Source organism: Candidatus Symbiopectobacterium sp. NZEC135 (genome assembly GCF_025962695.1).
In genome coordinates this window covers 1-115,343 of the sequence record NZ_JAGFPF010000005.1, presented here as the reverse complement: position 1 = coordinate 115,343, position 115,343 = coordinate 1, and the positions used below count along the sequence as shown (strand labels likewise).

At 52.6% G+C, this 115,343-nt stretch carries 98 protein-coding genes and 2 pseudogenes (1 of these 100 running past the window's edge); 41 read left to right on the top strand and 59 right to left on the bottom strand.

From position 1 onward, the window contains the following. On the top strand, positions 1-517 hold the 3' end of the coding sequence (locus tag J5224_RS05015; RefSeq protein WP_264624307.1) for an MFS transporter. 863 nt of this gene lie to the left of the window's left edge; the window shows 517 of its 1,380 coding nt (coding positions 864-1,380); its start codon lies off the left edge, out of view; the stop codon is at positions 515-517. A 34-nt stretch (positions 518-551) separates the two neighbouring features. Here J5224_RS05015 and J5224_RS05010 read toward each other — a convergent pair whose 3' ends face one another. Next, entirely contained in the window at positions 552-1,043 is a 492-nt protein-coding gene (locus tag J5224_RS05010; RefSeq protein WP_264624306.1) for a YajQ family cyclic di-GMP-binding protein, read from the bottom strand. Positions 1,044-1,253: 210 nt separating this feature from the next. Here J5224_RS05010 and panE point away from each other — a divergent pair, with 210 nt between their 5' ends. Beyond that, entirely contained in the window at positions 1,254-2,189 is a 936-nt protein-coding gene (gene panE, locus J5224_RS05005; RefSeq protein WP_264624305.1) for a 2-dehydropantoate 2-reductase, read from the top strand. Next, positions 2,152-2,742, top strand: a complete 591-nt coding sequence (gene yajL / locus J5224_RS05000; protein WP_264624304.1) for a protein deglycase YajL — start codon at positions 2,152-2,154, stop codon at positions 2,740-2,742. Before panE ends, yajL begins: the two co-directional genes overlap by 38 nt. A gap of 61 nt (positions 2,743-2,803) precedes the next feature. Here the strand turns inward: yajL and thiI are convergent, their stop codons facing one another. Beyond that, a complete protein-coding gene (gene thiI / locus J5224_RS04995) occupies positions 2,804-4,252 on the bottom strand; it encodes a tRNA uracil 4-sulfurtransferase ThiI (protein ID WP_264624303.1) in 1,449 nt (482 codons plus the stop codon). 244 nt (positions 4,253-4,496) lie between these two features. On the opposite strand from thiI, the gene xseB reads away from it, so the two are divergent. The 3 genes from xseB (at position 4,497) to dxs (ending at position 7,688) form a co-directional block, all read left to right on the top strand. After that, a complete protein-coding gene (gene xseB / locus J5224_RS04990) occupies positions 4,497-4,805 on the top strand; it encodes an exodeoxyribonuclease VII small subunit (protein ID WP_264624302.1) in 309 nt (102 codons plus the stop codon). Further along, a complete protein-coding gene (gene ispA / locus J5224_RS04985) occupies positions 4,802-5,713 on the top strand; it encodes a (2E,6E)-farnesyl diphosphate synthase (RefSeq protein WP_264624301.1) in 912 nt (303 codons plus the stop codon). Before xseB ends, ispA begins: the two co-directional genes overlap by 4 nt. A gap of 112 nt (positions 5,714-5,825) precedes the next feature. Beyond that, a complete protein-coding gene (gene dxs, locus J5224_RS04980) occupies positions 5,826-7,688 on the top strand; it encodes a 1-deoxy-D-xylulose-5-phosphate synthase (RefSeq protein WP_264624300.1) in 1,863 nt (620 codons plus the stop codon). A gap of 39 nt (positions 7,689-7,727) precedes the next feature. Here dxs and pgpA read toward each other — a convergent pair whose 3' ends face one another. The 6 genes from pgpA to nrdR all read right to left on the bottom strand — a co-directional run bounded on the left by pgpA (position 7,728) and on the right by nrdR (position 11,890). Further along, positions 7,728-8,249, bottom strand: coding sequence for a phosphatidylglycerophosphatase A (gene pgpA, locus J5224_RS04975; RefSeq protein ID WP_264624299.1), 522 nt, complete (start codon positions 8,247-8,249; stop codon positions 7,728-7,730). Further along, entirely contained in the window at positions 8,230-9,219 is a 990-nt protein-coding gene (gene thiL, locus J5224_RS04970; RefSeq protein ID WP_264624298.1) for a thiamine-phosphate kinase, read from the bottom strand. The genes pgpA and thiL overlap by 20 nt, the downstream gene beginning before the upstream one ends. Before the next feature lie 54 nt (positions 9,220-9,273). Beyond that, entirely contained in the window at positions 9,274-9,693 is a 420-nt protein-coding gene (gene nusB / locus J5224_RS04965) for a transcription antitermination factor NusB (RefSeq protein WP_264624297.1), read from the bottom strand. Positions 9,694-9,717: 24 nt separating this feature from the next. Beyond that, the gene (gene ribE / locus J5224_RS04960; RefSeq protein WP_264624296.1) at positions 9,718-10,182 is read right to left on the bottom strand and encodes a 6,7-dimethyl-8-ribityllumazine synthase; all 465 of its coding nucleotides are present in this window, start codon (positions 10,180-10,182) and stop codon (positions 9,718-9,720) included. A 138-nt stretch (positions 10,183-10,320) separates the two neighbouring features. After that, positions 10,321-11,436, bottom strand: a complete 1,116-nt coding sequence (ribD, locus tag J5224_RS04955) for a bifunctional diaminohydroxyphosphoribosylaminopyrimidine deaminase/5-amino-6-(5-phosphoribosylamino)uracil reductase RibD (RefSeq protein WP_264624295.1) — start codon at positions 11,434-11,436, stop codon at positions 10,321-10,323. Positions 11,437-11,440: 4 nt separating this feature from the next. After that, the gene (gene nrdR, locus J5224_RS04950; protein ID WP_222158287.1) at positions 11,441-11,890 is read right to left on the bottom strand and encodes a transcriptional regulator NrdR; all 450 of its coding nucleotides are present in this window, start codon (positions 11,888-11,890) and stop codon (positions 11,441-11,443) included. A 206-nt stretch (positions 11,891-12,096) separates the two neighbouring features. On the opposite strand from nrdR, the gene J5224_RS04945 reads away from it, so the two are divergent. Further along, positions 12,097-12,630, top strand: a complete 534-nt coding sequence (locus J5224_RS04945; protein ID WP_264624294.1) for a DUF3251 domain-containing protein — start codon at positions 12,097-12,099, stop codon at positions 12,628-12,630. Positions 12,631-12,685: 55 nt separating this feature from the next. Here J5224_RS04945 and secF read toward each other — a convergent pair whose 3' ends face one another. The 5 genes from secF to queA form a co-directional block, all read right to left on the bottom strand. Then, a complete protein-coding gene (gene secF / locus J5224_RS04940; RefSeq protein WP_264624293.1) occupies positions 12,686-13,654 on the bottom strand; it encodes a protein translocase subunit SecF in 969 nt (322 codons plus the stop codon). A 10-nt stretch (positions 13,655-13,664) separates the two neighbouring features. Next, positions 13,665-15,515 carry a protein translocase subunit SecD gene (gene secD, locus J5224_RS04935; RefSeq protein ID WP_264624292.1) on the bottom strand — a complete coding sequence of 617 codons (1,851 nt, stop codon included), beginning with the start codon at positions 15,513-15,515 and terminating at the stop codon, positions 13,665-13,667. A 27-nt stretch (positions 15,516-15,542) separates the two neighbouring features. Continuing rightward, positions 15,543-15,872 (bottom strand): preprotein translocase subunit YajC, encoded by a 330-nt coding sequence (yajC, locus tag J5224_RS04930; protein ID WP_222158291.1) that lies wholly within the window; start codon positions 15,870-15,872, stop codon positions 15,543-15,545. Positions 15,873-15,986: 114 nt separating this feature from the next. Beyond that, positions 15,987-17,132 carry a tRNA guanosine(34) transglycosylase Tgt gene (gene tgt, locus J5224_RS04925; RefSeq protein ID WP_264624291.1) on the bottom strand — a complete coding sequence of 382 codons (1,146 nt, stop codon included), beginning with the start codon at positions 17,130-17,132 and terminating at the stop codon, positions 15,987-15,989. Between the two features lie 107 nt (positions 17,133-17,239). Beyond that, complete coding sequence (gene queA, locus J5224_RS04920) at positions 17,240-18,328, bottom strand: tRNA preQ1(34) S-adenosylmethionine ribosyltransferase-isomerase QueA (protein ID WP_264624290.1); 1,089 nt, start codon at positions 18,326-18,328, stop codon at positions 17,240-17,242. Between the two features lie 139 nt (positions 18,329-18,467). Between queA and J5224_RS04915 the strand changes: the two genes are divergently transcribed. Continuing rightward, positions 18,468-19,049: an ACP phosphodiesterase gene (locus J5224_RS04915; protein ID WP_264624289.1), complete on the top strand. Its 582-nt coding sequence runs from the start codon at positions 18,468-18,470 to the stop codon at positions 19,047-19,049. Positions 19,050-19,203: 154 nt separating this feature from the next. Further along, positions 19,204-19,806: a peroxiredoxin C gene (locus J5224_RS04910; protein ID WP_195315270.1), complete on the top strand. Its 603-nt coding sequence runs from the start codon at positions 19,204-19,206 to the stop codon at positions 19,804-19,806. Positions 19,807-19,924: 118 nt separating this feature from the next. Here J5224_RS04910 and proY read toward each other — a convergent pair whose 3' ends face one another. The 6 genes from proY to phoB form a co-directional block, all read right to left on the bottom strand. Further along, positions 19,925-21,301, bottom strand: a complete 1,377-nt coding sequence (gene proY / locus J5224_RS04905) for a proline-specific permease ProY (protein WP_264624288.1) — start codon at positions 21,299-21,301, stop codon at positions 19,925-19,927. Between the two features lie 74 nt (positions 21,302-21,375). After that, positions 21,376-22,695, bottom strand: coding sequence for a branched-chain amino acid transport system II carrier protein (gene brnQ, locus J5224_RS04900; protein WP_264624287.1), 1,320 nt, complete (start codon positions 22,693-22,695; stop codon positions 21,376-21,378). A 462-nt stretch (positions 22,696-23,157) separates the two neighbouring features. After that, on the bottom strand, positions 23,158-24,270 hold the full coding sequence (locus tag J5224_RS04895) for a cobalamin-independent methionine synthase II family protein (protein WP_264624286.1): 1,113 nt from the start codon (positions 24,268-24,270) through the stop codon (positions 23,158-23,160). Between the two features lie 377 nt (positions 24,271-24,647). Next, positions 24,648-25,592, bottom strand: a complete 945-nt coding sequence (locus J5224_RS04890) for a PstS family phosphate ABC transporter substrate-binding protein (RefSeq protein ID WP_264624285.1) — start codon at positions 25,590-25,592, stop codon at positions 24,648-24,650. A gap of 14 nt (positions 25,593-25,606) precedes the next feature. Next, positions 25,607-26,929 (bottom strand): phosphate regulon sensor histidine kinase PhoR, encoded by a 1,323-nt coding sequence (gene phoR, locus J5224_RS04885; protein ID WP_264624284.1) that lies wholly within the window; start codon positions 26,927-26,929, stop codon positions 25,607-25,609. Positions 26,930-26,995: 66 nt separating this feature from the next. Next, entirely contained in the window at positions 26,996-27,685 is a 690-nt protein-coding gene (gene phoB / locus J5224_RS04880) for a phosphate response regulator transcription factor PhoB (protein WP_195315276.1), read from the bottom strand. 271 nt (positions 27,686-27,956) lie between these two features. Here phoB and sbcD point away from each other — a divergent pair, with 271 nt between their 5' ends. Together sbcD and J5224_RS04870 are read left to right on the top strand one after the other, a co-directional pair. After that, positions 27,957-29,180, top strand: a complete 1,224-nt coding sequence (gene sbcD, locus J5224_RS04875) for an exonuclease subunit SbcD (protein ID WP_264624283.1) — start codon at positions 27,957-27,959, stop codon at positions 29,178-29,180. Further along, complete coding sequence (locus J5224_RS04870) at positions 29,177-32,866, top strand: SbcC/MukB-like Walker B domain-containing protein (RefSeq protein WP_264624282.1); 3,690 nt, start codon at positions 29,177-29,179, stop codon at positions 32,864-32,866. Before sbcD ends, J5224_RS04870 begins: the two co-directional genes overlap by 4 nt. 30 nt (positions 32,867-32,896) lie before the next feature. Here the strand turns inward: J5224_RS04870 and mak are convergent, their stop codons facing one another. Beyond that, positions 32,897-33,805 (bottom strand): fructokinase, encoded by a 909-nt coding sequence (gene mak, locus J5224_RS04865; RefSeq protein WP_264624281.1) that lies wholly within the window; start codon positions 33,803-33,805, stop codon positions 32,897-32,899. Between the two features lie 190 nt (positions 33,806-33,995). On the opposite strand from mak, the gene rdgC reads away from it, so the two are divergent. Beyond that, entirely contained in the window at positions 33,996-34,907 is a 912-nt protein-coding gene (rdgC, locus tag J5224_RS04860) for a recombination-associated protein RdgC (RefSeq protein WP_264624280.1), read from the top strand. 42 nt (positions 34,908-34,949) lie between these two features. Beyond that, positions 34,950-35,405 carry an NUDIX hydrolase gene (locus J5224_RS04855; protein ID WP_264624279.1) on the top strand — a complete coding sequence of 152 codons (456 nt, stop codon included), beginning with the start codon at positions 34,950-34,952 and terminating at the stop codon, positions 35,403-35,405. Between the two features lie 62 nt (positions 35,406-35,467). On the opposite strand, the gene J5224_RS04850 is transcribed toward J5224_RS04855, so the two are convergent. From J5224_RS04850 to J5224_RS04830, 5 genes are all read right to left on the bottom strand, one after another. Further along, positions 35,468-37,258 carry a methyl-accepting chemotaxis protein gene (locus tag J5224_RS04850; protein ID WP_264624278.1) on the bottom strand — a complete coding sequence of 597 codons (1,791 nt, stop codon included), beginning with the start codon at positions 37,256-37,258 and terminating at the stop codon, positions 35,468-35,470. Between the two features lie 460 nt (positions 37,259-37,718). Further along, entirely contained in the window at positions 37,719-38,003 is a 285-nt protein-coding gene (gene ppnP, locus J5224_RS04845) for a pyrimidine/purine nucleoside phosphorylase (protein WP_222158316.1), read from the bottom strand. 55 nt (positions 38,004-38,058) lie between these two features. After that, positions 38,059-38,583, bottom strand: coding sequence for a shikimate kinase AroL (aroL, locus tag J5224_RS04840; RefSeq protein ID WP_264624277.1), 525 nt, complete (start codon positions 38,581-38,583; stop codon positions 38,059-38,061). A 296-nt stretch (positions 38,584-38,879) separates the two neighbouring features. Beyond that, on the bottom strand, positions 38,880-39,896 hold the full coding sequence (locus tag J5224_RS04835) for a type II asparaginase (protein ID WP_264624358.1): 1,017 nt from the start codon (positions 39,894-39,896) through the stop codon (positions 38,880-38,882). Positions 39,897-40,249: 353 nt separating this feature from the next. After that, positions 40,250-41,371 (bottom strand): 5-methyltetrahydropteroyltriglutamate--homocysteine S-methyltransferase, encoded by a 1,122-nt coding sequence (locus J5224_RS04830; protein ID WP_264624276.1) that lies wholly within the window; start codon positions 41,369-41,371, stop codon positions 40,250-40,252. A gap of 56 nt (positions 41,372-41,427) precedes the next feature. Here J5224_RS04830 and J5224_RS35765 point away from each other — a divergent pair, with 56 nt between their 5' ends. The 5 genes and pseudogenes from J5224_RS35765 to J5224_RS04810 all read left to right on the top strand — a co-directional run bounded on the left by J5224_RS35765 (position 41,428) and on the right by J5224_RS04810 (position 61,585). Then, the gene (locus J5224_RS35765; RefSeq protein WP_413544644.1) at positions 41,428-41,754 is read left to right on the top strand and encodes a hypothetical protein; all 327 of its coding nucleotides are present in this window, start codon (positions 41,428-41,430) and stop codon (positions 41,752-41,754) included. A gap of 362 nt (positions 41,755-42,116) precedes the next feature. Beyond that, the gene (locus tag J5224_RS04825; RefSeq protein ID WP_264624275.1) at positions 42,117-56,720 is read left to right on the top strand and encodes an Ig-like domain-containing protein; all 14,604 of its coding nucleotides are present in this window, start codon (positions 42,117-42,119) and stop codon (positions 56,718-56,720) included. A 70-nt stretch (positions 56,721-56,790) separates the two neighbouring features. Next, entirely contained in the window at positions 56,791-58,194 is a 1,404-nt protein-coding gene (locus tag J5224_RS04820) for a TolC family outer membrane protein (protein WP_264624274.1), read from the top strand. A gap of 63 nt (positions 58,195-58,257) precedes the next feature. Beyond that, entirely contained in the window at positions 58,258-60,396 is a 2,139-nt protein-coding gene (locus J5224_RS04815) for a type I secretion system permease/ATPase (protein WP_264624273.1), read from the top strand. Between the two features lie 11 nt (positions 60,397-60,407). Further along, positions 60,408-61,585: pseudogene (locus tag J5224_RS04810) on the top strand (HlyD family efflux transporter periplasmic adaptor subunit). A gap of 37 nt (positions 61,586-61,622) precedes the next feature. Here J5224_RS04810 and uxuA read toward each other — a convergent pair. Further along, positions 61,623-62,813 carry a mannonate dehydratase gene (uxuA, locus tag J5224_RS04805; protein ID WP_264624272.1) on the bottom strand — a complete coding sequence of 397 codons (1,191 nt, stop codon included), beginning with the start codon at positions 62,811-62,813 and terminating at the stop codon, positions 61,623-61,625. A gap of 402 nt (positions 62,814-63,215) precedes the next feature. On the opposite strand from uxuA, the gene J5224_RS04800 reads away from it, so the two are divergent. Further along, positions 63,216-64,700, top strand: a complete 1,485-nt coding sequence (locus tag J5224_RS04800; protein WP_264624271.1) for a mannitol dehydrogenase family protein — start codon at positions 63,216-63,218, stop codon at positions 64,698-64,700. 97 nt (positions 64,701-64,797) lie between these two features. Here J5224_RS04800 and J5224_RS04795 read toward each other — a convergent pair whose 3' ends face one another. Continuing rightward, positions 64,798-65,529, bottom strand: coding sequence for an FCD domain-containing protein (locus J5224_RS04795; protein WP_264624270.1), 732 nt, complete (start codon positions 65,527-65,529; stop codon positions 64,798-64,800). A gap of 115 nt (positions 65,530-65,644) precedes the next feature. Here J5224_RS04795 and J5224_RS04790 point away from each other — a divergent pair, with 115 nt between their 5' ends. The 8 genes from J5224_RS04790 to J5224_RS04755 all read left to right on the top strand — a co-directional run bounded on the left by J5224_RS04790 (position 65,645) and on the right by J5224_RS04755 (position 72,151). Next, positions 65,645-65,953, top strand: coding sequence for a hypothetical protein (locus J5224_RS04790; RefSeq protein ID WP_264624269.1), 309 nt, complete (start codon positions 65,645-65,647; stop codon positions 65,951-65,953). After that, the gene (locus tag J5224_RS04785) at positions 65,862-67,067 is read left to right on the top strand and encodes an alpha/beta hydrolase (protein ID WP_413544643.1); all 1,206 of its coding nucleotides are present in this window, start codon (positions 65,862-65,864) and stop codon (positions 67,065-67,067) included. Before J5224_RS04790 ends, J5224_RS04785 begins: the two co-directional genes overlap by 92 nt. A 97-nt stretch (positions 67,068-67,164) precedes the next feature. Beyond that, positions 67,165-68,388, top strand: coding sequence for a SpoIIE family protein phosphatase (locus J5224_RS04780; protein WP_264624268.1), 1,224 nt, complete (start codon positions 67,165-67,167; stop codon positions 68,386-68,388). A gap of 22 nt (positions 68,389-68,410) precedes the next feature. After that, positions 68,411-69,019, top strand: a complete 609-nt coding sequence (locus J5224_RS04775) for a SiaB family protein kinase (RefSeq protein WP_264624267.1) — start codon at positions 68,411-68,413, stop codon at positions 69,017-69,019. 1 nt (position 69,020) lies between these two features. Further along, positions 69,021-69,440, top strand: a complete 420-nt coding sequence (locus J5224_RS04770) for a DUF1987 domain-containing protein (protein WP_264624266.1) — start codon at positions 69,021-69,023, stop codon at positions 69,438-69,440. A 2-nt stretch (positions 69,441-69,442) separates the two neighbouring features. After that, positions 69,443-70,150 (top strand): GGDEF domain-containing protein, encoded by a 708-nt coding sequence (locus tag J5224_RS04765; protein WP_264624265.1) that lies wholly within the window; start codon positions 69,443-69,445, stop codon positions 70,148-70,150. Positions 70,151-70,287: 137 nt separating this feature from the next. Continuing rightward, positions 70,288-71,175: a YghX family hydrolase gene (gene yghX, locus J5224_RS04760; protein ID WP_264624264.1), complete on the top strand. Its 888-nt coding sequence runs from the start codon at positions 70,288-70,290 to the stop codon at positions 71,173-71,175. A 19-nt stretch (positions 71,176-71,194) separates the two neighbouring features. Then, positions 71,195-72,151 carry a LysR family transcriptional regulator gene (locus J5224_RS04755; RefSeq protein WP_264624263.1) on the top strand — a complete coding sequence of 319 codons (957 nt, stop codon included), beginning with the start codon at positions 71,195-71,197 and terminating at the stop codon, positions 72,149-72,151. Here J5224_RS04755 and J5224_RS04750 read toward each other — a convergent pair. Continuing rightward, positions 72,080-72,805 (bottom strand): sulfite exporter TauE/SafE family protein, encoded by a 726-nt coding sequence (locus J5224_RS04750; protein ID WP_264624262.1) that lies wholly within the window; start codon positions 72,803-72,805, stop codon positions 72,080-72,082. The two genes, J5224_RS04755 and J5224_RS04750, sit on opposite strands and share 72 nt — an antisense overlap. A gap of 153 nt (positions 72,806-72,958) precedes the next feature. After that, positions 72,959-73,297: a zinc ribbon domain-containing protein YjdM gene (locus tag J5224_RS04745; protein ID WP_264624261.1), complete on the bottom strand. Its 339-nt coding sequence runs from the start codon at positions 73,295-73,297 to the stop codon at positions 72,959-72,961. Between the two features lie 350 nt (positions 73,298-73,647). On the opposite strand from J5224_RS04745, the gene J5224_RS04740 reads away from it, so the two are divergent. From J5224_RS04740 to J5224_RS04725, 4 genes are read left to right on the top strand one after another with little or no spacing between them, the layout of a single operon-like run. Beyond that, the gene (locus J5224_RS04740; protein WP_264624260.1) at positions 73,648-75,087 is read left to right on the top strand and encodes a circularly permuted type 2 ATP-grasp protein; all 1,440 of its coding nucleotides are present in this window, start codon (positions 73,648-73,650) and stop codon (positions 75,085-75,087) included. Then, positions 75,081-76,010 carry an alpha-E domain-containing protein gene (locus J5224_RS04735; RefSeq protein WP_264624259.1) on the top strand — a complete coding sequence of 310 codons (930 nt, stop codon included), beginning with the start codon at positions 75,081-75,083 and terminating at the stop codon, positions 76,008-76,010. The genes J5224_RS04740 and J5224_RS04735 overlap by 7 nt, the downstream gene beginning before the upstream one ends. Further along, positions 76,007-76,816: a transglutaminase family protein gene (locus J5224_RS04730; protein ID WP_264624258.1), complete on the top strand. Its 810-nt coding sequence runs from the start codon at positions 76,007-76,009 to the stop codon at positions 76,814-76,816. Before J5224_RS04735 ends, J5224_RS04730 begins: the two co-directional genes overlap by 4 nt. An 18-nt stretch (positions 76,817-76,834) precedes the next feature. Then, a complete protein-coding gene (locus J5224_RS04725) occupies positions 76,835-77,563 on the top strand; it encodes a proteasome-type protease (protein WP_264624257.1) in 729 nt (242 codons plus the stop codon). On the opposite strand, the gene J5224_RS04720 is transcribed toward J5224_RS04725, so the two are convergent. The 5 genes from J5224_RS04720 to J5224_RS04700 are packed head-to-tail and all read right to left on the bottom strand — an operon-like array spanning position 77,560 to position 81,303. Then, positions 77,560-79,659 carry a heavy metal translocating P-type ATPase gene (locus tag J5224_RS04720; protein ID WP_264624356.1) on the bottom strand — a complete coding sequence of 700 codons (2,100 nt, stop codon included), beginning with the start codon at positions 79,657-79,659 and terminating at the stop codon, positions 77,560-77,562. The genes J5224_RS04725 and J5224_RS04720 overlap by 4 nt on opposite strands. Beyond that, positions 79,659-79,976 (bottom strand): DivIVA domain-containing protein, encoded by a 318-nt coding sequence (locus J5224_RS04715; RefSeq protein WP_264624256.1) that lies wholly within the window; start codon positions 79,974-79,976, stop codon positions 79,659-79,661. Before J5224_RS04715 ends, J5224_RS04720 begins: the two co-directional genes overlap by 1 nt. After that, entirely contained in the window at positions 79,973-80,305 is a 333-nt protein-coding gene (locus J5224_RS04710) for a hypothetical protein (protein ID WP_264624255.1), read from the bottom strand. Before J5224_RS04710 ends, J5224_RS04715 begins: the two co-directional genes overlap by 4 nt. Next, a complete protein-coding gene (locus J5224_RS04705) occupies positions 80,289-80,960 on the bottom strand; it encodes a YtxH domain-containing protein (RefSeq protein ID WP_264624254.1) in 672 nt (223 codons plus the stop codon). The genes J5224_RS04710 and J5224_RS04705 overlap by 17 nt, the downstream gene beginning before the upstream one ends. Positions 80,961-80,982: 22 nt before the next feature. Then, positions 80,983-81,303 (bottom strand): HMA2 domain-containing protein, encoded by a 321-nt coding sequence (locus tag J5224_RS04700; protein WP_264624253.1) that lies wholly within the window; start codon positions 81,301-81,303, stop codon positions 80,983-80,985. Positions 81,304-81,608: 305 nt separating this feature from the next. On the opposite strand from J5224_RS04700, the gene J5224_RS04695 reads away from it, so the two are divergent. Together J5224_RS04695 and J5224_RS04690 are read left to right on the top strand one after the other, a co-directional pair. Next, positions 81,609-81,974, top strand: coding sequence for an HMA2 domain-containing protein (locus tag J5224_RS04695; protein WP_222158338.1), 366 nt, complete (start codon positions 81,609-81,611; stop codon positions 81,972-81,974). Positions 81,975-82,352: 378 nt separating this feature from the next. Continuing rightward, positions 82,353-82,979 carry a LysE family transporter gene (locus tag J5224_RS04690; protein ID WP_264624252.1) on the top strand — a complete coding sequence of 209 codons (627 nt, stop codon included), beginning with the start codon at positions 82,353-82,355 and terminating at the stop codon, positions 82,977-82,979. 66 nt (positions 82,980-83,045) lie between these two features. Here the strand turns inward: J5224_RS04690 and dhaM are convergent, their stop codons facing one another. The 4 genes from dhaM to J5224_RS04670 all read right to left on the bottom strand — a co-directional run bounded on the left by dhaM (position 83,046) and on the right by J5224_RS04670 (position 87,104). Next, positions 83,046-84,488: a dihydroxyacetone kinase phosphoryl donor subunit DhaM gene (dhaM, locus tag J5224_RS04685; protein ID WP_264624251.1), complete on the bottom strand. Its 1,443-nt coding sequence runs from the start codon at positions 84,486-84,488 to the stop codon at positions 83,046-83,048. A gap of 35 nt (positions 84,489-84,523) precedes the next feature. After that, complete coding sequence (gene dhaL / locus J5224_RS04680) at positions 84,524-85,150, bottom strand: dihydroxyacetone kinase subunit DhaL (RefSeq protein ID WP_264624355.1); 627 nt, start codon at positions 85,148-85,150, stop codon at positions 84,524-84,526. A 97-nt stretch (positions 85,151-85,247) separates the two neighbouring features. Beyond that, complete coding sequence (dhaK, locus tag J5224_RS04675) at positions 85,248-86,312, bottom strand: dihydroxyacetone kinase subunit DhaK (RefSeq protein ID WP_264624250.1); 1,065 nt, start codon at positions 86,310-86,312, stop codon at positions 85,248-85,250. Positions 86,313-86,384: 72 nt separating this feature from the next. Further along, entirely contained in the window at positions 86,385-87,104 is a 720-nt protein-coding gene (locus tag J5224_RS04670) for an MIP/aquaporin family protein (protein ID WP_264624249.1), read from the bottom strand. Positions 87,105-87,496: 392 nt separating this feature from the next. On the opposite strand from J5224_RS04670, the gene dhaR reads away from it, so the two are divergent. Beyond that, positions 87,497-89,479: a dihydroxyacetone kinase operon transcriptional regulator DhaR gene (gene dhaR / locus J5224_RS04665; RefSeq protein ID WP_264624248.1), complete on the top strand. Its 1,983-nt coding sequence runs from the start codon at positions 87,497-87,499 to the stop codon at positions 89,477-89,479. Here dhaR and J5224_RS04660 read toward each other — a convergent pair. The 20 genes from J5224_RS04660 to J5224_RS04565 form a co-directional block, all read right to left on the bottom strand. Further along, a complete protein-coding gene (locus tag J5224_RS04660) occupies positions 89,464-89,730 on the bottom strand; it encodes an acyl carrier protein (RefSeq protein ID WP_264624247.1) in 267 nt (88 codons plus the stop codon). The two genes, dhaR and J5224_RS04660, sit on opposite strands and share 16 nt — an antisense overlap. 4 nt (positions 89,731-89,734) lie before the next feature. Continuing rightward, complete coding sequence (locus tag J5224_RS04655; protein ID WP_264624246.1) at positions 89,735-91,630, bottom strand: hypothetical protein; 1,896 nt, start codon at positions 91,628-91,630, stop codon at positions 89,735-89,737. A gap of 16 nt (positions 91,631-91,646) precedes the next feature. Beyond that, positions 91,647-92,063, bottom strand: a complete 417-nt coding sequence (locus tag J5224_RS04650; RefSeq protein WP_264624245.1) for a hypothetical protein — start codon at positions 92,061-92,063, stop codon at positions 91,647-91,649. A gap of 30 nt (positions 92,064-92,093) precedes the next feature. After that, a complete protein-coding gene (locus J5224_RS04645) occupies positions 92,094-93,314 on the bottom strand; it encodes an IpaD/SipD/SspD family type III secretion system needle tip protein (RefSeq protein WP_264624244.1) in 1,221 nt (406 codons plus the stop codon). Positions 93,315-93,383: 69 nt separating this feature from the next. Further along, complete coding sequence (locus J5224_RS04640; RefSeq protein ID WP_264624243.1) at positions 93,384-94,625, bottom strand: IpaC/SipC family type III secretion system effector; 1,242 nt, start codon at positions 94,623-94,625, stop codon at positions 93,384-93,386. A gap of 60 nt (positions 94,626-94,685) precedes the next feature. Further along, a complete protein-coding gene (sctE, locus tag J5224_RS04635; protein WP_264624242.1) occupies positions 94,686-96,611 on the bottom strand; it encodes a type III secretion system translocon subunit SctE in 1,926 nt (641 codons plus the stop codon). Continuing rightward, complete coding sequence (gene sicA, locus J5224_RS04630; protein WP_413544642.1) at positions 96,611-97,165, bottom strand: type III secretion system translocator chaperone SicA; 555 nt, start codon at positions 97,163-97,165, stop codon at positions 96,611-96,613. The genes sctE and sicA overlap by 1 nt, the downstream gene beginning before the upstream one ends. 132 nt (positions 97,166-97,297) lie before the next feature. After that, positions 97,298-98,437 (bottom strand): EscU/YscU/HrcU family type III secretion system export apparatus switch protein, encoded by a 1,140-nt coding sequence (locus tag J5224_RS04625; RefSeq protein WP_264624241.1) that lies wholly within the window; start codon positions 98,435-98,437, stop codon positions 97,298-97,300. Positions 98,438-98,455: 18 nt separating this feature from the next. Continuing rightward, positions 98,456-99,220 (bottom strand): type III secretion system export apparatus subunit SctT, encoded by a 765-nt coding sequence (gene sctT, locus J5224_RS04620; protein WP_264624240.1) that lies wholly within the window; start codon positions 99,218-99,220, stop codon positions 98,456-98,458. 11 nt (positions 99,221-99,231) lie between these two features. Continuing rightward, positions 99,232-99,486 carry a type III secretion system export apparatus subunit SctS gene (gene sctS / locus J5224_RS04615; protein ID WP_264624239.1) on the bottom strand — a complete coding sequence of 85 codons (255 nt, stop codon included), beginning with the start codon at positions 99,484-99,486 and terminating at the stop codon, positions 99,232-99,234. Further along, positions 99,483-100,151, bottom strand: a complete 669-nt coding sequence (locus J5224_RS04610; RefSeq protein WP_264624238.1) for an EscR/YscR/HrcR family type III secretion system export apparatus protein — start codon at positions 100,149-100,151, stop codon at positions 99,483-99,485. Before J5224_RS04610 ends, sctS begins: the two co-directional genes overlap by 4 nt. Then, positions 100,141-101,070, bottom strand: a complete 930-nt coding sequence (locus J5224_RS04605; RefSeq protein WP_264624237.1) for a FliM/FliN family flagellar motor switch protein — start codon at positions 101,068-101,070, stop codon at positions 100,141-100,143. The genes J5224_RS04610 and J5224_RS04605 overlap by 11 nt, the downstream gene beginning before the upstream one ends. After that, entirely contained in the window at positions 101,070-101,951 is an 882-nt protein-coding gene (locus tag J5224_RS04600) for a hypothetical protein (RefSeq protein WP_264624236.1), read from the bottom strand. Before J5224_RS04600 ends, J5224_RS04605 begins: the two co-directional genes overlap by 1 nt. Continuing rightward, positions 101,932-102,393 carry a hypothetical protein gene (locus tag J5224_RS04595; RefSeq protein WP_264624235.1) on the bottom strand — a complete coding sequence of 154 codons (462 nt, stop codon included), beginning with the start codon at positions 102,391-102,393 and terminating at the stop codon, positions 101,932-101,934. Before J5224_RS04595 ends, J5224_RS04600 begins: the two co-directional genes overlap by 20 nt. Continuing rightward, on the bottom strand, positions 102,377-103,672 hold the full coding sequence (gene sctN, locus J5224_RS04590; protein WP_264624234.1) for a type III secretion system ATPase SctN: 1,296 nt from the start codon (positions 103,670-103,672) through the stop codon (positions 102,377-102,379). Before sctN ends, J5224_RS04595 begins: the two co-directional genes overlap by 17 nt. Before the next feature lie 14 nt (positions 103,673-103,686). Next, on the bottom strand, positions 103,687-104,094 hold the full coding sequence (locus J5224_RS04585) for a hypothetical protein (RefSeq protein WP_264624233.1): 408 nt from the start codon (positions 104,092-104,094) through the stop codon (positions 103,687-103,689). Positions 104,095-104,104: 10 nt separating this feature from the next. After that, positions 104,105-106,156: an EscV/YscV/HrcV family type III secretion system export apparatus protein gene (locus tag J5224_RS04580; protein WP_264624353.1), complete on the bottom strand. Its 2,052-nt coding sequence runs from the start codon at positions 106,154-106,156 to the stop codon at positions 104,105-104,107. A gap of 44 nt (positions 106,157-106,200) precedes the next feature. Continuing rightward, on the bottom strand, positions 106,201-107,253 hold the full coding sequence (locus J5224_RS04575) for an HrpJ domain-containing protein (protein ID WP_264624232.1): 1,053 nt from the start codon (positions 107,251-107,253) through the stop codon (positions 106,201-106,203). 69 nt (positions 107,254-107,322) lie between these two features. Then, positions 107,323-109,110 (bottom strand): type III secretion system outer membrane ring subunit SctC, encoded by a 1,788-nt coding sequence (gene sctC / locus J5224_RS04570; protein WP_264624231.1) that lies wholly within the window; start codon positions 109,108-109,110, stop codon positions 107,323-107,325. Continuing rightward, complete coding sequence (locus J5224_RS04565) at positions 109,103-109,972, bottom strand: helix-turn-helix domain-containing protein (RefSeq protein ID WP_264624230.1); 870 nt, start codon at positions 109,970-109,972, stop codon at positions 109,103-109,105. The genes sctC and J5224_RS04565 overlap by 8 nt, the downstream gene beginning before the upstream one ends. Before the next feature lie 662 nt (positions 109,973-110,634). Between J5224_RS04565 and J5224_RS04560 the strand changes: the two genes are divergently transcribed. Genes J5224_RS04560 through J5224_RS04530 form a run of 7 tightly spaced genes read left to right on the top strand, consistent with a single transcriptional unit; the run spans position 110,635 to position 114,837 of the window. Next, the gene (locus J5224_RS04560) at positions 110,635-111,885 is read left to right on the top strand and encodes a PrgH/EprH family type III secretion apparatus protein (RefSeq protein ID WP_264624229.1); all 1,251 of its coding nucleotides are present in this window, start codon (positions 110,635-110,637) and stop codon (positions 111,883-111,885) included. After that, the gene (gene sctF / locus J5224_RS04555; RefSeq protein ID WP_264624228.1) at positions 111,878-112,135 is read left to right on the top strand and encodes a type III secretion system needle filament subunit SctF; all 258 of its coding nucleotides are present in this window, start codon (positions 111,878-111,880) and stop codon (positions 112,133-112,135) included. The genes J5224_RS04560 and sctF overlap by 8 nt, the downstream gene beginning before the upstream one ends. A gap of 46 nt (positions 112,136-112,181) precedes the next feature. Beyond that, positions 112,182-112,505 (top strand): type III secretion system inner rod subunit SctI, encoded by a 324-nt coding sequence (gene sctI / locus J5224_RS04550; protein ID WP_264624227.1) that lies wholly within the window; start codon positions 112,182-112,184, stop codon positions 112,503-112,505. After that, positions 112,505-113,272, top strand: coding sequence for a type III secretion system inner membrane ring lipoprotein SctJ (sctJ, locus tag J5224_RS04545; RefSeq protein ID WP_264624352.1), 768 nt, complete (start codon positions 112,505-112,507; stop codon positions 113,270-113,272). Before sctI ends, sctJ begins: the two co-directional genes overlap by 1 nt. Further along, entirely contained in the window at positions 113,269-113,838 is a 570-nt protein-coding gene (locus tag J5224_RS04540) for a hypothetical protein (RefSeq protein WP_264624226.1), read from the top strand. The genes sctJ and J5224_RS04540 overlap by 4 nt, the downstream gene beginning before the upstream one ends. Beyond that, entirely contained in the window at positions 113,831-114,469 is a 639-nt protein-coding gene (locus tag J5224_RS04535) for a hypothetical protein (protein ID WP_264624225.1), read from the top strand. Before J5224_RS04540 ends, J5224_RS04535 begins: the two co-directional genes overlap by 8 nt. Then, complete coding sequence (locus J5224_RS04530) at positions 114,469-114,837, top strand: hypothetical protein (protein WP_264624224.1); 369 nt, start codon at positions 114,469-114,471, stop codon at positions 114,835-114,837. Before J5224_RS04535 ends, J5224_RS04530 begins: the two co-directional genes overlap by 1 nt. A 75-nt stretch (positions 114,838-114,912) precedes the next feature. Here the strand turns inward: J5224_RS04530 and J5224_RS04525 are convergent. Then, positions 114,913-115,343 (bottom strand): annotated as a pseudogene (locus J5224_RS04525) (hypothetical protein); the annotation flags it as partial.

The following is a 115,343-nucleotide window of genomic DNA, read 5'->3' as shown; positions in this document are numbered from 1 at the left end:
TTGTATCATTGTGCTGTTAGCCGCAGAGGTGGTTTTATGGAAGGCTGGCAGCCAGTTCTGGCCTATTGTGGCAGGCGTTCAGCTGTTTTTTCTGGCGTTTAATATTATGGAAGCGCTACTGCCCTCACTGATCAGCAAAGAAGCACCGGCGGGTTACAAAGGCACCGCTATGGGGGTCTATTCCACCACTCAATTTATCGGCGTTGCTATCGGCGGCAGCATGGGCGGCGCACTGTTTCAGTTCCACGGTGCGGCATGGGTGTTTGCAGCAGGGGCGCTGCTCTGCGCGTTATGGCTGATTGTCGGCGTCAGCATGAAAGAGCCCCCCTATCTGAGCAGTTTGCGTATTGCACTGCCCGATGACGCACTAAACGACGCCGCGCTAGCGCAAAAGATACGCATACACCCCGGCGTGGCGGAAGCCATCGTGGTGCCGGAAGAGCGCAGCGCCTATATCAAAATCGATCGTCAGAAGACCAGCCGTCAACAGCTCGAAGCGCTGATCGGGCAAGCGTGAGTCACATCGGGCCAGCATCGCTGGCCCTGTATGATTAATCGCGGAAATTGGTGAACTGGAAGGGTTGCCCCAGATTGGCTCCGCGAATCAACGCCATGACGCTTTGCAAATCGTCACGTGCTTTGCCCGTTACGCGCAGTTGCTCACCCTGAACCTGGGTTTGCACTTTCAGCTTGCTGTCTTTGATCAGCTTGACGAGTTTTTTCGCCTGCTCAGGCTCAATGCCCTGCTTCAATTTGGCGTTAACACTGTACGTCTTGCCGCTGTGTTCCATCTCTTCTGGAACCTCCAACGCGCCCGCTTCGATACCGCGTTTCACCAGTTTTTCGCGCAGGATATCAACCAGTTGCTGTACCTGAAAATCTGACTCGCTGGCCACTTTGATCTGTTCGTCTTTCTCATTCAGCTCAAAACTCGCCGGTACGTTACGAAAATCCCAGCGATTAGTCAGTTCACGTGATGCATTCTCAACCGCATTGCGGATTTCCTGCATATCGATTTCCGATACAATATCGAAAGATGGCATAATCAATTCTCCCTGATTTATGCGTAGGAATAGGGTTATGTGGCATGCATGATACCTGTTCTCCGCAGAGAAACAACATCCGCCCGCCTTGGCGCTTGCAGTCCCTTTCTCACGCGCCATAATACGTAATTGTCAGGCAGAATGGATCAACCAAAAGATAACCGCCGCCGTCACACTGCGTGCCACGCGCATCGATAAAGGAAACCGCAGATGAAAATTACCGTGCTGGGTTGCGGCGCACTGGGTCAGCTTTGGCTTGCCGCATTACATCAGCAAGGCCACGATGTTCAGGGATGGATGCGTTTCCCCGCGCCGTACTGTGCCGTTAACGTACAAATGCTGGATGGAAAACTGTGCAATCTGATGCTGCCGACAAACGATCCCGAGCACCTGATGCAAAGCGAACTGCTGTTGGTAACCCTTAAGGCCTGGCAGGTTTCCGATGCCGTCAAGGCGTTGTTACCGACTATTCCCCCCAACTGTACCATTCTTCTGTTGCACAATGGCATGGGCACCCGGGAAGAGTTGCCGGTATTGACCCAACCGCTGTTACAAGGCGTCACGACGCACGCCGCCCGACGCGATGCGACGCTGGTGGTGCACGTTGCCGGAGGAACCACGCACATTGGCGCCATTACCAGCGGCAACGGCCGTGGCGCGGTTCCTCACAGCGATACGCACTCAGCGCTGGCCGCATTGCTGCATCAGGCGCTGCCGGATGTCGCCTGGTACAATAATATTGCCGTGACGTGCTGGCGTAAGCTGGCAGCAAACTGCGTCATCAATCCATTAACCGTGCTCTATAACTGTAAAAATGGGGCGTTAAGCGCTTATCCCGAACAAATAGACCAGCTGTGTCAGGAGATCGTGCGCGTCATGGAGCGTGAAGGCCACCCCGATTCGCTGGAACAGGTGAAGCTGTACGTGGCGCAATTGATTCAAAATACCGCCGAAAACACCTCTTCCATGCTGCAAGATATCCGTGCCCAGCGTCATACCGAGATTGACTATATTACCGGCTATCTGCTGCAACGGGCCCGCGCCCACGGGTTAACGTTGCCGGAAAACAGCCGTTTATTTGAAATGATTAAGCTAAAGGAAAGCGAATATGACCGCATCGGTACTCCTCTGTCTGGCTCCTGGTAGCGAAGAAACCGAGGCCGTCACCACCTTCGATCTGCTGGTACGCGCCGGTATTGCTGTGACTGTCGCCAGCGTCGCCAGCGACGGTGCCACCACGATAATCTGCTCGCGCGGCGCAAGATTGGTGGCGGATGCACCGCTGGTTTCCGTTGCGGATAACCCATTTGACGCCATCGTGTTACCGGGCGGTATCAAGGGGGCAGAATGTTTTCGCGACAGCCCGTTGCTGGTGGAATGTATCCGCCAAAAACATCAGGAAGGGAAAATCGTGGCCGCCATCTGTGCCGTTCCAGCTCTGGTGCTGGAGCACCACCAGCTGTTTCCGGTGGGCAACATGACTGGATACCCCACGCTAAAAGAGAAAATCGCGCCAGAAAAATGGATGGATAAGCGTGTGGTGTTCGATCCGCGCGTTAATCTGCTGACCAGCCAGGGCCCCGGCACCAGTATGGATTTCGCCTTAAAGCTAATCGATTTACTCGCAGGACGGGCAAAAGCGGCAGAGGTTGCAGCACAATTGGTGTTGCCGCCGGGGATTTATGATTATCGGGATTGATAGGCGCAATCCGCTGTGATCCACGCATCCTCCGCACACGCGGAGGATGATGAGAGCGAGGTTAAGGCCGATAGACCTTCACGTTGTTGAACCCTTGCTCACGCAGATACAGCGCCTGCAAACGACTCATCACACCACGTTCACAGTACAGCAGATAGGTTTTAGCCTGATCAAGATCGCCAAACTGTGTGCTGAGTTTGTAGAACGGCAGCGATTTGATTTCGACGCCGGTCATCGCAAGCGGACGATCGTCTTGCTCATCCACAGAGCGAATATCCAGCAGAATATCGTCGGCAGAAAGCGATGCTACGGTTTCAACCTCCGTGACCTCTTGCGAGGTCTGGGTGGCGATATCGCGGATATCGATATTGCGCGCTTCAAAGACCACCCGGTCCAGAATCTCAAAGTCGAACTTGCCTTCTTCCTCTTCGATTTTGGATTTGACCGCTTTTACTGTTGGGCTTTTGGAAATTACCCCGCAATACTCAGGCATGGTCTTGGCAAAATCTTCCGTGCCTAAATGGCGTGCCAGCTTGATGATGTGCTCTTTATCGTGTGAAATCAGCGGGCGCAGAATCAGCGTATCCGAGGCATTATCGATGAGACGCAGGTTAGTCAACGTTTGGCTGGAAACCTGCCCTAACGCTTCTCCGGTTACCAACGCCTGAACGCCATAGCGCTCCGCAATGCGCGACGCGGCACGCACCATCATGCGTTTCAATACGACGCCCATCTGGCCGTCATCCACCTTTTCCAGGATCTCACCCACCACGGGTTCAAAATCAATGGCGACAAAGCGCACGCGATGCGAGCTGCCAAAGCGTTTCCACAAATAGTGTGCGACCTGTTTAACACCAATTTCATGTGCAGCGCCGCCCAGATTGAAAAAGCAGTAATGCACGCGACAGCCACGACGGATAAGCATATAGCTGGACACGCCAGAATCGAACCCGCCGGAAATCAGTGACAGCACATCTTCTTGCGTGCCGATCGGGAAACCACCGATGCCTTCATACCGCCCTTTGATCAGCAGCAAACGATCCTGTTCTATCTCCAGATGAACCGTGACCTGCGGCGTGGTGAGGTTAACGCGCGCACTGTCGATATGCTGGTTAAGTCCACCGCCCACATAACGCTCCACATCCTGCGATGAGAAGTCGTGCTTGCCGCGCCGTTTCACGCGCACGCAGAAGCTTTTCCCTTCCAGTTGCGGACGATACAGCGCCAACGTTTGTTCAAAAATGTCGTGCACGTCGGTGTACGCGTGGTCTTCAACGTCCAGAATATGATGAATGCCAGGAATACGGGTTAACGCATCGCGAATCTCTTCGCGTTGGCTTTCCTCTTTGGCGCGGACTTCGATATGATCCCAATGACGGACGACGGCCAGTTGGTCGTCATACTGCTTAAGCACGTTACGAATGTTACCGGTAAGTATCTTAATAAAGCGCAACCGCACAGATTGACTCTTGATGGTGATTTCCGGGAACAATTTAATGATAAACTTCATGATGGCTGTCGTTACTTGGTCAAATGGGCGTAAGTGTTAACCCGAGTGCTACATTCACGTTATCGGTAAACTCGTTCAATGGGGTGATTTTACCAATAGCATCCAGGGCGCGGAGTATATCACCTTCTCGCGCACTGCGCGCAGGAAGGATGTGCTTATCTGTGCGATGGGCCAGTAGCGAACAGTAACGATTAACGACACTAAAAGAACAGCATCACTTAGCGATCAGGATGTAAAATAGGTCATGCCTGCAAAAAAAACATCGCCTCACGCAGAGGCAAACAGCGAAACGCTGAACACCGCTGACTCAGCGCTGAGCTTTGAAGATGCGCTGCAACAGTTGGAACAGATCGTCACCCGCCTTGAGTCGGGCGATTTGCCGCTGGAAGCTGCGCTGAGCGCCTTCGAAAATGGCATTCAGTTGGCGCGTCAGGGACAGTTGCAGTTGCAACAAGCAGAACAACGCGTGCAGATCCTGCTCAGCGACGAGCCTGATGCCGCGCTGTCCCCTTTCACTCAGAGCACGACAACCCCGAACAGTAAGCCACTATGACGGAATTTGCTGAGCAATTACACGCCCATGCCGATCGCGTTAATCAGGCATTGAACCGTTTTATCACCGACTTGCCGTTTCAGGGCAGTCCGCTGGTTGACGCCATGGCCTACGGTGCGCTGCTAGGAGGCAAACGCCTTAGGCCTTTTTTGGTTTATACCACCGGGCAACTTTTCGGCATTCCGCTGAGCAGCCTGGATGCACCAGCTGCGGCGGTGGAATCTATCCACGCCTATTCGCTGATTCATGACGATTTGCCTGCCATGGACGATGATGATCTGCGCCGTGGCCAACCGACCTGTCACATTAAATTTGGCGAAGCCACTGCGGTTCTGGCCGGGGATGCGCTGCAAACGTTAGCCTTCTCCATTCTGGCTGACGGTTCCATGCCGGAGGTCAGCGACCGCGATCGCCTCTCAATGGTCGCAGAGCTGGCGCACGCCAGCGGCGTGGCAGGCATGTGCGGCGGACAAGCGCTGGATTTGGCGGCAGAAGGTAAACAAGTCGATCTGACCGCACTGGAGCAAATTCATCGCCACAAAACCGGCGCACTGATCCGCACGGCAGTTAGGCTCGGCGCGCTCAGCGCTGGCACTGTGGGTCGGGCGGCACTGCCACACCTCGATCGCTATGCCAATGCCATCGGTCTGGCCTTTCAGGTGCAGGATGACATCCTTGATGTGATTGGCGACAGCGCCACCACCGGCAAGCGCCAAGGGGCCGACCAGCAACTGGGCAAAAGCACCTATCCCGGCTTGCTCGGGCTTGACAGTGCACGGGCAAAGGCGTGGGATCTCTATCAAGAATCACTGGCAGCATTGGATGAGTTGCAAGCGGCCAGCGCAACGCCGCTCGATACCACGGTACTACGGGCATTGGCGAATTATATCGTCGAGCGAGATAAATAATTTCAACATCACCCAGTGAATCTCAAGCGTGTCGCCCGGTGGTAACACCCGAATGGATACTCCCTTCGCCGCTTGAGAGAAAACGGGGATTACACCTCAGAATGAGTCGCAAATGAGTTTTGATATTGCAAAGTACCCGACACTGGCTTTAGTGGAAACACCTGACGAACTGCGCATGCTGCCGCGTGACAGCCTGCCCAAACTGTGCGATGAACTTCGTCAATATCTGCTGGACAGCGTTAGCCGCTCCAGCGGCCACTTTGCGTCAGGGCTCGGCACCGTTGAACTCACCGTGGCGCTGCACTATGTCTACAACACGCCATTTGACCATCTGGTGTGGGATGTCGGCCATCAAGCCTACCCTCACAAAATTATCACCGGCCGCCGCGATCGCATTGCCACCATCCGCCAAAAGGGCGGCCTACACCCGTTCCCCTGGCGCGGCGAGAGTGAATACGATGTGTTAAGCGTCGGTCACTCCTCCACGTCAATCAGTGCCGGGCTGGGCATGGCGGTTGCTGCCGAAAGAGAAGGCAAAGGACGCCGCACCGTGTGCGTTATCGGCGACGGCGCATTGACGGCAGGTATGGCGTTTGAAGCCATGAACCACGCGGGCGATATTCGTTCCGACCTGCTGGTGGTATTGAACGATAATGAGATGTCGATTTCCGAGAACGTCGGTGCGCTCAACAATCACCTGGCGCAGTTGTTGTCCGGCAAACTCTACTCCACCCTGCGCGAAGGCGGTAAGAAGGTGCTGTCTGGCATCCCGCCAATCAAAGAGCTGGTCAAACGCACAGAAGAACATCTGAAAGGCATGGTGGTACCCGGCACGCTGTTTGAAGAGCTTGGCTTTAACTACATTGGCCCGGTCGACGGTCACGATGTGGTCGGGCTGGCACAAACCCTGAAAAACATGCGTAGCCTGAAAGGTCCGCAACTGCTGCATATCATGACCAAAAAAGGTCGTGGCTATGCCCCTGCTGAGCAGGACCCTATCAGTTGGCATGCTGTACCCAAGTTTGATCCAGCCAGTGGCACCTTGCCCAAAAGCAAGGCGAGCCTTCCCAGCTACTCGACCATTTTCGGTGATTGGTTGTGTGAAATCGCCGCTAAAGACAGCAAGCTGATGGCCGTAACGCCAGCAATGCGCGAGGGCTCTGGCATGGTGCGCTTCTCGCGCGACTACCCACAACAATATTTCGATGTTGCCATTGCTGAACAACACGCCGTCACCTTTGCCGCCGGCTTGGCGCTGGGCGGGTACAAACCGGTGGTGGCGATCTATTCTACCTTTTTACAACGCGCCTACGATCAGGTGATTCACGACGTCGCCATTCAAAACCTGCCGGTGCTGTTCGCTATCGATCGCGGCGGTATTGTGGGTGCGGACGGCCAAACGCATCAGGGGGCGTTTGATTTGTCCTTCCTGCGTTGCATTCCCGATCTGATTATCATGGCACCGAGCGATGAGAACGAATGTCGCCAGATGTTGTTTACCGGCTACCGTTATCAAGATGGCCCTTGCGCCGTGCGTTACCCTCGCGGTACCGGTACGGGTGCCACGCTTGAGCCGTTGCAGGAATTGCCTATCGGTAAAGGGGTGGTACGACGCACGGGCGAGAAAGTCGCCATCCTCAACTTCGGTACACTGCTGCCGGAAGCGCAGCGGGTTGCCGAAAAGCGCAATGCAACATTGGTCGACATGCGTTTTGTCAAACCGCTGGATGAAGCGCTGATCGCTGAACTGGCAAAAAACCACAATCTGCTGGTGACACTGGAAGAGAACGCCTTGATGGGCGGTGCGGGCAGCGGCGTGAATGAAGTGGTGATGGCGCAGCGTCTGGGTATTCCGGTGTTAAATCTGGGGCTGCCGGACAGCTTTATTCCCCAAGGGACACAGGAAGAAGTACGTCAAGACTTGGGGTTGGATGCGGCGGGTATCGAACGTCGCATTGATGAATGGTTGCAATAATGATGATATCGACCGGGGCAGCCGCCCCGGTCAGACCGTTTAAGAAAATAGCGGCCAGTGGTGTCCAATCCAGTAGATAATGCCCGCAGAGATAACCCCTGCCACAATATCGTCAATCATGATACCCATGCCGCCGTGCACGTTGCGATCGAACCAGCGTATCGGCCAGGGTTTGAAAATATCCAGAATACGAAACACCACAAACCCTGCCAGCACCCACTGCCACTGTTCATCCGGGATCGCCATCAGCGTGATCCACATCCCGACAAATTCATCCCAGACGATGCTGCCGTGATCGTGCACACCCATGTCTTTGGCCGTTTGATGACACAGATAAACGCCGATGCAAATGCTGAACATGATGGTCAGCGAATACAGTTGCCAGGGCAGGAAGGAGAGCAGGTACCACAGCGGGATCGCCGCTAACGATCCCGCTGTGCCTGGCATCCAGGGTGAAAGACCACTGCCAAACCCGGTTGCCAGCAGATGCCAGGGATTGCTCAGGCGCAAGCGCTGCTTAGCGGCGCGCTTTGCTTCTCGGTCATTGGCTGAAGTGGTCATAGCCTTTCCAGTTCAGTTCCACGGCATTATCACCACGGAAAAAGCGTAGCCCCTCGGACGACGGCGCTATCTGCCCAATGCAGGTATACCCCACGCCGAGTTGTCCCAGCGCCATGTCGATCGCACCGCGATTAATTTCCGGCACGGTAAAGCACAGTTCATAATCTTCCCCGCCAGACAGCGCCCAACGCAGCGCCTGCTCGGGTTCAACGTGTTGCAGCATTGCCGATGAATAAGGGACAGCATCAAGCTGCAAGCGCGCTCCGCAATCACTGGCGGCCAAAATATGGCGTAAATCCGAGATCAATCCATCCGACAGATCGATAGCGGCACTGGCAAGCGTGCGCAACGCCTGACCTTGCAAAATGCGTGGCTGAGGGCGTAAATGGCGTTGCACCAATGATTGGCGCGCCGCACTGTCACTCACCTGTAAGCGCTGTTGCAAAATCGCCAGACCAGCGGCGCTGTCGCCCAGCGTTCCGGTCACGTAGATCCAATCGCCAATGCGAGCACCCGCACGGGTGAGCGCACGGCCAGCGGGCACCAGCCCGTGGATGGTCAACGTAAGGCTCAGCGGTCCGCGCGTGGTATCACCGCCAATCAGCTGCATACCGTAGTAATCAAGCAGCGTAAACAGGCTATCGCTGTACGAGGCCAGCCATGCGCTGTTGATTTCAGGTAAGGTAATGGCCAGAGAGAGCCAGGCGGGATCGGCGCCCATGGCAGCCAGATCGCTTAAGTTAACGGCCAGCGATTTGTAACCCAAATCAGCAGGATCGATAGTCGGTAGGAAATGCACCCCAGACACCAGCGTGTCGGTACTGACGGCTAAAAGCTGCTTTTCTGCCACTGTGAGCAGCGCACAATCGTCGCCAATCCCCAATTCCACATCACGGCGCGGATTTCCCGCCTTGTAGGCGTTCGCGCGATTGAAATAGCGGTCAATCAGATCAAACTCACCGTAAACCATAACCGTTTCCGTCAAAAACAATCGCGAACAGGGCCGGAATTCCGGCCCTGAGCGTTACTTCTTGGTTTGGCGCACCGTTGGAGCAACTTTATCCAACACGCCGTTGACAAACTTGTGGCTATCTTCCGCACCGAACACTTTCGCCAATTCAATGGCTTCGTTGATGGCAACCTTGTAAGGGACGTCGTCGCGCTTGCTCAGTTCGAACAGGGCAATACGCAGCACGGCGCGCTCCACCTGCCCCAACTCGTCGAGCTGACGTGACAGGTAGGGTGCCATCAATGCATCCAGTTTTTCTGCCTGCATGGCGACGCCCGCCAGCAACTCACGAAAGTAGCTGATGTCGACGTCTTTGACATCCTGCTCACTCAGGAATTGCAGTTCAATATCGGCAATGTCATTCTTTGACAATTGCCAGGAATACAGCGCTTGAACCGCACATTCACGAGCGCGGCGACGAGCAGCAGGTTTCACGGAATACCCCTTTCTTAATCAAACTTATTTGATAGCTTTCAATACGTTAATCATTTCCAGTGCGGTCAGCGCAGCTTCTGCACCCTTATTGCCCGCTTTGGTACCAGCGCGTTCAATCGCCTGCTCGATGCTTTCTGTCGTCAAAACGCCAAACGTCACCGGAATATCGCTGGTCATGGCAACATGCGCCAACCCAGAGCTGCATTCACCCGCAACATATTCAAAATGCGCAGTACCGCCACGGATCACCGTCCCCAGTGCCACGACGGCATCATAGCCATTTTTTGCCAGCGCGCGCGCAGTCATCGGAAGCTCATAGGCACCCGGCACCCACACGACGGTAATGTTTTCATCTTTAACCTGACCAATACGTTTCAGCGCATCGATAGCGCCTTCCAGCAGGCTATCGTTGATAAAATTGTTGAAACGGGCAATCGCAATCGCGACGCGGGCATCAGGGGTGGCAACAACACCTTCAATGACGTTCATAGCGTTCCTTATAATCATAATCGCATGCTAATACCCCGCAGGGGGGCGGATTCTATCACATTCTTGCGACGGCGTATCCGGTTTTGTCTGCCATCCCCCATTGAGGCCAGAGCAAACCAAAACCGCAGGATAGCGGCGTCAGGATTGTGGTATTAAGCGCAGACGGAGATCGGGACCAACCTGGCACACCTCCGTCAGCGTAAATGAAGGTACGTGAGCCAACTGCGTCAACCCCGGCAACACACACAGGGACCTGGCATCATGCCCTAACAGTTTCGGCGCCATATACACAATCAACTCATCGACCACGCCCGCATTCAACAGCGCCCCTGCCAGCGTAGCACCGGCTTCAACCCACACCGAATTAATCTGGCGTTTGCCGAGCGTCATCATTAGTGCAACCAAATCGACACCGCCGCCGTGAGCGGGCAGAGTCAAGTGTGTCACGCTTTCAGGCCATGCGCTGTCATTGTTCGGTTGGGTACTCGCCAGCCAGGTTTGGCCCGGTTGATGCACCAGTTGGTGCAGAGGCGTTACGCGTCCGTGGCTGTCGACGATCACGCGTACCGGCTGAGGAAGCGGTGCATCGGGAAGCTGTTGTTGCGTATCGGCATCCAACGTCTCCCAACGTACCGTCAACAGCGGATCGTCCGCCAACACAGTAGCGCTGCTGCTAAGGATAGCGGCGCTTTGTGCGCGAAAACGTTGCACATCCTGACGCGCCTCGGCAGAGGTGATCCACTTGCTCTCCCCAGACGCCATCGCCGTGCGACCATCCAGAGACGCAGCCACTTTAAGACGGACATACGGAACGCCAGTGCGCATCCGTTTCAGAAACCCCAGATTGACCTGCTCAGCATCTTGCATCATCAGGCCATGGCTGACGGCGATACCCGCTTGCTGTAAACGGTGTAAACCACGCCCAGCCACCTGAGGGTTGGGATCTTGCATCGCCGCCACAACGCGCGCCACGCCCGCCGCAATCAGCGCATCCGCACAGGGCGGCGTGCGCCCATGGTGACTGCACGGTTCCAGCGTCACATAGGCGGTCGCACCCCGAGCCTGTTCACCCGCCATGCGCAGCGCATGCACTTCCGCGTGCGGTTCACCAGCGCGCAGGTGATAGCCTTCACCGACCATTTCACCGTCGCGCACAATCACACAACCAACGTTAGGGTTTGGGGAGGTCGTGAAACGTCCGCGCCGCGCTAGCTCAAGCGCGCGCGCCATCCAGAATTCATCTTGCCGTTCCATAGGGTTAATCCTGTAACCGAGCAATCTCTTCGCCAAACTCCCGGATATCCTCGAAGCTACGGTATACGGAGGCAAAACGAATATAAGCGACTTTATCCAGGCGTTTCAGGGCATCCATCACCAGATTGCCGATCATTTTGGCGGTGACTTCACGCTCACCCGTAGCACGCAGTTGAGACTTGATATGATTGAGGGCGTTTTCAACGTCATCCGCACTGACCGGCCGCTTTTCCAATGCCTTCAGCATCCCCTTACGCAATTTTTCTTCGTTGAAGGGCTCGCGAACGTCATTACTCTTTATCACCCGGGGCATCACAAGTTCTGCCACTTCAAAGGTGGTAAAGCGCTCATTGCACACCAGACACTGACGGCGACGCCGCACCTGCGTGCCTTCGCCGACCAGACGAGAATCAATAACTTTGGTATCAACCGCGGAGCAGAATGGGCAGTGCATAACATATCCCGATGATTAGCTTCTCTTGCGCCTAGTTTACCCTGATTTGATTGACTAACCCAAATCTCCAGCGCTTACAGACCAATATTTGCATAGGTGGCTGCACAAACGCAGCATGATTTAACTCTCATTCGCCACTACGCTTATATACTTGCCACGTAAAGACGACACGAGAAAGGGCATAACGCAATGAAGGAAAGACCTGAATGAATAACTATTATCGTGCATCTGGCCTCTTGATGCTGGTGCTGACGGGCTGTTCAGCACCTCCGCAAACCCCTACGCTACAACGGGAAGTTGGGCAACTAAACCGGCAATTACAAACGCTGACGGCACAGGCATCAGCCCTGGAGCAGCAAAATACCTTAAACAGTCACTCTACCCACGGCGTGTATCTACTACCCAGTGCGAAAAGTAGCGCAATGTTGCAAAGCAACATTGGCAAACTGAGCATTTCCCTGAGCCATATTGAACCCGAGGCGAATGGCGCTCAAGCGCTGCTGCACGTTCGGCTACTGGAAGGTACGGCACTGCCTGCGTTTCGCGCGCAACTCGACTGGGGTCAGATCGATCCGGTCAGTAGCAAACCGTTGCCGAGCGAAACGCACACACAGCCGCTGGTACTCGACGCCCCCCTATTGCCCAAAACCGAAGCCGTATTTGGTGTACGGTTGAGCGGTGTTACGCCGGAGCAACTCGGGTTTATCCGCCTGCATCAGGTTGAAACCGACCGCCCCTGATGCATAAAAAAATCCCTGCCGTAGCAGGGATTTTTCTCAACGTTATCGAACAGGGTTAAGGCAGGATCGAGGGTTGATCCGCGCCTTCCTTCTCGACTTTTTGTACCAGCAGGTGTTCGCGCTTCATCCCGAGCTTCAGCGCCAGCGCTGAGGCCACGTAGATGGAGGAGATCGTACCGATAGACACCCCGATCAGCATCGCCAGCGAGAAACCTTCCAGCATCGCGCCACCGAAAATGTAGAGCATCAATACCACACCCAACGTAGTACCGGAGGTCATCAAGGTACGGCTCAACGTCTGAGTCAGCGACACGTTCATGATTTCGTAAGGCGTACCGCGGCGAATCTTGCGGAAGTTTTCACGAATACGGTCCGATACTACGATGCTGTCGTTCAACGAGTAACCGATAACCGACATCAGCGATGCCACGATGGTCAAATCGATTTCGATTTGAAACAGCGAGAACACCCCCATGGTGATGATCACGTCGTGCGCCAATGCCAGCACCGCCCCCAACGCCAGACGCCATTCAAAGCGGAATCCTACGTAGATCAAGATACAGATCAACGCCGCCAGCAATGCCATGGCGCCGTCTTGCGCCAAATCGTTACCCACACTCGGCCCAACAAACTCGATGCGCTTCACCGTGGCACTCTGTTCCGTGCCCTGGTTAATCACGCTAACCACTTTGTTGCCCAGTTCCTGACCTGCAGTGCCCACGCTCGGCGGCATGCGCACCATCACATCACGGCTGCTACCGAAGTTCTGAATCAACGGATCGGCAAAACCGGCTTTTTCCAGCGAGCCACGAATCAAGTCCAGATCGGCCGGTTTTTCCAGGTTGATTTCAATCACCGTACCACCGGTGAAATCCAGTCCCCAGTTAAACCCACGCACACCCATGACAATCAGTGACAGGATTAACAAAGTGCCCGAAATGACGAACGCGACGTTATCCCAACGCATAAAGTCATAGACTTTACGACCATAGTTGAGCTGTTCAACAGTATATTCCTGTGCCACGACGCACTCCTCAAATAGACAGCTTGTTAACGCGTTTGCCGCCGTAAACCAGATTCACAATCGCACGGGTGCCAACAATAGCGGTAAACATCGAGGTTGCAACCCCAATCGCCGTTGTAATGGCAAAGCCTTTGATTGAACCGGTCCCCACAGCGTACAGAATCACTGCCGTGATCATCGTTGTCAGGTTGGCATCGATGATACTGGAGAACGCACCTTTGTAGCCTTCATGAATGGCTTGCTGAACCGTGCGCCCGTTGCTGAATTCTTCTTTGATGCGTTCGTTAATCAGTACGTTGGCATCGACCGCCACCGCCAGCGTCAACACGATACCGGCAATCCCCGGCATGGTGAGCGTCGCCCCCGGCAACAGTGACATCACCCCGACGATCAGCACCAGGTTAGCCACCAACGCCGTGGTCGCAATAACACCAAACCCTTTGTAGAACACCACCATAAACAGGATGGATGCCACCAAACCCCACAAGCAGGCTTCAAGGCCCTGGGTGATGTTTTGCATCCCCAGCGTTGGCCCAATGGTGCGCTCTTCAACAATCTGGATCGGGGCAATCAATGCACCGGCACGCAGCAACAGCGAGAGCTGACGCGCTTCGTTCGGGTTGTCGATACCGGTAATACGGAAGCTGTTACCCAGACGCGACTGAATGGTCGCGACGTTGATCACTTCTTCATGTTTTTCCAGAATGGAACGACCCGACGCGGCATCTTTCTTACCGCTGTCCTTGTATTCCACAAACAGGGTTGCCATCGGTTTGCCGATGCTATCCTTAGTGAAATTGGACATGGCGTTACCGCCCGCGCTGTCCAGCGAGATATTTACCTGCGGACGACCGTATTCGTCGGCACTGGAGGTCGAATCAGTAATGTGGTCACCGGTGAGGATCACACGCTTATACAGCACCACCGGGGTGCCATCACGCATGTTTTTCACTTCGGAATCAGCCGGAACACGGCCATTAGCCGCTGCCGTTACGTCCGCAGAACTGTTGACCAGACGGAATTCCAGCGTGGCTGTTGCACCCAGAATCTCTTTGGCACGCGCGGTGTCTTGAATACCGGGCAACTCAACCACGATACGATCCGCACCCTGACGCTGTACCAACGGTTCGGCTACGCCAAGTTGGTTAACACGGTTACGCAGGATATTGATGTTTTGCTGGACGGCGTATTCGCGCGCTTCACGCAGGCGCTCGGCGCTCATCATCGCACGCATCAGGTTATCGCCGCTGGCATTAAATACCAGATCGCGATGACGGGTGGTGAGATACGAAATAGCGTCGTTACGCGTTGCCGCATCGCGGAAACGGATCTCTACGGTATTGTCATCCGCTTTACGCACGGTGGCGTAAGGAATACCTTTTTCACGCAGATCGCTGCGCAGGGAATCCATGGTCTGCTCTTGCAGTTTACCTAACGCCGTTTCCATATCCACTTCCATCAGGAAGTGTACGCCGCCGCGCAGGTCTAGGCCCAGTTTCATGGGTTCTGCACGCAGCATGCGCAGCCAGTTTGGCGTTGCGGGGGCCAGGTTCAAGGCCACGACATACTTCTCACCCAACGCATTCACCAGCGCTTCACGAGCGCGCAGCTGAATATCCGGGGTGGAGAAACGGGCAAGGATCGCACCACTTTCTAACGCGAGCGACTTGCTGGTGATCTGCTGTTCTTGTAATACATTCTGGACTTGGATCAGCGTTGACTCACTGGCGGCGATACCTCGCGCGCCAGTGATTTGTACCGCCGGATCCTCACCATACAGGTTAGGAAGTGCATAAAGCAGGCCGATAAGTAATGCCACGACCAGCATCAGGTACTTCCACAAAGGATAACGGTTTAACACGGCAGTTCCCTTCGGGAAAATCAAAAATTACAGGGCTTTGATGGTGCCCTTTGGCAATACGGCAGCCACGAAATCACGTTTGATAACCACTTCATTGGTGTCGTTCAGCGCGATAGCGATGTACCCGGTCTCAGAGACTTTGGTCACGCGACCGACCAAACCGCCGGTTGTCAGCACTTCATCCCCTTTGGAAATGGAGTCCATCAGTTTCTTATGATCTTTAGCGCGCTTTTGCTGAGGACGCAGAATCATGAAGTAAAAAATCAGGCCAAAAACAGCCAGCATAATCACCAGAGAGTACGGACTTTGAGCCGGAGCGCCAGTTGCAGCCACAGCATCAGAAATGAAAAAACTCATTTAACTATCCTCTTTGTTATCAAACCAAACGTGTGCAAAAGTATATGAAATCCAAATGTGCCTAAAACGCTTCAACCGTACACATCACGCGCAGCAGGTACGAAAACCGCGTCGTCAGTCGTGTTGACCTGCCGCTGTTTCAGCAAGGGACGGCATCGGTTTGCCAATCCGTTGGTAAAAATCCGCCACAAAGTGCTCTAATTTACCCTCTTCGATGGCCTGGCGTAAACCCGCCATCAACCGTTGATAATACCGCAAATTGTGGATGGTATTGAGGCGCGCGCCGAGTATTTCGTTGCAACGGTCGAGATGATGCAAGTAAGCGCGGCTATAATTGCGACACGTGTAGCAATCACAGTGCTCATCCAACGGACGAGTGTCATCCTTGTGTACCGCATTGCGAATTTTTACCACACCGTCGGTGACAAACAGGTGGCCGTTGCGCGCATTGCGCGTTGGCATCACACAGTCAAACATGTCGATGCCGCGCCGCACGCCTTCCACCAGATCCTCAGGCTTGCCGACCCCCATCAGATAACGGGGTTTATCCGCCGGGATCTGCGGGCAAACATGCTCCAGAATGCGGTGCATATCCGCCTTCGGTTCCCCTACGGCCAGACCGCCCACAGCGTACCCATCAAAGCCAATCTCTACCAGCCCTTTTACGGAGACATCGCGTAAATCTTCGTAAACACTTCCCTGGATGATACCAAATAACGCATTGTTGTTATTGAGTTCATCAAAACGATCGCGGCTGCGCTTCGCCCAACGCAACGACATTTCCATCGAGCGTTTGGCATAATCCCAATCAGCAGGATAAGGCGTACACTCATCGAAAATCATCACGATATCAGAGCCGAGATCGTACTGGATTTCCATCGATTTTTCCGGGCTGAGGAAAATCGGGTCGCCGTTGATCGGATTACGGAAGTGCACACCCTCTTCGGTGATTTTGCGGATGTCGCCCAAGCTGAATACCTGAAATCCGCCAGAATCGGTCAGGATCGGGCCATGCCATTGCATGAAATCATGCAAATCGCCGTGCAGCTTCATGATCTCCTGGCCCGGGCGCAGCCACAGGTGGAAGGTGTTACCGAGCAGGATTTGCGCACCGGTCTCTTTGACTTCCTCGGGCGTCATGCCCTTTACCGTGCCGTAGGTGCCAACCGGCATAAACGCCGGGGTTTCCACCACGCCACGCTCAAAAACAAGACGACCACGGCGCGCGCGACCATCGGTTTGCAACAATTCGTATTTCACTTTGCCTCCAGCACCGGAAAAACAGTCCGATGTTGTCATTGGTAAGTCAGTCAACACGCCAACAGATTGCATTCTGCGGCGCTATTATGCGTTTGTTTTCAAAAAATTTAAGCGTCGTTGCCCGCCGCACTGGCGACCTGCTCCGCTTCAGCGGTGGGATTGCGTGTAATAAACATGGCGTCGCCGTAGCTGAAAAAGCGATACTGCTCGCTCACCGCCGCACGGTAAGCCGCCATGGTGTGCTGATAGCCCGCAAACGCAGACACCAGCATGATCAGCGTTGATTCCGGCAGATGGAAGTTAGTCACCAGCGCGTCGATCACGCGATAATGATAGCCGGGATAGATAAAAATGCGGGTATCACCGAAGAAAGGGGCAATCAGCGCATCGTGCGCCGCCTGCGCCGCGCTTTCCAATGAACGCACCGAGGTGGTGCCAACGGCGATCACGCGATTACCGCGCGCTTTACACGCCAGCGCAGCATCGACCACGTCCTGCGGCACTTCAGCATACTCCGCGTGCATGATGTGATCTTCGATGGTATCAACCCGCACCGGCTGAAAAGTGCCTGCACCAACGTGCAGGGTGACAAACGCCATTTCAATCCCTTTCTCGCGCAGCGCCGCCAACAGTGGCTCATCAAAGTGCAGGCCCGCTGTCGGTGCGGCAACCGCGCCGGGGCGCTGGCTATACACCGTTTGATACAGTTCACGATCGGCGTCTTCATCCGGTCGGTCAATATAAGGCGGCAGTGGCATGTGGCCGATGTCATTGAGTATCGTCAGCACATCGCGCGTATCGTCAAAGTGCAGCTCAAACAGCGTATCGTGGCGCGCTGCCATCACGGCCTTGACGCTGCCGTCTTCTCCCAGCAACAGTTCCGTTCCCGGTTTGGGCGCCTTGGACGCTTTGACATGCGCCAGCACGCGCCGCGTATCCAGCACGCGCTCAACCAGCACTTCAATCTTGCCACCGCTGGCCTTTTGGCCAAACAGACGAGCAGGAATGACGCGCGTATTGTTAAACACCAGCAGATCGCCCGGTGCCAGTTTATCCAGCAGATCGGTGAAAACACCATGGGTCAGGGCTCCCGTCGGACCGTCCAGCGACAGCAATCGACAACCGCTACGCTGCGCCTGCGGATAGTGCGCAATAAGCGCTTCGGGAAGTTCAAACGAAAAATCAGAGACTCGCATGGCTATTCACTTGGTTGTGCTATTTATAAAAGAGTGTTCGACAGGAACAGGTAAAAAAACGGCGGCCTAGTCTAGAGCCGTAAGCGCGCGGCTGCAACAAATAAGCAAACGACGCACGAAATTGATGTAAACTGGCAAAATGAATTTTCTTGCTCATCTTCACTTGGCCACGCTAGCCGACAGTTCGCTTCTCGGCAACCTGATGGCAGACTTTGTGCGCGGTAACCCGCAACAAGGCTTTAGCGATGACGTGGTGTCAGGTATCCGCCTGCACCGCCGCATTGATGTGCTAACGGACAGTCAGGTCGAAGTAAAAGCTGCCGCTGCCCATTTCAGCGCCGATTACCGCCGCGTAGCACCCATCACGCTTGACGTGCTGTGGGACCATTTTCTTGCCCGTCACTGGACGCGCGTGTGTCCGCAGCAATCGCTGGAAGCGTTTGTCGATACCGCTCGCACCCAGATAGAGCCGCATCTGGCCGACACGCCGGAACGCTTTCAAAACCTGAATCACTATCTGTGGCGTGAACGCTGGCTGGAGCGCTACGCCGAGCTGCCCTTTATTGCCGATGTACTGCAACGCATGGCGATACGTCGCCCCCGATTAGCGGCGTTGGCAGGCTCGTTTGAGGATATCGAGCGGCACTACACCGCCTTTGAAGACTATTTTTGGTGTTTCTATCCACGCATGATGGAACAGGCTCGCTTGCAACAACTGTAAGGCTGTCAATTTATGCTGGGTATGACCAATCAATTCAATAGACAAAACCTATCTCATCAATCGGTCTGTTAACCTGTATTCATGAGGAAAGAAACCCTATACTGCCTGTTGTTTTTTCATCCTCGTCCTTTTAATCACTTTTACAGGAGTTATTATGGTCCTGGTAACGCGTCAAGCCCCTGACTTCACCGCTGCTGCCGTATTAGGCAATGGTGAAATCGTTGAAAACTTCAATCTGAAAAAGCACATCAGCGGTAAAGCGGCAGTGATTTTCTTCTGGCCGATGGACTTTACCTTCGTCTGCCCGTCAGAACTGATCGCCTTTGACCACCGCTACAAAGAGTTTCAAGATCGCGGCGTGGAAGTGGTTGGTGTCTCTTTTGACTCCGAATTCGTTCACAACGCCTGGCGCAACACGCCGGTAAAAAGCGGCGGTATCGGCCCGGTGCAATACGCCATGGTCGCCGACGTGAAGCGTGAAATCCAGAAAGCCTATGGCATTGAGCACCCGGATGCGGGTGTGGCACTGCGCGGCTCTTTCCTTGTCGATAAAGAAGGCGTGGTACGCCATCAGGTTGTCAACGATCTGCCGCTGGGCCGCAACATTGATGAAATGCTGCGCATGGTTGATGCACTGCAATTCCACGAAGAGCACGGCGAAGTGTGCCCGGCGCAGTGGGAAAAAGGTAAATCCGGTATGGGCGCATCGCCAGATGGCGTTGCCAAATACCTTACGGAAAACGCCGACAAGCTGTAATCTCGTCCTTTTCCGCGACAACAAGCCGACGCTATGCCGTCGGCTTTTTTATGAGCAACGTTCAGAGCATAAAAAACGGGGCTTTGCGCCCCGTTCTGTCATTGCCACTCAACGCCACTTACGCGTTGTCATTCGCCAGCTTCTGCCGTTTCTGTTTAAAGGCATAGCCCAACAGCAGCAGCGCAATCCACAGTGCGCCCACGTAGAGGGAAACGCGCGTTTCTTCGAAGTAACCAATCAGCCCGATAATAAACACCAGGAACACGATACCGACCACAGAGGAGGCCACGCCACCCGGTAGCGGGAACGCCAGCGCCTTCACCTCGTTCTCGCTTAAACGACGGCGGAATGCGATTTGCGAGCAAAGGATCATGATCCACACCCACACGGTGGCGAAGGTTGCCAGCGACGCAATCACCAAAAACACTTTGCCCGGCATAATGTAGTTAAGGTAAACCGCCACCAACAGCGCCGCCATCATCACAACGACCGTGACCCACGGAATACCGCGCTGTGACACCTTGGCAAAGACCTTGGGCGCGTTACCCTGCTCGGCCATGCCGTGCATCATGCGGCCCACGCCAAACACGTCGCTGTTAATCGCCGACAGAGACGCAGTGATCACCACAAAATTCAGAATGCCCGCCGCTGCTGTAATGCCGAGATGCTGGAAGGTCAACACAAACGGGCTGCCGTCAGTCCCCACCTGATTCCAAGGGTAAATCGACATAATGACAAACAGCGTCCCCACGTAGAACACCAGGATGCGCCATGGCACCGAGTTAATCGCACGCGGAATGGATTTATGCGGATCTTTGGCTTCACCGGCGGTGATACCAATGATTTCGATACCGCCGTAGGCAAACATCACCAGTTGCAGCGACAGGACCATGCCCATCACACCGTTACTGAAGAAACCGCCGTGGCTCCACAAGTTACTGATTCCGGTTGGCTGGCCGCCGTTACCGATACCCCACACGATAATCCCAATGCCCGCCACGATCATGATAATAATGGTGGCGACTTTGAAGAACGAGAGCCAAAACTCCAGCTCGCCGAACACTTTCACGCTCATCAGGTTGATGGCACCAATGATCAACACCACGCTCAGTACCCAGATCCAGTGCGGCACATCAGGGAACCAGACGCTCATATAGATACCAAACGCGGTCACATCCGCGATGGCAACGATGAGGATCTCAAAGCAGTAGGTCCATCCGGTGATGTAGCCCGCCATCGGCCCCAGATAATCCTGCGCGTAGCGGGAAAAGGAGCTGGCCTGCGGATTATTGACCGACATCTCTCCCAACGCACGCATAATGATATAGGCGATAACGCCGCCGATGATATACGCCAACAGCACGCTGGGTCCTGCCATCTGAATGGCACTGGCCGAGCCATAAAACAGCCCGGTACCAATCGCCGATCCGAGTGCAATGAAGCGGATATGCCGCGTGCTTAACCCACGCTTTAGCTTAGCGGATTGTTGTTCCATAAATTAAGCAGCCCTGTCTTACAAAAGAAAAACCACAGGCGACAGCCTGTGGTGAAAAATGCAGCATGAGTGCGTTATTGGTGCGCAGTCACTTCCTGACGCCCGCTCAGCCGGTCATAAATAACCGCAGCCAGCAGCACCACCAGCGATGGTGGCAACCAGGCCAATCCCTGTTCACCCAAAGGCAAATTCAGACTCCAGGCTGGCAGCAATGACGCAAAGGTCGATGATTTTACCCCATCAATCAGGCCGAATAACAGGCTGATTAACATGACCGGGGCCACAATACGCGAAGCCTGATTCCACCAGCGCAAAGTAAAACTCAGCAAAACCAGAATGATACAGGGCGGATAGATCGCTGTCAGCACCGGAATGGAAAGCTGAATCAGATGACTTAACCCCAGATTAGCCACTAACGCCGAGAAGCCCCCCAGCACAAACACCAGCGTGCGGTAGGAAAACGGCAAATACTGAGAGAAAAATTCGGCGCAGGCACAGGTCAGGCCAACCGCAGTCACCATGCAGGCGATAAAAATCAACAATGCCAGGAAGCCGCTACCCATGCTGCCAAAGGTGTGCTGCACGTAAGCATGCAGGATTTCGGCACCGTTTTGCGCGTTAGGAATCAGCTCACCGCTCACCGAACCCAGTTTGAACAGGCTCAGATAGACCAACGTCAACCCGACGCCAGCAATCAAACCGGCCCAGATGGTATAGCGAGTCAGCAGCGTAGCATCGGTCACGCCGCGTGAACGGGCCGCATTAACGATAACGATCCCGAATACCATGGCACCCAGGGTATCCATCGTCAGGTAACCGTTCACAAAACCGTTAGAAAACGGCACGGTTTGATAGATATCGGTCGCCGGTATCGATGAGCCCGCAGGCCACATCACCGCCGCCAATCCCAGTACCGCCAGCGCCAGAATTTTTAACGGTGCCAGCACATGGCCGACCGTATCCAGCAGACGACCCGGATAGAGAGAAATACCGATCACCAGCGCGAAATAGACCACGCTATAGATCAGCAACGGCGTGGCAGTATCGCCAAACAGCGGAGCCAATCCCACTTCGAACGATACCGTGGCAGTACGCGGCGTAGCGAACAGCGGTCCGACGGCCAGATAACACACGGTCGCCAGCAGCACGCCGGCCTTCTGCCCGATGGGGGAGCTCAACGCATCAACCCCACCGCCCACGCGCGCCAACGCAACCACGGTCAACACTGGTAGGCCCACCGCGGTGAGCAAAAAGCCAAGCGCGGCAGTCCAGACGTGTTCACCGGCCTGCAACCCCACAATTGGCGGGAAAATGATGTTCCCCGCCCCGACAAACAGCGCAAAGGTCATAAACCCCAGCGCTACGATATCTTTGGATGTTAAACGATGACTCATAGTTACGTTGTGTTGCCTGTATATAAATGCGACAAAATGAGAAGACGAACTGCGGCGTGGTATAAATTATTCTTATCGCGCAGACGTTATAGGGCGCTAAGTAAAACGTTTATAGCAATAAAAGACAAGTAGCGATCCAAAATGCGAAGTATTGCGCCAACCTAACAACAATAGTCAGAAGATAATATCATGACTCACACAACCTTCCGCACATGATTTGTGCATTTACCGCCTTTGCTTTGCAATAAAACCAGTATAAAAACGCGTTATACGCGCAAAACGGACACAAAAGAGGCAGTGCCTCAGCATAAGAAGCGCTTTTTGCTGCAAAAGGGGGGCAAGTAGCAGGGGATTACGCGGTAAACGGTGTAAGCGGATTTGCAGGTTGTGACGCCCCACAGGGGAGCGTCGAGGATACACCGGGGATAGCAGACCGCGTCCCCGGCGTTGTGCGCTCGGGTGTTACTTACCCCACACAGCGGCAGCGGTATCCACAACCAAACGCAGTTTGGCCCACTGCTGTGCTTCCGTCAGGCTATTGCCCTCTTCCGTGGAGGCAAAACCGCACTGCGGGCTGAGGCAAAGCTGTTTGATATCAACGTATTTCGCCGCTTCATCGATACGCGCCTTCAGTAAGGCCGGATCTTCCAACTCGCCGTTTTTGGTGGTCACCAGACCCAGCACCACTTGTTGGTGTCCCGGTTTAATGAAACGCAGCGGCTCGAATCCACCTGAGCGATCGTTATCGTACTCAAGGAAAAACTCGTCCACATTGACTTCACCAAACAGGATCGACGCCACCGGCTCGTACCCGCCTTCAGAAATCCAGGTAGAGCGGAAGTTGCCACGGCATACGTGCAAACCGATCGTCAGGTCAGCAGGTTTACCCACCAACGCTTTATTCAGCACGTCAGCATAGATACGGGCCAGTTGTTCCGGATCTTCACCGCGTTCGCGAATTTGGCGTTTTTGATCGTCTGAACACAGGTAAGCCCATACGGTATCATCCAGTTGCAGATAGCGGCAGCCCGCGGCGTAGAAAGCATGAATCGCATCGTGCCAGGTCTGCGCCAAATCGTCGAAATAAGCATCCAGCGTGGGATAAACCTGACTGTCGATAGCCTTGCGCCCGCCACGGAAATGGAACACGCTCGGGCTAGGGATCGTCATCTTGGCGGTCACATCACCCGCAATGTTGTTCAGGTAGCGAAAATGCGCCAGCATTGGATGCTGTTGGTTAAAGCTGACCTTGTCCGTCACCTTGATGGCGCGGGACTTGGTTTGGATTCCATTAAACTGAATACCGTGATCCGCCTCGAAAGCCTCTACCCCGTTCAACCCTTCGAAAAAGTCGAAGTGCCACCAGGCGCGACGGAATTCGCCATCGGTAACAACCTGAAGCCCGGCTTCACGTTGCAACTCAACGGCACGCAGAATTTCTGCATCTTCCACAGTGCGCAGTTGATCCGCATTAATGGCACCGGACTGAAATTGCAGACGTGCTTCTTTGATTGCGGCGGGACGCAGCAGGCTGCCAACCACATCAGCGCGGAAAGGGGGAAGTACTTTAGCCATGATAAACTCCTGATCTTTCGCAACAACGCCCTCTCGTCACAGCGTGAGGCAAGCGGCATTGCAAAATAGTTTCAAAATAAATAGTCACGCCGTACAGTAATCACGCCCTATACTTATTTAGACATCTGGACGGCTAGAAGGTAGGTAAATCCTGTCATGGCAACCGGTTGAGGGCAATAGAATAATTTTCACTTTCCGCGACTAACATGAATAAAATTCACGTCAGACTAATGATAAAACCACTTTCCTCTCGTCATCTTCGGCGAAAGCCGGGGGTCTGTGACAGAATGAACGCGTTTCACCTGCACGAGGTTCCCGCCTGCGCGGAATGACAGTGATGAGAGGGAATGACAGTGATGGGCGAGAATAATGGCGTGTTACAGGCCGAGTTGCTGGCGTGCATTAACCCGCACATGCTCAGGCAACGGAAGATAGCCATCCTGACTCACCAGACTTTGCCCGGCGGTAGACAGCACCCGATCCATAAAGGCGGCCGTCAGGCTATCCAGCGCGTGCTCTGGCGCTTTATTGACATAAATATAGAGATAGCGCGCGTAGGGATAACGCCCGCTGCGAATATTGTCCACCGTCGGCGCAACGTAGTCGTTTCCCTGCGCCGCCAGCGGCAACATTCTCACTCCGCTGGCGCGAAAACCAATGCTGGCATAACCAATCGCCTGTGTGGATGTGGCTACGGCCTGTACTACCGACGCAGAACCCGGAAGCTCATTTACCAGCGGTAAGAAATCACCACCGCACAGCGCTTGCTGCTTAAAAAAGCCATAGGTGCCTGACGCAGAGTTGCGTCCGTAACGCAACACACGGCGCGATGCCCATTCTCCCGTCAGCCCGAGATCGCGCCAGTGGGTGACGGTTTGCGTCGCCCCGCAGCGATGGGTAATAGAGAACAGCGCATCGAGCTGTTGCACGTTCAACCCCGGCAGCGGATTATCCTGATTGACTAACACCACCAGCGCATCCATCGCCACCGGAACAGCCAGTGGAGGGTATCCGTAGCGTTGCACAAAGGCATCAATCTCACTGGCCTTCATGGCCCGGCTCATCGGGCCAAGCTGTGCCGCGCCGGAGGCAAGTGCCGTCGGTGCCGATGACGATCCCGCCGCCTGCATCTGAACGTTAACGCTGGGATAATGCTGGTTGAAATCAGCAGCCCAAAACGCCATCAGCGTCGCCAGGGTGTCAGAACCGGCACTGGAAAGATTACCCGCCAGCATTTGCTCACTGCGCGCAACGTGGCTCCAGCCACCGAGTAACAGCGCAGCACAGAGCAATAAACCCGAAAAACGCGGGGCTGGCATCATAGGTCAACGCTCCATCAGGCCAAAGGGGTGGTGCTATTCTCCGACAGAGAGGCAGGGACAATCAACCGGTTAGGAAGCGTAAACATAAAACGCGCGCCAGCACCCGGTTCACTCAGGATCTCCAGCCGCGAATCATGATGGCTGAGCGCATGCTTGACGATAGCAAGCCCCAACCCGCTGCCGCCCGTTTGACGTGAGCGTGCTTTATCCACACGATAAAAACGCTCGGTCAGGCGAGGAATATGCTCGGCGGCAATACCAGGGCCATTATCGCTGACCTGAAACTGCGCGCCCTGCGTGATTTTTTGCCAGCACACTTCAATGCGCGTGCCTTCCGGCGTGTGATTGACCGCATTGTACACCAGATTGGAAAAGGCGCTGTGCAACTGCTCTTCATTGCCGTAAACGCTCAGCCCATCGTTGATGCGGAACACAATTTCGTGACGATCCTGACTCAGCGTTTGCGCTTCACGTTGCAGTATGCGCAGCATCCGTGGCACATCGACTTTTTCCGCCAGATTGATCGGTGCTGCTGCTTCGATTTTCGATAACGTGAGCAGCTGTTTCACCAACCCATCCATGCGCCGCGTCTGTTCCTGCATGGTAGAGAGCGCTTTGCTGCGTAAGGCACCGTCCAGTGAATCGTCCTGCATCATCTCCAGGTAACCTTGCAGCACGGTGAGTGGCGTGCGTAATTCATGGCTGACGTTGGCGAAGAAATTACGCCGAGCCCCCTCCAACTGATGCATCTGGGTAATGTCACGCACCACCATCAATAATTGCCCTTCCGAGTACGGCATAACACGGAATTCGACATGGTGTGAATTGATCAGTTGCAGGGTCAGGGCGCGGGTGAAATCCTGCTGGCGCATGTATTGGGTGAACTCGGGATAGCGCAGCAAGTTGAGGATATTCTGGCCGTTATCTTCCGGCCAACGCAGGCTAAGTAAATGCTGCGACAGGCCGTTGCACCAGATAATGGTGCCCTCTTCGGTGGTGATCACCACACCATCAGGCAACGACTCGGCCCCGCTGCGAAAACGTTTGATCAGCAAGGCCAGTTCGCGCCGCCGCCGCCGATTGCGCAACTGCATTTGATACAGCCCGTAAAACAGCGGCTCCCAGCTCCAGCGCCCGGGCGGTGGCGTCATGCTGCGATCGACCCACAGCCAGTAGGAGAGTTTAAGCTGGTTGTAATAATTCCAGCCAAGCACCACCAGCACCGCCGCCAGCATAAACCAGGGCAGGTAGCCGAAAATCAGACCCAACAGCAGGGCTGGCAAGCAAAAAAAAGCCAGCTCCAATGCCAGCTTTTTCCACGAAAGACGTTCTAACACGTTAAAAATTCTCCGCTTTGGCGGTATTCAGCCACGATGTCGCGCACGCTATGGCTCACGCGCGCATCAATAACGCGTAGAAAAACGGTACCCCGTTCCCCGGACCGTTTGCACCATTTTATCGTGTCCGCTGGTTTCCAGCGCTTTGCGCAAGCGACGAATATGCACGTCCACAGTACGATCCTCAACATAAACGTTAGTTCCCCAAACGTTATTGAGCAACTGCTCGCGGCTGTATACACGCTCAGCGTGTGTCATAAAGAAATGCAGCAGCTTGAATTCGGTCGGCCCCATCTCCAGCGCGTGTTGTTCGGTGGTAACGCGATGCGACGTTGGGTCCAGACTCAACCCCCGCATTTCAATGACCTCTTCCACCGCCATGGGTGAAATACGGCGCATCACTGCCTTGATGCGCGCTACCAGCTCTTTGGGCGAAAACGGCTTGGTGATATAATCATCTGCCCCCACCTCAAGCCCACGCACGCGATCTTCCTCTTCGCCGCGCGCCGTCAACATCATGACGGGAATATCCCGCGTTAGCGCTTCGCGCTTCATGTGCTTGATAAACTGCAATCCCGAGCCACCTGGCAACATCCAGTCCAGCAGTACCAGATCCGGATAGGGTTCGGACAAACGCGTCACAGCGCTGTCATAATCTTCCGCTTCAACGGATTGATAGCCGTTTTGCTCTAATACGAAGCACACCATTTCACGAATCGGCGCTTCATCTTCTACGACCAGTATGCGTCTTGCCATTGTTCATCCTGCCGTTAGTCAGCGTATGAAACGCGTCAACAATAACGAAATCTCACGATTGCCCACGTTACCTATAAGGTGCCTGAGCGGCTTATCTTCTGTGGGCGAAAGCAGTATGCGTCAGTTTTATGACAGATTTATGAAAACCCAAACTGAAGGTAACACCCGATTTAACAGCTGTTTCCAAAATGTTCGCGGCGGTAACGACAGTCGCCGCCCTCACTGCGTATAATCGCCCTACAAGTAGATAGCACGTCTAACAGGAAACGCCATGCGTATCATTCACACCGCAGACTGGCATCTGGGCCAATATTTTTATACTAAAAGCCGCGCACCGGAGCATCAAGCGTTTCTCGACTGGCTTATCGTGCAGATAACCGAACATCAAGTCGATGCGCTGATTGTGGCCGGTGACATCTTTGATAACGGTTCACCGCCGAGCTATGCGCGCGAAATGCTCAACCGGTTTGTGGTGGCATTGCGCACCACCGGATGCCAATTGGTATTACTGGCAGGAAACCACGATGCGGTAGCAACCCTGAATGAATCGCGGGATCTGCTGGCGTGCCTCAATACCCGTGTTATCGCCAACGCCGCCGAAGATGTCACGCAGCAGGTCCTCACACTCAATACCCGTCAAGGCACGCCCGGCGCAATGCTGTGCGCCATTCCGTTTCTGCGCCCACGCGACATCCTGCGCAGCCTGGCGGGTCAATCCGGCGTGGAAAAACAGCTCGCCTTGCAAGACGCCATCAGCGAACACTACGCGCAGTGCTACCGGCACGCCTGCGATTTGCGCGACACGCTGGCATTGCCCCTGCCGATTATCGCCACCGGACACCTGACCACCGTGGGGGTTACCGCTTCGGAAGCGGTACGCGAGATCTACATCGGCTCGCTCGATGCTTTCCCGGTACAGGCCTTTCCGCCTGCCGATTATATCGCCCTTGGGCATATCCACCGCCCGCAGCGCGTGGGGCACAGTGAGCATATCCGCTACAGCGGCTCCCCGATTGCCCTGAGTTTTGATGAACTTGGCAGTGAGAAATCGGTCGCGTTGATCGACTTCACGCCAGACGTTCCCCCGGAAATAACGCTACTGCCCGTACCGGTGACGCAACCGATGCGTCTCATCAAAGGCAATCTGGCGGACATTGAGCAGCAGTTGCACAGCCTACCCGAACCCGAAGCGGGGCAGCGCGTCTGGCTGGACATTGAGATCGCCACCGATACCTACCTTAGCGATATGCAGCAACGTATCCAACAGTTAACGCACACATTGCCCGTCGACGTGTTGCTGTTACGGCGCAACCGTGAGCAGCGCTTGCAGGCCATTGCCCGCGAAAAGAAAGAAACGCTGGACGAATTATCCCCACAGGACGTTTTCGAACGCAAACTGGCGCTGACTGACATGGCGCAAGAACAGCAAGCACGACTGCGTCCGCTGTTCAATGAAATCGTCCGAGACGTCAGCGAAGGAGCGCCACAAGCATGAAAATCCTGAGCCTACGGTTAAAAAACCTCAACTCGCTCAAAGGCGAATGGAAGATTGACTTCACGCAGGAGCCGTTTGCCAGCAACGGTCTGTTTGCCATCACAGGCCCAACCGGCGCGGGAAAAACTACGCTGCTGGATGCCATTTGCCTGGCGCTGTATCACCAGACGCCGCGGCTAAATGCGCTCTCCGCCACGCAGAACGAGCTGATGACGCGCAACACCGCCGACTGTCTGGCTGAAGTGGAGTTTGAGGTCAAAGGCGTCGGCTATCGCGCGTTCTGGAGTCAACGCCGAGCCAAAGATGCGACAGACGGCAATCTGCAAACGCCGAAAGCTGAACTGGCGCTGATCGAAGACGGCAAGATCCTCACACAAAAGCTGTCCGAAAAACTGGCTCACACCGTCCGTATTACCGGATTGGATTTTGAGCGTTTTACTCGCTCAATGATGCTCTCACAGGGGCAATTTGCCGCCTTTCTCAACGCCGATACTAAAGACCGCGCGGCACTGCTGGAGGAACTGACCGGCACAGCAATTTATGGTGACATCTCCAGCCGGATCTATGAGCGGCATAAAGAAGCAAAAGGGGTATTGGACACGCTACAAGCGCGCGCCTCAGCCATCGCACTGTTGGATAACGATGAGCGCGACGTGGTACAAGCAACACTGAAACAAAGACAGCAAGAAGAGCAGCAACTGCGTGAAAAACGTGAGCAAGCACTGACACACCAGCAATGGCAGGCTCAAGAACGGCATCTGCAACAGGACTTACGCCAAAAGCAGCAGCAGGCTGAGGCGTCCGAGCAGGCGCAACGGGACGCTGAACCCGATCGATTACGGCTGGAACGCGACGAGCCAGCAGAAAAATTGCGCCCCTTGCAACGCGAACACGAGCGTGCTCAGTTGGCTCGGGTTGCAGCACAAGCGCGTGAAACCGCGTTAGCCCAACAACACACCGCTAGCCAGATAGCACATCAACAGCAACAGCAGTTGTTCCTGCAAGCGCAACAGGCACAGCAGCGACACAACGCTGCACGCCAGCAGGAAGAAGCGCTGATCGAGCAGCAGGTCATACCGCTCGATCAGGACATCGCTCGCCAGGGGGAACGTTGTGCCGAACATCGACAAGCGTTAACCCAAACACAAACGCAACGTGATAACCAACAACAGCAACTGACCGACCTGCTTCGCCAGCGCGATACCCTACGCACACAGCGTGAAACCCGACGCCATTACCAGCAGCAGCACCCCCATCACCGTCACTGGGGCGAACAACTCGGCGCATGGCGCGCGGCATTCCAGGAACAGCAGCGCCTGTCTGGAGAACTGACTGCTGTGGAGACGCAGCAGCAGCGTCTGACGAGCGATGAACAGGCGATGACGCACCAGCAGGTGGCGTTGAATGAACAACGTAGCGCACAACATCAGCGCGACGCGCTCTTGCAGCGTCAATGCGAGCAGCAGCAACAGGTGTGGCTACAGGCAGAAACCGCGAATCCGATTGCTGGTTTGCGTGAACGCTATGCGGCACATCAACGTGCGCGGCAAGCGCGACGGCAGTTCGGGGAATTGACACAGGCACTGAGTAACCTGCGTCAACAGCAGCAAAATAGCGCCAGCAAATGGCTCACGCTGGACCAGCGTTTTCAGGCCGACAGCCTGAGTATCGACACGCAACGCGCGGACAGTCAACGTCTGGAGCAGCAGTTGAACGATGTCGAGCAGCGTGTCGAGCTGGAACAGCGCATCGTTAAGCTGGAGGCTGAGCGTGCACAGTTACAACCGGGAAAGGCCTGCCCGCTGTGTGGCTCCACGCACCATCCGGCGATTGCCGAGTATCAAACGCTGGCGCTAACGGCTTCCGAGGCACAAGTGCGTATGGCACAGCTGCGCACACTGTGTCAGCAGGTGCGCAGCGAATTGGCACAGCGCGAGGGCGCGCTCGCCGTATTGGCAAAACAGCGCGACGAACTTCAGGCCGAGCGGGCCGAACAGGAAACGCTGTACCAAACGCGCTATACCGCTTGGCAACAAGTGAGTGAGCATTTACACGTAACCTTCGCCCCCGAGCAGGAACAAGAGATTGCCGAATGGCTGACGGCCTGCGATCGCGAAGCAGATACCCTGTTTAGCCAGATAGAAGCGCAAGAACAACTGCAACGCAGCTGGCAAGAAAGTAAGGATTCACTGACCACGGCCCAGCAACAGCGTCAGGAAACAGAGCAGCAGCTTGCCTTGCTGCAACAGCGTATTCAGGCGCACCGTGAAGGGCTTGCCGAGACCGCGCACAAACAGCAACAGCTCACCGCAGCACTGATAACACAGCAAGAAACACTCGCCGCTTCGCTCGCCCCCTATGCGCTGGTTCCGCCCCCCCTTGCCGAACAACAACGCTGGCTGGCGGAACGTGCCGCCGAAGCTGAACGTTGGAAAACCACCGAACAGCAGTTGCAGCAGGATGACAACACGCTGTCCTCACTGCACGCAACCGTGCAGGAACGGGAAAACGCGTTACAGGCACTCGATGCGAGTACCGTACTACAACAGACACAATGGCAGGACGGGGAAAAACAGCTGGCGGCCTTGCGTGCGCAGCGCCACGCCCTGTTTGGCGATCGCGACACGCAGCAGGTGCGTCAAGAATGGCGGCAACGCAGCGAACAGCACCAGCAAAGCATCGATAAGGCAGCCGTCACGCTGCAAGACGCAGCAGCACAGCTTGCCCGATTAGCAGGAGAGTTGGCTGGCCAACGCGCACACTGCGAACACTGTGTAGACGCGGAACAGCAATCCGCAGCCCAGTTTGCGACGGCGTTGGCGCGCAGCCCCTTTATTGATGAAGCCGCGTTCCAGCAGGCGCTGTTGGATGACGATACGCGTCAGGCGCTGCGCACTAAACTCGACGCAGTGCGTCAGGCCGTCACGGAAACCAAAGCACTGCTACAACAGGCCGCTGCCGCGCTGAACACGCATCTGGCGCAGCGCCCGGAAACCGGGCCGGAGGACGACGAGGCCACAACGCCTGAACAACGGTTGGAACAGCTCGATAGCGCACTGAAAACCAATCTCTATCAACAAGGTGAGTGCCAGCAACGGCTGCGCAACGATGAGATGCAACGGGATAAACAGCAGGTGTTGCTACAGGAGATCGCGCAACAAAGTCAGCAGTATGCCGACTGGAGCTGTCTCAACGATCTGATTGGTTCGCAAAGCGGTGATAAATTCCGTAAGTTCGCTCAGGGGCTAACGCTCGATCATCTGGTGTATCTAGCCAACCTACGCCTTGCCCGCCTGCACGGTCGTTATCAGCTACAGCGTAAAACCGATGATGAACTCGGTCTGCACGTGCTCGACACCTGGCAGGCCGATGCAGTGCGCGATACCCGTACCCTGTCGGGCGGTGAGAGCTTTTTGGTCAGCCTGGCGTTAGCGTTGGCGCTCTCCGATCTGGTGAGCAACAAAACCCGTATTGACTCGCTATTTCTGGATGAAGGGTTTGGCACGTTGGACGCGGATACGCTAGACAACGCGCTGGATGCGCTGGATAACCTCAATGCTACCGGCAAAACCATTGGTGTCATCAGCCACGTGGAGGCGATAAAAGCGCGCATCTCCACGCAGATCAAAGTCAAAAAGGTGAATGGGTTGGGCGTCAGTCAGCTTGATGAGCGCTACGCCCTGTAGCGCTCGGCTGACAGGATGTGAGCCAGCGCGTTATGCCGCTGGCCACAGCCAGGCGGCACCGCGCACGCCGCTGGAATCACCGTGGGTTGCCTGACGAATCGGCGTGGTGCACTCCTGACCGAAAATCCACGGGGTTATCAGCGCGGGCAGCGTCTGGTAGAAACGCGGGACATTGCTCATCCCGCCGCCCAACACCACCACGTCCGGATCCACTAAATTGATCACGTGTGCGATAGATTTGGCTAGACGTTGCTCATAGCGTTGTAGCGCCTGTTCTGCAGCGCTATCTCCCTGACGCGCCAATGAAACAATGGTTTCCCCGTTGCAGGCATGGCCCGTGACATGACGGTAGTCGGTAGCGAAACCAGTGCCGGAAATAAAGGTTTCAATGCACCCGCGTTGACCACAATAGCAAGGCTCTGCCTGCGCAAACTGGCGCTCTTGCTCATTCTGCCAGGGCAAGGGGTTATGCCCCCATTCGCCAGCGATGCCGTTGCGGCCGGCATGAGCACGTCCGTTGAGCGCAATGCCCGCGCCACAGCCGGTACCGATAATAATGGCAAACACCACATCGAGTCCCGCTCCGGCACCGTCCACCGCCTCAGACACCGCCAGACAATTCGCGTCATTGGCGAGACGCACCGGGCGCTGCAACAGCGCGGAGAGATCGTTATCCAACGGCTGGTCGTTCAACCACACCGAATTGGCGTTTTTGACGTGGTGGGAGAGCGGCGACAAGGTGCCGGGAATCCCCACGCCGACGCTCCCGGTCATGCCGGTTGCCTGTTCGGCTTGATTGACCAGCGTAGCAATGGTGTGCAACGTTCCCTGATAATCATCCCGGGGGGTCGGCAGACGATGGCGGTACAGCGTTTCGCCGCGATCGCTCAGTGCAATGACCTCCGTTTTGGTTCCCCCCAAATCAATTCCAATACGCACACCGCCTCCTAAGAAAACTCCCATAATGCATGAATAAATATCACAGTTTTCACGCACCTGGCACCAAGTCTCTTCATTTTAGTGTATACCGAATTCACCATTACGCGCTGCACTCGCACGCCAAATCCGCTATGATGCGTCCCTCCCCTTTTCATCCGCGTGCCGCGCACGCACCGCCAGGGATAACACCATGTTGTGGTTTAAAAATGTTATTATTTATCGCCTGAACCGCGATATCGCCCTTTCTACTGATGCGTTAGAAAAACAGTTGAGTGAGTTCGCCTTTACCCCCTGCGGGAGCCAGGATCTCTCGCGCACCGGTTGGGTATCCCCGATGGGCGCTCACAGCGATGCACTGACCCACAGCGTTAACGGCCAGTTACTGCTCTGCGCACGCAAAGAAGAAAAGATGCTGCCGTCTCCGGTGATCAAGCAGGCGCTTCAGGCCAAAATCGACAAGCTGGAAGCCGAGCAGCACCGCAAACTGAAAAAAACCGAAAAAGACACCCTGAAAGATGAAGTGCTGCATACGCTGCTGCCGCGCGCCTTCAGCCGTTTCAGTCAGGTGTGGCTATGGATTGATACCGTCAATCAGTTGATCATGGTCGACGCTGCCAGTGCCAAAAAAGCGGAAGATACGCTGGCGCTGTTGCGCAAAACCCTGGGCTCACTGCCGGTCGTGCCCCTAGCGCTGGAAAACCCTATCGAACTCACCCTGACCGAATGGGTGCGCTCTGGCGATGTGCCAGCCGGTTTCACCCTGCAAGACGAAGCCGAATTGAAAGCGATTCTGGAAGACGGTGGTGTTATCCGCTGTAAGAAGCAAGATCTGGTCAGTGATGAAATCGCCGTGCACATCGAAAAAGGTAAAGTGGTGACCAAACTGGCCCTCGACTGGCAGGAGCGCATCCAACTGATATTGGCAGAAGATGGCACGCTGAAACGCCTGAAGTTCGCCGATACGCTGCGTGAGCAGAACGACGATATCGACAGGGACGATGTGGCTCAACGCTTTGATGCCGATTTTATTCTGATGACCAGCGAGCTTTCCGCGCTAACCACCAATCTGGTTGAAGCGTTGGGTGGCGAAGCACAACGCTAAACCAAACGGGGAAGAGTGCGCGTTATGTGACATGAGATTCCAGTGCGCTGTTTTTCTATCGCACTTTATGTCCTGCGCCCGACACAGGATGGCTATCAGGTTCTGCTGCTGCGCCGCAACGGCCATACCCAGCCTGGGCAGTGGTGCCAGATAGCCGGTGGTATTGAAGCCGGGGAGAGCGCCTGGCAAACGGCGCGACGTGAAGCGCAAGAAGAGACGGGATTGCAGTTAACCGATCTCTACTCCGCGGATCGCTGCGAGCAGTTTTACGAAGCAGATAACAATGGCATCACGCTGGTGCCGGTGTTCGTGGCTTATGTCGCTGCCGACGCTGACATTGTGCTTAACGCTGAGCACAGCGAATTCCATTGGGCGACATTTGAGGAAGCGGCTCAGATGTTGCCCTTCCCCGGCCAGCGCGACATCCTGCATCACATTCACCGTTACTTTGCCAAACAGCAGCCACATCACCTGTTACGGATGCCGTTGGAGGCTTAACGCTCGTTTCAGTCAGCAGCAAAGAGCGCCTTACGGCGCTCATGTATTTACATCAAAAGCGGTTACACCTTGAAATGCTCGACCGTGGAGTGCAGCTCTTCCGTTTGCGCCAACAACGCCTCGGTGGCTGCCGTAGATTCCTGCACCAGCGCCGCGTTTTGCTGCACCATAGAGTCCAACTGCGCCATCGCTTTGTTGATCTCCTGAATGCCACGCATCTGCTCATTCGCCGCGTGGGTAATTTCGGACATCACGGTGGTCACGGTAGAAACGCCACCGACAATCTCCTGCATGGTGTTACTGGCCTGACGCACTTGCGTAGAGCCGGAGGTTACACCGACCACAGTCGCCTCAATCAGGGTTTTGATCTCTTTGGCTGCCTGTGCACTGCGCTGTGCCAGCGCGCGCACTTCAGAAGCTACCACGGCAAAACCACGCCCCTGTTCACCCGCTCTTGCCGCTTCCACCGCCGCATTCAGCGCCAGAATATTCGTCTGGAAGGCAATGCCGTCAATCACACCGATAATATCGCCGATCTTGCCGGACGCGGCGACGATATCTTCCATGGTCACAATCACGTCCGACACCACTTTACCGCCAATGCTGGCATCTTCAGACAGGATGCGCGCCTGACTGTTCACATGCTGTGCCGAACTGGCTGACTCGGTGACCGCTGCCGAGATTTGTTCCAGCGAAGCGGCTGTTTGTTGAATACTCGCCGCCGCTGACTCCGTGCGCGCAGAAAGATCGTTGTTGCCTAACGAAATTTCATCCACAGCCACTTTCACCGAGGCGCTGATATCACGAATCTGAATCATTACCATGCTGAGTTTGTCGATAAAGACGTTGAATGAACGGGCAATCTGCGCCACTTCATCATGGCCGTCATCGGGCAAACGCCGACTCAAATCATTATTACCGTTGCTGATGTCATCCATCGCATCACGCACTTGCAACAGGCGTTTAAGGGTTTTGGTGATGATGACGCCAACAATCAGCGAACCAAGCAGTGAAATGATCACCAGCGTTATCACTGATGTAGTCAGCAGTGAACGCATGCCCGCCGTGGCTTCTGCCCGGTCGAGCGCCACCAGAATGTACCAGTCGGTGCCCACAATCGGGGCCGCTCGCACCATACGCGCCGCACCGCCCATTTCCACGGTCATCGGGTGCTGAGCAGTCAGTAATTCGCTGAGCACAATGCCCGGTGCAATATCGGAGATATTTTTCAGCGTCAGGTTTGCATCCGGGTGCGCAATGATCACACCGGTTTTGTCTATCAGTACGCCAAAACTGGCCGGCGTCGGGCTAATGGATCGCACGTTGGCAATCACATTTTCCATTGTCACGTCGCTGCCCAATACGCCTTTAACGCTGGAGCCTGAAACGACCGGAGAAACAAAGGACACCACCAGCTTATTGGTGACCATATCAATATAAGGCGTGGTGGCAACCGGTTTGCCCATCTGCACGGCCTGCTTATACCAAGGGCGCACTGTCGGGTTGTAATCCGCCGGAATACCGCCCGGATCGGCAAATTTTGCCGTGCCATCAGCGTATCCCATATAAACGTTCAGAAATTTCCCCGCCGACACCATCTGTTTGAACAGCGGAATTGGGTCCTCATGGGTCAATACCCAGTCGTTCATGGAGGAGATCATCTGAATTTTTGACGCCACCCAGTCACTGATGGCAAGACTGTGGCTACTGGTCACCGAATCCAGCGTATCTTCGATGGAAGATTCATTCGCATTATTAGCAATGGTGTAATTCAGGTAGGTATTTACGGCGAGGGAAAAAACCACAATAGACGCACACACCGCCAATATGCGCGCTCGCGTTGTTTTCAGCATAAATCACTCTTAGTAGAAGATAGCTATATATTCTATAACGACAGAATAAAATCAAACTTGAGCGCGTATCGTGGCGCTAAAGAAGATGTATAACAGGAAAATAGAACTTAGTATGATATTTTTCACTCATTCAGGCATGCACTTCACGGCGCATTACCCGATTGGCATAAAAAATCAGTTTATTTCATCAAATAAAATGATATCACCGAGATAGTGTGCTTATTAACATATATAAGAAAAAGATATGAATATTAAGCGAGTTATTCGCTATTTACCCAGCCAATGCGGGGCCTGGCGCACAGGATGATAATGTAAATACATCACCACAAGCGTTTCTTCGACGACAAAGGCCAACGAAACGGCGACCGAATAAAAACCTGACTGTGGACTCTTTTTCAAGATAAAGGTGCTTTGGTGTCATTGGCAATGCGAGGTTGCCCCTGCATCCAGGGGCAATAAATCAGAGGTATTTGCACAGATAAGAGGTCGGTTCAGCCACTTGCAGGTAGAACTCACTGTTGCCCGGCACAGAAAATACGGCGCCGGGTCCGAAAACTTGCCATTCATCGCTACCCGGCAGTTTTACCGTCAACGCGCCGCTCACTACGGTCATTTCCTCCGGTTGTCCTGTACCAAAGGTGTACTCTCCCGCTTCCATCACGCCCACGCTGGCACGGCCGATGGAGTCACTGTCAAAACCGATAGATTTCACTTTTCCAGAAAAATACTCATTAACATTCAACATAAGTACAGCACCTGTGATCAGAAACGAGAAGAAAGAAATAACAGACGAAAACCGCTTATGAGGCGGCAGAAACACGTAACATTTGCAGGATATCTGTCACGATCACATCCGGCGTTGCAGAGGCAGCAACCACATGGTGCGCCACATCGCGGTACAACGCCTCGCGCGCAGCCAACACATCGGCCATCTCGTCAGCAATCGGACGTCCTGTCAAGGTGGGGCGTTGGTGTGCTTCAGGACAGGCTTCCAGACGATCGCCCAACAGCGTCGCAGAGGCAAACAGATAGATGACGATGCCCTGTGAGCGCATAAACTGACGGTTTTGCGGTGAAAGCACCATACCGCCGCCAGTGGCAATGACACAGCGCGACTGGGTCACTTGTTGCAGGGCGACGCTTTCTCGCTGGCGAAAACCGTGCCACCCCTCATTGGCAACCACCTCTGCCACACTCATTTTGCTGGTTTGCTGCATAAACAGATCGGTATCGGCAAATTGATAACCTAACGCACGCGCCAGCGCATTGCCAACCGTGGTTTTACCGCACCCTCTGGCCCCAACCATAAAAATGGGCTGTGACATGTAATGACCTACCCTTCTCACTTTCCCGGCAGTTCCCGAGACGCATTAATCGATATCAGTTGGCATCATACCGATAAAGCATGACAACAAGAAAGCCTCTAAAGGTTAATCCGCATATCTATCCTGATTTACCCAGCATCACCGCCACGTTGTGTGTTATTTCGGGGTAAATGCACGATTTAATGAAATAGAGAGCAACGGTAAAAGCAGGAAAGGCTGCCCACCCCAAGGGGGCAGCCCACGGTGCGCCCATCAGGAACGATAGCGCGGTATGTTTTCCACGTGCGACTCAGGCATCAGTAGGAATGGAAATAGTCCTGAATCACATCGGCGTTGTGCGTTTTGCTCAAAGCCAACATCAGCAGAATGCGCGATTTAGCCGGGTTGAGCGAATCGGAAACCAAGCCGGGTTGGCTGGCATCGGGCGGGACAACACCACTGCCGGTACGCGTAGAGCGTACTACCACGATCCCTTGATTGAGCGCTTTACGAATGCCCGCGTCGCTGCGTTTGGAAACGCTGCCTGCGCCCATGCCTGCGTAGACGATACCTTTCACGTCGTGTGCGATGGCGGCATCGTACATATACTCGGGGTCGTCTTGATAGCCATAGATAATATCAACGCGAGGCAGCGTTTTAACGCCTGTGATGTCAAACACAGAGCGCGTTGTATGGATTTTGTCGAGACGGTTGTTGAAGTAGACGCGATCGCCGACGATCGTGCCTAAATACCCCTCTTCGGGTGCCTTGAAGGTATCCAGCGTCGACGCATTAGTCTTACTGATAAAACGCGCAGAGCCGATGCGATCGTTCAACACCACCATCACCCCGCGACCGCGCGCATTTTTATCCGCCGCCACTTTCACGCCACCATACAGGTTCATTGGACCATCTGCACTGATGGCGGTAGCAGGGCGCATCGCTGCCACGAACACCACCGGCTTGTCACTTTTCACCGTCAGTTGCAGAAAATACGGTGATTCATCCAGCGTATCGGTACCGTGCGTGATGACCACACCATCGACATCGTCGCGGGCCAATAACGCATTCACGCGATGGCTCAGCGTCAGCAGCACATCGCTGGTCATGTTCTCGCTGCCGATGTTCGCCACCTGCTCGCCGCTGATGGTTGCCAAGGTTTTTAACTCAGGAACCGCGTTAATCAGGGTATCAATCCCTAATGCACCGGCCTTGTACCCGGTCGTTTGTGTGTTTGCCGCAGCGGAACCGGCAATGGTGCCACCGGTTGCCAGAATTACGATATGGGGTAATTTTTCCGCCGCACCTGCTAACGCGGAAAAACACACCACCATCACTACTAACAGCGATCTCACTATCCTTTTCATCACAGTTATCCACTCTTCAGTGCATGAACAATAAAATGCCACTACTGCCTGCCACAGCAGCATTTCCCTACAAATTAAACGGATTTATCGCGTATAAACGTTTCCTGTTTTGCTATTTACCTCTCAATGATTCCGAAGCAGCTCATCTTGCCCGAGCGTGAGAAGCGGTATCGTTTGCGGGATCGCAAATTGGCAATAACCCAATGAAAAAAATGCAAAAGAAAGTAAATAAACAAGGCGCACGCCAAGGGATGCGCCTGAGGAAAAAAGAGGGGAATCTGCCGTACAACCTCAGCCGATAGCGGAGGGTACGAAATGTGCTACTCTGACATCACCCAGATTTCATGAGCCAGATCAACAATATGGCGAAGTTTGTTCCATTGCTGCTCCTCAGTCAGCCATTCGGCACTCTCGGCTGAAGCAAATCCACACATCGGGCTTAATGCCAATTGGTTTAGCGGTAAGTAGAGTGAAGCGTCATTAATTCGACGCTTGATGCTGCGCGCATCCTCTAGCTCTCCGGTTTCAGACGTGATAACGCCGAGCACCACGGTTTGTGCGCCGATAGCGCGCAACGTTTCCAATCCGCTGAAGTGCGCATCCGCATACTCCAGAAAAAGGCTATTCACGTTCAAGCGGCCCAGCGCTTTGGCAATAACATCGGCAAAAGGATTGCGGTGCAGGATTTTGGTGTCCAGCTCGCCACTGCACACGTGCAGACTGATATACATATCCTTTGGCTTATCCTGCATGATGCGGTTAAGCAAAGAAACGCAGTGCTCAATGAGCTGATAGGGGTCGGTACCATCATCCAGTTCGGCACGGATCGCAGCAACATCGCCAAACAGGCTCCAGAAGGTATCATCCAATTGCAGGTAGCGGCAGCCCTGGGCATAAAAAGCGTGCAACGCCTGAACGTACACCTGTGCCAAATCGTCGCAGTAGGCATCTAACGCCTGATAAACACTATTTCGGCGTAAAGAACGGTACATCAGCATGCAGGGGCTTGGCAGCGTCTGTTTGGCGACAGCCTGAGGATCGTCACCCACCGCCTGATGCAAAAAACGATAATGCGCCAAAAAGGGGTGCTCGGGGTTAAAAGCAACCGGCCCCACAATGTGAAGGTGGCACGCTGCCATCTCTTGCTGCGTCTTACAATAATCCTGCGCCTCCACCGGACCGGCGATACCGTCCAGATGGGCAAAAAAATCGTAATGCCCTCCGGTTCGACGCAGCACGCCATCGGTAATCACATGAATACCACAGGCCTTTTGTTGCTCCACAACGCGTCTGATCTCATCGTCTTCCAGTTGTGTCAGTTGTGAACGCGTCAGTTTGCCCGCCACGAACGCCGAGCGCGCGCGTTTCAGGCAGGCAGGACGAAGCAGGCTCCCGACGTGATCGGCATGAAACGGCGGGTATTTTTGTATTGTACGACGCATGATAACGGATCCTGTTATTCGAATAACGCTTCTTCCAATCGTCTGTTGCGGCAACCTTGACGTACGCAAAGATCGCTGCACACAAACGGCATCATTCCTACCATGCTCCCCCACAGGGCAGCAAATGCAAACTTCACTTTTCATGCAAAAAAAATGCATATTGCATCAAATTCCAGCAACCGGGTGAGGCATATCAGAATCCAAGACGAAGCAAGAAAGCAAATGCAGATAATCACAACGTTAGGCTGCTTTGCCGGAGAAGACAAAATTCAAATAAAAAATTAACAATAAATAAATATTATTGCTCATTACAAACACATTATCGCAACATCAATCAGACAAAGAACAGACATTGTCAAGTAAGAGCTAACAGCATAATTTAACTAAAAAAAACACATAAAAGATAGCAACACACCAACAACACCGCTCAGCGTTATCTTAAGAAATAACTTACATCCTTATGTCGAAACATGTCTAAGTGTGTGGATTTTTACAAAAAGCACTCCTATACCTATTACTCAGAAATAAAAAAACAACAGCAACGCACAACAAAAAACGCTCAAAAAATAAGTGATAAGCACACTTTTTTGCACGTCATCGTCTGCCGCGCGCACGCTGTTGGCGTAATTTTTTTCACCCTCTCTCCACCAGGTAATGCTTAAGCGCTCCCCTTTTCCTGGAGCCCTGCATTGAACGGGCCATATACCCGTTCAGACCTCAGTGACGAGCGAGAAAAAGGTGAATTATGGTAGAGAGCAACGTTGTCCAAGGGTATATCGGTATCACGGATCGCCGCAGCAGTGGAAATGTCGTTCAGCACGTTTCACCCGACGTAACGAATATCGTATTGCAGCGCAGCAGCACAGTTAGAATCCCCGGTTCACCAGACCGCGTTGTTCGCTACGAACGCCAGGGCGACGATCTCATCTTGCACATGCAGGATGGCACTGTTGTGCGCTATCAGCGCTTTTTCTTGATTGATGCCGAAGGCTACCACAGCGAATTGGTGTTTGATGATGGCACGCGCCTGACACATATCCACTTTTCCAGCGTCCCCGGCGATACGGCAGCGCTCAGCGCAGGAGAAACCGTCACCCTTATTCCACAATATGATGTTCTCACCGACATATCCTCATTGTTGTTACACAGCACGAGCACCAGTGGGCTCTCAGCCGGGGCCATCGGTGGCATGCTCGGCGCATTGGCGCTGGGTGGCGGCGTTATTGCCGCCGCTTCCTCCAGCAGCAACGATGACAACAGGCCGTCTACGCCTCCGCCCTCTCTCACCGTTAATCCGCTGAGCGGTGACAACATCCTCAACCGCGAGGAGTTCAGCCAATCGCAGGTGCTGAACGGCAGCACCCGAGATGTTGCCCCTGGATCGGTGGTAACGATTGTTTTTAACGGTCTGACCTATACCACGCTGGTCGCACAGGATGGCACCTGGACAATCACCTTACCCGCCAATGTATTTGCCGGGCTGGAAGATGGCACCTATCCGATTCAGGTCAGCGTAACGGATGCACAGGGCAGCACGCATCAACAAACCGTAGCGCTGGAAATCGATACCTTACCGCCGTTCCTGACGGAAAATATGCTCACAGGAGACAACTACCTGAACGCGGCGGACCAAGCACAAGGCCAAACGCTGAGCGGACGTGGCGAAGCGGGGCTAACGGTTACTGTTACGCTGAACGGCAAAACCTATACCACCACCGTCGATAACGAAGAGAAATGGCAGTTGCCACTTTCCAGCGCGGATTTGCAAGCGCTGAGCGAAGGCGCAAACACAATGACCATCGTGACGGTGGACAAAGCGGGTAACAGCACCAGCATTACCCGCGAACTGATTGTTGATACCACGCCGCCGACCCTCAGGGTACAAAAATTTACCGGCGATGATTTCCTGACCGCCGATGAATTAAAGAGCACGCAAACCCTGTCAGGCATCACCTCGCCCAACGAGGCCGGACAGAGTGTCACCATCACCTTGAATGGCAAAACCTACAGCGGTACCGTCAATAGCGACGGCTCCTGGAGCATTCCGCTGTCCGCCACGGATTTACAAGCGCTCACTGATGGCACCTATCCCCTGGTAGCCTCTATCACTGACAAAGCAGGCAATACCACTACGCTACCCGCTCAGAGCATCACCGTGAACAGAGCCGTGGAAGCCATTAACATTAACACCGTGTCCGGTGACGATCGGTTGAACGCCGTTGAAGCAGCGCAGCCATTGTTACTCTCCGGTACTACGGCGAATGTGGCGGAAGGCCAAACCGTCACCATTACCTTCAATGGGCATGTTTACACCACGCTCACCACCAGCAACGGCAGTTGGAGTTTCAACGTCCCCAGTAGCGATTTGGTGTTTAGCAGCGATAACAGCTATGACGTCAGCGCCAGCGTGGCAGGCCTGAGCGGCAACACGGTTACCACAACCCATCCCATCACCGTGGTGGTCAACACGCTGCCCGTCGCAACGCTGGAACCCCCATTTAACGACGGCGTGCTTAACGGTATAGAAGCCGGTCAAGAGCAAACGCTGAAAGGCAGCACTGGCGTGACCGGGCCGGGCCAGAGCGTTACCGTCAGCATCGGCGGCCAGGTCTATACCGGCACCGTTGATAACAGCGGCAACTGGCAGGTGCAGATCCCCGGCAGCGGCTTGCAAAATTTACCTTCCGGCAGCGACAGCACCGTGACGGTAGAGGTGAGCGACGCCGCAGGCAATAAAAATATTCTGACCAAACCCGTGCCAGTGGACACCACGCCGCCCACGTTGACCCTATCCCCGGTGGGGCAGGATGACATCCTTAACAACAGCGAGTTGAGCGTAAATCAAGTCATCAACGGTACGGCTTCCGTAAGCGAAGCCGGGCTTACCGTCACCGTCACACTGAACGGCAAAAACTACCCTGCCATTGTCGATCCCAGCGGTAACTGGCAAATTACCCTGCCCACCGGTGACTTGATCCTTCTGACCAATGGCACCCACACCCTGACGGCTACCCTGAGCGACGAGGCCGGGAACACCAGTACTCTAACCCATACCTTTACCGTCGATAACGGCGTAGCTTCCCTGCCGACGATAACCATTAATCCCTTCGCCGGTGATGACATTGTCAATGGCGCAGAAAGCAAGGTCAGCCACTCGCTCAGCGGCACCACGACCCACGTTGAAGCGGGCCGCACCGTCACACTGACGTTGCACGGCAAAACCTATTTCGCAGTGGTGGAAAGTGGCGGCACCTGGCACGTGACGGTGCCGAGCGCCGATATGGCGCTATTGCCAAACGGCCCGTTAAACATTACGGCGAACGTCAGCAATCAATCCGGTTACAGCACCAGCGCCAGCAAGGCGATTGAGGTGGATGCGGCGGGTAATGCCATCGCCATTAACATCATTGCCAGCGACGACCTGATCAACAAGGCTGAAGCCACACAGCCACTGGCCATCAACGGCAACACAGCCAACGTGCCAGCCGGGCAAACCGTGACTATCACACTGAACGGCAAGAGCTACACCACGCAGGTCCAGGCCGATGGTGCCTGGACACTTCAGATTCCCAGCGCAGATCTTCAGGCACTCAGTGACGGCAATGCCACGGTAACCGCCACGGTCAGCGATTCTCAGGGCCAAACTGCCAGCGATCAGCACAATGTGGGCGTGCATATTCATGCAGTGCCCGCCCCGACCATCGACACACCGTTTGGCAACGGTTCGCTGAATCTCAACGAAACACACAGCGATCAAACCGTGAGCGGTAAAACCGGTATCAGCGGTAACGGACAAACTGTGGTGGTAACGCTGGGGGGAAAAACCTACAACGCTACGGTAGATACCAACGGCAACTGGCATGCCATGCTTCCCGCCGCCGATCTGCAACAGCTACCGGAAGGCAATACGACCCTTAAGGTCACCGCAACGGACATCGCGGGCAATCACGGAACGGGCAGCGTTAGCAGCCTGGTGGATATCACACCACCGACCCTGACCTTAGGCACCCTTGCCACCGACGACATCATCAATATCCAGGAAGCGCAAAGCACACAAACGCTTAACGGCACCGCTTCCGTCAGCGAAGCAGGAAGAACCGTCACCGTTGCGTTAGGAGGGCAATTCTACACGGGCAAAGTGGGCAACGACGGTAACTGGAGCGTTGACTTGCCTTCTCATGCGCTGGCCTCACTGCCCAACGGAGTTTACTCTCTGGTCGCCAGCCTGAGCGATGCCACCGGTAACGTCACCCAAGTGACAAAAACCATCACGCTTGATGCCAACAGCGCTATGCAACCGACCGTCACCGTGAATGCATTTGTGTCGGAAGACAACACCATCAGCGCGGCAGACACCAAGGTCAGCCAGATTTTGAGCGGCTCCACCACCAACGTGGAAGAGGGGCAAACGGTCACTATCCAGTTACACACCAAGGTCTATTACGCCACCGTCAACGGTGAAGGAAAATGGTGGGTCAGCGTACCCGCAGAGCATATGGCAGACCTGCCGGAAGGGCAGATTGCGATCAGCACGACGGTAAGCGATATGGCAGGCAACGAAGGCTCGGGTTCTTCCTGGAGCGATGTCGACATCAGCAACGACAGCATCTCCATCAGTATTATCGCCATGGATAACCTGCTGAATCGGGTAGAGGCAGCGCAACCGCTCACCGTCAGTGGCACAACTGTGAACGTGACCACTGGTCAAACAGTTACCGTAACGTTGAATGGAAAAACCTACACGACCACCACATCAGCGGATGGCAGTTGGAGCCTTTCTATTCCCAGTGCCGATCTGTTGCAACTTCAGGATGGCACCGCAGTGATCAACGCCAGCGTCGCCAATCCGAATGACGATCCGGTCACGGCTCAGCGTAATCTGGATGTGCACATCAACAACCTGCCCCAGCCTTCTCTGGAAACGCCCTTTGGCGATAACATCCTCAACGCCGCCGAAGCCGCAACCGGCCAGACAGTGATCGGCAAAACCGGCGTGAGCGGTAGCGGGCAGAACGTGGTGATAACCCTGAACGGCAAAACCTATCAGGCAACCGTCGATGCACAAGGTAACTGGCGCGCAGACCTTCCCGCCGCCGACCTTCAAGTGCTCTCTGCCGGGCCACAGCCGCTGCGCGTGACGGCAACCGATGTTGCAGGCAACAGCAGTGAAGTCTCCAGCACCGTTACTGTGGATCGGGTGCCCCCCACCCTGACGCTAAAACCGATCACCCTCGACGGGATCATCAATCATGCCGAAAGCCAGAGCGACCAGGCGATCTCCGGTAACGCCTCATTGACAGAGGCCGGGCGTATCGTACTGGTGACATTCAACGGCAAGCAATATTCTGCTACCGTTCAGGCCGATGGAAGCTGGAATGTGACGGTACAAAGCGCCGATCTGCAAGCGATGGCCGATGGTACCTACACCTACAGCGCCACCGTCTCCGATACGGCGGGCAACAGCACCACCGCCAGCGGACAGGTTACGTTGGACGCTAATATTGCCAACCTGCCCGTGCTTACCGTTAATGCGGTTACCGGAAATAACATCATCGATGGCGCTGAAATCAAGGCAGCGCAAATCCTGAGTGGTTCCAGCCTCAATCTGGAAGCAGGGCAAACGGTCACCGTCATCCTGAATGGCAAAACCTACCTCACTACCGTAGACAACCAGGGGCACTGGCAGGTCAACGTGCCAGCGACAGATCTGGCACAGTTGGCACAAGGGCAGCACGCGCTGGAGGTTAGCGCACAAGACAAGAGCGGCAACCCTGTCGAGGCAACGCACACCTTCGAGGTGAATACCGCGTTGAGCGGCATCGCCATCGATCCGGTTACCGGCGATGACAAGCTCAACCAGAGCGAAGTGGCTCAAAATATCACCGTTACCGGCTCCAGCCAGAATGTGGCCGCAGGTACGACGGTCACCCTCAGCCTGCATGGCAAAACCTACACGGGCACCACTACAGCAGACGGGACATGGAGCGTCCTGCTACCTGCCGCCGACCTGCAACAGTTGGTTGATGGCGCGACCACCATGACCTTCAGCACCGTGGACAGTGCGGGCAATACGCTCAGCGGCAGCCACGCGATTGGCGTGTTTATCCACACGCTGCCTAACGCCACGCTTGCTCCGGTATTTGGTGACAGCGTGCTGAATGCGGCAGAGGCAGGCAGTACGCAAACCCTGAGCGGTAGTACTGGGATCACCACGCCAGGGCAAACGGTGACCGTAACGCTTGGCGGAACAGAACATACCGCAACCGTAACGCCCACGGGAAGCTGGAGCGTAACGCTTCCCCCGTCAGCGTTGCAGGCGCTGCCCGACGGTAGTACCCCCGTATCCATTGTCGTCAAAGATGCTGCAGGCAACCAAAGTACCCTGACGCAGACCGTGACTGTCGATCGCACCCCGCCGACGTTAACGCTGGGTAATCTCGCCACAGATAATATCCTCAACCAAAGCGAGGTACTGACGGCACAAACCCTCACTGGCAGTGCACCCACCGCGGAAGCGGGCCGCACCGTCACCGTGACGTTTAACGGTAAATCCTACAGTGGCACCGTCGGCAGCGACGGCCAATGGTCTATCGCGCTGAGTGCCGCCGATCTGGGCGCATTAAGCGATGGAACCTACACGCTCAGCGCCACGTTGAGCGATGCCGCAGGTAACAGCAGCACCGTAACGCGCGCCATCACCGTGGATGCCAGCGCACAACACGCTCCACGCATCACGCTGGGCAATGTGGCGTTTGATAACATCATTGATGGCGCAGAAATTCAAAGTAGCCAGACAATCAGTGGCACCACGCTCAATGTGGAAGCGGGCCAAACGGTGACGCTGACGTTTAACGGTAAACCCTACAGTGCCATCGTGCAGTCCAACGGCACCTGGAGCACTACGATTCCGTTGCAGGATATGAGCCAGTTGGTTAACGGAACGCAGACCCTGAGCGCCAGCGTTTCCGACACCTCGGACAACACCGCCAGCGCCAGCCAGCCGATTACCATCAACACCAACACCAGCGGGCTTGCCATCGCCGCTATCACCGGGGATAACCGGCTCAATGCGCAGGAAGCCACAGACGGCATTACTATCAGTGGCAGCAGCAGCAATATTGCCGCCGGAGCTAGCATCACCGTGTTGCTCAACGGCAAAGCCTATTCCGCCATTGTGCAGGCAAACGGCAGTTGGCAAACGGCAACGATCCCCGGTAGCGACCTGACCATTCTGGGCGATGGCACGCTTACCGTCAGCGCCATTGCCACCGATCAGGTTGGCAAAACGGTTACCAACAGCCAAACCTTGCAGGTCAGTATCAATCAACTGCCGCAGGCCACTCTGGATGCACCTTTTGGCAACGGCTACCTCAACCAGAACGAAGCACAAGCAGGGCAAACGCTGACGGGCACCACGGGCATCAGCGGTGCTGGCCAGACCGTTAGCGTGACTATCGGAGCCCAAACCTTTACCGGCACAGTGAACAGCAACGGTCATTGGCAATTACCGTTGCCGTCCAACGTTCTGACCCAACTCAGCGACGGCGTAACCGCAATTTCCGTCACTGTCACTGATGCGGCTGGCAATACTTCAACGGCTAACGGCAGCGTCAACATTGATTTGACGCCCCCGGTGCTGACCATCAGCGCAATCAGCGGTGATGACATCATCAACATTGCCGACAGTCTGCAACCGCTGGTGATCAGCGGGACGTCTCCGGTTAATGACAGTGGCCAAACCGTGGTGGTACGTATCACCTTTAACGGACAAATCTATCAGGGCACGGCACTGAGCGACGGTTCCTGGCAAATTACCGTTCCCGCAGGCGATCTGGCAGGCAGTGCCAACGGCCTTACCACTGTCGTCGCGACCCTGGTTGATGCGGCAGGCAATACCGGCAGCGCCACGCGTGATGTCACGCTGGATACCGATTTCACACAAGCGCCTACCGTGACTATCGGTACCTTGTCAGACGATGATTACCTCAATGCTCAAGAAGCCACACAAGCACTGACCTTGAGCGGTACCACTACGCACGTTGAACAAGGCCAAATCGTTACGCTGACGCTGAATGGCAAACCCTACAGCGCCACGGTACAGGCGAACGGCAGTTGGAGCGTTCAAGTCCCCGCGTTGGACGTTAGCGAACTGCCGGATGGCAAGCTCACGGTCAGCGCCAACGTCAGCGACAAGGGCGGTAACCCTGCCACCAATAGCCATACGCTGAATGTGATCGCACAACCGGCGGATCTGCCCACTATCGCTATCTCCACCGTTTCCGGTGACGATGTGGTTAACGCGCAGGATGCTGGCAGTCCAATGACCATCAGCGGATCAACCGCCCATGTCACACCGGGGCGTAGCGTTAGCGTATTGCTAAACGGCAAAACCTATATTGCCACGGTCGGCAGCGACGACACCTGGAGCACTACAGTACCCGCCAACGATGTGCAGGCTCTGCCACAAGGCCAGCAATCCATTACCGCCAACGTGAGTGATATTGCACAAAACCCGGCCAGCACGAGCCACAGCATCACTGTTGACACCACACCACCGCTGCTGGAAATTGATGCGCTGGTTATGCCCGGCGATATTGGTCTGGCAACCGCACTGGCGGGGGTGCCTATCAGCGGTAAAGGGGAAGCGGGGTTGTACGTTACCCTTACCGTGGGCAACAGTGTTTACACCGCCGTTACGAACAGCAACGGGGTGTGGCAGACTACGCTTTCTGCCAGCGATCTGCTGGCGTTGGGGGATGGCACCGCCACGCTGACCGCCAAAACCACCGACAGCGCGGGTAACAGCAGCAGTGATACGCTGGATATTACGTTGAAAACGCAGGCACTGCCCACGCTCACCGTGAACCCTCTGTTTACGGATAACCAGCTCAATCTGGCCGAACTGCAAGCCGGCGGAACCCTCAGCGGCAGCTACACTAATCTGCCTGCGGGCACGCAACTCACCCTCACCATTGGCAGCTACACCACCACCAGCACCACCTTGGCAGGGGGGCTATGGAGCGCCACTATTCCGCCTAATGCCCTGTCTGGGTTAAATGATGGCAACGTACAGGTCAGCATCAGTGCCGCAGACAGCGCCGGAAACCCGGCCAGCGCCAGCGGTACACTGGATATCGTCACGCACACCACGTTCAACGTGACATTGAATACCCCGTTTATTGACGGCAAGCTCAATGCCGCAGAGGCGGGCGTGGATCAGGTGCTGAGCGGCAGCACCGGCGTTAACGGCGTAGGACAACAGGTCACGGTCACTATCGATGGTAAACCTTATGTCGCGACGGTGACGGAGACGGGGTTATGGAGCGTTACGCTGCCTGCCGCCGACCTGCAAGGCCTGAACGATGGCGCTCACACGCTGATCGTCACCGCACAAGACAAAGCCGGTAACCCCAGCACGCCGATCAACGCTGGATTTAACAGTATCGTGGAGGGCGTGCCATCCGCAGGCATTACCGAGCCATTATTCGGTGATGGCTTCCTCAGCGCCAGCGAAGTCCAGAACGGCGTCACCCTCAACGGGCAAACCGGGCTTGCCAGCGACAGTGGACAAACCGTCAGCGTCAGCATTAACGGCACGGTCTATAACGCCACCGTAAATGCCAACGGCAGTTGGACATTGCCGCTCAGCAGCACTGTTCTATCAACATTGTCGGATGGCACGGTTAACGTGATTGTCACGGTAACCGATAGCGTTGGTAACAGCAGCACCGCCACGGGTAGCGCAGAGGCACTCTTCCATACGTTGCCAAGCGTCACGGTAGTGCTGCCTTTCGGCGATGGCTACCTCAATCTGGAGGAGTCAAACAACCCACAAACCCTGAGCGGTAAAACCGGGATCAGCGGCAGCGGACAAACCGTGACGGTGACGCTGGATGCAGGAACCGCAAACCAGCAGGTATTCACTGGCGTACAGGTAGACGGTTTGGGCGGCTGGTCACTGCCGCTGACCGCTACACAACTGGCGGCATTTACCGAAGGTGGGCATACGTTGCTGGTGACCGTCACCGACAAAGCGGGCAACAGCAGCAATGCCAGCACGACGGTCACTGCGTCACTGACCCTGCCCGAACCTAACATCACCGAGCCGCTATTCGGCAGCGATAACATACTCAATATTGCAGAAGCCAAAGACCCGATAACCCTCAGTGGCACCACCAATAGCACCGGCAGTGCGCAAAACATCAGTGTCGAAATTGACCTTAACGGCGTGATTTATCAGACCGTGGTCACGGGCAACACCTGGAGCGTCACCTTGCCAGCCAATGCGTTGAGTTCATTAGCCGAAAGTGATGATCATAAACTAATAGTGACGGCGACCGACGCCGCAGGCAACACCGCCAGCGATACCGTGACCTTTGAAAACGACTTTCATGCACCTGCGGTTACGCTGGACACCCCGTTTGGTGACGGTTACCTGAATGCAACAGAAATTGCGGCACTGAGCGGTAATGCGGGTGATGCCACGATCGTCATGGTTACCATTGGTAGTAATTCACCGATTCAGGCCACGCTCACTAATGGCCAATGGTCGCTTAACGCGGCGCAGTTGAGCGGGTTAAGCGATGGCACGCAAACGCTGACGGTCACCGCAACGGATGCGGCGGGCAACAGCGCCAGCGTGAACAGCCAGGTGAATATCGTTGTCAATACGCGGCCCACTCTCACGGTGAGTTCATTTGTCGGCGCTGATGGCCTGGACTTTGAAGAAAGCCTGACGGCACAAACCCTGAGCGGCACGTCAACCGGGTTGGAAGTCGGGCAAAAAGTGACAGTGACCTTTGGAATAAACCAATATGATGCTTTTGTTGGTGCAGGCGGCGTCTGGTCTGTGTCAATTCCGTCGTCGGTGTTGCAACAGTTTACTGCTCCGCTAACGACTCTCGCGATTACGGCGCAAGATAAAGCGGGCAATGTGGCTAACACCTCGCTGGACGTTAACGTTGATCTCACCCCGCCGCCCGATCCAAGGCTGGTGATTAATACCATTGCTGATGACAACATTATCAATGCGACTGAATCACAAGCGCCCATCACCGTTTCCGGTGTCGTGCATCACGGCGTCAATCCGCAGACCATCCTATTAGACATTAATAGCATTCAACCCGCTGGCGCTATCACCACAAACGGTGACGGTGAATGGAGTATTACGATTCCCGTCAATGATCCCGCCTACGGCGCGTTTACGTCGAATGGTACAGTGAACATCACGGCCTCAACCCAGGTAAACAGTGACACGATTGACACCAGCACCACGGTTCTGGTCGACATCACCCCTCCCTCTGTCGCTGTCCTCACCTTCGCGGGTGATAACAAGCTGGATAACAGTGAATTGGCAACCGCACAAACTATCACTGGTACAGCATCTGTTGCAGAGGCAGGGCGTTTTGTCACCGTCACACTCGAGACGAAAACCTATCAGGCACAGGTACAAAGTGATGGCACCTGGAGCGTTAGCGTCCCTACAGCCGACCTTAACCTACTCAGTCAGGGGCAACATTTCATTACTGCTACCCTGAAAGACGCAGCAGGCAATACCGGCACAGCCACCCCGCTGACAATCGTTGTCGATACGGAAATTCCGCTGCTGACTATTGATGCCTTTGCGGGTAACAATATCCTCACGATGTCTGAAGCACTGCTGGGACAAGTGCTGAGTGGCAAAGGCGAAATAGGGGCCACGGTAACGCTGACGGCGGGCCCGCTAACGGGCAGCGTCGTGGTTGATGGCAATGGCAACTGGCAAATCCCTTTCAACGAGATAGATCTCACCAGCCTGACCGACGGCCCACAGGTGATTGGCCTGACGATTACTGACGCCGTCGGTAACAGCAGCAGCACCAGCGTGACGTTAAACGTGGCGCTCAATCAGTCGCTGGGCGCAGGCGTTGATGATATTTTCGGCGGCAACGGCATCCTCAACTATGCCGAATCGCTGATAACCCAGGTCATCAGCGGCCACGCTACCGGCAGTTCTCTCGGCGCCAAAGTGAGTGTCACCCTCGCAGGTACCACGCTGGAAGCTACCGTCGGTGCGGGCGGAGCCTGGAGCGTGTCATTCCCTCCGTCTCTGCTCTCCGGCCTCTCTGACGGGTTGTTGCAGGTGAGCGTTGACATTGTGGACATCAATGGCAACAGCAAAAATCAACTGATCGACATCGATGTATTACGCTCTGTGCCAATCATCGATTCCGTTCTTGCCTTTGGTAATAATGGCCTGAACGCGCTTGAAGCTGCCGCCGACCAGATCATCAGCGGCGTGGTAGGCAATATCGATCTCACCAAAGGTGCCTTTAATATCGAGGTCACACTGGGCACCAAAACCTATACCACTACCGTGGGTGCTGGCGGCGCATGGAGCCTCTCTATCCCCACGCTGGATTTAAAAGCCCTGCAGGACGGTACGCTGGCGCTCGGCGTCAGCGTTACCGATTACGGCGGCAACGTGGTCAGCAAAACCGTCAACGTACCGGCCATCATCAATAACCTGCCCAGCCTGACGCTCGATCCGATATTCGGTGACGGGCTGCTCAATCTCGGCGATCTGCTCAACAACCAGACGATCAGCGGCACCGCGCTGAATCTGGTGTCCGGTACACAACTGACGATTGATTTGGCCGGCGTAAGAACGTTGACCGCAACGGTCGGGGCCGACGGTAAGTGGAGTGCCAGCGTCGGCACCGATGCATTAGCACTGCTACAAAATCTGGGCAACGGCAATGTGACTGTCACCGTCAGCGCCAGCGACAGCGTTGGCAACAGCGTTTCACTCGGCGGCGGATTAACGCTGGGCTTCTCGCTGCCCGTGGTGACGCTTAACCCCCTTTTTGGTGGCGATGGCTTCCTCAATGCGGCAGAAGCGTTGGTCGCTCAAACATTGAGTGGGGTGGTCACCAACGCCGCTGTCGGATCGCAGGTTTCCGTGACGCTGGGCGGTAAAACCTTCCAAACCACAGTCGGTGCCGCCGGTGCCTTCAGTGTGATCTTGCAACCGTCCGATCTCGCGGCACTGGTCGATGGCAGCGTCTCAGTGAAAGTGGAGGTGACCAACGCCAGCGGTAATACCGGTTCAATCAGCCAAACCATTACGTCCATCACCAAAAACTTACCGACCATCAGCCTTAACTCTCTGTTTGGCGGAGATGGCTATCTCAACGTGGCGGAAGCGGCGCTGGGCCAAACGCTGAGCGGTACCACAACCAATGCGGCGGTGGGATCAAAGATAACGGTCACCCTTGGTGGACTCACGCTGGACACCACCGTGGGTGCCGGGGGCGTGTGGAGTATCCCGGTGTCATCAACGCAGTTGCAATCCTTGGTGAACGGCAACCTGACCATCGGCGCGACGGTGACCGATAGCGCAGGCAATAGCAACAGCGCCAGCGCGGGCCTGACGGTGGCACTCACCCCGCCAACCATTACCTTCAACCCGCTGTTCGGTAATGGCATTTTGGATCTGAACGACCTGCTCAGCACACAAGTCTTAAGCGGCTCCTCGACACAAGCGGCAGCGGGTACCCCCCTGACGTTAACCCTAGGAGGAAAAACCTACACCACCACTATCAATGTGGGGGGCGGTTGGTCATTGAACCTGCCCACTGCGGATCTGCAAGCCTTGGCAGACGGCGCTCTGACAGTCAATGCCCAACTGACCAACGCCGCAGGTAACGGCGTCAGCCAAAACAATCTGGTGACGGTTGCCATCAATGCCGCGCCGACCATCACGCTCAATCCGCTGTTTGGTGGCGATGGCCTATTGAACGCTGTGGAAGCAGCAACCAACCCTATCATCAGCGGCACCACCACCAATGCGGTGGGTTCAACGCTGCGCGTCATGCTGGGAAGCCGAACCCTGACAACCGTGGTACAAAGCGATGGCACTTGGTCGGTGGGGTTGTCCACCACCGATCTCACAGCGCTTACCGACGGCACTCTGGCGCTAGGCGTCGCGCTTACCAACCCGGCAGGCAAAAATGTCAGCGTCAGTACCAATGTAGGCATCGGTATCCATAACCTGCCAACGCTGTCGCTGGGTTCCCTGTTCGGTGATGGTTATCTCAACCTGACGGAAGCGCAAGCCAACCAAACCATCAGTGGCACAGTCAGTAACGCCGTGGGCGGCAGCATAAGCGTCAACGTCGGCGGACTGGTGCTGACCACCCCGGTTACCGCCAATGGCAGTTGGAGTGTTACGGTGCCGACCGCCAACCTGATCAACATCGTTGACGGCAACCTGAACGTGGGCGTCACCGTGACCGATCGCTATGGCAACAGCACAAGTGCCAGCGGCGCGGCGATTGTCAAAACCCATGCGCTGCCGCAATTGGGGATCGATCCGACCACGCTGTTGAGTGCGCTGAGTATTCTCACCAACGGCCTGACAATCCACGGTGAAAGTCGCAATGTGCAGACGGGTGCACAGGTCTCCGTGTCACTGTTCAAAGCCAACTCCGTGCTTAACGGTATTAACCTGACCGGCACGGTACAGGCCGATGGCAGTTGGACCGCCAAGTTGGAAAGCTCACTGCTCACATCACTGGGGTTGACCGTGCTCAACATCCTCACGGTGTTAACCGGCACGCTGGTGTCCGCGAGTGTCACCGATGTGGCGGGCAATAGCGTCGGCGTTTCCGCCGGGCTGACCACCGGCATTTTACTGCCCCTGACGTTAGCAAGCCTTGAGAGCCAAAGCCTGGCCCTTGAGGAGAGTGGCGTCTCGCTGGAAACCAGCCACACCGCTGCGGCCCTTCACGACACCAGCACGACGCATGACGACAGTACCTTGACGCTTGCCAGTCTGAACGAGGTGCAAAGTACCGGAGCCAGCGCCACGCTGACCACGCCGAGCGAGATCAGCTACAGCATCGGCGGCGTGGCTATCACGCCCACTGACAGCAATACGCTGACGGGCAGCGACGGCGATGATTTGCTTCAGGTTTCTGTCCTTGACGCACTTCATATCGACGGCGGCGCAGGTACCGATACGCTGGCGCTGAATGGTGAACATTTGGCGCTGGATCTCACCGCACTTGGGCTGAGCATCGACAACATCGAAATCTTCGATCTTGGCGCTTCCGGCACCAACAGCATCACGCTCGATTTGGCGCGTGCGCTGTCTGTCACCGATAAACCCGAAGACGATTTGCTCATCCTTGGCGCGACGGGCAACGAGGTCAATTTGATCCCCGATCCCAGCGGCACCTGGGCCTTGACCGGGCAACGGGCGCTGGATGGCACGATGTTCGATGTGTATCACAATTCAGCGTTAGAAAGTAGCAACACACTGGGAGATGTGCTGGTGCAGCATGGGCTGCACGTCAACATCGTCTAATAATAAAACGGAAGCAGCCACCACAGGCACTCCGGTGCCTGTGGTGCACACGACGGTCAGGGTGTTGATAATGTTGAAAGTTAAGCGCGCTTTTTTTGCCAGGAATGACGTTTGCCAACCATACTCAGGAGCAGCTTTACGCTGTTTAAGCCTGTTTTTTCTTTTCAGCACCACGCTAGCGGCCCCGCCAGTATTGGCACAACAACGGGGTGTAACCTGGCAGACCGCGCCCAGCGAACAGCAGATCGACAGTCTGAGTCTGGAGCAGGCCATTCTGCGTGCCTTTGCCCGAAACCCACAAATCGCCCAAGCGGCAGCGCAAATCCGTATCGGTGCCAGCGAATTGAAACTGGCCGAAAGCGCTTGGATGCCGCAGATTGCGCTGAACGGCGGCGTGGGTCGACAAAATCAAAGTGACACCTCCAGCACGCGCGGTCGCACCACTTCAGCGGGCGTCTCGTTAACCCAGCTTATCTACGATTTTGGTAAAACCAGCGGCAGCATCGACGAACAGCATCACCTCTCGGAGGCATACCGCTACCAGCTCTACAGCATCATGACCGGTGTCGGTCAACAAACGCTGCTCGCTTATTTACAGGTCAAGCGCTATCAAACACTGTCGGCCTCCGCAGAGCGGCATATCACATCGCTTGAAGCCGTGAAAGCCATCGCGCAAATGCGTGCAGAAGCTGGGCTGAACTCTCAATCGGATGTGTTGCAGGCCGAAACGCGTATCGCAGGCACCGTCGCGACACTGGAGCAATATCGCGCACAGCAGCGCTCCGCGCTGGCGCAATTGACCGTGTTAACCGGCGTGGTGCCAGCGCGCCTGCCTGATTTACCGCAAACGCTGCTACAGCAAGACGTCACCTTGCAGGCGTTGCCTTATGAGCAAAACGCGCAGGTGCGCAGCGCACAGTCGCGTCAGGAAGCGGCCCGACAGCGTATCAGGCAGGCGGAAGCCAAACATTGGCCCAGTTTCTCGGTGCAGGCGGCGCGCGCGCGCAACGACACCCGCAATCGCGCCTACTGGGACGATCAGGTGCGGCTGCTGGTGGAAGCGCCTATCTATCAGGGCGGTGCCGTCAGCGCACAGATTGATGCTGCCCAGAGTGCGCGCGAAGCCGCACAGGCTGAGGTGGAAGCGGCTAAGTTGGATATCAACCAGCGCGCAGCCACGTCCTATGCCGACATGATTGGCGCACAACAGCGTCAGGCCGCCAGCGAACGCCAACTTACCAGCGCCAACTATACCCGCGATGTCTATCGCGACGAATATCGCCTGAGCAAACGCAGTCTTAACGATCTGCTCAGCGTGGAGCAGGACGTGCTTCAGGCTGAAAACGCCCGTGCAATGGCGCAGTTTGACGGCTGGGATGCAACGGTCAACTACGCAGCCGCCGTGGATAATCTGCTGGATATGCTCGGCATCGAACGCGACAAAGCCAATGGCGATCGGCTGCCATCGCTGTAACAGCATCGAAGGTAATAGCGTGAAACGTCGCTGTTAACCGCGCATTTTCTCACAGGAGATTGCATGACTGCCTCTGCCACCACCGAAATATGGATTGCCGCACTGGCAAGAACCGCCGCGCATTATGGGCATGTGATTGATGTGCGCACCGTTGCACAGCAGATGCGCTGGCATGAACAACTGCCGCTGGCGCGCAAGCTGGAACAAATAGCGCGCCTGATGGGGCTGCACACCAGCCTGTGCCGCTGGGATCGCTTGAGCTGGAGCCCCGGTATTCTTCCAGTACTGGCCGCCGCCCATGATGGCAGCGTACTGGTCATCGAAGCCATCGATGAGGACCAGAATTTGCTGTACTGGCGCAGCGACGGCGGCGATTTACAGCGAAAAATCGACAAAGAGACGCTGCAATCGCAGATTCAAGACACGCTGGTGCTCACGGGCATTGCCGAGCGTGGTCGCGATGCCCGCATCGATGATTTCGTCAAACCCTATCGTAAGCACTGGTTTTGGCAGCACTTTGCCCATGCCAAACAACAGATAGGCGAAGTGGCGCTGGCCTCTATCATCGGCAATGTGTTGGCTCTGGCGGGCATTCTGTTTTCGATGCAGGTCTACGATCGTGTTATTCCTTCACAGTCGATGCCCACGCTGTGGGTACTGTTTGGTGGCGTACTGCTGGCTGCCGCCATTGAATACGCGATTCGTTTATCTCGCACCGTGATCTCCGATTTGATGGGCAAGCAGATCGACCTGCGGGTTTCCGGCATGCTGTTCGCCCGCGCGCTGGCTATCAAGAATGAAGCACGCCCCAAATCCACCGGCTCCTTTATCTCTCAGCTACGAGAAATCGATCAGGTACGTGAATTGCTGACCTCTACCACCGTCGGCGCGGCGGCGGACATGCCTTTTGTGCTGCTGTTTCTGGCGCTGATGTCGTTTATTGGCGGTCCGCTGGTGTTTATTCCCATGCTGGCGATCCCGCTGATTGTTATCCCCGGCATCTTGCTGCAATGGCCGATGGCGAAACTGGCGAAAGACGGCATGCGCGAGAGTGCACTGCGCAATGCGGTACTGGTGGAATCGATTGAGGGTGTCGAAGACATCAAGGCACTTCAGGCGGAACCCTATTTCCAGCGGCAGTGGGAACAAACTCACGAGGTGAGCGCCGCCGTCGGCATGAAACAGCGCCTGTGGGGCGCGCGGCTGACAGGGTGGGCGTCGACGGTGCAGCAGCTCACCTATGCGGGTATGTTGGTGTTCGGCAGCTATCTGGTGTTGGCCGGTGACATCACCACCGGTACGTTGGTGGCGTGTAGCCTATTGTCATCACGCACCATTGCCCCGCTGATGCAACTGACCATGGTGTTCTCGCGCTGGCAGCACGCCAAAAATGCCCTGACCGGACTCGATGAACTGCTGCAAAAGCCGCTCGACAGGCCTGAGACACACGAAATTGCCCACTGCCCAGTGCTGCAAGGTCACTATCACGTGACGCAGGCGCAATACAGCTACGATCCGGAAAAGGGACATAACGCGGTCTTCATCAACACGCTGGATATCAAACCTGCCGAGCGTGTGGCAATACTGGGTAAGGTCGGCACCGGAAAATCAACTCTGCTCAAGTTACTCGCCGGGCAGGCGACCGCCACGCGCGGTAAAGTCATGCTGGACGGCGTCGACATGGCGCACATGGACCCGGCCGACATGCGCCGCCAGGTCGGCTTTCTTTCTCAGGATTCTCGGCTGTTTTTTGGCAGCCTCAGGCAAAACCTGATGTTGGGCAACCCCCACGCCAACGAGCAGGAGTTACTGGCAGCGCTGCGTATCAGCGGAGCGCTCAGTATGGTGCAGCAGGATGCCTCCAGCCTTGAGCGTATCATCCAGGAAGGCGGGCGCGGTCTGTCTGGCGGGCAGCGCCAAATGGTGCTGCTAAGCCGTCTTATCCTGCGCAATCCGCAGATCGTACTGATGGATGAACCCACGGCCTCAATGGATGGGCAACTGGAAGAACAGGTTATTCGCCAGATGAAAGGCTGGCTGGAAGGGCGCACGCTGGTGCTGGTGACGCATCGCCCGGCATTGCTCAAGCTGGTTGACCGGCTGATTGTCATCGACAACGGGCGCATTATTGCCGATGGACCCAAAGAACAGATACTCAAAGCAGTCAGCAAACCGCTTGATAATGCGCAGCAGGTCGCCTGAAGGAGAAAATTATGAACAAGACGCTGTTTAGCGCAAAAGGGAGAGCCTCCTCCAGAGTGATTTGGCTGACGCTGCTGGGGCTGGTAGTGTTTTTCGCCTGGGCGAAAATCGCCATTCTCGATGAAGTCACCGTAGGCAGTGGCAAAGTCACCCCGTCCACGCGAGCCCAGGTGATTGAAAGCCTTGATGGTGGCGTCATCGATAACCTGTATGTCCAGCAAGGAAATATCGTAGAAAAAGGCCAGACGCTGGCGCAATTGGACATCAATCGCGCCCAGTCCGTCTACGGTGAGGCCTTTTCACGCGTCACCACCTTGCGCGCCTCGGCGGAACGGTTGCGCGCAGAGCTAAGCGGAGAGCCGCTGCGCTAAGCGGAGAGCCGCTGCGCTTTAGCGAAGAGACATTAAAAGATCCCAATCTGGCCGCACGCGAACGCCAGTTGTATGAATCCCGCCTGCGTAATCGTGATGAAACCGTGCTTAACCTGCAACAATCCATGCGACTGGTGGAACAGGAACTGAAAATGACCGAGCCGCTGGTGGCACGCGGCGCTGCCAGCGCGGTCGAAGTGATCCGTCTGCGGCGACAAATCAGTGAAATTCGCGGCAAGATCGATGAAGCGCGCAATCTGTATGCCGTCAGGGCACGCGAAGAGCAGGTAAAGAATAACGCCGATCTGGAAGCCCAGTTAGAAGTGGTCAATGGCAAGGCCGACCAGCTACGGCGCGCAACCCTCACCTCCCCGGTGCGCGGTATCGTCAAAGATATTCAGGTCACCACCGTCGGCGGCGTACTGCAACCCGGCGGCAAGTTGATGGAAATCGTACCGCTGGAAGACAAACTGCTGATTGAAACCCGCGTCAACCCGCGCGATATCGCCTATATCCGTCCTGGATTGCCTGCGATTGTAAAAATTACCGCCTATGATTCATCGATCTATGGCGATCTTAACGGAGAAGTGGAAAGCGTATCACCGGACACGCTGCAAGATGAAGTACGGCGCGATCAGTATTATTACCGGGTTTATGTGCGCACGCTGGAGAGTGGGTTGACCAATAGAAACGGCGATCGGTTTGCCATTGTTCCCGGCATGATGGCCAATGTGGAGATTAAAACCGGACAAAAAAGCGTGCTCGATTACTTAATCAAGCCGCTGAATAAAGTCAATGAGGCGCTGCGTGAACGCTAGCGCCTCAAAAGCATATTGCTACGGTGAAGCTGCCGTATTACAGCAGTTCAGGGAAGAACACTTGTTTGAGCGCCAACTCAACGCCGCGCACTTCCGCCAGCCCCTTCAGACGGCCGATAGCCGAATAACCGGGGTTGGTTTTCTTCTTCAGATCGTCGAGCATCTGGTGACCATGATCAGGACGCATCGGGATCAGACGCAGATCGCCCGCCGCTTTACGGCGTGATTCTTCCGTCAGGATCGCTTTCACCACGGCCACCATGTTCACGTCGCCGCCCAGATGCGCCGCTTCGTGGAAAGTTTTCGGGTTCTGCTCGCGACAGGTCGCACGCAGGTGGGTGAAGTGGATACGATCGCCAAAGGTTTCGATCATCTTGACCAGATCGTTATCCGCACGCACGCCATAAGAACCGGTACACATGGTGAAACCGTTGTGAATATTGTCTACGGTATCTTTCATCCATTGCATATCTTCAATGGTGGACACTACACGCGGCAGCCCCAGAATCGGACGCGGCGGATCGTCCGGGTGGATCGCCATGCGGATACCCGCTTCTTCGGCAACCGGAACGATTTGCTTGAGGAAGTAGCCCAGGTGTTCGCGTAGCTTGGCATGGTCAATGCCATCATATTCCGCCAGACGCGCGCGGAACTGATCCAGCGTATAACCCTCTTCCGCCCCCGGCAGACCCGCGATGATATTGCCGGTCAAACGCGCGATATCCGCTTCGGTCATGGCTTCGAAGTAAGCGGCAGCCTGCGTCTGCTCTTCTGCGGTGTAATCGTTCTTTGCACCCTCACGTTTGAGAATGTGCAGTTCAAACGCCGCAAAAGCGATTTGATCAAAGCGCAACGCTTTGGAGCCGTCCGGCAGTTGGTATTCCAGATCGGTACGCGTCCAGTCCAGAATCGGCATAAAGTTATAGCACACGGTGTCGATGCCGCACTGTGCCAGATTGCGCAGTGACTGCTGGTAGTTAGCAATATAGTGCTGATAGCGACCGGTTTGCGTTTTGATATCTTCATGGATCGGCACACTCTCGACCACCGACCACACCAGACCTTTAGCCTTCAACTCGGCTTTACGCTTTTCGATCTCTTCAACTGTCCAGACTTCGCCATTCGCAATGTGGTGTAACGCGGTCACCACGCCCGTCGCCCCAGCCTGACGGACATCGTCCAGAGAGACAGGATCGTTCGGGCCATACCAACGCCAGGTTTGTTCCATCTTTATTACCCTTAATCAATAACTTGTAAAATCATCGCTTGCGCTGTTCCCGGTCCACGGCACACACTGCGGGACGACAGGTCATCCATCTCATCAACCAAAGCGGTAAACAGGCCGACCAATTTTGTTTATCATTCCAATGACAGCCTACACCAGCCAGTGAAAAGCACCAACAAGAAAACAAAATAGGTTGACCAATATCACCAAAATAATGCTTTTTGGACAAACAAATTGGCTTTTTACGCGGAAACAAGTACAGTTTTGCCGTGAAACTTTATACCAAAGCGTCTTTTTACATTATTTGGTCAGGCCACTTTTCACCTTGCTCTCCCACAATCTCCACCGTCAAGGGCGAGTGAACGCGCTAACGCATGATGGCCTACCGTACTCAGGGATATTGTTATGACAACGTCGACCACCGCAACGCATCACGCCACCCTTGCCAACACCCCGCTACCAGAGGCCGTACGCCAACCTCAGTACGATCGTAATGCACTCACAAGCCGCATGGTACACATCGGCTTTGGGGCGTTTCACCGCGCGCACCAAGCGCTGCTTACCGACCGCGTGCTGACTCAACAAGGCGGTGACTGGGGCTACTGCGAAGTGATCCTGTTTGGCGGTGAAAGCCTGATTAGCCAATTGCGTGAGCAGGACCACCGCTATACCGTGCTGGAAAAAGGGGCAGAAGGCAGCCAGGCGATTGTTATCGGTTCGGTCCACGAATCGCTGCATGCCCGCCTGGAAGGCATCTACGCTGTGGTGGAAAAACTGGCAGAGCCACAAGTTAACATTGTTTCCCTGACAGTTACCGAGAAAGGCTACTGCATCGATCGCACCAGCGGCAGCGTAGACATCAATAACCCGCTGATCAAGCAAGATTTGGAATTGCCGACCGCACCGGCATCTGCACCGGGTCTGCTGGTAGAAGCACTGCGCGTACGTCGTGAACGTGGCCTGAAACCGTTTACTGTGCTTTCTTGCGATAACATGCCGGAAAACGGCAACGTGGTGAAACGCGCGGTGCTGGAGCTAGCACAACTGCGCAGCGCAGAGCTGGCAGAGTGGATCGCAGCCAATGTCACTTTCCCCAACACCATGGTGGACCGTATCGTGCCTGCCGCCACGCCGGAAACGCTGGCTGAAGTGGAACAGGCCATTGGCGTCGCCGATCCGGTAGGCATCGCTTGTGAACCCTTTATTCAATGGGTAGTGGAAGACAACTTTGTGGCGGGTCGTCCGCAGTGGGAAGTGGCCGGCGCACAGTTGGTGGATGACGTTCTGCCGTTCGAAGAGATGAAACTGCGCATGCTGAACGGTAGCCACTCTTTCCTGGCTTACCTGGGTTATCTGGCTGGTTACGAACACATTAATGACTGCATGGCGGATGCGCATTACCGTCGTGCGACGCAGCGCTTGATGCTGGAAGAACAGGCACCGACGCTGCACGTTAACGAAGATTTACCCAGCTATGCTGCGCAGTTGATTGCCCGTTTCACCAACCCATCGCTGAAACACCGCACCTGGCAAATCGCCATGGACGGCACGCAGAAGCTGCCACAGCGTATGGTGGAATCCGTGCGCTGGCACCTGCAAAACGGCAGTGATTACAGCTGCCTGACGCTGGGTATCGCCGGTTGGATGCGCTATGTGGGCGGCGTGGATGACGCCGGTCAAACCATCGATGTCCGCGATCCGATGGCAGCACAACTGCGCGCTGTGGTCGATGCGACACAAGACGGTGCAGCACGCGTGCAGGCTCTGTTAGGATTAACGGCCATCTTCGGCGACGATCTGGCGAACAACGAAGCGTTTGTAAGTCGCGTTACCAAAGCGTATTTGCTGCTGAGCGAGAAAGGCGCAAAAGCGGCGGTATCAACGCTGTAACCCCCTCTCGAGGTCCTCGGCATAGGCCGGGGACCTCGAGCGTGCCTCCTGCAAGAACACGGGAGTCTTCTTGCAGGAGGCACTGAAGCGCTTGTTATTAGGTTTCCTGCGGCGCAGGCACCGATTCAAACAGATAACCGTCAAACGCCGGATCGTCGACATCCGAAATCTCCAGCAGTTTATGCTTCACATTCTCCAGATGCTGCCACATCTCCTGACGCGCCTGTTTGGCATCGCGGCGGGTCACGGCGCGCAGAATACGCTGGTGATCGTCCAGCCACTGGCGCTGGTAGCTGAAATCTACCGTGTGCGAGTGCAAACCGCGCCACATAGAGCTGCGTTTACGCGCCTGCCACACTTCATAAACCATATTGGCCAGCACGCTGTTTTGCGTCGACTGCGCCAGCAAACAGTGAAACAGCTCGTCCGCGCTCTCATCTACACTGCCGTTATCCAGCGCCTGACGCTCTTGATCGATAGCCTGCTTCATCTTGAGAATATCGGTCTTGGTCGCCTGCATCGCGGCAAAAGCTGCCACTTCGCTCTCCAGCAGTTGACGCGCTTGCATTAGTTCAAACGGACCGTAACCGCTGTCTGCATTGCGGTTCTTATCTTCGGTCGGGATCTGAATCACATATACGCCGGAGCCTTTACGCACCTCAATCAGTTTCTCTAGCTCCAGCATGATCAAGGCTTCACGCACCACACTGCGGCTGACGGAAAAACTCTCTGCGATATCACGTTCGGGAGGAAGACGATCACCCACCTGATATTTGCCGGCCAGAATGTCTGTCCGAATCTTGTTACCAATGTCTTGATATAATCGCATCTTATTGTTTTTCCTTCACAAACAACGATGGCGCAAAATTGGCCTGACCAAAGAATAAAAAATACGCAAATCTGGCGCAAGTATAACATGAAGCGGTCACATAAATTGCCACCGGGTGCGCATTTTAACAAACCGCATCCGCCGGAGTGCAGAGCACGCCAAGGTAGCTGACCGCTTACCACAGCGGTTGACCACTGTTGAAAGCAACGGCAAATCCATTGCCGAAAAATCCGCCATTCTCTATTATCCATTCGGTACTGCTGTGCGCTTATTTGGCAAAACAACCATTTTCACCGGACAACAATTCTCATCGGACAACCATGGATTTATCGATGGCATTGATGCGCTCTGCGCCTTTCTCTCTCTCACGCCACTGGCGTGGCCTGTGTATGTTGATGCTGCTGGCGTTTTTAAGCGCCTGTAGCCATACACCACCGCAGATCACCCCGTTAGGTCAACCCACGTTTGCCCGCTATCAGCAGGAAACCACGCGCTGGGTTGAGGAGCATCGGCGTTTTCAAACGCTGGATAAAGCGTTGGAATTAACCTGGAATACCCCGTCGGAAACCCGACCGACAGGCACCGTGCGCAAAGGCATATTGCTGGTACACGGTTTGGGGGATTCCCCCGGGTCGTTCACTGATATCATTCCGGCGCTGACGCAGCGAGGCTTTCTGGTGCGCACCGTGCTGCTCCCCGGCCATGGCACACAACCCGCTGACCTGATGCCGGTTTCCGTGGAAGACTGGCGGCGCGTAGTCGCTGAGCAGGCCGCTTTGCTGCATAACGACGTGGGCGAGGTCTACCTGGGCGGTTTCTCGACGGGGGGCAATCTGGTGTTGGAATATGCCTTACAGCATCCGGAAATTCAGGGACTGGTACTGTTTTCACCCGCCATCCGCTCTGATGAACCGCTCGATTTTCTGGCTCCGCTGCTGGCCTCCGTGACCGACTGGCTGCGCCCGCCGCGACCGGGGCAGCCGCAGCAGATTGCGACGCGTTACCTGCGCGTCCCCACCAACGGTTTCGCACAGTTTTATTACTCCAGCGCCAACGTGCGCCACCTGCTGGCAAAAAGTCCCTATGACAAGCCGGTGCTGATGGTGCTGGCGCAGCACGATTCAGTGCTCGACACCGCCGCCATGTTGGCACAGTTTGACAAGGCGTTCCCCAACCCGGCCAGCCGCGTCATATGGTACGGTACCCCCCCGGCACAGCCGGTATCCGATCGCGTGCTGGTACGTGCCGATCGCCTGCCGGAATGGCGCATCAGCCAGTTTTCACACATGTCGGTGCTGTTTTCCCCCGATAACCCCCTCTATGGTCGAACAGGGAGTTTGCGTTTATGTTCTAACGGCCCCGCCACGCCCGCCGCCAACGACTGCAAGAAAAGGGAGGACGTGTGGTATTCCGACTGGGGCTACCAGGAGCCGGGAAAAACGCATATTCGTTTAACCTTTAACCCCTATTTCGACTGGCAAAATCAGGTCATGGCAAGCGTATTGAACAGCGAAGGCACGGTTAGCGCCGCACCGTGATCGTGACAAAACAACCGGCGTCACAATAGCGTCATTAATACCGGGTAAAGTGTGAGGGGAATATGGTTCCCCCCCACACTGGACTGATAGTGACCCAATGGACGCCACACCCGAATTATCGCTGAACAGATCCTACCGAGGCGCTCCCACGGCCGCCGACTTATGCATTGCTACGCCCGAGGTCAGCCCCGAAACGGATAACGCTACGGTCTTGCAACTTTTCAATAAATACAAAGAATTAGTGAGCTTGCCGGTGGTAGAAAAAGGCAGGCCATTCGGGCTTATCAACCGTCACATTTTTTTGTCGCAAATGTCACGCCCGTTCTATCGTGAGCTGTATGACAAAAAAAGCTGCATCGCTTTCATGGACAAAAACCCGCTGATTGTCGATGCCAACGCCTCACTGAATACCGTTGCCGATCAAACGGTAATTTCCGGCGATAAATCGCTTACCGATGGTTTTATCATCACCCGCGAGGGCACCTATCTGGGTATTGGGTTAGGCATCGACCTGATCAAAGCGGTGTCGGACATGCATCTGCAACAACACCAGCAGGTGATGCAAAGTATCGAGTACGCCAGCATCATCCAGCAGGCGATGATGTCCACCTCTTCGCAAACCATGTCGACCACACTGAACGACTGGTGTCTGGCATGGCAACCGCGCGACTGCGTGGGGGGTGATTGTTACGCCTTTAAAACCACGGCTGATGGCTGGCTGGCGGTGGTGATCGATTGTACCGGTCACGGCGTCCCCGGCGCCTTTATGACCCTGATCTTTGCCTCGGCGTTGGAGCACGCGCTGGTGACCTGCCCTCCCGACGATCCGGCGCAACTGCTGCAACTGATCAATCGCTATATCAAAAACACGCTGGGACAACAGCAGAACGGTGACAGCAGCTCAAATGATGGTTGTGACATTATTGCCGCACACATGAACACGGCCTCACGCGTCCTGACCTGGGCCAGCGCGCGCATGGCAGCATTTATGCTGGCAAAAAGCGATAACGAGGTACGCCCGCTGGCTGCCGATCGCATGGGCGTCGGCTACACCGATACCCCCTACGATTATGCCTGGACGAACCATCGGTTAACCCTGGCAGATCAAGACCTGTTTTTCACTACCACGGATGGATTAACCGATCAGGTTGGCGGTGAGCGGCGCATCATGTTTGGTAAACGTCGGCTTCAGGCAGCATTGCTGCGTCACCGCGCGTTACCGATGTCCGCATTGGCCCAACAATTACAACAAGAGCATCAACGCTACCAGGGTCAGCAGCCCAGACGGGACGACCTGACCTTTTGGGGCTTTAGACAGTAATGACAACCAGGCGACCATGACCATGGCTATTCAACACCACGGCACCTCACCTTCCACCTTTCCCGGCGATGCGCCAGGAGAGTACGCATCCCCACAGGGCGCGCTGTTTCACACCGGCGCGACGCGTGATATCTCGCTCTACTATATCGGCTACTTCTCGCAAAGCATCATCAGTTCACTGGCGGAAACGCTACGCCTCCAGCTTGAGAAAACCGAAGTACCCTCCCCGGTGCGGCGCAAATTGTTCTCCAGCTTTATTGAAATGGGCCAAAACATCACCCGTTACTCCGCATTGCCGTTAACCACACCCGATCAGCAGCAGGAAGCACGACAGGGTTCCGTCTGCCTGGGGTGGGAAGATGGAAAGTATTTCCTGTGGTGCGCCAATCCGGTGCATCCCGAGGATATGGAGAAACTGCGGGTACGGCTGGAACCGCTGCGGGCCATGACGGCAGACGAAATCAAAGTAGCCTACAAAGCCTCGCTGCGTCAGGAAGCCCCCGCATGGAGCAAAGGTGCGGATATCGGGCTGTTAACCGTGGCGCGAGACGCCAGCGAACCGTTGCAATTCACCTTTCAATCAGATGAATCAACGGGGTTATCCACGTTTTATCTGAAGGCGATCATCTGAAATGATAAATATAACTCGCATCGATAATGTTCATCTCGCCGGGACAGCATCCACCCCCAGCGTTGATTTTTATTTCGACTCACATCGGTTATCCCTTTCTGGCGAATCTTACCCAGAGAACGCCGCCGCGTTTTACCGGCCGCTGATTGAGAGGGTGGAAGCCTACCTAACTGAGCTATCGCACCGCGATGATGCGCCCGCCACCGAGATAGAAGTGCACATTTCGCTGAGCTACTTCAACAGCTCCAGCACCAAGATGCTGTTCAGCCTGCTCAATGTGCTGCACCTGGCGGCGCAGGATACGCTCGCCATCGCCCTGCACTGGTATCACGATTGTGAGGATGATATCGCACAGGAGTTTGGCGAAGAGTTGCATATCGACTTCCCCGCGTTGGATTTTCACAGCCATATCATGGAGTAATCATGAGCACCTTTGAGCTGTTCACCCCGGAATATGACATCCTGCTCGCCGCGCGCAACGTAGCTTCGCAACCTGATCGGCCCGCGGAAGTCTACCGGGACAGTTTGCTGGCACTGACCGAGCACTATCAGCGTCTGGTGCGTGAATCCCATCGACTCATCTCGCGTAGCGATCGGGCGGAGCGAGAATTGACGCGCTTAAACCATCAGCTCCATCAACTGGCCGATGAACTGGCCTACAAAGCGACACACGACCCGCTCACGGACGTCTACAACCGCGGCGCCATTATCGACATCATCACTACGGTGCTGACGCAACGTCAGGCCTCGCTGATTGTGTTGGATATCGACCACTTTAAGCGGGTGAACGACAACTTTGGTCACCCCACCGGCGATGCTGTGATCTGCGATCTGATCACCCGCGTGCGCCATGCGCTGGGCGGTGTCGGCAGCATTGGGCGTGTGGGCGGAGAAGAGTTCACGATTTTGCTGGATAACGTTGCTCTGCAACAGGCGGTCCTGTATGCGCAGCGCATCCACGCCGATCTGAACCGCTCACACCTGGCAGCGCTGCCCGCTTATCCGGTGACTGCCAGCTTTGGCGTCAGCTGGGCCCCGGCGGCTACCGGATTTGATACCCTGTATAACGCCGCCGATGCGGCGCTGTATGAAGCCAAGCAGCAAGGGCGTAATCGTGTGATGTTTCGCTGAGAGGTGTCACGTTCTCCAACGTAAAAAAAGGTAAAGATGGCGAGGAACGCCAGAGCACATTAGCGCGGCGCGCAATCACTTTTGCTACAGTGATGAGAGCCCGTGTTGGATGGGTTGCCAAAGGAGAGCGTATCGCCATGCCACGTCTTACTGCACAAGATTTCCAGCCTGAACTGCTCGAACTGTATGACTACTATGCGCATGGGAAACTCACCAAGCGGGAGTTTCTGGAACGCGCAGGCAAATATGCGGTGGGTGGCCTGACCGCCATGACGCTGTTGTCACTGCTTAGCCCTAACTATGCGTTGGCGCAGCAGGTCGAGTTCACTGACCCGGATATCCTCCCTGAATACATCACCTATCCGTCCCCCAATGGGCACGGTAGCGTGCGTGGGTATCTGGTGAAACCCGCCAACCTGACCGGCCCAGTACCCGCAGTGGTGGTGGTGCACGAAAATCGCGGCCTCAATCCCTATATCGAAGACGTTGCGCGACGGCTGGCAAAAGCCGGTTTTATCGCGTTAGCCCCTGACGGGCTCAGCAGCGTCGGTGGTTATCCCGGCAATGACGAAAAAGGGCGGGAACTGCAACAGAAGGTCGATCCCACGAAACTGATGAATGACTTTTTCGCCGCTATCGAATTTATGCTCAAGCACCCAGACAGCACCGGTAAAGTGGGTATCACCGGTTTCTGCTACGGCGGCGGCGTCGCCAATGCGGCGGCAGTTGCCTACCCCGAGTTGGCCGCCGCAGTGCCTTTCTATGGTCGCCAGCCTAAACCGGAAGACGTTGAGCGCATCAAGGCTCCACTACTGATCCACTACGCCGAACGCGATGAACGTATTAACGAAGGCTGGCCCGCCTATGAAAACGCGCTGATTGCCGGGAAAAAGGTGTATCAGGCACATATTTACCCTAACACCAACCACGGCTTTCACAATGACTCTACCCCACGCTATGACAAGGCTGCCGCCGATCTGGCGTGGGAACGCACCCTGGCCTGGTTCCGGCGCTATCTGGCCTAACCTATGCTCAGGATAAACCATGCGTTTTGATTTCACCGACTTACGTTTGTTTCTTCACGTGCAACAAGCGGGCAGCATCACGGCGGGCGCCGCCCGTTCGCACCTGACGCTTCAGGCCGCCAGCGAGCGCATTCGCGGCATGGAAGAGGCACTTGGCGTGGCATTGCTGACCCGCGTCAGTAACGGCGTGACGCTCACCGAAGCGGGCTTTGCACTGGCTCGCCATGCCAATACACTATTGCAGCAGCGCGATCATATGCAAAGCGAGTTGCAGCAGTTTGGCAACGGGTTGCGCGGGCATATCGCCCTGCTCTGCAACGCATCAGCGCTAAGCCTGCATCTCCCGTCACGCTTAAGTGACTATCTGATCACTCACCCGCATATTTCCCTGAACGTCAGCGAAAAGCCCAGCCACGAGATTGTGGACGCGATTAACAATCAGCGCGCGGAAGTCGGTATCGTTGCCGACTCAGTGCCTTTGCAGGGCCTGGAAACGCGTGAATTTTGTTTGGACCCGCTGGTGGTGGTAACGGCTGTTACGTCGCCGTGGGCCACCTCGACGGTGCTGGCGTTTGAAGCCCTGTTGGACGCGGAGTTTGTCGGTTTGAACCAAGGCAGCGCGTTGCAAGAGCATATCGACCACCATGCGCGCCAGCGCGGCAAGCGCCTTAACTACCGGGTGCGTTTGAATGATTTCCCCGCATTGATCGGGTTAATCCAGCACGGTATCGGCATCGGGATTATGCCGGAAAAAGCCCTGGCGCAAACGGACACGCAGCAGATACGCGCCATTGCGCTCAGCGACGCCTGGGCGCAGCGCCGCTTGTTGCTGTGCGCGCGTCAGTTCAGCGCGCTGCCAGGCTACCTTCAGGAATTTGTCGAGCACATCAGTGACAGGCAAGCATCAGCCCCCGACGCCGAGCATCATGGTGCCCCCCAGCGCGATCAATCCAAGAAAGAAACAGCGACGAAATAGCGTTTCACCAATGTATTTTCGCACGCGTTGACCCAGAATCATACCGAGCAGCGCCGGGATCAGTGCCAGCAACGACAACGACAGATTCAAGGCAGGCAAACCGCCGCCCTGCGCTAACGACAGTGCCAGCCCAAGCGTTGAAACCGTAAACGCCAGCCCGAGCGCCTGCACCAGATCATCTTTCTTTAATGCCAGACATTGCAAATAGGGCACCGCCGGTATCACAAACACACCGGTGGCCGCCGTAATCATTCCAGTGATATAGCCCATAATGGGAGAGAGCCAGACTTCATGGCGACCGGGAGCAGGCAGGCGGCGTGCAATCAGCCCCCACAGGCCATAAACCACCAGCATTCCTCCCAGGAAAACCGGGGCCCATGGCGACGCCTCTGCCAACGTGGGAACACCGCTCCACAGCGTCCCGATCAGTATCGCAACCAGAAAGCTGCTAAGACGCCGCGCCAGCAATAAAAATGCCGGGCCAGCCAGCAGTTGCCACAGGTTAGTGACGAAAGAGGGGATCAGCAGCAGCGCAGCAGCGCTTGTCGGTGGCATGGTTAACGCCAGAAGTCCCATGGCAACCGTCGGCAAGCCGAGGCCGACAATGCCTTTAATCATGCCCGCTAACAAAAATACGCAGAGTATCGTCACCATCCCTTATCCTTATGTGTCGCTGATTCCGAGGGGTAACAGAAAAATACGCATAGCCCGGCAAAAGCGCGATAGGGGATTTATTGAGGGAGGCTCAGGGAAAACTTGCAGGGGAAGCACTCGCGCCGCAGCAAACGCGGCGCGCAGCGAAAAAACTCAGCTTTTCTTCACAAACTCGGATTTCAGCTTCATCGGGCCAAAACCATCAATTTTGCAATCGATGTTATGGTCACCTTCCACCAGACGGATACCTTTCACTTTGGTACCGATCTTCAACGTCGAAGAGCTGCCCTTCACTTTCAGGTCCTTGATAACCGTCACGCTGTCGCCATCAGCCAACAGGTTGCCATTGGCATCACGCACCACCAGCCCGTCGTCGTCAGCGGTTTCCGCATTCATGGACCACTCGTGGCCGCACTCCGGACAATTGAGCTGTTCATCGGCCTGCCAGGTGAAGGCTGAGTCGCATTTTGGACAATTTGGTAAGGTTGACACGGCATGACTCCTGAAAATTCAATAAAAAGGTAAAATAAATAACAAAATCATAAGCAAAGGTGATGCATTGTCACTATTTTACGCTATTTCTCTCACAGCGTACAGCCAAACGCCCTGCAACCCCATGGCGCAGCCCTGCACAGCGATAAGGCAATGCGCACCACGTTGAGACAAAACCACCACGGTTTAACGCACTACCGTCTGGCGCAAATGCGCTCTGGCTGTGCATTCCTGACTCAATAGCGTGCAAAGCGCCGCGACTGCACTCTCAAAAAACACGATGACGTTATTTGGCATTTTTTATGCATGGCAACCATTATCTTCTTATTGCGTCATGCCCGGAGATGCCAATGATAAAAATAACGCTTCCTAGTGGACCTTATTACGATGAAATGCTCACGGCAGAGGGACGGCAGCGGCAGCATTACGATCCATGGTGGCGCTGGCTGCAACGCACCGATCAGCAATCGGTGCGGCAGAAGAAGGAACAGGCAGAACTGCTGTTTCATCGGGTGGGGATCACCTTCAACGTCTACGGCGACGATGAGGGTACTGAACGGTTAATCCCGTTTGACAGTGTGCCGCGCATTATTCCGGCGGCGGAGTGGCGTAAACTGGATAGCGGCATTCGTCAACGCGTCAAGGCACTGAATGCCTTTCTGCATGATATCTATCACGATCAACACATCCTCAAAGCGGGTATTATTCCCGCCGAACAGGTGCTGGCAAACGAGCAATTCCAACCCTGCATGCAGGGCATCACCCTACCCAATCAGATTTATGCGCATATCACTGGCATCGATATGGTGCGCAACAGTGACGGTGAGTATTACGTGCTGGAGGATAACCTGCGCACGCCGTCCGGCGTCTCTTACATGCTGGAAAACCGCAAGATGATGATGCGCCTCTATCCAGATATGTTCGCCCAGCAACATATCGCGCCGGTAGAGCGCTACCCCAGCTACCTGCTGCAAACCCTGCGCGAAAGCTCACCGGTGGACGATCCCTGCGTGGTGGTAATGACGCCGGGACGTTTCAACAGCGCTTACTTTGAACACAGCTTTTTGGCCCAGCAAATGGGGGTAGAGCTGGTTGAAAGCGCCGACCTGTTTATCAAGGAAGGGGCAGTTTACATGCGCACCACCGAAGGGCCGCGCAAGGTGGATGTTATCTATCGCCGCATTGATGATGCCTTTCTCGATCCGCTGGCGTTCCGCGCGGACTCCATGCTCGGCGTGCCGGGTTTGCTGTCGGTGTATCGCGCGGGCGGCGTAGTGCTCGCCAACGCGATCGGCACCGGCGTGGCCGATGATAAATCCATCTACCCTTACGTACCGGACATGATCCGTTTCTATCTGAGCGAAGAACCGCTCTTGAACAACATCCCGACCTGGCAGTGCCGTAAACCAGAGGATTTGCGCTTCGTGTTGGATAATCTGGATCAGATGGTGGTGAAGGAGGTCCACGGTGCAGGCGGCTACGGCATGCTGGTAGGACCGCGCGCCAGTCGCGCCGAAATAGAGGAATTCCGCCAGCGCTTGTTGGCTAACCCGGCGAACTACATCGGGCAGGAGACGCTGGCGCTCTCCACCTGCCCAACCTTTGTGGAGCAAGGACTGGCCCCGCGCCATATCGATCTGCGTCCGTTTGTGCTCTACGGTCAGGAGATCCGCCTGGTGCCCGGCGGGTTAACGCGAGTGGCGCTCACCGAAGGCTCGCTGGTGGTGAACTCTTCGCAAGGCGGTGGCACCAAGGACACCTGGGTAATGGAGGATGACGAATCATGCTAAGCCGCACAGCCAGTGAACTGTTTTGGATGGCGCGTTATCTGGAGCGTGCGGAAAGTTTCGCCCGCGTGCTCGATGTCACCTACAAGCTGTCGATGGTGCCGCGCCACAGTCAGCAGCAGCGCGATCTGGCGCTGCCGCTCAACCTCTCGTTGACCCACGATCTGTTTCAGGCGCGTTATCCGCAGTTTTCCATGGCGAACCTGATCAACTTTTTTGCCCTCGACAGCGATAACCCCAGCAGCATCTACAGTTGCGTCGAGATGGCCTGGAACAACGCCCACGCAGTGCGCGGCAGCCTCTCCGCGGAGGTGTGGGAGTGCATCAACACCACGCGCATTCAATTGCGCACGCTGCGGCAAAAGGGGGTGGAAGAAGTTGGGATCGACGCCTTCTTTGACTGGGTAAAAGATCGCGCCCATCTGTTTCGCGGCGCGGTGTTCGGCACCTTGCTGCGTAACGATGCGCTGTGTTTTATCCGTATCGGCACGCTGATCGAGCGGGCGTTCGCCACCACACAACTGCTGCTGCTCAAAGATCAGCAGTTGAATAACGACACCGATCCGGTGCGTGAATATTATCGGCTGGATACGCTGCTGCGCGCGGTCAGCGCGCGCGAGGCCTATAACAGCATCTATCGCCAGCCGGTCACGCGCGATACGGTGGCTGAATTGCTGATCCTGCGTAACGATGTGCCGCGCTCGCTGCGCGCCTGCATCGAAGACGTTGTCGGTCAGTTGGAGCAGATCGCTAACACCCGCTCTCACCTGCCCCTGCGGCTGGCACACCAGTTGAACGTCGATCTGCGCTTCAGTACGCGGGAGGATTTGGCGCAATCGGACATGCAGGTGTATCTCTCTGGGCTGCTGGCCCGCATCAACGCGCTGGCTGACAGCGTGCGACAAACCTATCTGGAGACGGTATGAAACTGACCATTAATCATCTCACGCGCTATCGCTATGATGAGCAAGTGAAATTCAGCACCCAGTATCTGCGTTTGACGCCGCGTGACTCCGCTCGCCAGCGCGTGGCCTCATGGTCACTGACGCTGTCTGATGGCTCTGCGGTCGCCACCACCGACACCTGGGGCAACGTGTTGCATGTGCTGACCTTGGATCATCCGCATCAGGAAATCGTCATTCACGCTCAGGGAGTGGTAGACATTGCCGATAACGATGAGAGTGAGCCAGAGGATGAGTTGCTATCACCGTTAGTGTTCCTGCGCAACACGCCGCTGACGCAGGCCGATGCGCCGATTCGCGCGTTTGCGCAGCGCTATTACCGGCCAGATGCGGCGGAAGAGAGCTTGAATGCGCTGATGGCGGCACTGTTGGTCAGCATGCCCTACACGCCCGGTGCAACGCAGGTGCAAGATAGCGCGGCACAGGCCTTTACACGCGGGCAGGGAGTCTGTCAGGATCACACCCATGTGTTTCTGGCCTGCTGTCGCAGCCTGCACCTGCCGGCGCGCTATGTCAGCGGTTACGTTCACAGCCCGGATTCGCGCCATGTGGCGATGCATGCCTGGGCGGAAGTGTGGCTGAATGGGCGCTGGCTGAGTTTTGATATCACTAATAACTCGCGCAGCCTGACGCAGCATTTGCGTCTGGCAACCGGGTTGGACTATCTGGATGCCTGCCCGATACGCGGCAGTCGTCTGGGTGGCGGAAGCGAAATGCTGTTTTCTGAAGCTGAAGTGCGGCGCTTTTCACAACAGGCGCAGCAGCAATAACCATGAGATGATCGGATTATGACTTACTGTGTGGCCATGTGCCTGTCGGACGGGCTGGTATTCGCCTCGGATTCCCGTACCAATGCCGGGGTGGATCATATTGCAACGTTTAAAAAACTGCATGTGATTCACCGTGCCGACGATCGGGTGCTGGTGTTACAGTCCGCCGGGAACCTGGCCACCACACAAAGCATTGTCAGCCTGCTGGAAACGCGCATGCGCAGTGACAGCGAGCCTAACCTGTTGCAAGTGGCAACCCTGTACGATGCGGCGACGCTGGTCGGGGCCACCTTGCGCGAAGTCATCGATCGTGACAGTCGTATGCAACAACATGCCAGCACCACCAATTTTGGCTGCAACCTGCTGTTAGGGGGGCAAATTGCTGGAGAAGCCCCCCGCCTGTTTCATATCTACCCTGAAGGCAATTTTATCGAGGCAACGCGCGACACGCCTTACTTCCAGATCGGCGAAAGCAAATACGGCAAACCGATCATCGACCGGGTATTAACCCGAGAAACCACGCTCGAGCAAGCGATGTGCTGCGCGCTGATCTCGATAGATTCCACGCTGCGCAGCAACCTGTCCGTCGGGCTGCCGCTGGATGTAATGATCTACCGGGCTGACAGCTTTGATGACAGCGGTCAGCGCCGTGTTACTGAGGATGACCCCTACTTCGCCACCATTCGCAAAGCCTGGTCGGAAGGCTTACAGAGTACGTTCCGTCAGTTGCCGCCGTTCTCGCTTTAACACGTCACATGCGTTCGCCGAGCCGCCAGCGCACGCAGCAATACCGCAAGGGTGGTGCCATTGTGCAGCAGGGCGCTGCCGCCGGGAGATAACCCGCCCAACGCCGCCGTCAACATGATGCCGCTATTGACCCATTCGGTCAGGGCGATGTTGCTGTGCACCAGCTTCATCGCTTCCAGCGCCAGTTCGCGCGCCAGCACAACGCCGTGCAGATTGTCCTGCATCAACACCGCATCCGCCGCCTGCTGCGCCAGCTCGGTGCTCTGATTCATGGCCAGACCGACATCCGCCTGTGCCAACACCGGGGCATCATTTACCCCATCACCGATAAACAACACGTTGCGACCCTGCTGTTGCAGTGCCTGAACCACATCTACCTTACTCTCTGGCGTACACTCAGCTACGCATTCGTCCATCGCTAATACATTAGCCAGTTGCTGCGCCTTTTCAACGCGATCGCCGGTCAGTAACACGATGCGATCGATCCCCGATTGGCGCAGTTGTGCGATCACCTCGTGTGCTTCCGCCCGCACATTATCCTGCAAGCCAATCATGCCAACCAACCGCTCATCAAGGCTGATGAACAGCAAATGGCACCCCTGCTGAGCCAATGCGGTAATCTCGGCCTCATACGGCGAGAACACAACCTGATAGTGCGCTTCCAGAAAATGGCGACTGCCTATCGCCATGCGATGACCATCCAGCTCACACAGCAGGCCATGAGCAATCACATACTCCACTTCACCGTGGTTGATGTGGGGCAACGCATGGTGATGCGCCGACGCAACTACCGCTTTCGCCAATGGGTGGTTACTGTGTTCTTCAACAGAGGCTGCTATCGCCAGCAGACGCTCCGCCCAGGCTCGCTCAGGATCGAAACTGACCACTTCCGTCACTTGCATATCACCGTGCGTCAAGGTGCCGGTTTTGTCGAACACCACCGTATCGACCGCGGCGAGTTGTTCAATCGCCCGCCCGCCTTTCAGCAGTAAGCCGCTCTGCGCCGCGCGGTACATGATGGATTTAAACGCGATCGGCGTGCTTAGCTTCAGCGCACAGGCATAATCCACCAAAAACACCGATGCCAGACGTCGCCAATCCTGGGTCAGGGCAAACACCGCCCCGCCCACGCCGAGCGTGATCGCCACGCGCCGGTCGGCCATCGCCTGTGTCACTTTCTGCGTTTCGCTTTGCTGGCTTAACGATTCGCTGATAAAACGGCGAATATTGGCAATCGAGGAATCTTCCCCTACCCGCTCGGCCTGTACCGCAATATTGCCTTCCTGCACCTGAGTACCTGCGTACAGCCAGGCGCCCTTCTCGCGCCGAACCGGTACGCTTTCTCCGGTCATGGAGGCCTGATTAATCAGGCCGACACCGCGCAACACCTTGCCGTCCGCCGGGATGGTATCGCCGGGCCCAAGCAGCATCACGTCGCCAACGGTCAGCGCAGACGACAGCATTTGACAGCGCTCGCCTGCGCGTTCAACCCACACGCGGTGTTCCTGCGGTCGTAACAGGCTGGCCAGCAACGCATCGGAATGACGGCTGGTCTCCTGTTCCATGTACTCGCCCATCGTCAGCAGCGTTTGCGTCAGCATCGCGGTGCGGTTATCACCGCGCAGCACGGAAAGCCCAACCGCCAGTGCATCGAGCACCTCAACGTTCAGCTCGCGCCGCGTCAACGAGGCAACGCCTTCCGCCAGCGTTTCCCCGGTCAGCAACAGCGTTGGCAGCGTCGCCCAGCGCCGAGGCAGGCACTGCGCCAACAGCAAGCCCCCCGCATTGAGCAGATTATCGCCACCGCAATACTCCGGTTCATGCTCGCTCTCGGTACGCTGCTGCCAGTCAATGCCAGCTACCTGTGTCAACAGCGTGGGTTCGTCGGTCTGATCCGGATGGTACTCAATCACCACCGAGCCAATTGCCGGGCGCAGGCGTACCCGCGTCACGCCCAGTAACGCCAACAGTTGGTGGCGCAGCCAGTTAGCTCCGTCAGGGAAACGCACCAGCAATGTCATGCTCAGTCGCAAACGCCCAGGCAAGCGATGCTTGATTCGAATCCCCGGTGCAAGAGTGACCTCCCGTTCAGGCATCACGACGCATCATTCTCCTGCTGACGGTAGTAATCCAGCTCAGCCTGGAGATCCGCCAGCCGCTCTTTCAATTCCTCGACTTCGCCACGCACGGTGCCCCACGCTTTTTTCGCTGTGGTAGCAACCCCTTGTTGCACCTGTGGATTGGTCAGTAAATAGGCAATGGCAGCACCGGCTATTACGCCAGTGACAAAATGGGTTTTGCTGTTTGCCTGACGATAAGGCGTCGGGGGCGTGACAGACGGGTAACTGGCATAGGCGACCTGTCCGTTCGGCAACCGATAAGCGTAGACATAAGGCATGTTGGGAGGGTTCATTCCTGCACTCCTTCTTGGGGTTGGTCCGGTAACGATTCACGCCGCTGCATGGCATCCAGCACATAAAGGCTGGCAATACCGGCGCTCGCCAATGTCAACCAGGTCAGCAATGGCCGCCCTGCGCTGGCGCTGGCAACAGCCATTACCGTGCCGCTCACCACGCCCGCTTTGGCAGCATCACTTGCCACCTTGACGGCGCTTTCATTCAGCGTGGTTTCACCGAGCTGATAACGCCGCCACTGTTCGATACACGAACTGGTGGTGCCTACCAGCGCTCCCGCTACGACCGCACGACTGATGGGGCTTAGCGCGTCACGGTTGTTGCTCATTCGGCGACTCCTCAGGCGCGGAAGCCGTCGCACGCTGGCGCTCTACCGAGGCCTGAAATTCCGCCTTGCCTGCCTTCACCGTGTCGCGAAAAATGGTGCTGCCCGCCGCCACACTCTCTTTCACACTTTCAGCACCGCTGGTGACTGAGGATTTGACCTTATCGCCGCCGGTTTTTAGCAGATCGCCCGCGCTTGCCAGTGTCTGTGTCAGCGTCTGGCGCACACTCTCATTGGTCAGTAGCAGCGTGACCGCCGCCCCAATCATGGCGCCTTTCCAAAACTCCTTGTCATCCGCGCCAATGGTGCCGATCAGGCTTTTCAACAGCCCAGCCTGTTCTCCCATCACATTCTCAACCACACCTTGCGCATGCGCGCTCCAATCCATACCCGGTGCGGCATGATGACCGTGATGATGGGCACCTTGCGGCACGGCATTTCCAGGAAACGGATACCCAGGCAGCGGATAGCCAGGCGGTAAATACCCCGGAGGCACCGCACCCGGCGCCATCTGCGGATACCATGCTGGCTGCGGCGGCCATCCGGGCGGTGGTGGAAAAGCCCCTTGCGCGGCAGGATCACCCAGTGGCACGTAATAGGGATAGCCATAAGGTGGGAAATAGGGAGCCTGATTCACAGGATTATTATCATTACTCATAACGACCCTCTCTTGACTTGGTTTATTGGGAGAGCACGGCCTGAATTTGCGTCAGCGCCTGTTGCGCCGCCTGATCGTCGTGACCAAACAGATGCGTCAGCAGCGTGGGGGAAAGGGTGCTGGCGCAATATTCCAGTACCACGCTACCGGTTGCGGTATTAATGCTGCACGATTTCAGGCACCCCTCGGGGTGACACAGCGATTGCAGCGCAGCCAACCTGCTTTGGCTAAGTGCAGAAACCAAACGATTGGTAAAACTGAGGCGAATTCGCCCCGGAATATGGTGCGCTACCGTGACAAAACGGCGTAACGCCATCAAACTCTGCAAATCATCTGCCGCCATAACGGTGACTACAGCCTCCCTTTGCCTACCAACATCAATGCCGCAGCACGCTCATGCGACATCAACCCATGCCGTGCGCATAACACAAGGAGACAAGGTTGCCCCTGCCACCACGTCAGGAATGTAAATTTTTTGCGCGAAGACAGCGTCACAATAACGTAACGTTAGAAGAACCACTTAAGATTTATACGGTTAATTGCAGGTTGTTTGTTTTTTATCAATTCGTGCGACAAACAGAGGTGATAGACACTCTCACTACGATAATGTAAATTGTTATCATTCTAATCCCTACGAGTCGCGGCGACATGTCTCCCTATCTGCATCAAACTCAGAATCGCATTCGAATTCGCTCCGAATATATTCAGCGCAACCCGGAACGCGTCACCGAGACCATTGCGCAACTGCGACACATCGCGGGCGTGCAGGAGATTACACATCGGCATTATGCGGGTTCTGTTGCGATCTGTTTTGACAGCAAGATCCTGTCTGGCGATACGCTGTTGGCACACATTGAGCCGGCTGGGTGGCTTTCCGTTGCCAGAAACCAAACCTACATCGACAGATCGCTTCATCGCTATACGCGTTCACTGGCGAAAGGACTGGCGCTGATGACGCTGGATATGGCGATCAAAGGCCCACTGGTTAAACGACTTGTCACTCTCGTGCGTTAGACACCACAGATATATCTTCTATACCCTAAATAATTCGCGTTGCAGGACAAAACGTTTACGTTTTGAACAGCGCTTGCGCTGGCCCGCCAGGGCGAGGCTCATTTATGAGTCTCGTAACGCGGCAAGTGAAGGACAAATCTGTCTGGAACAGATTTGAACAGCGCCTGCGCTGGCCCGTAGGGTGAATCTCAGGGATGAGATTCATTCATCCCGATGAGCTTACTCAAGTAAGTGATTCGGGTGACTGAACGTAGCCAACACACCTGCAATGTGAAGTATGACGGGTATAAATTCTTTTTGGGCAGCGCGTGCGCTATGTGAGAATATAGCGCGCGCTGCCGCATTTGTGCCCGTTACATGCATTGGGTTGGAGAAAACATGGAGTTACACCTTTGGCTCGCCTTTGTCGGCGTGATTACCGTTTTAATTGCAATTCCCGGTCCGTCAGCGTTGATCAGCATGACGCACGGTTTGCGCTATGGCCGTGGACGTGCTGCCGCCACCGTACTGGGCGGCGTGACCGCCGCGTTGGTACTGATGTCACTCTCGGCGCTGGGGTTGGGAGCCATATTAGCCGCTTCAACAACCGCGTTTATGATCCTGAAAATCGTCGGCGCGCTCTACCTGATTTGGCTCGGCATTGCCTCATGGCGTTCAGCCGCCGCCGCTCACACGCCTGAACACGTGAACCTGGATGCGTCCCCCACGCGTGTTGCGCTGTTTCGTAAAGGTTTTTTAGTCGGTATTAGCAATCCGAAAGATCTGCTGTTTTTTGCCGCGCTGTTTCCCAACTTTATCAGCACCACAGAGCCTCATGCGCTCCAGTTTGCTATTCTGGCGCTGACTTGGGTACTGTTTGATTTCAGCATCATGTTTTTCTATGCCAGCACCGGACGCCATCTGTCCGGCGTGTTCAGCAACCCGCGCCGCATGGCGCTGCTTAACCGCGCCACGGGTGGTGTGTTTGTGTTGGCAGGATCGGCGTTGGCGATCTCCAGCCGCTAATAACACCACCGGCTTCGCCATTGCTATCCCGCGCCCCATGGGATAGCAACGCCACACCATCCGGCTTCACGCGTGATGAATCTCTCCGCTATCATCATTGAATGTGATCGTTTCTCCGTGACGTAACACCCGCGTATGGCCCGGCTTGTCGATAAACACCGGAATGCCCAGCGCCGTTGCCAGAATCGCCGCGTGAGCGTTTCTGCCGCAGTCGGTGAAATAAACGCCCTTGATCCAGGCGGGGTCCAACTGCACCGCTTCGGAAGGCAACAATATATTGGCGACGATCGCCATCGGTGTATGACAAGGCGTGACCACACTATCTGGCTGATGGCTCAAATGCCGTAACACCCGCAGACCGACGTCATAGATATCGATATAGCGCTCACGCAGGTAGGTATCTTCAATCGCCTGATACTCCTGCGCCAACGAGCCAATCACTGTCAGCCACAGCGCATCAACCTGCACCGCAGCTTGCCCCATTCGCTCGGCAACCGCATCGTACAATTCATCATCCTCCAGCATCATTCGCTGCGCCATAAAAATCCCGGCTTCTTTATCAGAAAGGCGCTGCGTGGTAAAGGCGCTGAGCGCATCCAAGTCTTGCACGGCAGCCTCAATCGCCTGTGCCAATTGAGCAAGTTCAGCCTGCGCGCTTTGACTGACACGAGGCGTCACGGTGGGCAACGCCCGTTCTACCCGGCACACGGTGGCCGTTACCAATTCACCAACGGGATGTCTCTGGGGACGCGCCAACGCGGCGTCCTTCGCATCTAAACGATCGCCAAAATTATCGTGCGCCAGCAAGGCAAAGGCATCAATCGCCTGTTGCGCCTGCGCGCCGCTCGCGTGCAATGTGACTTCATCGCCGCGTTTAATCGCCAAGAGCGCGATATTGTTGACACTTTTTCCGTTCACTGTCTGTGCACCTTTCACCAGTTGCACATCGGCATTGTAGCGGTTAAGGCAGGTGGCAATCGCCGATGCCGGACGCGCGTGAATGCCAGCAGGGTTAGCCACACGCCAGGAAAAGGTGAGTGTTGACGGTGGTACTTCCTCCGTCAAGGCAACGGGAGAGAGGGCCGCCGTAAGCCTATCATCCTGGCTCAACTGGTGATATTTCGCTGCCAGTGCCTGATGCGCTTCGGCAATCACCTGACGGATATCACCGCCGGACGCAGCCATGACAGCCGCAGCGATCGTGCCCTCTACCAGGGGCGCGGCGCAAACGTGCACACGGGTCGCATAGGCCTCGCCCAGCAGTTCCAACGCCAGATCGGTGCTCAAAATCGCACTTCCCATATCGACCATCACCAGCACGTCCCCCTCCTCTTGCACCTCCTGTATTGCCGTCATCACGGCAATCGGATCGGTGCCAATCGGGTTATCGGGATCGTCAATGCCAGCCGCCAGCGCAAACTTTACGCTGCCGTGCGTCATCTGCGCGGCCAGTTCCACCACCCCTTCCGCCAAGCGCTTACTGTGAGATACCACCACGATATTGACCATTTTCTACAGCCTTACCCAATCGGGTCATCAGGGCATCACATATCCACGACATCACAGAGCGTTTTAAACAGCAGGTAGCTGGATGTCGCACCAGGATCCTGATGTCCAATAGCGCGCTCGCCAAGGTAGCTGGCACGACCTTTCGCCGCACGCAGTGGGATGGTGCTTTTCATTCCCTGCTCTGCCGCTTTCAGCGTTTCCGCCAGCGCCGAGGAAAGCGGGTCTTCCTGCCGGGCTTTCAGCGATGCGACAATCGCACTCAGCGTATCCACCATGGTTTTATCGCCGGGATGCGCCATGCCGCGAGCAATAATGCGCTCCGTCCCTTCCTGATACATATGGTAGAGATCCGTTACCGTCAGCTCTTCTTTTGCCATGACGGTCTCTGCCGCTTTGATAAAGAAGGTGCCGTACAGCGGTCCGCTGGCCCCACCAATGGTAGAAAGCAGCACCATGCCGGTATTCTTCATGATGGTGCCGATATCTTTATCCGCCAGCGTTGGCAGCTTTTCTTTTACCTTGCGAAAACCACGGTTCATGTTCAGTCCGTGATCCGCATCGCCAATTTCACGATCCAAATCGGTGAGAAATTCTTGTTGTTGCTCAAATACATCGGCCGCCGCATCCAGCCAGGAGATCACTTTGCTTTTCGTTACCACCATCATTGCACCTCAGCTTTCACTGCATCAGCGCCGGATGCAGGCTATCCCTGCCTCCGCGCGCGATCTGCCGCCAACGGCGGCAGCTTGCCTGACTTAACTACATTTTCCATCTCAACGCGGGTGTACTGACCGGGAAATCCCAGAGCGAGAGCATTTCGTCATCCGCTTTCAGCACCGTGATGGAGACGCCCTGCATATCAATCGCACTGCAATAGGTGCCGATCAGATTACGTGCAATCTTGATGTGCTTCGCCGCGAGAATCTCCGCCACTTTGCGATAAACACCGTACAGCTCAGAGGCTGGCGTAGCCCCCAGTCCGTTAACCAGCACAATCACATTGTCGCCCGCGTTGAGTGGCGTCGTGGTGCGGGTATCGTCAAACCATTCACCCTTTTCCCGATCCCATTGGCGCAGCGTTCGCACGTAAGGGGTGTTATCGAGGATTTCATCCAGCATGGCGCTGACAATGGTGTCACCATCGGTGTACTTTTCCCGACGAATGCCCGGTTCACCGTGAATACCAATACCGAATTCGATTTCATCTTCCGGCAACGAAAAGCTGGGCTTACCGGCTGCGGGTACCGTGCACGAGGAGAGCGCAACGCCAATAGAACGGCCCTGATCGGCAATACGCGTCGCCAACGCTGAGCATTGTTCCAGGCTATATCCCTCTTCTGCCGCTGCCCCCAACAGTTTCTCTGCCAGCACCGTGGTAGCAACCCCGCGGCGGCCCGCCGTGTACAAGCTGTCCTTTACCGCAACATCATCGTCAATGACAGCCACCTGCACGGCGATACCTTCACCGTGCAGCAGTTCTGCGGCGGTCTCAAAATTCAGGATATCTCCGGTATAGTTTTTGATCAGCAGCAACACGCCATTTTCGTTGCTGACCTTCTGCGCACACTCATACATTTGATCGGGCGTAGGCGAGGTAAAAATATGGCCTGGGCAGGCACCATCCAGCATGCCAAAACCGACAAAACCGGCATGCATCGGCTCATGCCCGGAGCCCCCGCCGGAGATCAGCGCCACTTTGGGCTTGTCCGAACGGCGGCACACATAGAAAGGCTCAGTATTCACCGTCAATTCAGGGTGGGCGAGTGCGAAACCTTCAAGCTGTTCTCTGATAACATCATCGACTTTGTTGATGAGCTTTTTCATGACCCTTCCTCTTGATGACCGCCCTTTCACTGGGGAAAGGACGATTTCCATGGGTGAGCGGCGTACCGCCCGTTAGGCAAAAACCGGTAAAAACTTGTAGCACAGTGCACCGATACCACCACCGATCAACGGACCGACAATCGGCACCCACGCGTATTCCCAATCGGAATGGCCTTTATTTTTGATGGGTAACAAGGCATGAGCGATTCTCGGCCCTAAATCACGCGCCGGGTTGATGGCATAGCCCGTGGGGCCACCCAACGACAGGCCGATGCTGTACACCAGAATCCCCACGGCAAAGGGGCCAAAACCGGACGCAATCCCGTTATGCGAATTAAAAATCCCCAGTACGCCAAACACTAAAACAGCCGTACCGATAATTTCTGTGACCAGGTTCCACTTAAAGTCGCGCACCGCAGGCCCGGTAGAAAACGTCGCCAGGATCAGTCCTGCATCTTCAGTCACGTCGTAGTGCCGTTTGTAAGTAAGATAGACCAGAATCGAGCCGAGAAAAGCACCGATACATTGAGCAACAACGTAAACTAAAGCCATTGCGCCCGAGATACTGCCATACAACCACATGCCAAAAGTAACGGCCGGGTTGAGATGCGCCCCGCTCACCCAGCCCGTGATATATACCGCGATTGCGACTGCAAATCCCCACCCGGCGGTAATAACGATCCAGCCGCTATTGCCCCCTTTGGTTCGCGCTAGCACTACGTTGGCTACTACACCGTTGCCAAGCAGTATCAGCACCATGGTGCCAATCAATTCTGCAAGAAAAACGTTCATCGCTGTCTCCTTCGTTTTCGGTTGAGGGATTACCCACATGACGGAACGAACACGATGAGAGTAGGAAGCCAAACCCATGCTGTAAAAAATATTTTTTTGTTCAATTCAGGAACATCGTTGCATATCAAAAATCACCAAAATGAAACATTAATAACGCTATTCACCCTGTTATTTGATACCCGTCAAACTGTGACGAAAGTTGTGCCGCAACTCACACTTTGTCGAAGTGAAAGATAAAAATGTTTTAATTCAATATATTAAAAGCAAGAATTTGATTTTCCACATCACTACGCGCGGTTGGCGATGCACATCACAGATTCAACATAATATTTCCAAAATGGAACATAAATGCGTTACCTATTTCCCAAAGGGACACGATAAAGGAGCAACCGATGAAACAGACTGAATTGAAAATCCTCTGGCACGATTTCATCACGTCGGACCCCTTACCGTATCCCGATGCTGCCAGCATGGAGCATCTCACGCTAAAGCCCTATGTCACTGAGTCCTGGCTGCGTTGCCGTCGACAACAGCGTCACGACCATTGGTCAACGCCGCTCTACGCCAAGGGCATTACGTTCAAGTCCCTGTGCCGCAACCGTGCCGATATGATCAATATCGCGGCCCCCATACTGGAGGATATCTTTGCCTATCTCACCACTGCGGAATGCGCCTTGTTACTGACCGATGAAACCGGGTGTACGTTGAGTTTCCACGCCTCCCCGGCCATGAGCCAACGCCTGATGGCTCTGGGCATTGGTGAAGGCATTTACTGGCGCGAAAGTATGATGGGCAATAATGCCGTCACGACGGCACTGCTGTTACACGAACCGGTCAGCCTGCAAGGCTATGAGCATTTCAATCAGCATTTGCATCAATTTGCCTGCTTTGCTACCCCGATTTTCGACAGCTACAGCGCGGTGATGGGGGCGGTTGGGCTGATTCTACTGAACGACAGCGACACGGTTTCCGCGCTGGCGCTCGTGCATTCCACAGCACAGCAAATCAGCGCAAAATTGCACACAGATATGATTTTGGCGGAATCCAACCAACATTTGAGTGAGGTTCACGCCTTGCTGGATGGCGTTGAAGAAGGCGTTCTCGCCTGGGATCATAAAGGCACCATCCTCTATCTGAACAAAAATGGCAGCGACCTGCTCAATGTTAAGGGTGAGAAGCTGTTAGGAAAAAATATCCAGGATACGCTGACCTTACCGCAGCGAATCGTTCATGCTATTGCGGAAAACCGGGATGTCTACCTGTTCGAAACCGCAGTCGAGTTCCAAGGCGCATTTATCGCACTGGCAATGTCGCTCAAAATCGTAAAAGGCATCGCCAATACCCCCGACCGTTACATTGCGCTGTTGCACCCTATCGATCACATTCGTGAATTGGTGCATCGCCACGGCGGGGCGTATGCCCGTCTGACATTTGACGACCTCGATTACGTTGGAACCTCCAGCGCCATCCGGCGTGTGGTCCGCCTTGCACAGCAAGCCGCGAAGGGGCGTGGTTCCGTCCTGCTGCATGGTGAAGAGGGGCTGGGTAAAGCCTATCTGGCACAGGCCATTCATAACGCCAGCGAGCGTCGGGATAAGCCTTTTATTACCATCAATTGCCAGGCCATACCGCGCGAGGCCATGGCAAGCGAATTTCTTGGCAATAACGCGCATACCGATAAACCGGTCATTTCCAAATTCGAGTTGGCGAAAGGCGGCACACTGCTGTTAGAGAATGTCGAATACCTGACTCAGGAAGTGCAAACCGCGCTGTTACAACTGCTGAAAACCGGATTGCTTAACAAAGCCAACCAGACGTTGGTACCGCTGGATGTCAGGCTGATCACCACTACCGATGTGGATATCAATCAGTTTGTTGAGGAAAACCGCTTTCGCCGCCACCTGCTGTACGAGTTGCAGTCGTTCGACATTCACGTGCCTGCCCTGCGGGAGCGCAGCGAAGATATCCCCGCATTGATCAAACACTACCTTAAGATCATGAGCCGCGAGATGGGGGCTCATGTGACGCTTTCTGAAGATGCGCAGCAGTTACTTATGCGCTATGCCTGGCCGGGAAATAACCGCGAACTGCGCAATGTGCTCGAACGGGCTTATAGCTATAGCAGCGGTAACCGAATAAAAGTCAAAGACATTCCGGCACCATTGAGTGAAAACATTCTCGAGGCATCCTCCCGAGAAGCAAGCTTCCATCTTCATTCATTACAAGAGATGGAGCGGGATGCACTCATTCAGGCAGCAATGCATTGTCGGGGCAAAGCCTCACAAATGGCCTCATCGTTAAAAATTGGTCGCACATCCCTGTGGCGTAAACTCAAGCAATTTAATATCCACCTTGCCGATTACAAGGTGGGGTGATCTCTTTCTGGACCAGCCCCATCGACAAAACGTTCAACAATATCGGACACCGTCAGTGCAGCATCGATCTGCACTGACGGGATCGTCACCCCGAATGTCTCAAGTTGCATCAGCAAATCAATCATCTCGACCGAATCCAGACCCAATGTGACGATTACGCTATCATTCAACCCAATGCGGTCAATCGGGATACCGCTCACCTGATGAATCAATGCTTTCACCTGGCGCTCATGATCACGCTCGCCTATCACGCCATCAACCTCGTGACACCTGTGAAGACAGGGAACGCCTCACACCCGGTGTGGTGGTTAACACCCGAAAATTACGTTTCTCACTGTATTTATCTACCAACGCTTGAGCGTTGCGGCTCAGTAAGAAGAAATCTTCGTGCAATTGCATTTTACGGAATGACTCATTGATATAGGTTTGCTGCTTATCACTGCGCTCTTCCGTGCCGGCTTCGGCGAGGAACGCTCTCTCCAGGAAGTGCTCTATCGTTTGGGTGTACAACCCCTCCTCTCGCAGAACCAGTTTATTGATGTTCTCTCTCTCATTTTCATCTTCCTGGACGTCTTCGCCAAGCCAGCGTTTCAACAGAGCCAGATCCTCCTTATTGATGCCGGACGAGGAATTGCCTGCGAAAGAAGCGCCCTCCGAACGACCGGCTTCCTCTGCATCATTTGCCGCAGGCCCTTTATCAACGATAACACTGGAGAGGTCAGCTCCGACGGTATGGAACGTCCCCTGTGATGCCAAGGGGTTAATGTTCTTCGTGGACGACAGTGTGCCAATCTTGAAATTATCCCCCAGGGGCGATTGTGGTGGTGACATGGTCGATATGTCAGAGCCAATAGAACCTGTGGTGAAAAGCGGCCGCTTTATCTGAACGCGTGGCGTTTGTACACGCTCAACCGCGGGTGCAGTGGACTCCACATTGTTAGTCTCCGGAGAGGGGGCCGCTGCCAATCTGGTACGGTTCCCATTCGACAACGTCGAATACGCGGGTAAATCTTGCGTGCTGATGCCATTCAGTCGGCTAAGCAACGGGTAGCGATTGAAAAAACTCGACGGTATATCACGCTGTTCCCCCATCGTGGCAATCAGATCTTTCAATAATAAAAAACGTTGATCTGTATTGATTTTGTCAGAAGCCAGCAGTTTTTCGGTCATTGAACTCCAAGGGTCAGGTGGCGTCGTGGGCGTATTTCCACCGTACGATGTCGCCGTCGCAGTGCTGCCATAAACGGTGATATTTCCAGGGGAAGAGGATGCTTTTGGCGAGTGATCTCCGTTAACGTTGCCCGCTGAACCTGACGTTTCTACCGCCTTTTCTGAAATGGCTGGCTTTGCCATGCCAGCAGGCGTCTGACGCCGAAGCGATAATGGGATTGACGCGATAGCATCAAACATTTTCATATAGCCAAAACGGATAAAGGCTCCGTGGATAGGCGCCTTATCCTGAACTGCGGATTTCGACTCCTTGGTGACCCCCCTGATCTCATCATCAAGCACGTTGAAGCACATGCGAATATTGGTATCAAAAATCTGTTCGATATTCGAGCACGCCCATTCGCGATCGGTAACATTGTGATATTCACACCATGCGTTGATCGACTGATTGAGCATATGCGCGATGAGATCTTCCACTATGTCCTTACTGTACGTTTCAAGCAGCGGCGCGGCTTCTATCCAAAACTGTTTATCGTCCTTAGTCGTATTTTTAATATTTTTTTGCAAACTAATGTTAGCATTGAACTCCTCAGGCTCTTTTTTAACTTCAGAAACAAAACGGTCGCATAATTTTTTATAACTTCCGCTCTCTGCTGAGGTGAAATTATCGGCCTTAGTGGCAAGCATACCCAGTATGCTTTTAAATATCTCGCGGCACTCAACCGTTGTATTGGCATTGCGTAAGTCTTCCGGTAGCGCGGCTTGCGACTGTGTGTGAATTAACCCATATACGCACCCGACTTTGTCAGGCGCCTTGATGAAATTTTTTACGGCGAGTGAAACACCTTCGTTAGCGCACCCAACCATATTATCAGTAACGGTCTCCGTTTTGGGTAGTTCTCGATTCATTCGATGATAAACATCGGCTTGAATATACCGTCCAAACCCTGGACTTGTATTTAAAGATGTTCCAATTGTCATAACTCCCCCACGATAATCAGCAATTGATTTTTTTTCTTAAATTAACAACGATATTATTTCTTACTCGCTCTAAATGTTTTACCACCACACGCCAACAGCGTGAGCACGTAACTTTAGCTCTGGGCTCTGGGCGTATGGGACGAGTTGCATCCATATACGCATTGAATGCCGGGTTATCAAAATACACGGGTGCAGCATTATATACTGGGGTTTTTCTAAAATAACGAACCCTATGTTCGCGTTGATAAATAGATCTCTGCTTATCGGTCATTGGTTGATTTTGCACTCTCTCAACTTTCGCCGGTATGGAATAATTATATTGATAAGTAAAATCTTTTAAACGCATTAAGTCTGACGCTGGTATTCCCGCATTTATCATCAAATTATAATACGGCAAAACCAATTCACTATTACATCTGGGTTTAAAAGCCATAAAGATTTGAATAAGTCTGTTGGTTGAATATTAAGACAGTGCTTTTAGTACCTCTCTGGCACTTTCTCCTAACGAGCTAATGACACTACTTAGTACTTTGTTCAAATTATCGAATGTGCTATTCGCCTGACTGTATCGCTGGGCAAAAGATTGCATGTTACTCTGGAAAGCACTACTGACAGAATTGAAACTCGCCAGCCAAGCCTGATAACGGGTGCTCGACACTTCAGTATATGAACCATCTTCCGTGACGTGCGCCAAAGTAACTTTATCATAGGTGTCCTTATTAAAACTGATTTTCCCATCGTTATCGACCTTGAAGGCCGGTGCCAGCGTCGCTCTTATCTCTTCTTTCTGGCTTTCTGTCATACCTTCTTTTTGATCTTCAGTCACTACCGACCAGCCAGGAACACTGCCAAGTTTATTGTCTTCAATCCACTTATTAAAAACTTTATATCCAGCGTCTCTGAGATGAGGCTCGTCAAAACTTACTGAATTTGCCTCCTTCCCTGAATGGGTTGAGTCGGCGGCAGCCTTCTGCACGTTTTTATTATACTCATCGTACATTTCAGTGTATTTCTGCAATAAATTGCCATAGAAATCCACGTAGTTAGTTTTAATATTTGCGATAACTTTAGCAATTTCCGCCCAGAGCTCCGCGTAACTGGTACTCGTTGTAAACGGTTCACTTGTATTTTCGACGCTTCTTCGGACACGATGCAACGTAGCCTCAGGCTCCTCATCGGGGACAGGGTTCTGAGCCTGATAAGCCAAGTTTTCCGATTTCACTACTGCTGCTTTATTCCTTAATTTATCGTCACGAATCTGCTGTTGAATCTTGTTAAGCTGCGTCTGAATTGCGCACTGTGACGCCGTCAACTGCGATTTTATGTCATCGTGACTTTCCCCCGACAATTCATTTTTTTGTTGCGAACGACGGATCTCATCAACGTACTGTAATAATTTACCCCCCGAAGCCAGATTGGGATTTATATTTAAATGAGCAAGCATTTTCTCAACACTGAGCATTTTTCCATGCATTTCACAGAGAGATAATGCACGATCAATTAGCTTATCACCCTCCTTATTTTCAGTAATAAGAAATAGTAAAATATTTTTCACATCATGCTGCGAATAAGCATCAGAGACATTTGATGCCCCCTGCCAATGCGCAACTGTGGTATAAGCGTCTGTGTTCCCGCGTGGAAATATTGCCGCACAAACCGGTAAAAGCACATTAGATATAGTCATTTTTTCGCCAAAAATAAAAAAATAACAACTCAAGATGAAAAGGGTACCGCAAGGGTATTTGCAAATACATTATGCCATCTTACTGGCAATCGCGGAGACTGCATCATTGTTGTTATTAAGAATAGCCAGTAACGCTTGCCGTAAGGCAGATTCACCCTCGCTGGATTTTTTTGCCGTTTGCTGATGAACACTATCCACTTCACCGCTCACCGTTTGATTCGCTCGCATTATTTCGGCTTGTTTGTTTTGCTCCGCAGCCGTTACACCGTATGCCCCTTGAGTAATATCATGAATGGGTCGGCTAGCCTGCATAAGGGCCTCAGATTGAATACGGGTTTTTACCGAGGTGTTCGATATTTGTTGATGGCTACTTTGCAGAGCCTGACTTTCCGAACTTAACTTAGCATGAGCTTGCATCAGACGTGCGGAAACATCATCATCGACTTTGATACCTTCATTGACCAGTTTATCCCTATGGTGCTGTAGGCCGTTCCTGGCCAGATCTGCTTGTTCATTAAGTTGATGAGACCTTTTCAGATTATTTTCAATCGAGGCTGAATCCTTTTTTAAGGCTTTACCGACGGAGAATGCCGATACGCCCTGCATTCCCATGCTTAACGCCCCGGCAACAATCGCCCCTGTCTGGTTTTCCTTTGCAGCATGAATCAGATGCTGCCCAGTCGCATTCGCTGAGGTCATGGCAAGATGAGACCACTGTGCTGCCGCTGCATTAAAATGCGCTTCCTGCCGATTTAACGACCGCAAAATACTGGTAAACGCATCTAAAATGCCCATATTGCCCATCACGTTACTATAAAGATAACCGCCAGGACTTGTCGGTGTAATATCCGTTCCTCCTTCAACAACGGCATATGAACGCTCCCGCTCAACAGAGTGATCCACCGCAGTTGTCATCGCAGCCCTGCCAGTCTTTTCATTTTCACTGCGCTTTGACGGATTCTCTGTTCCAGACAGAAGCTGTGCGCTGCACAGGGTCGCAGCCCCTGCAACGACCTGTTCTATCTTATCGATATCTCTTCCTTGCTGGGAATCCATCAGCCTTTGCGCCAATTTGGCTTTAGTTTCTGAAGGTATGACTTTATTGGTTGATGCCGGAAGCATCAATTCAACAGGCAGCGAATTGGCATAGGTGCTATTTGAGTCCCCAATAGCTCTGGAAGCAGAAGCCAGATCCGCTAAAGACAGTACCTCTGGCAAACGCTGGGTGAAAGACTGCGCTAAGGGAGCAGTGTTATCCGTATTTACATTCAACGCGTTTTGCGTTGCGACCGGTGATAATGTCGTCATCATATTTTTCAACTCCGTATAAATAAAAACCTCAGTTTTGAAATTCCCTAACGATAAAGAGAACTACCCCGCAACATGTTGCATTTTTCGGGTAATATACTTACCCGCTTGCATCTGGTTATCTGCCACCACGGCCATATTTTCGATAATGGCATTAGCCGCCATAATACGTTGAGTAAAACTGTCTACCATGCGATCCATTAGGGCATTTAACACATTTTGCAAGGCCATATCTTCCAGCATTTTGGCACGAACTTTTTCTGCTTCTACCTTATTTCCAGCGACAACAATTTCCATGCTGGTTTGCATTACAACGTTAGCGGTCATCGTGACATTTTGGGATTGTTGTACGATATTAACGAATCTGGCGCTTTTTATATTTTGAACGGCTGCCGCACGCATCGCTGTTGACCCCCATGACATAATGAATCGCCCAATAGTATTGTCCATCATTCTCTGCAACATCCGTTTTGTTACTTCCTTGGTTGATTGCATAATCACCGTGGAAGACAGCTTATCTGCCAGTTTACCAATGAGGCTTCCCGCCACCATTGCCACAGCGATTAAGAGTACAACAGCAGCAATTGCGCCCATAATTTCGCCTATTTGCGCAGCCGTTGCTTTATCAACCCCGAGAGCTTCTAAAATGAAGGAATAATATTTAGCTAGCGATTCCATTAATGGCTTAATAATATGTTCCATAAGAGGCTGCATAGCCTGCTGCATAAAAGAGTCCCCCGTTACCGCTTGGTAAATGGCATCGCCAGCCATCAATGCCAACCCGACGGCAGCCAACGCTAATGATGCCCCCCCCGTGAAAATAGCAGCGGCGAAACCGGCAATGGTGATAGCCCAGCCGAGAATTTTACCAATACAGCCCATGGTTTTTTGTAGTTCTTCCGCTTTACGTTGTTCAATCTCGTATTCACGCGCTTTTTTTTCAGCGTCTTTAGCCGCCGCCTCTGCCAGTTTTTGCTTTAAGGTCGCGCCTGCCTGTAAATCCTCACTGGCGCTTTTATTGATGAGTTCAGCGATAATAGCCAGTAAATGACAGAGACTTTTTGCATCTTTATTTTGCTCTTTCCGTTTGCATTCAATAACAGAAATTTGCTGCGCAGGTACGGCCCCCAGCAGAGTTTGTACATGTTGCTTGGTGTTTTCCAGAATCGTTCTACTAGCAATTTCTGCCAGGCGAGCAGGCTCCAGTCGGTTTTTGAGTGCATCCTCATACTGGGTCACAGACTGCTCTTTGATGTTATATGCTGCGGTAACAGCAGATTTCGCTGCCTCTATTTTATTACTCAACTCAGGGGATAGCTCACCGTTTTCTTGTAATTCACGATCTGCCTGATTTTGCAAAAACTGCAACTGCTTCTGTGTATCGGTATAGGTTCCCGTCGCAGCCGCGACCTGCTGTTTTAACCCATCAACCAGTTTCTGGGCCTGCACCAACGCATCACTGTCATCGGCCCACTGTTGTGCATGATTCTCTAATTGATCGGCGATCGCGCTGTATGCCTGAGAATATTCCTCCAATTGCGCATTGAAAATCTTCAATTGATCAACCATTTTCTGTAGTGTCACATCGCCAGTCAGCTGATTTATTTTGCCTAATAAGCTCGTCATGCGAGCAGATGCAGTCAGTGAAGCCTCAGGATTATCTGCCCCCGATGCGATTTGGGCCAATCGAGATAAAGCAAAGGGCTCGGATGCCAATTGCGGTATATTGGCATCTTGTTGTGTTCGGTGCTGAGCAGCATTTCCCTGCAATGCGTTAGTGGTATTTTGCAAAATGGCAGCCAGTTGCTCTGGCCGTAACAGCTTTATTGCCCCTGAAACAGAATCTCGCTGTGGATGCTCTCTCAGCCTTGCTTCGCCAAAACGTTTGATAGCAGCGCTTTGTTTTATTAATTCAGTGCGATGCTGTCCAACGTCACCGCCGCCAGAGAATGCAAATGCCGCAGAAAAATCATCAATCGTAATATTCATTATTCCCCCCTATCAACATCCTCTTTTGGATTTCCATTTTCTTCATTGGCATCCATGTCTTTTAAGGCGGCCAAATAAGCGTGCGCCTTCTCTGTCAAACTTACATCACTACATTTTTCGGTGACAATATCAAAACACTTACTCGCCTGAACCGAGCGACAAAGCATCAGATTACACTGACCAGCATAGAGCATAGGTCGATAGTCATTTTCTGAGAGAGAATATGACAATGCATAAAAATCGATAGCTTTTGAGTAATTCTTTTTGAGTTGATAAACCGCTGCCAACCCCATCGCATATTCTGGGTTATAAAAATCGTAGATGCATAAAAAGCGGAAAAGAGACTCAGCGTCATCTAACTTTCCCATATGGTAAAAGTCATAAGCGAGCTTATAAACATCACTCATTGTTTCATTCGATACGCCATGAACATCTTTTAAGGTTGCGCCATTATGAATAGCATCCATGAGTTGCTCTGAATAATCTTTGATCAAGGTTTCTTCAACCTCATCACGCAATTCATTTTTAGCATCCATTACCTTTTTAAAACTCATTTTAGACCTTCCACATTATTTACAAAATGGAAAAATATTAAAACAACGACAATTCATCGAGAATGCAGACAGTAATGAATGCAAGCGCTATCATACTGTTTCATAATGAAGAATAGGTACAAAAAAAACGCACTATTGTTTCTTATCATATAAGCAATCGCCTGAATCATTCAATGGCGATTCTTGATAAACCTCACAACCAACCTCATCACACTCATTATTTATATCAATAGAATTTAATTCTTCAACCTCAACACGACGTAGCCATATCAATATATCCATAACAGCCATAAGCGCATCATCATTTAATGAAATAAAGCTGTATGCAGTGTAGTTCCTATAAAGTTTTCTTGCCAATTTCACGTCGCGAACAACAGGTACACCTTCTTTTTCCGCATAGGAAATTGCCGCCTGCGCTTTCATGTTTGAGCAGCGCAATGAGATAAATGGCAAATAAGCCACATCCATATTAAAATAAATGGCAACCGCAATATGTGTTGGATTTGCCATGACTACTTCAGAGTTTCGGATTGCAGTTCGCTCTTCACTTGAGAGAATTTCATGATGTGCACGGCGCCGGGCTCGCTTAATTTCAGGATTACCATTCAATTCTTTTCGTTCTTGTTTTACCTCGTGTTTATCCATTTTCATTTCTCTGATATAGAGAAAATATTCGATAATGAATTCCGCCAACAAAACAAGTAAAGACCAAAGAATAAAGAGCAATACACTTTTTATTGTTATGGAAATCCAATAAGGAACTAACTGAATAAGCGTTCCGTGATAAACAGAAAGTATATTTTTCAATTCGTTATTGATAATGGTATAACAAGTTCCAAACAATACACCCAGATACAAAAATGACTTCACAAAATCTTTAACCGTTCTGAGACTAAATATCCGTTTAAACCCTTCAATTGGGTTGAGTGCTTTTAGATTGAAACGTAATGCTTCTGAGGCTATTGAAAACTTAGTTTGCAATAATGTTGTAGCAAACCCGACAACGGTACACAGCACGATAAAAGGCAGACACATTCGTAATAAAATGAGAGCCAATTGTGCACTGTATGAGACTACTGTCATCTTATTATTATATAACAAAGCAAGGCTGTATAACTCAATGAGCGGGCCGAAATCCATGCAGCTCCCCAGAAAAAAAACGCCTGAAATTAAGACAACTGTTGCAATAAGATCTCGACTGCGGAAGGTTTGTCCTTTCTTTGCTGAATCACGTCTTTTCTTTTCTGTCGGTTTTTCTGTTTTCTCAGCCATCTCACTTTCTCCCTGACGTCAAATAAAAAATCGTTGAAACGCCTGTAAAGAAAAAAGAGGCAGTGGTTTTTCGGTGAAGGAACGGAAGCCATAGAATAAAAAGACAGCAAAAGCGATGGCGCTTTTGATGGTCAACGAGAGTGAAAAAGGATTAAGCTGCGGGCAATAGCGTGAAAAAATACCCAGCAATACTTCTGACAACATCATGACAATAAGTACCGGTGCTGCCAGCATGATACTACCTTGCATTAACATCAATAATAACTGCCCGGTTTCGTTAATGTTAATCTCAGTCAGTTCACTTCCTTTGGGCAATACCCGATAACTTGCTGCCAATACGTCTACCAACAAACGCATCCCCCCCTGGGCAAAAAACATCGCGCCAAAGGCAAAATTGAAAAAACCAGAGAGAATGGAACCTTGAACACCATGTACTGGATCGATGCTGTCACTTATCGTTGCACCTCGTTGGTTATCGATAAGCTCACCCAGCGCTATCACCATCCAAAAAGGCAAGCAAAGTGTTACGGCCAAAACCAGGCCCACGACGAGCTCTTTTGCCAGTACGATTCCTCCTTCCAGATCAGTAACGGAACCTGCCTGAACACAGGGCCATAAGCCGATAATCACAAGAAATATCACAGTATTTTTTACGATGAGATTCGCCAATACTCGCTCACCTAAAATGGGTAACATATAAAAAACAATGGCCATTCGCGCATAGGCAAGCATTAAAACAAGAACATTATGTTGAAAATACAAATAGAGACTAGTGAATAACATGATGTTATTTCTCACTGAAAAGCCATTGAAAACACCTGATATGAAAAATAGAGCATCTCCGCAGAAAACCAATCAATCAGCATAAACAAACTGGCAAATACGGCCAACAGTTTCACCCCGAAGGGCAACGTTTGCTCTTGTATTTGCATTACTGTTTGAAATAAACCAACAACAACCCCTACTACAGTTGCAAAAGCAATAGGAACAGCCGTTAATTTAAGTACCAACAACAATGCATTATTACTAATAAAGAGGATATTATTCATAATGTCATGAGTTCTGTATATTGGTTAATTAACCCCTTGGTTAAAAGGCTCCAGCCATTCATCGCAACAAATAGAATCAGCTTGATCGGGATAGAGATCGTGATGGGGCTCATCATCATCATCCCAAGCGCTAACAGAATACTAGAGACCACCATATCAATAACAACAAATGGCACATAGAGATAAAATGCAATTTTGAAGGCGCTTTGAATTTCGCTCAACGCATAGGCTGGCATCAGCGTCATCAACGGTAATGATTGCACTTCATGTTCTTCCAATTGAAGTACATTATCTTTATTGCCTTGTTGAACATTGTAAAAAAAATAAATAAGGTCGCGATCGGAATAATGCACTAGATAGCTCCTGTAACTGCCTAATCCTTTATCCATAAACAAACTGACTGATTTCGTATCATTAAAGTTGATATTATTTTGCTCAACGAACTTCAGCATATTCTGGGTTACTGGCATCATAACAAAGGCGGTCATGATCAATGCTATGCCATTCAGTGTTAACGTTGAAGGTACTTGCTGAATCCCCAATGCATTACGAACCATGATAAGCACAATAGAGAATTTTATAAAACAGGTTCCACCGGCAATAATAAAAGGTAGCAACGTGAAAAATGAGAGCAGTATAATTAATGAAACGTCATTACTCAGCATACATTGAGTCCGTTTGCCTCGTTACCGCACCGTTCATACTATTTACCTCTACAGCCAATGAACCGTCATCCAGTACAACTAGCTCACCACGTGCAAATAACTTTCTATTCAGATAAATTCTGATCTTTTTTTCCGCGTTGCTATTTAATGGTAGTTGCGCGCCTGGCTGCAAGTCATCCAATTCACCCACTGTGAGCGTTACATTATCTAATACAAACTCAATATTGATGGGCAAATTCATCCATTCAAACGTTATTTCATCCTCTTCTCGTAGCGCATCATCTGAATCTGCAATGTAAAATTCCTCCACAAAAACCTCCAGGTCCTGAGTTAAATAAAAATGTGCAATTGGATAATGCTCAATAAGCAGCATGGGATCGTAGTGTTCAATACGCATCAAATCGCCTGTGACCATCGTCACCAGTTGCGCCAGTGGCAAACGGGTCCTGCCCAACATATAGCGTAGGGAAAAGGGAAGATGTTCAAGCCAGGGACGGGAAATCAATAGAGCCTGATCTTGGTTCTTCGGCCAGTCGCAGCACAGCAATGAACAGGGTCTGGCAGGTATACGTATAAGAGAACCTGGCAACGAATCTTCTGGAATAGCGACCTGTTGAATTACCCACCGTTTATTTGCCACCGACCAATCAGGCTGATGATGGCACAGCCAACGAGAAAGATAACCAAGCGGAACCTGTTCCCACGCAATACCAGGCAACTCACACCCGCTCGCCGCAGCCCACTCATCGGCATCAACCCACGCCCGGGCTTCATTCTGCTCCTCATCCGCCAAATCTAGGCTAAGGTAACGGCGCGAAGGGCTAGGTAGCACAATTTCACTGCCTGGAAAAGCCAGTGCTGTTTCCCCGGCGACATTGACCTGCCGGAGCCTTCGACGCAACCGCTCGCGCACATCCATTATTGTTCCTCTTCCTGTTCTCTCTGCTGCTGGCCTTGCTGTCGTTCATCTCCCGCGCTATCGGGAAGTAGTATGTGTGGAGTCTGCTTTGGCCAGTGTTCGAGTTGCCGGGCTAACGCATCGGAGGCACGCATATCGGAAGGTTGCAGAACCACTGCGCTTTCAAACAGGCTGTCACGTCGTATCGACACTTTGACGGAATGTTCGCCAAACCAACGTTGGAATGGGTAACTAATCCGCACGGTGTGATCATCACTCGTGTCACCAAGACGCAGCGCATTCAACCTCTCTCGCTGTGTGATCGTGCTAAAGGGTGTGTTCATGGATTCATTCCGCTGTAAGTGGGGTGTATTCATTGGCGGACGGAACGCGCCGTATTGCCCTCTGGTGTCATAAACAGGACCAACAGCAGGCACCGATTCCGCCAAGGGTTGCACATCGACAGCAGAGGATGTGTCAAGTAGCGTGACAGGATCCGTCATATCAGGCACCTTGCTGCCTCGTTGCTCAAAGAAGGGAACGACACCGGAGTGCACCGCGGCTTGTAATGTCGAGCTACTGACCGAGATGGTCCCCCCCTCCAGTGCTGTAGCGCGATGCGCTATAGCGGGTGAAATAGGTAAATCACGCCGATGCATTTCTTGATCGTGCGACACATGTTTTTTACCCTTTTCTAGCACTGCTGCGCCGTTCTGCTTCAAGCTCAACGGCTTGTCATACAGAATTGTCGTATAATAATTAAAATGCATAATCGTCTCTGAACGTTGTGTTTCCTTGTTTTTCTTTTTCTTCGCTATCGTATCGAGGGATATTTCACTTTCTGAGTCGGTTTCCGATGAAGCCAGGGTTTTGATTGATGCTTCACCCGTTTTTATCTCCATAATTTACTCTCTCCTCAATATCATTTTCAGTACTGGTATCTGCACGTTGAAGTTGATTACGCCGCACACATTGAAGATAGCGAGCAATATTGCGGTGTCTTTTTTCACACCCTACTATCATGCTCTGGCATTGTTCAATTTTTTGTTTTTCGATATCAGCATCATTCTGCAAATCAATAATGCGCTGAGTAATATCTTGCTGAACGCTCATCAAGACCCCCTGCTGCCGAATGCGTTGATACATGTCACTGCGACTAAGCACCCCAGGTGACATCAGCTGAGCAATCTTTATGCTTATTGCTTCATGCTCTCGATGGCATTCGGAAATGGCGTAACAAAACGCCTCCAATAACGCTTCACTCTTTTTTTTATCATGCCCGGCACGATTTTTTTTATGCTCGAGTAAAGCTAAAAAAGCATTTCCTTTACGCCAGGCATGCATAAAGTTGATCTAAACACGTTTTTATATCAATTTTCTGCCTCATGTCCTGTTTGAGAAAATTCTCCATCAGTTCCTTTTTATTCAGGGCCGTATCGTTTTCAGCATTCTCTCCAGGCTGGTATTCGCCCAGGTCCAAATACAGTTGCATATCTCGTTGCCGAAAAAGCAATTCTCGAAAACGTGCCGCAGCACGCTGTTGCTCTGGTTGTGTAATATGAAAAAATACACGACTGATGCTTTGTAAAATATCAATCGCCGGATAATGTGCTTGAGCAGCCAACTTTTTACTCAGATAAATATGTCCATCGAGAATAGAACGAACTTCATCGCCAATAACATCAGGTTCCTCTTCGTTCTCAATCAATACCGTATAGAAGGCCGTTATTGAACCTTGCTGAAAACGTCCTGGCCGCTCCAGTAGCTTAGGTAATGCTTCAAACACTGAGGCGGGATAACCGCGTCGGGCCGGCATTTCGCCCATGCTGAGTGCGGTATCACGCAATGCTCGCGCATAGCGGGTTATTGAATCAATAAACAGCAGGACATGCATTCCTTTAGCGCTAAAATATTCAGCTATCCGTGTCGCTATCTGCGCAGCATTATAACGTTCAATACACGATCGGTCTGATGTGGCGTAAACTAATACCACTTGCGTTCTGCGCGGAGATTGCTTCAGCGTTTCAATAAACTCGGTAACTTCACGCCCACGTTCTCCTATCAGACCAATAACATAAATATCCGCCTCAGAATTCTCAATCAACATGCTCATCAACGATGTTTTGCCACAGCCTGCAGAGGCGAAAATTCCCATGCGCTGGCCCAAACCGCAAGTGAGCACTCCATCAATAGCCCGAATGCCCGTCACCAATGGCGTATCAATAGGCCTGCGCTGGGTAAAATCTTTGGGTTCTCCCTGCACCGCCAGCACGTGCTTCACGCCGGAATCGCGCAACGCGTTGTTATCGAGCCGGGCGCGGACATTTCCCATCGCATCGAGAACTGCGCCGGCAACATCGTCATTTAACGAAATCTTAAACGGTTTACCTGTAGGATAGAGCACATTGCGACGAGAAAACCCTTGATTATCATTTAGCAGGCTCAATAGCGTATATTCGTGATTAAAACCAATCACTTGTGCAAGTCCTACTCTTGTTGAATCCTCAAGGGAGCGCTGTACCTCACACACCTCGCCAATATAGGTGCCGGGTAAATAAGCCTCTATAACATTTCCCTGAATTCTTACAGGATGAGCAAGATGGACAAAGTTTTGCGCAACCATGGGAGCCCCCGTCATTAATTTAATGCCGTGCGATACTGCTGCAACACCGTTAAAAACGTATCCAGCATCTCCATAAATGCGGATGCTGACTCACAATGTTTTTCTTTTACCTGAGCACGAAGATCTAAACTATTTTCAACCTGATATAAACAAGGTTGCCCCGCATGAAAAACTTCTTCATTATGAGCTAATAACAATGGAAATAGATTGGCACTGCAATAACTCAGGGTAGAAAGATTGACTTCACCTAACTGGGCCCAAACCCAAATCTCCTCGTCATTACTCTTGATATGGATAGTGGGAATATCATCTTTCATATGTAATGATATCGTAGAATGATTATTCAGATCTTTATCAAGAACCTCTGACATCCCCACTTCTGCTAAAATTTCGGTTAGCAACGCAACAACATCATATTGCATAATTCACCCGTTAACTTTGTAGTAAACCAATAACATCAATGTCTACACTTTGTGAAATTTCACCGAATGAGAGCACATCCATTTCAGGATAATGTTCCTCAACCAACTTTTTCACAAAGCGTCGAATATCAAGGGATACCATTAAAATAACATCCCTCGCATTGATTCCGTTACCTTTAATACTTTTTTCCAAACAATCCATAATTCGCTCAGTTTCTGGTGGTGGCAAGTTGATAAAGGTTCCCCCAGACGTTTGCCTGATACCATTACGCACCACCGCTTCCAATTCATGTGACAGAACAAATGCGCGTATTTTTCCTTCCGTAGAAAAACGGTTTGATATGTAGCGAGATAACACACCACGCACATGCTCCACTAACATAATGGGGTCCTTTTCTTTCGGGGCCCACTGCACCAGCGCTTCAAGAATTAACCGCATATTTCTGATAGAAATACGCTCTTGTAACAAACGTTGAAAAACCTCAGTAATACGCTGAACAGTATTATTTCTGTAACACTCTTTGAGTAGCTCTGGATATTTTTTATCAAGATCGTCAAGCAGTATTTTTGCCTCCTGAATCCCAAAAAACTCAGTAATATTTCTCGCCAGCAGGGTCGAAGCACAGACGTAAAACTCATCCTGAGCGCTACGTGTATAAAACCCAAGAGCGTGTGCTTTCTTGCATTGCTCTTCTGAGAGCCAATAGGTCTTTACTTGATTAAGTTCATGAACCTGTATATTACTGTCCAGAACATGATACTCATCGCCGCGTAGCAAGATCTTGTGCATACTAGGAAAAAACGGGAAACTAGCAGCTTCAATCTCATTAATTAAAATGACTATAGTATTTTGTGGTGCGTCGTTCTTATAGTTCATCACCACTTCAGGTAAACGAACACCGTATTCGATAAAAAAATGACGTTTTAAATACGATGAGAATCCATACTGGTCTACTATTTTTTCATGTCCAGAATATACTGTAACGATTAAAGGAATGGTTTCTGGGATAAACTCACCATCAATCACAACAGGTTTCCCCTTCTCTTCAATACCGTTCTCTGTCTGATCTGAATGTGAAGCCATCTCTCCTCGTTGTTTTTCTTCACGTCGGTGTTTGATATAGAGCCCAAACAGCAGTGCGGCTAATAACAGAAATACTACCAATGGAAAACCGGGCAACAGGCCAAGTGCAATGGCAAGAACGCCGGTAACCACCAGTACAAATTTATTGGAAAACATATCCTGGATGATTTTAGATCCCAGATTATTATCATCGCTATTATTTACACGCGTAACAATCAAACCGCCACTAATTGAAATGAGGAGTGCAGGGATCTGAGCCACCAACGCATCTCCTATCGTCAACAGCGTATAAACTGAAAGTGCTGTCGACATACTCATTCCATGTTGCATCATCCCCACTGAAATGCCGCCCAGCAGGTTAACAAATATAATGACGATTCCTGCGATTGCATCACCTTTGATAAATTTCATCGCACCATCCAGTGCGCCATAAAGTTGACTTTCAGCTTCTAATACCGCTCGCCGCTGCCTTACTTCTTTCTCGTCAATCACTCCGGCTTTGAGATCGGCATCGATGCTCATTTGTTTTCCAGGCATGGCATCAAGAGAAAAACGCGCAGCCACCTCAGCGATACGTTCAGAACCTTTAGTAATCACAATAAATTGGACGATAGTGACGATAAAGAAAATTACAAAACCGACGATGAGGTTGTCTGCAATAACAAACTCTCCAAAACTGGCAATAATGTCCCCCGCATCAGCATCCATCAACACTAAACGACTCGTACTGATAGATATCGCCAATCGAAAAATGGTACTGATTAATAAAATGGCTGGAAACGATGAGAAATCGAGGATCCTATTAATATAAAAAGAACCTAAAAATATCATCAATGCCATTGTTAAATTAAAGCCAATAAGAAAATCGACCACATACGTAGGCAAAGGGATAATCAGCATCACGACGACAAGAATCATTATCATTAAAATAATGAGTTCAGGGCGGTTTCTAATTTGTAGAATAAAATTCTGTAGCATCATATTTCAATGTCATATTTATATCAAAGTAGTTATGCTTAACATCAGGTGTAGTAATCAGACCAAGGACCTTTGCAACGCTCTTTATCATGAAAAGAAGTCAATAGCGTAGAAATAAAATTTAATAAGTATTGTCGGCAACCTGGGTCAATGTACATTCTTTCGGGCGTTTTATTATACACTCCTCTTAATATCTGAATCACTGTTGCACGTTGCGTTAACAGTAACCCCCGCATAAAATCATGGTTAAAATTATAAAGCGCCCCCTCGAATTGATAACTTGCAACAATGCCATTAAGATAAAGTATGACTATATCACTTTCATCCATTATTTTTATTTCATTTTTTAAACTTTCACGAAACGGAAGCATAGAAAACCGTTCATTCAACAGTAAATCCAAAGTATGAATAGCTCTGGCATCAGATAACCGATCGCTTAACGGACCAAATTCATCAAAATGGATACCCGGCTCACTTGATTTCATATCGATAATAAGCGCATTCATGGTAAAAGCTAATAAACGCTGCCGGTTTTGGCATCCGTATTGTTCTATCCAGTCCTGATAGATAAAGCTGCCTGGCAGGTCTAATTCTAAAAAACGCAAGTAACAGTCGCGTAAATCCCCAGCAGATAAGCGCTCTTGGCCTTCCATGCTGCTAAAACGTCTTGCAAGACGACCAATATTCATGCCAGAACGCATTTTCGGGCAATCCGAGAACTTTTCGAGGTCGACCATCGCCTCTTTTATTCTCTTCTTTTGTAACGCAGAAAGTTGACGATTAAGCATCAGCTCACGTAATGCTAGCATTAAGTCACTGTCATTAGGAAAGAGACTTCTGCCATATTTCAACAGCCCATCCCTGTTCAAGGACAATCTGGACACTTGCTTAATCAGGGCATCGTGCTTTTCATCAGCCTTCTCTTCCAACATGGAAGAAAGAAAGTCGTTCTCAATATTGTCGTTCTTGCGCCCCATTCGGCTTAAGCGTCCAAATGTACTCAGTACATCAGCAAATTCCTCGGCTGCATTACTGATCTGCTCTTGCAGGTTCCTTACTGGTTGGTGCTCACCCTCCTCACTGGTGGTAGGTACCATTGACCTGTTGTCGTCCCCCCTAAAATCTATTCGCAGGAGGTTTGTTCGTCCAAGCGGAGGTATCGCCATCTACATGCCTTGCCGTTTGTTCATAAATTGCCGCAACATTATGACCGTTGACTGCAATGTTGCAGTATCCTCGCCGGTAAGATTTCGACCCAGTACCGGATTATTCTCCCAGCGCCCTTGCCAGGTTTCGCCATACGCTAACAAGCGTGGCTGAATAAGAAAAAGCCGTACCATGTTTCTATGGCTGGTATAGGTATAATCAAACAGCTTTCCCACCACTGGGATATCTTTGAGCAATGGAATACCAGCACCTCGCAACTCATCCTGCTCGCGACTGTAACCACCAATCAACAGGCTGTAGCCCATCGGAACACGGGCAGTGGTGCTGATTTGTGTATTATTTACAACAGGCAATGCGTCAACGCTCTCCATAACACCATTAGCCTGCGGTATTTTTCCATCCTGAATATTGAGTACCATCTCAATTTCCTGACCTTGTTTTCCTAAGCGAGGAATAACACTGATCATCGTGCCAAATGTCACTTTCTCTAATGATGAGTAACGTTCTCCCAATAGCCGGGTGTAGAAACTGCTATTATTATCAAACAATGCAGGGACATTTTCCTGAGTAAGAAGCACTGGCCGGGAAACAACCTGTGCATTCCCCTTCTCAACCAGTGCAGTGACTTTCGTAAGAAAATTCATACTGCTTGCCGGGTTCAATGCGCTTGTAGCACCATTAAAATTAATACCAACACTTCCTATACTTGCCTGACCTTGCCAAACAACACCTAAGTTTTCTACATCATTTTTCGAGATGTCGATAATCCATAGAGATAGTTGGATTTGCTGTTTGGCAATATCTATAGCACGAATAAGATCGTCCACAAAAGCGACCTGTTTTTCACTCCCTTGGATCAGTAAACTATTGGTATCGGTATATGCCACAATGTTTATTGTATTGTTCTCTACGCCGCTGTAGACCTCGTCCTGACGGGGACGCGGGCTATAGTTCTCTCCTGATAACGGAAATAGATTTCTCATTCGGCGAACATATCCCCCATCCTGGGTATAGCGCATATCATTTTCAACGACATCTGGTTCACTGGATAGCGTTACATTCGCACTGTTATAACCCCTTCTGTTGTTGAGTAATTGATTGAGTACTGTAGCCATACCAGGAATCGTTATTGGCGTATCTCGCAATGAAAATGCTCGATCGTTAACAAAGGTATTTTTCAACTTGATTACCCTGATAACATTCTCTCCTGCACTAGGCTGAGAGTAAGTACTATCAATATATTTTGCTGCGGCCGCCACAAGATCAACATAAACGGGCGGCCCCGACAAATAAAACGAACCGGAACCATTGTGAGATCGTGGTGGGAAACGGTCATCATATAATCCCGTCGATTGTAAGTAGGCCTCAAGACGATTGAACGAAGCATAGGCCAACTTAATGACACGACTCTGCATCTCATTAACATCGTAAACATAAATAGAACTACCATCATCATACCAGATCAAGGCTATCCGGCTTGATAAGACATTTAATAGTTGACGCGGGTTGGTCAAATCAAAATTACCTGAAATACGTTTTTTAGCCGCTTCAGGGCTGACAATGACAGGTTTTTTTAATACTCCACCAAGCACATAAAAAAGTTGCTGCACACTGTTATTATTAGCAACATACGTCGTTGTGTTATCAGCTGAAAAAGCGTCCTTGCTGTTTATTGTATCATGTGGTGTCATGCCCTCTATCGGTAACGCCCCCGATACAGGAAAAACCATGCTGATTCCTATAACAATCCCAAGTAGATAAAGATCCATTTTACCTATTCTATTCATTCAGAAAGCCTTCCAAATTTTTGAACTCGCGCGGAGTTATACCAAACAGCGTTTTTATTTCCGTGGAAAAATGGGATGATGATGCATAGCCGTTATTCCAAGCCACGGTTGCAATTGACTCATCATTCTCAATCAGTTGCAACGCACTGTATGCAGCTCGCCACATTCTGAGCTGTTTTTTCGGTCCACAGGTGAAAGCGTTATAACAAAGCTTTCTGAAATAGGATTCAGAAACACCATATTCTTTACAGGAATTATAAAGTTTATGAGACTTCATGCTTTTACTGTTATCAAGAACTTGATCCAGCAAAAACTGAGCGACCCAATAGCTTTCAATACCGCGAATGAAATGGCATAGCTTATTGATAACATCCGTATCACTGATAAAGTCACGACAAAAAACCAAATCCATAAAGCTCATTTGTGCGTTATCAATGACAGCACAGAAGATTTTTTCTGTTTCGAACAGAACTTTATGTGGTAAAGGAGCAGCATTCGCCCCCCATAGTCGAGAGGACTCTTTAAACCGATATTCAGTGAAAGCTAAAAAAGTCGCTAACTGAGTAATCAACGATCGCCCTACCAGCCATTTGCCATGAAGTGATAACTCAATAGCACTATTTGACACCAATACCGCAGATTGATCCCCCGTAAAGGTAACCCGTTCCCTACTATTCATTATCGAAAAAGTGAATGTTGATTCAGGGGTTAATGGCCTGATAAAGAATAATGAGTCATTAACTCTAAAAGTTTCATCCGTGATGACTGAATCCTCAACCATTGCATTATAGCCTGGGGTGTATTTACAATTTTGGAAGTTTGTATTAGTGGCTATACTCTTATTCTGAAGCTCTCTAGACATAGTGACCTCTGTATAATTCGCATGACATTTATAGAAAATTGCGTCAGCCATACTGAACTGCGCAGCTCATACGCTCTAGAATAATATCGAGCCCACGATAGTTATCGGTGCGGTATATAGGGCCAGAGTATTCACTTAAAAACAAGAGGTCAAGACACATCAAAAAATGTAAAAATAAATTAATCAAGATAATATATATATCAAAAAAATATCAAATTATATTTATCCAAACCACCACCAAATTCATGTGGAATTTAGAACCCGGAGATATTATATTTTTATCACCCACATCAACATACAAAGTAACCCAGTGATATTAAACAACAATTAACCAGCAAACGTATCCTAACCTTAAAACCCAAAAAACAATAGAATCAACAACAAAAAATATAACAATAAATAAAAAATCAAAAAAAACTCAACACCACATCATTGCCATATTGAATTAGGCCGCTATCATGTCCCTACATTTTTCAAACAACCTATACAGAATGTAGTAATCATGATAAAAGATTTCTCTAACTACATCAGAAAATGTGGGCATAAGATCCACGACTCACAGAAAACCTTCATTGTAATTACACATAATTTTATTATTAAGAGCAGAGCAATATCAAGAATTGCCACTCATATCAAAGAAATAAACCATTTAGGGTAGCCATATGGATAAAAAACACATTGATGAGAATGAAGAAAATAGAGAAATATTCACCTTAAAAATCCTTTTCGGCCCCATGTTTGGTTGTGAGTTAAACCTACCCGCGGATAACTATTTCTTCAATATACATCCCCAAATAAAGCAGAGCAATAAGAGTAGTACAGGTAGTGATATGCAAGAGGGTGTTACAAACATGGCATCTTTCGCTTATAAATCCTTATATATACCCTGCGAGGTTGATTCAAAAAATCTTCGAATTAATTTAACAGAAAAATTAGAATCTGATGGAAAAAATGGATATCAGGTTGACATACTGGGACTCGACAACTCACAAACAACGCTCATCGAAGAGAATGTTTTTTTTCAACATGAAAATATTCGGCTCGCCCTTAAAAAGGGCCATGATGAATGGTCAGATGAAATATCCAATTATAATTGGGTCAAGGCCCCCACTCCCTCTTCATCTGATACAGCGTTAGAAAAAAATCATAATAAAAAATATTTATATTCTTTTCTTGCACTGACGCTTTCTTTTATTTTTATTTATATCACCTGGTATAATTACTGGCAGCAATCCAGTCATGTTTCCTCACTCAACACCATCCTTGCTGGGTCACCTGCACCACTGAAGATAATTAAATCTAACAACGAGGTTTATGTTTTTGGCGAGGGGTATCAAGAAATCACTTGGTTACATGATGTTCTCTACAAACTCAACGAAACCACAAAAGTCACCGCTATATGGACAGCAAGAACGCGAAAGGAGTTGATAAAAAAACTGCATAACAAAGGTTTTCCTGTATTACAGTTGGATTTGACACTGCCTGAATTCCCTCAGTTGTATACCTACAGAAAGCTTGATAATGAACAGAAAACGGCATTAAAAATAGAGGCACATCAGTCACTCCCATATGCAAAACGAATTGATATTTTTTTTAAAGATAAAGAATCTCTTGTAAAGCAAGCCCAGCATGGACTTGAGCGTTTTCAGATTCTCTACCGCTGTGTTACTACCGACAGTGGCTTTGCGTTGATCATCAGGGATGACCTTAGTGATAGTGCAATAAACTCTCTGAATACGTTTATTACTGATTTTTACAATCAATGGGGCGATCAGATTGTTAGTTTTTCGGTTAATATGAACGAAAACATATTGAAAGATAAGTCTTATCTTAACGCGAAGGAGGGATATCTTTTTATATCCCCTAAGCATTGGTATTTCCCACTAAACAAAAAGGACATAAATTATGGCTAATTATACCCCACAGCATATTGACAGTATTTTTCTCGACAACATGTCTGGTGAATTTGAAGCAGGCACAAAACCCTTAATGGAAGCACTGAACGCAGCCCAAAAGAAGCTCCAAGAAGATCCATCAAACCCTTCTGTTTTGGCTGACTATCAGTCTAAATTGCAGGCTTACACGCTGTTTAGAAACGCACAAACAAGCACGATAAAAGCCTACAAAGATATTGGCGCAGCCATCATTCAAAACTTCCGTTAATGTTGCTTTGAATGGTTTTTATATTATTCGTACCCGAGGAGTATTCATGGAACTGACAAATAAAACATTAGTTGAGTTAACGCAACTGACCCCGGAAGAAAATGATTGGGAAAAGTCTGGTTCAACGAGTGTACACGACCAGGCATTTTCTATGCTGGTATCCACTACTTTTAAACAAATGAGTGAAACTGATGAGCAATTTAAACAAGCCATTAATGCACTAAGCAACTCACCACAGTTTTCCAGTAGCCCAGAGGCTCTACTACAACTGCAAAGCTATCTTGGAGAATACAGTAATTACGTTTCATTAATCAGCACCCTGGCTCGTAAAGGCGTTAGCACGATAGAAACGTTGGAAAAAGCACAATGATGTTTTGGAAATGCGCCAAACTGCTGCTGACCACACTACTCTCTATGTTACTCCTAGCGTGTAATGAGGACCACCTGCTTGAAAATTTGACGCAGCAACAAGCAAATCAGGTACTTGCTGTTTTACAGCAATACGATATTGCAGCCCAAAAGCAAGGCGGTGGAAAAGGCGGCTACACAATCACAATTAACCGGGCTGAGGCCACTGCGGCGTTATCGATTATCAATCTCTACCAGTTGCCGTGGTCAGGGGATGTGCAAATTGAGCAGGCGTTCCCGGGGAACGCACTGGTTGCGTCTCCCAATGCAGAGCAAGCCAGAGTCATATCACTGCAAGAGCAACGCCTCGAACAGTCATTACGCATTATCAACCAGGTGGTAAATGCAAAAGTCCACATCAGTTACCCCTTATTCAGTAATGATGCCACGAGTCGTTTCACGTCCGATCATGTGGGCGTGATCATTACTCATAAGGGAAATATCGACGAAAGCATATTTATTTCGCAAGTAAAGTCACTCATAAAAAACAGCCTCAGTAATATTCGCTATGAAAATATTTCTGTAGTGCTTTTTGCCGTCCCCGCTATTCAATACGTCCCCCCCACAAAAGTGCGCTCTGTCGAGTTCACCGTTTGGCAAGGCACGCTGATACTTGTTCTACTTATCGTACTAATGACAGGAATTTATTTCATCGCAAAGATGATGCGTCGATCGTATCTCAATGATACGGTGACAACGATGGCGCATGATAAGGAGCCGCCGGCATGAATAGTTGCCAAGAGCTGCTCTTTCAGATTCTGTACAATCCCGTGGAGTACTCCCATCAATCTCATTTACCGGAGGCCTGGCGTGCAAAGGAGCATGTCAGCGCACCATTACTGAATTACTGGCTTTATTGGCGCTACCAGCTTACCGCCCCCCCTTCAACCTGGGATGCATCATGCCCGTCAGCAGCTGTTATGATAAAGCAGTGGCATCACATGCCTGATATTGCACATTTATTAGGTGGCTATCTTCTTAAATCATCCATGTCGGATCTCAACCAGGCGCTATTTTCCGATCCACAATTGCTGAGTTTTATCACATTGCCACTTATCCACCATGTCGACCCCAGTCCGTTAAAGCAAGGAGGGTATACGACGCAGGCTTGTGGGGCTAGATTCATATTAAATTTATGTCACACAATTCCACAGGCACTGCAACAACGATTTATGCTGTTGTTCCCCACCGACATTGAACTCCCCAAAATAGACTCGCCACGCACACCCGATCATATCAATTTATTCAATATGGCCACACATTATGCGAACAATTTCCCTGGCAGAATTGCCTGAAGAGTGCCGCGATGCAGTACTCATTACCGCTAAAAACCGTAAACACCAGTGCCGTTCTCAAAATGCTATTGAGCATACTTTACGCCGCTGCCATGAGATTCATAATGAACAAAAGCGGGCAGCCGACGAATTAAAAAAACAGAAGGAGAAAGAAGGGTTTTCCACAGGTTTCAAGCAGTTCTTCACCACTGTGATTTCCATGCTAAGCGACTATGAAACGCTACAGCATGAACGCTGGACAGAGCAACACCATCACTTGCAGAAAGCACTGGCTCAAACACTGCACGATCCGATCATCGTTGAATATGTAGTTACACAGTTAAGCGCCCATTGCCGCCCTAGCGACGCGATGACGCTTATCTTACCCGATGGTGTGAATGTACCTAATTTATCACCACATTTGACGTGTTTAACTACGCATGAAAATCACATTACGCTGCAATGTGGCTCGCACGCATTACGCTTTCCTGCTGAAACACTATGCCAGCAATGGATAACCCAGGCTGACAACGAAACACAGACATTCACGCAGCAATTGAAAGCCTTAACACCGACAACACTGCAAGAGATTATTGCAATACTGCAACAGGCTATATCAACCACCACATACACCGCTCAGGATGAAAATTAATGATATCTCCCACACACCTTGAAGGAATGAATACCGTATCAAAGAACATCTCCACTCCAGGTAATGATGACTTTGACGCAATGGTTTTGCGCTATCTTACTGCTAATCATCCAGAAGGCAATCTACAAAGCATACTTGAAAAATTGAAAGCGCTTGCGCCAAATTCGCCAGTAACGTTAACGGAGCTGAGTAAAGCAATGAATGTCGCTAATGCCAAGATGCACGAAGAATCTGCGCATACGGAATACGCGAATACAGTTCTCAGCAAAAAGACCATGCAACTTGCAGGGAGTAATATCTTATACATGACGATGATAAATGAGATATTTTTCCCTACGGACGAGAATACAGTTATAGAAAAATATTAGTATAATCATTATCTTGTTTTATATAATAAGCGAATGATCTACGCCACCTTTACAAGGTGGCAAGGAGTCGCCAGTTTAGCGTTGATTCGTCCATTCAGACGACTGAGTTTCGCTATCATGATCAATGACAACCGAATGTACCGAGGTTATAGAACTTTTCGTTAAATACCATAACAGGTAAGCGGTAATAATAAATACCACAACCAACACAAGATTCCTGAGACGCATGTTTTTTTTCTTTGGCCTGACACAAGGAGAGATCGCCAAAGAATTGACTGGAATAGATGTGAGATTGATCAATGAGGTTCGGTCATAAACAAACTGCCCACATGATGTGTCATACTGCGCGGTATAGAGTGTTTCTACTTCAGGGTGAGTGCTATAAGCCTCCTCAACCACACCTGACTGAGGCTCATCAAAGGAAGGGGGCACACCAAAACGGTATCCCAACTTCGGGATAGTCACGATGATTTGCTTATCTTTATCCTGCAAATTGCGCCGCAGTG

Excerpts from the sequence above, each read along its gene's own strand:
- J5224_RS04735 (WP_264624259.1), top strand. The coding sequence starts at position 75,081 with ATGCTAAGCCGCACAGCCAGTGAACTGTTTTGGATGGCGCGTTATCTG.
- J5224_RS04580 (WP_264624353.1), bottom strand. The coding sequence starts at position 106,156 with ATGCTACAGAATTTTATTCTACAAATTAGAAACCGCCCTGAACTCATT.
- J5224_RS04640 (WP_264624243.1), bottom strand. The coding sequence starts at position 94,625 with ATGATGACGACATTATCACCGGTCGCAACGCAAAACGCGTTGAATGTA.
- yajL (WP_264624304.1), top strand. The coding sequence starts at position 2,152 with ATGACCGCATCGGTACTCCTCTGTCTGGCTCCTGGTAGCGAAGAAACC.
- J5224_RS04565 (WP_264624230.1), bottom strand. The coding sequence starts at position 109,972 with ATGTCTAGAGAGCTTCAGAATAAGAGTATAGCCACTAATACAAACTTC.
- J5224_RS04755 (WP_264624263.1), top strand. The coding sequence starts at position 71,195 with ATGCGTTTTGATTTCACCGACTTACGTTTGTTTCTTCACGTGCAACAA.
- J5224_RS04820 (WP_264624274.1), top strand. The coding sequence starts at position 56,791 with ATGTTGAAAGTTAAGCGCGCTTTTTTTGCCAGGAATGACGTTTGCCAA.
- J5224_RS04850 (WP_264624278.1), bottom strand. The coding sequence starts at position 37,258 with ATGCTGAAAACAACGCGAGCGCGCATATTGGCGGTGTGTGCGTCTATT.
- J5224_RS04740 (WP_264624260.1), top strand. The coding sequence starts at position 73,648 with ATGATAAAAATAACGCTTCCTAGTGGACCTTATTACGATGAAATGCTC.
- dhaK (WP_264624250.1), bottom strand. The coding sequence starts at position 86,312 with ATGAAAAAGCTCATCAACAAAGTCGATGATGTTATCAGAGAACAGCTT.
- J5224_RS04915 (WP_264624289.1), top strand. The coding sequence starts at position 18,468 with ATGAATTTTCTTGCTCATCTTCACTTGGCCACGCTAGCCGACAGTTCG.
- J5224_RS04800 (WP_264624271.1), top strand. The coding sequence starts at position 63,216 with ATGACAACGTCGACCACCGCAACGCATCACGCCACCCTTGCCAACACC.
- sctN (WP_264624234.1), bottom strand. The coding sequence starts at position 103,672 with ATGGTTGCGCAAAACTTTGTCCATCTTGCTCATCCTGTAAGAATTCAG.
- sctE (WP_264624242.1), bottom strand. The coding sequence starts at position 96,611 with ATGAATATTACGATTGATGATTTTTCTGCGGCATTTGCATTCTCTGGC.
- J5224_RS04830 (WP_264624276.1), bottom strand. The coding sequence starts at position 41,371 with ATGCGTCGTACAATACAAAAATACCCGCCGTTTCATGCCGATCACGTC.
- J5224_RS04645 (WP_264624244.1), bottom strand. The coding sequence starts at position 93,314 with ATGACTATATCTAATGTGCTTTTACCGGTTTGTGCGGCAATATTTCCA.
- J5224_RS04625 (WP_264624241.1), bottom strand. The coding sequence starts at position 98,437 with ATGGCTGAGAAAACAGAAAAACCGACAGAAAAGAAAAGACGTGATTCA.
- J5224_RS04670 (WP_264624249.1), bottom strand. The coding sequence starts at position 87,104 with ATGAACGTTTTTCTTGCAGAATTGATTGGCACCATGGTGCTGATACTG.
- J5224_RS04600 (WP_264624236.1), bottom strand. The coding sequence starts at position 101,951 with ATGGAGATAAAAACGGGTGAAGCATCAATCAAAACCCTGGCTTCATCG.
- yajC (WP_222158291.1), bottom strand. The coding sequence starts at position 15,872 with ATGAGTTTTTTCATTTCTGATGCTGTGGCTGCAACTGGCGCTCCGGCT.
- uxuA (WP_264624272.1), bottom strand. The coding sequence starts at position 62,813 with ATGGAACAAACCTGGCGTTGGTATGGCCCGAACGATCCTGTCTCTCTG.
- J5224_RS04695 (WP_222158338.1), top strand. The coding sequence starts at position 81,609 with ATGTCTCCCTATCTGCATCAAACTCAGAATCGCATTCGAATTCGCTCC.
- J5224_RS04540 (WP_264624226.1), top strand. The coding sequence starts at position 113,269 with ATGAATAGTTGCCAAGAGCTGCTCTTTCAGATTCTGTACAATCCCGTG.
- J5224_RS04890 (WP_264624285.1), bottom strand. The coding sequence starts at position 25,592 with ATGATGCCAGCCCCGCGTTTTTCGGGTTTATTGCTCTGTGCTGCGCTG.
- pgpA (WP_264624299.1), bottom strand. The coding sequence starts at position 8,249 with ATGACCACTTCAGCCAATGACCGAGAAGCAAAGCGCGCCGCTAAGCAG.
- phoB (WP_195315276.1), bottom strand. The coding sequence starts at position 27,685 with ATGGCAAGACGCATACTGGTCGTAGAAGATGAAGCGCCGATTCGTGAA.
- J5224_RS04870 (WP_264624282.1), top strand. The coding sequence starts at position 29,177 with ATGAAAATCCTGAGCCTACGGTTAAAAAACCTCAACTCGCTCAAAGGC.
- thiI (WP_264624303.1), bottom strand. The coding sequence starts at position 4,252 with ATGAAGTTTATCATTAAATTGTTCCCGGAAATCACCATCAAGAGTCAA.
- dhaR (WP_264624248.1), top strand. The coding sequence starts at position 87,497 with ATGAAACAGACTGAATTGAAAATCCTCTGGCACGATTTCATCACGTCG.
- proY (WP_264624288.1), bottom strand. The coding sequence starts at position 21,301 with ATGGAACAACAATCCGCTAAGCTAAAGCGTGGGTTAAGCACGCGGCAT.
- J5224_RS04775 (WP_264624267.1), top strand. The coding sequence starts at position 68,411 with ATGGCTATTCAACACCACGGCACCTCACCTTCCACCTTTCCCGGCGAT.
- J5224_RS04690 (WP_264624252.1), top strand. The coding sequence starts at position 82,353 with ATGGAGTTACACCTTTGGCTCGCCTTTGTCGGCGTGATTACCGTTTTA.
- xseB (WP_264624302.1), top strand. The coding sequence starts at position 4,497 with ATGCCTGCAAAAAAAACATCGCCTCACGCAGAGGCAAACAGCGAAACG.
- J5224_RS04700 (WP_264624253.1), bottom strand. The coding sequence starts at position 81,303 with ATGGCGGCAGATGATTTGCAGAGTTTGATGGCGTTACGCCGTTTTGTC.
- sctJ (WP_264624352.1), top strand. The coding sequence starts at position 112,505 with ATGTTTTGGAAATGCGCCAAACTGCTGCTGACCACACTACTCTCTATG.
- ppnP (WP_222158316.1), bottom strand. The coding sequence starts at position 38,003 with ATGTTGAATGTTAATGAGTATTTTTCTGGAAAAGTGAAATCTATCGGT.
- J5224_RS04720 (WP_264624356.1), bottom strand. The coding sequence starts at position 79,659 with ATGCCTGAACGGGAGGTCACTCTTGCACCGGGGATTCGAATCAAGCAT.
- J5224_RS04785 (WP_413544643.1), top strand. The coding sequence starts at position 65,862 with ATGGCATTGATGCGCTCTGCGCCTTTCTCTCTCTCACGCCACTGGCGT.
- J5224_RS04945 (WP_264624294.1), top strand. The coding sequence starts at position 12,097 with ATGAATAACTATTATCGTGCATCTGGCCTCTTGATGCTGGTGCTGACG.
- J5224_RS05010 (WP_264624306.1), bottom strand. The coding sequence starts at position 1,043 with ATGCCATCTTTCGATATTGTATCGGAAATCGATATGCAGGAAATCCGC.
- J5224_RS04910 (WP_195315270.1), top strand. The coding sequence starts at position 19,204 with ATGGTCCTGGTAACGCGTCAAGCCCCTGACTTCACCGCTGCTGCCGTA.
- J5224_RS04730 (WP_264624258.1), top strand. The coding sequence starts at position 76,007 with ATGAAACTGACCATTAATCATCTCACGCGCTATCGCTATGATGAGCAA.
- J5224_RS04715 (WP_264624256.1), bottom strand. The coding sequence starts at position 79,976 with ATGAACCCTCCCAACATGCCTTATGTCTACGCTTATCGGTTGCCGAAC.
- dxs (WP_264624300.1), top strand. The coding sequence starts at position 5,826 with ATGAGTTTTGATATTGCAAAGTACCCGACACTGGCTTTAGTGGAAACA.
- J5224_RS04560 (WP_264624229.1), top strand. The coding sequence starts at position 110,635 with ATGGATAAAAAACACATTGATGAGAATGAAGAAAATAGAGAAATATTC.
- J5224_RS04795 (WP_264624270.1), bottom strand. The coding sequence starts at position 65,529 with ATGCGATTATATCAAGACATTGGTAACAAGATTCGGACAGACATTCTG.
- dhaM (WP_264624251.1), bottom strand. The coding sequence starts at position 84,488 with ATGGTCAATATCGTGGTGGTATCTCACAGTAAGCGCTTGGCGGAAGGG.
- J5224_RS04725 (WP_264624257.1), top strand. The coding sequence starts at position 76,835 with ATGACTTACTGTGTGGCCATGTGCCTGTCGGACGGGCTGGTATTCGCC.
- J5224_RS04815 (WP_264624273.1), top strand. The coding sequence starts at position 58,258 with ATGACTGCCTCTGCCACCACCGAAATATGGATTGCCGCACTGGCAAGA.
- sctI (WP_264624227.1), top strand. The coding sequence starts at position 112,182 with ATGGAACTGACAAATAAAACATTAGTTGAGTTAACGCAACTGACCCCG.
- sbcD (WP_264624283.1), top strand. The coding sequence starts at position 27,957 with ATGCGTATCATTCACACCGCAGACTGGCATCTGGGCCAATATTTTTAT.
- J5224_RS04895 (WP_264624286.1), bottom strand. The coding sequence starts at position 24,270 with ATGGCTAAAGTACTTCCCCCTTTCCGCGCTGATGTGGTTGGCAGCCTG.
- J5224_RS04530 (WP_264624224.1), top strand. The coding sequence starts at position 114,469 with ATGATATCTCCCACACACCTTGAAGGAATGAATACCGTATCAAAGAAC.
- J5224_RS04705 (WP_264624254.1), bottom strand. The coding sequence starts at position 80,960 with ATGAGTAATGATAATAATCCTGTGAATCAGGCTCCCTATTTCCCACCT.
- J5224_RS04780 (WP_264624268.1), top strand. The coding sequence starts at position 67,165 with ATGGACGCCACACCCGAATTATCGCTGAACAGATCCTACCGAGGCGCT.
- dhaL (WP_264624355.1), bottom strand. The coding sequence starts at position 85,150 with ATGGTGGTAACGAAAAGCAAAGTGATCTCCTGGCTGGATGCGGCGGCC.
- J5224_RS04750 (WP_264624262.1), bottom strand. The coding sequence starts at position 72,805 with ATGGTGACGATACTCTGCGTATTTTTGTTAGCGGGCATGATTAAAGGC.
- J5224_RS04770 (WP_264624266.1), top strand. The coding sequence starts at position 69,021 with ATGATAAATATAACTCGCATCGATAATGTTCATCTCGCCGGGACAGCA.
- J5224_RS04650 (WP_264624245.1), bottom strand. The coding sequence starts at position 92,063 with ATGGCTTTTAAACCCAGATGTAATAGTGAATTGGTTTTGCCGTATTAT.
- thiL (WP_264624298.1), bottom strand. The coding sequence starts at position 9,219 with ATGGTTTACGGTGAGTTTGATCTGATTGACCGCTATTTCAATCGCGCG.
- yghX (WP_264624264.1), top strand. The coding sequence starts at position 70,288 with ATGCCACGTCTTACTGCACAAGATTTCCAGCCTGAACTGCTCGAACTG.
- sicA (WP_413544642.1), bottom strand. The coding sequence starts at position 97,165 with ATGAGTTTTAAAAAGGTAATGGATGCTAAAAATGAATTGCGTGATGAG.
- J5224_RS04825 (WP_264624275.1), top strand. The coding sequence starts at position 42,117 with ATGGTAGAGAGCAACGTTGTCCAAGGGTATATCGGTATCACGGATCGC.
- queA (WP_264624290.1), bottom strand. The coding sequence starts at position 18,328 with ATGCGAGTCTCTGATTTTTCGTTTGAACTTCCCGAAGCGCTTATTGCG.
- ribD (WP_264624295.1), bottom strand. The coding sequence starts at position 11,436 with ATGGAACGGCAAGATGAATTCTGGATGGCGCGCGCGCTTGAGCTAGCG.
- nrdR (WP_222158287.1), bottom strand. The coding sequence starts at position 11,890 with ATGCACTGCCCATTCTGCTCCGCGGTTGATACCAAAGTTATTGATTCT.
- J5224_RS04655 (WP_264624246.1), bottom strand. The coding sequence starts at position 91,630 with ATGACAATTGGAACATCTTTAAATACAAGTCCAGGGTTTGGACGGTAT.
- J5224_RS04605 (WP_264624237.1), bottom strand. The coding sequence starts at position 101,070 with ATGGATGTGCGCGAGCGGTTGCGTCGAAGGCTCCGGCAGGTCAATGTC.
- J5224_RS04765 (WP_264624265.1), top strand. The coding sequence starts at position 69,443 with ATGAGCACCTTTGAGCTGTTCACCCCGGAATATGACATCCTGCTCGCC.
- sctS (WP_264624239.1), bottom strand. The coding sequence starts at position 99,486 with ATGAATAATATCCTCTTTATTAGTAATAATGCATTGTTGTTGGTACTT.
- J5224_RS04610 (WP_264624238.1), bottom strand. The coding sequence starts at position 100,151 with ATGCTGAGTAATGACGTTTCATTAATTATACTGCTCTCATTTTTCACG.
- sctC (WP_264624231.1), bottom strand. The coding sequence starts at position 109,110 with ATGAATAGAATAGGTAAAATGGATCTTTATCTACTTGGGATTGTTATA.
- sctT (WP_264624240.1), bottom strand. The coding sequence starts at position 99,220 with ATGTTATTCACTAGTCTCTATTTGTATTTTCAACATAATGTTCTTGTT.
- J5224_RS04595 (WP_264624235.1), bottom strand. The coding sequence starts at position 102,393 with ATGCATGCCTGGCGTAAAGGAAATGCTTTTTTAGCTTTACTCGAGCAT.
- panE (WP_264624305.1), top strand. The coding sequence starts at position 1,254 with ATGAAAATTACCGTGCTGGGTTGCGGCGCACTGGGTCAGCTTTGGCTT.
- J5224_RS04835 (WP_264624358.1), bottom strand. The coding sequence starts at position 39,896 with ATGGTGGTGTGTTTTTCCGCGTTAGCAGGTGCGGCGGAAAAATTACCC.
- ispA (WP_264624301.1), top strand. The coding sequence starts at position 4,802 with ATGACGGAATTTGCTGAGCAATTACACGCCCATGCCGATCGCGTTAAT.
- brnQ (WP_264624287.1), bottom strand. The coding sequence starts at position 22,695 with ATGAGTCATCGTTTAACATCCAAAGATATCGTAGCGCTGGGGTTTATG.
- J5224_RS04710 (WP_264624255.1), bottom strand. The coding sequence starts at position 80,305 with ATGAGCAACAACCGTGACGCGCTAAGCCCCATCAGTCGTGCGGTCGTA.
- J5224_RS04575 (WP_264624232.1), bottom strand. The coding sequence starts at position 107,253 with ATGGTACCTACCACCAGTGAGGAGGGTGAGCACCAACCAGTAAGGAAC.
- ribE (WP_264624296.1), bottom strand. The coding sequence starts at position 10,182 with ATGAACGTCATTGAAGGTGTTGTTGCCACCCCTGATGCCCGCGTCGCG.
- rdgC (WP_264624280.1), top strand. The coding sequence starts at position 33,996 with ATGTTGTGGTTTAAAAATGTTATTATTTATCGCCTGAACCGCGATATC.
- J5224_RS04585 (WP_264624233.1), bottom strand. The coding sequence starts at position 104,094 with ATGCAATATGATGTTGTTGCGTTGCTAACCGAAATTTTAGCAGAAGTG.
- sctF (WP_264624228.1), top strand. The coding sequence starts at position 111,878 with ATGGCTAATTATACCCCACAGCATATTGACAGTATTTTTCTCGACAAC.
- aroL (WP_264624277.1), bottom strand. The coding sequence starts at position 38,583 with ATGTCACAGCCCATTTTTATGGTTGGGGCCAGAGGGTGCGGTAAAACC.